The sequence below is a fragment of the Flintibacter faecis genome (assembly GCF_014287875.1).
In the GTDB taxonomy this organism is placed as follows: domain Bacteria; phylum Bacillota; class Clostridia; order Oscillospirales; family Oscillospiraceae; genus Lawsonibacter; species Lawsonibacter faecis_A.
The window spans coordinates 1-115343 of the sequence record NZ_JACOPN010000002.1; the positions used below are offsets into that span (position 1 = coordinate 1).

The 115343-nt window shown below is 60.9% G+C and carries 105 protein-coding genes, 1 pseudogene and 2 riboswitches (1 of these 108 running past the window's edge); of the genes and pseudogenes, 55 read left to right on the plus strand and 51 right to left on the minus strand.

The window, feature by feature from the left end; translation table 11 throughout:
• The 3 genes from H8S55_RS14615 to H8S55_RS02725 all read left to right on the plus strand — a co-directional run.
• Positions 1-175: hypothetical protein (locus H8S55_RS14615; RefSeq protein ID WP_494545934.1), on the plus strand; the 175-nt coding region annotated here is incomplete at its 5' end.
• Positions 176-622: 447 nt separating this feature from the next.
• The gene (locus H8S55_RS02720) at positions 623-2083 is read left to right on the plus strand and encodes an alanine/glycine:cation symporter family protein (RefSeq protein WP_186877737.1); all 1461 of its coding nucleotides are present in this window, start codon (positions 623-625) and stop codon (positions 2081-2083) included.
• Between the two features lie 240 nt (positions 2084-2323).
• Positions 2324-2412, plus strand: a riboswitch (cyclic di-GMP riboswitch).
• A gap of 40 nt (positions 2413-2452) precedes the next feature.
• On the plus strand, positions 2453-5296 hold the full coding sequence (locus H8S55_RS02725) for an LPXTG cell wall anchor domain-containing protein (RefSeq protein ID WP_186877738.1): 2844 nt from the start codon (positions 2453-2455) through the stop codon (positions 5294-5296).
• A 716-nt stretch (positions 5297-6012) separates the two neighbouring features.
• On the opposite strand, the gene H8S55_RS13930 is transcribed toward H8S55_RS02725, so the two are convergent.
• The 9 genes from H8S55_RS13930 to H8S55_RS02770 all read right to left on the minus strand — a co-directional run bounded on the left by H8S55_RS13930 (position 6013) and on the right by H8S55_RS02770 (position 17180).
• Positions 6013-6168: a hypothetical protein gene (locus H8S55_RS13930; protein ID WP_207721713.1), complete on the minus strand. Its 156-nt coding sequence runs from the start codon at positions 6166-6168 to the stop codon at positions 6013-6015.
• Positions 6169-6277: 109 nt separating this feature from the next.
• Positions 6278-8389, minus strand: a complete 2112-nt coding sequence (locus H8S55_RS02735) for a TRAP transporter permease (protein ID WP_366467224.1) — start codon at positions 8387-8389, stop codon at positions 6278-6280.
• A 37-nt stretch (positions 8390-8426) separates the two neighbouring features.
• The gene (locus tag H8S55_RS02740; protein ID WP_186877739.1) at positions 8427-9479 is read right to left on the minus strand and encodes a TAXI family TRAP transporter solute-binding subunit; all 1053 of its coding nucleotides are present in this window, start codon (positions 9477-9479) and stop codon (positions 8427-8429) included.
• A gap of 314 nt (positions 9480-9793) precedes the next feature.
• Positions 9794-10039 carry a TIGR03905 family TSCPD domain-containing protein gene (locus H8S55_RS02745; RefSeq protein WP_147563578.1) on the minus strand — a complete coding sequence of 82 codons (246 nt, stop codon included), beginning with the start codon at positions 10037-10039 and terminating at the stop codon, positions 9794-9796.
• A gap of 68 nt (positions 10040-10107) precedes the next feature.
• Entirely contained in the window at positions 10108-10875 is a 768-nt protein-coding gene (gene spo0A / locus H8S55_RS02750) for a sporulation transcription factor Spo0A (protein ID WP_147563577.1), read from the minus strand.
• Positions 10876-11188: 313 nt separating this feature from the next.
• Positions 11189-12247, minus strand: a complete 1059-nt coding sequence (spoIVB, locus tag H8S55_RS02755; RefSeq protein WP_243200445.1) for a SpoIVB peptidase — start codon at positions 12245-12247, stop codon at positions 11189-11191.
• A gap of 250 nt (positions 12248-12497) precedes the next feature.
• Complete coding sequence (locus tag H8S55_RS02760; RefSeq protein ID WP_186877740.1) at positions 12498-12938, minus strand: serine proteinase; 441 nt, start codon at positions 12936-12938, stop codon at positions 12498-12500.
• A gap of 89 nt (positions 12939-13027) precedes the next feature.
• A complete protein-coding gene (locus H8S55_RS02765; protein ID WP_186877741.1) occupies positions 13028-15709 on the minus strand; it encodes a calcium-translocating P-type ATPase, PMCA-type in 2682 nt (893 codons plus the stop codon).
• A 106-nt stretch (positions 15710-15815) separates the two neighbouring features.
• Positions 15816-17180 (minus strand): uracil-xanthine permease family protein, encoded by a 1365-nt coding sequence (locus H8S55_RS02770; protein WP_186877742.1) that lies wholly within the window; start codon positions 17178-17180, stop codon positions 15816-15818.
• 638 nt (positions 17181-17818) lie between these two features.
• Between H8S55_RS02770 and H8S55_RS02775 the strand changes: the two genes are divergently transcribed.
• From H8S55_RS02775 to H8S55_RS02785, 3 genes are all read left to right on the plus strand, one after another.
• Positions 17819-19078, plus strand: coding sequence for a diaminopimelate decarboxylase (locus tag H8S55_RS02775; protein ID WP_186877743.1), 1260 nt, complete (start codon positions 17819-17821; stop codon positions 19076-19078).
• Between the two features lie 115 nt (positions 19079-19193).
• Complete coding sequence (locus H8S55_RS02780; protein WP_147563572.1) at positions 19194-19562, plus strand: CidA/LrgA family protein; 369 nt, start codon at positions 19194-19196, stop codon at positions 19560-19562.
• Entirely contained in the window at positions 19555-20235 is a 681-nt protein-coding gene (locus H8S55_RS02785) for an LrgB family protein (protein WP_147563571.1), read from the plus strand. Before H8S55_RS02780 ends, H8S55_RS02785 begins: the two co-directional genes overlap by 8 nt.
• A 69-nt stretch (positions 20236-20304) precedes the next feature.
• On the opposite strand, the gene H8S55_RS02790 is transcribed toward H8S55_RS02785, so the two are convergent.
• The 16 genes from H8S55_RS02790 to aspS form a co-directional block, all read right to left on the minus strand.
• Positions 20305-20790, minus strand: a complete 486-nt coding sequence (locus H8S55_RS02790) for a GNAT family N-acetyltransferase (protein WP_186877744.1) — start codon at positions 20788-20790, stop codon at positions 20305-20307.
• Between the two features lie 95 nt (positions 20791-20885).
• The gene (gene ftsZ, locus H8S55_RS02795) at positions 20886-22079 is read right to left on the minus strand and encodes a cell division protein FtsZ (protein WP_186877745.1); all 1194 of its coding nucleotides are present in this window, start codon (positions 22077-22079) and stop codon (positions 20886-20888) included.
• A gap of 154 nt (positions 22080-22233) precedes the next feature.
• Complete coding sequence (locus H8S55_RS02800) at positions 22234-23178, minus strand: cell division protein FtsQ/DivIB (protein WP_186877746.1); 945 nt, start codon at positions 23176-23178, stop codon at positions 22234-22236.
• Between the two features lie 33 nt (positions 23179-23211).
• Entirely contained in the window at positions 23212-24465 is a 1254-nt protein-coding gene (gene murA / locus H8S55_RS02805; RefSeq protein ID WP_186877747.1) for a UDP-N-acetylglucosamine 1-carboxyvinyltransferase, read from the minus strand.
• Positions 24466-24545: 80 nt separating this feature from the next.
• Positions 24546-25664, minus strand: a complete 1119-nt coding sequence (murG, locus tag H8S55_RS02810; protein WP_186877748.1) for an undecaprenyldiphospho-muramoylpentapeptide beta-N-acetylglucosaminyltransferase — start codon at positions 25662-25664, stop codon at positions 24546-24548.
• A gap of 41 nt (positions 25665-25705) precedes the next feature.
• A complete protein-coding gene (gene ftsW, locus H8S55_RS02815; protein ID WP_186877749.1) occupies positions 25706-26929 on the minus strand; it encodes a putative lipid II flippase FtsW in 1224 nt (407 codons plus the stop codon).
• A gap of 100 nt (positions 26930-27029) precedes the next feature.
• The gene (mraY, locus tag H8S55_RS02820; RefSeq protein ID WP_186877750.1) at positions 27030-28016 is read right to left on the minus strand and encodes a phospho-N-acetylmuramoyl-pentapeptide-transferase; all 987 of its coding nucleotides are present in this window, start codon (positions 28014-28016) and stop codon (positions 27030-27032) included.
• Positions 28017-28080: 64 nt separating this feature from the next.
• Positions 28081-29574, minus strand: a complete 1494-nt coding sequence (locus tag H8S55_RS02825; RefSeq protein WP_186877751.1) for a UDP-N-acetylmuramoyl-L-alanyl-D-glutamate--2,6-diaminopimelate ligase — start codon at positions 29572-29574, stop codon at positions 28081-28083.
• A 142-nt stretch (positions 29575-29716) separates the two neighbouring features.
• Positions 29717-32152 carry a penicillin-binding transpeptidase domain-containing protein gene (locus tag H8S55_RS02830; RefSeq protein WP_186877752.1) on the minus strand — a complete coding sequence of 812 codons (2436 nt, stop codon included), beginning with the start codon at positions 32150-32152 and terminating at the stop codon, positions 29717-29719.
• Between the two features lie 113 nt (positions 32153-32265).
• Positions 32266-32850 (minus strand): hypothetical protein, encoded by a 585-nt coding sequence (locus H8S55_RS02835; RefSeq protein ID WP_186877753.1) that lies wholly within the window; start codon positions 32848-32850, stop codon positions 32266-32268.
• 65 nt (positions 32851-32915) lie between these two features.
• Entirely contained in the window at positions 32916-33857 is a 942-nt protein-coding gene (rsmH, locus tag H8S55_RS02840) for a 16S rRNA (cytosine(1402)-N(4))-methyltransferase RsmH (RefSeq protein ID WP_186877754.1), read from the minus strand.
• 1 nt (position 33858) lies between these two features.
• A complete protein-coding gene (gene mraZ, locus H8S55_RS02845; protein WP_147562628.1) occupies positions 33859-34275 on the minus strand; it encodes a division/cell wall cluster transcriptional repressor MraZ in 417 nt (138 codons plus the stop codon).
• 250 nt (positions 34276-34525) lie between these two features.
• Positions 34526-35974 (minus strand): Asp-tRNA(Asn)/Glu-tRNA(Gln) amidotransferase subunit GatB, encoded by a 1449-nt coding sequence (gene gatB, locus H8S55_RS02850; RefSeq protein WP_186877755.1) that lies wholly within the window; start codon positions 35972-35974, stop codon positions 34526-34528.
• Position 35975: 1 nt separating this feature from the next.
• Entirely contained in the window at positions 35976-37472 is a 1497-nt protein-coding gene (gatA, locus tag H8S55_RS02855; RefSeq protein ID WP_186877756.1) for an Asp-tRNA(Asn)/Glu-tRNA(Gln) amidotransferase subunit GatA, read from the minus strand.
• Between the two features lie 13 nt (positions 37473-37485).
• Complete coding sequence (gatC, locus tag H8S55_RS02860) at positions 37486-37773, minus strand: Asp-tRNA(Asn)/Glu-tRNA(Gln) amidotransferase subunit GatC (RefSeq protein WP_186877757.1); 288 nt, start codon at positions 37771-37773, stop codon at positions 37486-37488.
• Between the two features lie 18 nt (positions 37774-37791).
• Positions 37792-39105, minus strand: a complete 1314-nt coding sequence (aspS, locus tag H8S55_RS02865) for an aspartate--tRNA(Asn) ligase (RefSeq protein ID WP_186877758.1) — start codon at positions 39103-39105, stop codon at positions 37792-37794.
• 517 nt (positions 39106-39622) lie between these two features.
• On the opposite strand from aspS, the gene H8S55_RS02870 reads away from it, so the two are divergent.
• Entirely contained in the window at positions 39623-40198 is a 576-nt protein-coding gene (locus tag H8S55_RS02870; protein ID WP_186877984.1) for a uracil-DNA glycosylase, read from the plus strand.
• A 351-nt stretch (positions 40199-40549) separates the two neighbouring features.
• On the opposite strand, the gene H8S55_RS02875 is transcribed toward H8S55_RS02870, so the two are convergent.
• Complete coding sequence (locus H8S55_RS02875) at positions 40550-41284, minus strand: hypothetical protein (protein WP_186877759.1); 735 nt, start codon at positions 41282-41284, stop codon at positions 40550-40552.
• Between the two features lie 181 nt (positions 41285-41465).
• Between H8S55_RS02875 and H8S55_RS02880 the strand changes: the two genes are divergently transcribed.
• Positions 41466-42866, plus strand: coding sequence for a sodium-dependent transporter (locus H8S55_RS02880; RefSeq protein ID WP_186877760.1), 1401 nt, complete (start codon positions 41466-41468; stop codon positions 42864-42866).
• A 71-nt stretch (positions 42867-42937) separates the two neighbouring features.
• On the opposite strand, the gene H8S55_RS02885 is transcribed toward H8S55_RS02880, so the two are convergent.
• Both H8S55_RS02885 and H8S55_RS02890 read right to left on the minus strand, forming a co-directional pair.
• Positions 42938-43789: an aminotransferase class IV gene (locus tag H8S55_RS02885; protein ID WP_186877761.1), complete on the minus strand. Its 852-nt coding sequence runs from the start codon at positions 43787-43789 to the stop codon at positions 42938-42940.
• 212 nt (positions 43790-44001) lie between these two features.
• On the minus strand, positions 44002-44553 hold the full coding sequence (locus H8S55_RS02890; protein ID WP_147562636.1) for a phosphatase PAP2 family protein: 552 nt from the start codon (positions 44551-44553) through the stop codon (positions 44002-44004).
• 228 nt (positions 44554-44781) lie between these two features.
• Between H8S55_RS02890 and H8S55_RS02895 the strand changes: the two genes are divergently transcribed.
• The 13 genes from H8S55_RS02895 to H8S55_RS02955 all read left to right on the plus strand — a co-directional run bounded on the left by H8S55_RS02895 (position 44782) and on the right by H8S55_RS02955 (position 58611).
• Positions 44782-45873, plus strand: coding sequence for a glycosyltransferase family protein (locus H8S55_RS02895; protein ID WP_243200446.1), 1092 nt, complete (start codon positions 44782-44784; stop codon positions 45871-45873).
• A 366-nt stretch (positions 45874-46239) separates the two neighbouring features.
• Complete coding sequence (gene purE, locus H8S55_RS02900; protein WP_186877762.1) at positions 46240-46737, plus strand: 5-(carboxyamino)imidazole ribonucleotide mutase; 498 nt, start codon at positions 46240-46242, stop codon at positions 46735-46737.
• A gap of 84 nt (positions 46738-46821) precedes the next feature.
• Complete coding sequence (purC, locus tag H8S55_RS02905; RefSeq protein ID WP_147562638.1) at positions 46822-47532, plus strand: phosphoribosylaminoimidazolesuccinocarboxamide synthase; 711 nt, start codon at positions 46822-46824, stop codon at positions 47530-47532.
• A 21-nt stretch (positions 47533-47553) separates the two neighbouring features.
• Positions 47554-48978, plus strand: a complete 1425-nt coding sequence (locus H8S55_RS02910) for an amidophosphoribosyltransferase (RefSeq protein WP_186877763.1) — start codon at positions 47554-47556, stop codon at positions 48976-48978.
• A 102-nt stretch (positions 48979-49080) separates the two neighbouring features.
• Positions 49081-50124: a phosphoribosylformylglycinamidine cyclo-ligase gene (gene purM, locus H8S55_RS02915; protein ID WP_186877764.1), complete on the plus strand. Its 1044-nt coding sequence runs from the start codon at positions 49081-49083 to the stop codon at positions 50122-50124.
• Positions 50124-50753, plus strand: coding sequence for a phosphoribosylglycinamide formyltransferase (purN, locus tag H8S55_RS02920; RefSeq protein ID WP_186877765.1), 630 nt, complete (start codon positions 50124-50126; stop codon positions 50751-50753). The genes purM and purN overlap by 1 nt, the downstream gene beginning before the upstream one ends.
• Before the next feature lie 182 nt (positions 50754-50935).
• Positions 50936-51018: riboswitch (ZMP/ZTP riboswitch) on the plus strand.
• A 57-nt stretch (positions 51019-51075) separates the two neighbouring features.
• Positions 51076-51786 carry an IMP cyclohydrolase gene (locus H8S55_RS02925; RefSeq protein ID WP_186877766.1) on the plus strand — a complete coding sequence of 237 codons (711 nt, stop codon included), beginning with the start codon at positions 51076-51078 and terminating at the stop codon, positions 51784-51786.
• Between the two features lie 15 nt (positions 51787-51801).
• Positions 51802-52974 carry a phosphoribosylaminoimidazolecarboxamide formyltransferase gene (locus H8S55_RS02930; protein WP_186877767.1) on the plus strand — a complete coding sequence of 391 codons (1173 nt, stop codon included), beginning with the start codon at positions 51802-51804 and terminating at the stop codon, positions 52972-52974.
• A 37-nt stretch (positions 52975-53011) separates the two neighbouring features.
• Positions 53012-53368, plus strand: coding sequence for a four helix bundle protein (locus H8S55_RS02935; RefSeq protein WP_186877768.1), 357 nt, complete (start codon positions 53012-53014; stop codon positions 53366-53368).
• Between the two features lie 52 nt (positions 53369-53420).
• Positions 53421-54677 carry a phosphoribosylamine--glycine ligase gene (purD, locus tag H8S55_RS02940; RefSeq protein ID WP_186877769.1) on the plus strand — a complete coding sequence of 419 codons (1257 nt, stop codon included), beginning with the start codon at positions 53421-53423 and terminating at the stop codon, positions 54675-54677.
• 102 nt (positions 54678-54779) lie between these two features.
• Positions 54780-55439: a coiled-coil domain-containing protein gene (locus H8S55_RS02945; protein WP_207721715.1), complete on the plus strand. Its 660-nt coding sequence runs from the start codon at positions 54780-54782 to the stop codon at positions 55437-55439.
• Between the two features lie 464 nt (positions 55440-55903).
• Entirely contained in the window at positions 55904-57277 is a 1374-nt protein-coding gene (gene murC, locus H8S55_RS02950) for a UDP-N-acetylmuramate--L-alanine ligase (RefSeq protein WP_186877771.1), read from the plus strand.
• Positions 57274-58611 (plus strand): MATE family efflux transporter, encoded by a 1338-nt coding sequence (locus tag H8S55_RS02955; RefSeq protein WP_186877772.1) that lies wholly within the window; start codon positions 57274-57276, stop codon positions 58609-58611. Before murC ends, H8S55_RS02955 begins: the two co-directional genes overlap by 4 nt.
• A gap of 252 nt (positions 58612-58863) precedes the next feature.
• On the opposite strand, the gene H8S55_RS02960 is transcribed toward H8S55_RS02955, so the two are convergent.
• The 4 genes from H8S55_RS02960 to H8S55_RS02975 all read right to left on the minus strand — a co-directional run bounded on the left by H8S55_RS02960 (position 58864) and on the right by H8S55_RS02975 (position 61666).
• Complete coding sequence (locus H8S55_RS02960; RefSeq protein WP_186877773.1) at positions 58864-59115, minus strand: helix-turn-helix domain-containing protein; 252 nt, start codon at positions 59113-59115, stop codon at positions 58864-58866.
• Between the two features lie 12 nt (positions 59116-59127).
• A complete protein-coding gene (locus H8S55_RS02965) occupies positions 59128-60981 on the minus strand; it encodes a heavy metal translocating P-type ATPase (RefSeq protein ID WP_186877774.1) in 1854 nt (617 codons plus the stop codon).
• 33 nt (positions 60982-61014) lie between these two features.
• Positions 61015-61236, minus strand: a complete 222-nt coding sequence (locus H8S55_RS02970) for a cation transporter (RefSeq protein ID WP_186877775.1) — start codon at positions 61234-61236, stop codon at positions 61015-61017.
• 70 nt (positions 61237-61306) lie between these two features.
• A complete protein-coding gene (locus H8S55_RS02975; RefSeq protein ID WP_147562651.1) occupies positions 61307-61666 on the minus strand; it encodes an ArsR/SmtB family transcription factor in 360 nt (119 codons plus the stop codon).
• 185 nt (positions 61667-61851) lie between these two features.
• Between H8S55_RS02975 and H8S55_RS02980 the strand changes: the two genes are divergently transcribed.
• From H8S55_RS02980 to H8S55_RS02995, 4 genes are all read left to right on the plus strand, one after another.
• Positions 61852-62397, plus strand: coding sequence for a nitroreductase family protein (locus tag H8S55_RS02980; protein WP_186877776.1), 546 nt, complete (start codon positions 61852-61854; stop codon positions 62395-62397).
• Between the two features lie 104 nt (positions 62398-62501).
• Positions 62502-63479, plus strand: a complete 978-nt coding sequence (locus tag H8S55_RS02985; protein WP_186877777.1) for an Ig-like domain-containing protein — start codon at positions 62502-62504, stop codon at positions 63477-63479.
• A 76-nt stretch (positions 63480-63555) separates the two neighbouring features.
• Positions 63556-64959: an MBOAT family O-acyltransferase gene (locus H8S55_RS02990; RefSeq protein ID WP_186877778.1), complete on the plus strand. Its 1404-nt coding sequence runs from the start codon at positions 63556-63558 to the stop codon at positions 64957-64959.
• A gap of 11 nt (positions 64960-64970) precedes the next feature.
• Positions 64971-66089 carry a DHHW family protein gene (locus tag H8S55_RS02995; RefSeq protein ID WP_186877779.1) on the plus strand — a complete coding sequence of 373 codons (1119 nt, stop codon included), beginning with the start codon at positions 64971-64973 and terminating at the stop codon, positions 66087-66089.
• 97 nt (positions 66090-66186) lie between these two features.
• Here H8S55_RS02995 and H8S55_RS14025 read toward each other — a convergent pair whose 3' ends face one another.
• The 8 genes and pseudogenes from H8S55_RS14025 to H8S55_RS03035 form a co-directional block, all read right to left on the minus strand.
• Entirely contained in the window at positions 66187-66420 is a 234-nt protein-coding gene (locus H8S55_RS14025; RefSeq protein WP_186877780.1) for a DUF4368 domain-containing protein, read from the minus strand.
• Between the two features lie 192 nt (positions 66421-66612).
• The gene (locus tag H8S55_RS03005) at positions 66613-67371 is read right to left on the minus strand and encodes a helix-turn-helix domain-containing protein (RefSeq protein WP_186877781.1); all 759 of its coding nucleotides are present in this window, start codon (positions 67369-67371) and stop codon (positions 66613-66615) included.
• 282 nt (positions 67372-67653) lie between these two features.
• Positions 67654-67875 (minus strand): annotated as a pseudogene (locus H8S55_RS14445) (helix-turn-helix domain-containing protein); the annotation flags it as partial.
• 20 nt (positions 67876-67895) lie between these two features.
• Positions 67896-68111, minus strand: coding sequence for a hypothetical protein (locus tag H8S55_RS14450; protein ID WP_186877782.1), 216 nt, complete (start codon positions 68109-68111; stop codon positions 67896-67898).
• Positions 68112-68353: 242 nt separating this feature from the next.
• A complete protein-coding gene (locus H8S55_RS03020) occupies positions 68354-68896 on the minus strand; it encodes an HdeD family acid-resistance protein (protein WP_186877783.1) in 543 nt (180 codons plus the stop codon).
• A gap of 31 nt (positions 68897-68927) precedes the next feature.
• Positions 68928-69659 carry an NAD-dependent protein deacylase gene (locus H8S55_RS03025; protein ID WP_186877784.1) on the minus strand — a complete coding sequence of 244 codons (732 nt, stop codon included), beginning with the start codon at positions 69657-69659 and terminating at the stop codon, positions 68928-68930.
• A gap of 66 nt (positions 69660-69725) precedes the next feature.
• Positions 69726-69983 (minus strand): AEC family transporter, encoded by a 258-nt coding sequence (locus H8S55_RS03030; RefSeq protein WP_186877785.1) that lies wholly within the window; start codon positions 69981-69983, stop codon positions 69726-69728.
• Positions 69984-70066: 83 nt separating this feature from the next.
• Positions 70067-71431: an aldehyde dehydrogenase family protein gene (locus H8S55_RS03035; protein ID WP_186877786.1), complete on the minus strand. Its 1365-nt coding sequence runs from the start codon at positions 71429-71431 to the stop codon at positions 70067-70069.
• Positions 71432-71577: 146 nt separating this feature from the next.
• On the opposite strand from H8S55_RS03035, the gene feoB (H8S55_RS03040) reads away from it, so the two are divergent.
• The 4 genes from feoB (H8S55_RS03040) (at position 71578) to H8S55_RS03055 (ending at position 76662) form a co-directional block, all read left to right on the plus strand.
• The gene (gene feoB, locus H8S55_RS03040) at positions 71578-73926 is read left to right on the plus strand and encodes a ferrous iron transport protein B (RefSeq protein ID WP_186877787.1); all 2349 of its coding nucleotides are present in this window, start codon (positions 71578-71580) and stop codon (positions 73924-73926) included.
• Positions 73923-74069: a hypothetical protein gene (locus tag H8S55_RS03045; RefSeq protein WP_186877788.1), complete on the plus strand. Its 147-nt coding sequence runs from the start codon at positions 73923-73925 to the stop codon at positions 74067-74069. The genes feoB (H8S55_RS03040) and H8S55_RS03045 overlap by 4 nt, the downstream gene beginning before the upstream one ends.
• A 113-nt stretch (positions 74070-74182) precedes the next feature.
• Positions 74183-75337 carry a glycosyltransferase gene (locus H8S55_RS03050; RefSeq protein ID WP_186877789.1) on the plus strand — a complete coding sequence of 385 codons (1155 nt, stop codon included), beginning with the start codon at positions 74183-74185 and terminating at the stop codon, positions 75335-75337.
• An 86-nt stretch (positions 75338-75423) separates the two neighbouring features.
• Entirely contained in the window at positions 75424-76662 is a 1239-nt protein-coding gene (locus H8S55_RS03055; RefSeq protein ID WP_186877790.1) for a glycerate kinase type-2 family protein, read from the plus strand.
• Between the two features lie 122 nt (positions 76663-76784).
• Here the strand turns inward: H8S55_RS03055 and H8S55_RS03060 are convergent, their stop codons facing one another.
• Both H8S55_RS03060 and H8S55_RS03065 read right to left on the minus strand, forming a co-directional pair.
• Positions 76785-77513, minus strand: coding sequence for a hypothetical protein (locus H8S55_RS03060; RefSeq protein WP_186877791.1), 729 nt, complete (start codon positions 77511-77513; stop codon positions 76785-76787).
• Entirely contained in the window at positions 77500-78057 is a 558-nt protein-coding gene (locus tag H8S55_RS03065) for an RNA polymerase sigma factor (protein WP_186877792.1), read from the minus strand. The genes H8S55_RS03060 and H8S55_RS03065 overlap by 14 nt, the downstream gene beginning before the upstream one ends.
• A gap of 473 nt (positions 78058-78530) precedes the next feature.
• Here H8S55_RS03065 and H8S55_RS03070 point away from each other — a divergent pair, with 473 nt between their 5' ends.
• The 6 genes from H8S55_RS03070 to H8S55_RS03095 all read left to right on the plus strand — a co-directional run bounded on the left by H8S55_RS03070 (position 78531) and on the right by H8S55_RS03095 (position 86207).
• The gene (locus tag H8S55_RS03070) at positions 78531-79913 is read left to right on the plus strand and encodes an undecaprenyl-phosphate glucose phosphotransferase (RefSeq protein ID WP_186877793.1); all 1383 of its coding nucleotides are present in this window, start codon (positions 78531-78533) and stop codon (positions 79911-79913) included.
• A gap of 17 nt (positions 79914-79930) precedes the next feature.
• A complete protein-coding gene (locus tag H8S55_RS03075; RefSeq protein WP_186877794.1) occupies positions 79931-82273 on the plus strand; it encodes an O-antigen ligase family protein in 2343 nt (780 codons plus the stop codon).
• 164 nt (positions 82274-82437) lie between these two features.
• Positions 82438-83025 carry an anthranilate synthase component II gene (locus H8S55_RS03080; RefSeq protein WP_186877795.1) on the plus strand — a complete coding sequence of 196 codons (588 nt, stop codon included), beginning with the start codon at positions 82438-82440 and terminating at the stop codon, positions 83023-83025.
• Positions 83022-84389, plus strand: coding sequence for an aminodeoxychorismate synthase component I (gene pabB, locus H8S55_RS03085; RefSeq protein ID WP_186877796.1), 1368 nt, complete (start codon positions 83022-83024; stop codon positions 84387-84389). The genes H8S55_RS03080 and pabB overlap by 4 nt, the downstream gene beginning before the upstream one ends.
• Positions 84386-85129 (plus strand): aminotransferase class IV, encoded by a 744-nt coding sequence (locus H8S55_RS03090; protein ID WP_186877797.1) that lies wholly within the window; start codon positions 84386-84388, stop codon positions 85127-85129. Before pabB ends, H8S55_RS03090 begins: the two co-directional genes overlap by 4 nt.
• Before the next feature lie 172 nt (positions 85130-85301).
• Positions 85302-86207, plus strand: coding sequence for a helix-turn-helix domain-containing protein (locus H8S55_RS03095; protein WP_186877798.1), 906 nt, complete (start codon positions 85302-85304; stop codon positions 86205-86207).
• Positions 86208-86513: 306 nt separating this feature from the next.
• Here H8S55_RS03095 and H8S55_RS03100 read toward each other — a convergent pair whose 3' ends face one another.
• Complete coding sequence (locus H8S55_RS03100; protein ID WP_186877799.1) at positions 86514-87089, minus strand: entericidin like toxin protein; 576 nt, start codon at positions 87087-87089, stop codon at positions 86514-86516.
• Positions 87086-87646, minus strand: a complete 561-nt coding sequence (locus tag H8S55_RS03105) for an RNA polymerase sigma factor (RefSeq protein ID WP_186877800.1) — start codon at positions 87644-87646, stop codon at positions 87086-87088. The genes H8S55_RS03100 and H8S55_RS03105 overlap by 4 nt, the downstream gene beginning before the upstream one ends.
• Before the next feature lie 316 nt (positions 87647-87962).
• Between H8S55_RS03105 and H8S55_RS03110 the strand changes: the two genes are divergently transcribed.
• Positions 87963-89315, plus strand: coding sequence for an MATE family efflux transporter (locus tag H8S55_RS03110; RefSeq protein WP_186877801.1), 1353 nt, complete (start codon positions 87963-87965; stop codon positions 89313-89315).
• A gap of 79 nt (positions 89316-89394) precedes the next feature.
• On the opposite strand, the gene H8S55_RS03115 is transcribed toward H8S55_RS03110, so the two are convergent.
• Positions 89395-89844: a NanQ anomerase/TabA/YiaL family protein gene (locus H8S55_RS03115; protein WP_147562672.1), complete on the minus strand. Its 450-nt coding sequence runs from the start codon at positions 89842-89844 to the stop codon at positions 89395-89397.
• Between the two features lie 97 nt (positions 89845-89941).
• Here H8S55_RS03115 and H8S55_RS03120 point away from each other — a divergent pair, with 97 nt between their 5' ends.
• From H8S55_RS03120 to H8S55_RS03175, 12 genes are all read left to right on the plus strand, one after another.
• Positions 89942-90154, plus strand: coding sequence for a hypothetical protein (locus H8S55_RS03120; protein ID WP_186877802.1), 213 nt, complete (start codon positions 89942-89944; stop codon positions 90152-90154).
• Positions 90138-90908, plus strand: coding sequence for an IclR family transcriptional regulator (locus tag H8S55_RS03125; RefSeq protein ID WP_147562674.1), 771 nt, complete (start codon positions 90138-90140; stop codon positions 90906-90908). Before H8S55_RS03120 ends, H8S55_RS03125 begins: the two co-directional genes overlap by 17 nt.
• A 77-nt stretch (positions 90909-90985) precedes the next feature.
• Positions 90986-92056, plus strand: a complete 1071-nt coding sequence (locus H8S55_RS03130) for a sialic acid TRAP transporter substrate-binding protein SiaP (RefSeq protein WP_207721717.1) — start codon at positions 90986-90988, stop codon at positions 92054-92056.
• Positions 92057-92208: 152 nt separating this feature from the next.
• Positions 92209-92808, plus strand: a complete 600-nt coding sequence (locus tag H8S55_RS03135) for a TRAP transporter small permease (RefSeq protein WP_186877803.1) — start codon at positions 92209-92211, stop codon at positions 92806-92808.
• Entirely contained in the window at positions 92808-94148 is a 1341-nt protein-coding gene (locus H8S55_RS03140) for a TRAP transporter large permease (RefSeq protein WP_186877804.1), read from the plus strand. The genes H8S55_RS03135 and H8S55_RS03140 overlap by 1 nt, the downstream gene beginning before the upstream one ends.
• Before the next feature lie 59 nt (positions 94149-94207).
• Entirely contained in the window at positions 94208-95134 is a 927-nt protein-coding gene (locus tag H8S55_RS03145; protein WP_186877805.1) for a dihydrodipicolinate synthase family protein, read from the plus strand.
• 74 nt (positions 95135-95208) lie between these two features.
• Positions 95209-96207 (plus strand): ribokinase, encoded by a 999-nt coding sequence (locus H8S55_RS03150; protein ID WP_186877806.1) that lies wholly within the window; start codon positions 95209-95211, stop codon positions 96205-96207.
• Positions 96208-96259: 52 nt separating this feature from the next.
• Positions 96260-96877, plus strand: coding sequence for an SIS domain-containing protein (locus H8S55_RS03155; RefSeq protein ID WP_147562679.1), 618 nt, complete (start codon positions 96260-96262; stop codon positions 96875-96877).
• 19 nt (positions 96878-96896) lie between these two features.
• On the plus strand, positions 96897-97304 hold the full coding sequence (locus H8S55_RS03160; RefSeq protein ID WP_186877807.1) for an RbsD/FucU domain-containing protein: 408 nt from the start codon (positions 96897-96899) through the stop codon (positions 97302-97304).
• A gap of 123 nt (positions 97305-97427) precedes the next feature.
• The gene (locus H8S55_RS03165; RefSeq protein ID WP_186877808.1) at positions 97428-98246 is read left to right on the plus strand and encodes a polysaccharide deacetylase family protein; all 819 of its coding nucleotides are present in this window, start codon (positions 97428-97430) and stop codon (positions 98244-98246) included.
• A gap of 122 nt (positions 98247-98368) precedes the next feature.
• Complete coding sequence (gene rpmB / locus H8S55_RS03170; protein ID WP_087288054.1) at positions 98369-98557, plus strand: 50S ribosomal protein L28; 189 nt, start codon at positions 98369-98371, stop codon at positions 98555-98557.
• Between the two features lie 129 nt (positions 98558-98686).
• Positions 98687-99313, plus strand: a complete 627-nt coding sequence (locus tag H8S55_RS03175) for a hypothetical protein (protein WP_186877809.1) — start codon at positions 98687-98689, stop codon at positions 99311-99313.
• A 224-nt stretch (positions 99314-99537) separates the two neighbouring features.
• Here H8S55_RS03175 and H8S55_RS03180 read toward each other — a convergent pair whose 3' ends face one another.
• From H8S55_RS03180 to rpmE, 4 genes are all read right to left on the minus strand, one after another.
• Complete coding sequence (locus H8S55_RS03180; protein WP_186877810.1) at positions 99538-100179, minus strand: YigZ family protein; 642 nt, start codon at positions 100177-100179, stop codon at positions 99538-99540.
• Positions 100180-100222: 43 nt separating this feature from the next.
• Positions 100223-101512: a GTPase HflX gene (hflX, locus tag H8S55_RS03185; RefSeq protein ID WP_186877811.1), complete on the minus strand. Its 1290-nt coding sequence runs from the start codon at positions 101510-101512 to the stop codon at positions 100223-100225.
• A 37-nt stretch (positions 101513-101549) separates the two neighbouring features.
• Positions 101550-102050 carry a flavin reductase family protein gene (locus tag H8S55_RS03190; protein WP_186877812.1) on the minus strand — a complete coding sequence of 167 codons (501 nt, stop codon included), beginning with the start codon at positions 102048-102050 and terminating at the stop codon, positions 101550-101552.
• A gap of 72 nt (positions 102051-102122) precedes the next feature.
• Positions 102123-102326 carry a 50S ribosomal protein L31 gene (gene rpmE, locus H8S55_RS03195; RefSeq protein ID WP_118644792.1) on the minus strand — a complete coding sequence of 68 codons (204 nt, stop codon included), beginning with the start codon at positions 102324-102326 and terminating at the stop codon, positions 102123-102125.
• 357 nt (positions 102327-102683) lie between these two features.
• Between rpmE and H8S55_RS03200 the strand changes: the two genes are divergently transcribed.
• From H8S55_RS03200 to H8S55_RS03230, 7 genes are all read left to right on the plus strand, one after another.
• The gene (locus H8S55_RS03200; protein WP_186877813.1) at positions 102684-102893 is read left to right on the plus strand and encodes a FeoA family protein; all 210 of its coding nucleotides are present in this window, start codon (positions 102684-102686) and stop codon (positions 102891-102893) included.
• A gap of 65 nt (positions 102894-102958) precedes the next feature.
• Complete coding sequence (locus H8S55_RS03205) at positions 102959-103183, plus strand: FeoA family protein (RefSeq protein WP_147562686.1); 225 nt, start codon at positions 102959-102961, stop codon at positions 103181-103183.
• Positions 103184-103291: 108 nt separating this feature from the next.
• Positions 103292-105436, plus strand: a complete 2145-nt coding sequence (feoB, locus tag H8S55_RS03210; protein WP_186877814.1) for a ferrous iron transport protein B — start codon at positions 103292-103294, stop codon at positions 105434-105436.
• Between the two features lie 136 nt (positions 105437-105572).
• Complete coding sequence (locus tag H8S55_RS03215; RefSeq protein ID WP_147562688.1) at positions 105573-105743, plus strand: FeoB-associated Cys-rich membrane protein; 171 nt, start codon at positions 105573-105575, stop codon at positions 105741-105743.
• Between the two features lie 260 nt (positions 105744-106003).
• On the plus strand, positions 106004-107185 hold the full coding sequence (locus H8S55_RS03220; protein WP_186877815.1) for an FprA family A-type flavoprotein: 1182 nt from the start codon (positions 106004-106006) through the stop codon (positions 107183-107185).
• 236 nt (positions 107186-107421) lie between these two features.
• Complete coding sequence (locus H8S55_RS03225; RefSeq protein WP_186877816.1) at positions 107422-113376, plus strand: S-layer homology domain-containing protein; 5955 nt, start codon at positions 107422-107424, stop codon at positions 113374-113376.
• A 185-nt stretch (positions 113377-113561) separates the two neighbouring features.
• On the plus strand, positions 113562-114104 hold the full coding sequence (locus H8S55_RS03230; protein ID WP_207721718.1) for a stage V sporulation T C-terminal domain-containing protein: 543 nt from the start codon (positions 113562-113564) through the stop codon (positions 114102-114104).
• A gap of 38 nt (positions 114105-114142) precedes the next feature.
• Here the strand turns inward: H8S55_RS03230 and H8S55_RS03235 are convergent, their stop codons facing one another.
• Together H8S55_RS03235 and H8S55_RS03240 are read right to left on the minus strand one after the other, a co-directional pair.
• Positions 114143-115081 carry a dipeptidase gene (locus H8S55_RS03235; protein ID WP_186877817.1) on the minus strand — a complete coding sequence of 313 codons (939 nt, stop codon included), beginning with the start codon at positions 115079-115081 and terminating at the stop codon, positions 114143-114145.
• 63 nt (positions 115082-115144) lie between these two features.
• Positions 115145-115343: the 3' portion of a Tex family protein gene (locus H8S55_RS03240; RefSeq protein WP_147563645.1), read on the minus strand. It continues 1943 nt past the right edge of the window; 199 of the gene's 2142 nt are visible here — the last part of the coding sequence; the start codon falls outside the window, past its right edge; it ends in the stop codon at positions 115145-115147.

Consider the following 115343-nt stretch of genomic DNA (forward strand, 5'->3'; position numbering starts at 1 on the left):
TTTCCTCAGCGAAGCCTTTCGCGGCAAGTATATAGCGGTCCGTGAATCCCATCTTCCGGGCCAGATCACCCTGCTTTTCCGGCAATTCCGAATCGGGCGTATTGACCTGGAAAAGCGGGCCTATACCATGAAGCGTATCTATCGTTTGGTAGATGACCCAAGAGAAAATGTGTAAACCATGTGCTTGCACAATCTGTAAACCATGTTGCTCTTGACATGATAGCCGCCCCTACAAGAGACCAGGGGAGCCGGTGTAGGGGCGGATATTATCCGCCCGGAAAACTGTCCTAAAAACGGAATCCCTCAGTCAGCTTCGCTGACAGCTAGCCCTATCCTTTTTGTCCCTTCGGGACATTTCCCCTTGACAAGGGGAATCGGCCCCAAGGGGAAGGCATACTTGGCCGCCCGTTTGGGCGGCCTTTTCTTTTAGGACTTTTCACAAAAATACAGAGTTTCTTTCAAATTTTCCAGAAACGCTGTTCAAATGACAGAAGTTATGCTATACTATGTCTGTCACATGTCCGGGAGGACATTTTTTAAGAGGAAGGCCCCACGCCTGCCTCTTTTTTTCCGCCCGGACACACTTTAGGAGAGAAGAAGAGAGAAAGCGAGGAAAATTATCATGTTTGATGCGTTGTACGCAGGCTTTGCCGGGCTCATCGCCAACATCAGCAACTTTATGTACAGCTATCTGCTGATCATCCTGCTGCTGGCCGCCGGAATTTACTTCACCTGCCGCAGCAAGTTCGTCCAGCTGCGGCTGCTGGGGGAGTCGATCCGGGTGGTCAGCGAGAAGTCGGACGACGAGCACGCCGTCTCCGCCTTTGAGGCGCTGATGGTCTCCACCGCCAGCCGGGTGGGCACGGGCAACATCGTGGGCGTGGCCAACGCCATCGCCATCGGCGGCTATGGCTCCGTGTTCTGGATGTGGCTCATCGCCCTGGTGGGCGGGGCCACCGCCTTTGTGGAGAGCACCCTGGCCCAGATCTATAAAAAGCGGGACGAGCAGGGCGGCAGCTATGGCGGCCCCTCCTATTATATCCAAGCCGCTTTAAAAAGCCGTTTTCTGGGCGTGGTCTTTGCCGTGGCCCTGGTCGCCACCTATGCCGGCGGCTTTAACATGCTGGCCTCCTTCAACCTCATCGACAGCATGTCCAACTACAGCTTTTATGCCCACACCGTCACCCTGATGGGCCGCCAGTTCGCTCTGGTCCCCGTCCTCGGCGGGGCTCTGCTGGCCATTCTGGTGGGTATCTGCATCATGGGCAGCGGCAAGCGCATCGTCAAGGTCACCGGCGTGCTGGTGCCCGTGATGGGCGTGCTGTACATCATCATGGCCGTGATCGTCATGGTGCTGAACATCGGTATGCTGCCCCAGGTGCTCCAGCGCATCTTCTCCGCCGCCTTCGACGTGAAGGCCATCTTCGGCGGTGCTGCGGGCTTTGGCTCCTCCGCCGTGATGCAGGGCATCAAGCGGGGCCTCTACTCCAACGAGGCCGGCGTGGGCTCCGCCCCCAACGCCGCCGCCGCCGCCAACGTGTCCCACCCCGTCAAGCAGGGCCTGGTGCAGATGCTGTCCGTGTTCATCGACACCATTCTGGTCTGCACCGCCACTGCGATGATGTGCCTGTGCACCGGTATCATCCCCTCTGAGGAGCTGAAGGGCGCGCCCTTTGTCCAGTCCAGCCTGTCCACCACCTTCGGCCCCGTGGGCCCCTATTTCATCACCTTCGCCCTGCTGCTGTTCGCCTTTACCACCCTGCTGGGCAACCTGTTCTACTGCGAGGGCTGCCTGAACTACATCGCCGGGCACACCCTGGAGAAGGGTCCCATGAACCTGTTCCGGGTGATCGCCTGCCTGGTGGTCTTTCTGGGCGCTCAGATGAAGTTCGGCCTGGTGTGGGACCTGGCCGACGTGCTCATGGGCGTAATGGCTCTCATCAACCTGCCCGTCATCCTGATCCTGGGCGGCACCGCCATGCGTGCCCTGAACGACTATCTGGCCCAGAAGAAGGCCGGCAAGGACCCGGCCTTCAAAGCCGCCTCCATCGGCCTGAAAGAAAAAACCGACTTTTGGAACTAACTGCTCCCCCTATTTTTGCGCATTTTCTGCCCGCAGACCGGTGTTTTCCGGCCTGCGGGCGTTTTTTTGCCACTTTGCACAAAAACCCGATTCTTTTTAGGGCGTATCTACAAAATTCTGGGTTTTTATCGATTTCTGGGAATTTTATGGGTAAAACAACAAGATGCAACCAGTTTTGCAACCCCCACGCGCTATACTTTTCTCAGAAAGCGGGGGACAATATTTCCCGGTCCCCGGAAATAACTGAAACGGCAAACCGGAGGAAACGCCGGGGCGCAAAGCCATGGGGGCTAAAGCGGCACCGCCGCCATGCCAGCCCGGCCACCACATATTTCGATTTTCCTGAAAATAAGAAAGGAGAAACGAAAGATGGAACGTAAACTGAGAAAGCTATTAGCCCTGGTCACAGCCTTCAGCCTGTCTATGAGCCTGCTGGGCGTGACCGCATTCGCTGACGAGGACAATAGTCCCCCTTCTGCGGACACTGACACCTCTGCGGCGGAGCATTCGCATAACCCCGTCGCCTGCTCCACTTGCAATGGAACTCACAAGATCACCGAGACCCAGGACTGCCCCGACTGTGAAGGCCCGGCGGAGGTGGATATGGTCGAATGCCCCAAGTGTGAAGGCGAGGGGCAGGTCCTTAACATGGACTGGAATCGTCCTTGCCCTCACTGTAATGGCAAGGGCTGTGACGACCCCTTCTGCTATTTTGGGTATGAACTTTTTCCTATAGACTGTCCTAATTGCTCCGGCTCCGGTCAGATTCCCGACCCTGATGCCGTGGTCTGTTCTACTTGTAAGGGCTCCGGCGAAATTGAGGTCCCCGTGGACTGCCCCGACTGCGACGAAAACGGCAAGGTGGACTGCACCGGCAGCTTTGACTCCGGCGTGCTCACTGCCGTGAACAGCGACAGCGGCGAGGGCACCATGACCTACACCTGCGCCGCCTGCGGGGCCAGCTATACCGAGTCCCTGTCCGCCGAGGAGACCCTCCAGCTGGTGTGCTCCAACATAAAGGTGACCTTCACCGCCCCCGCTTTTGTTCAGGCCGGCAAATCGCTGACCTACACTGTTAAGGTCACCAACAACAACAATGTCGCTGCAAAGGGCCTGGCTATCTTCCTGAAATTCAGCAAAAACGTGACTGATGTTTCTGTTAAAAACGTGGTGTCGCCTGATTTTGACGCGGATACCCACACCCTAAAGATGAACCTGGACCTATTTGGTCCTGCCCAGACCAGTAAGGGCCCCAACAGCAAAACCATCACCGTCACTGCCAAAACTGTCTCTGGCGAGGGCGAGGATCAGACCGTCACCGTTGAACCCGGCGACGAGGTGACCGTCGACTGGACCGTCGACTATCAGACCCAGACCGTGGACAGCGGCTCCGCCGTCACCACCATCTCCAAGTACCCTGTCGTTAAAAAAGTGACTTTGGCCGGTCTGAACCTGGGCTACCGCTACTATGCCAACGCCAAGGGACCTGATGCAACGAACATGGAGACGCCCCTCAACAGCTTCGTCTGTACCTTCGATTCTCTGGAAACTCAGGCGCTCTCTTTCGACGATGCGCTGGGCGCTGACAATGGATTTCCCATCGACTTCCCCTTCTCCAAGAGCGGCTCTGTGCAGAACTGCAAGACCGACCGCACCTGGGTCTGCGTGGGCTTTGTGCCCTACTCCAGCTATGGCTACACCGACATGGGCATTTTGAAGAACTATATGTTCAGCAAGACCGGCGAGGACGGCTTTAAAACCGGCTCTCTGGACGATGCCAAAAACTTTGTGACGCAAAACGGCGGTGTGTGCTATGGTGAGGTCGCTTCCGACGAACAGATCGAAGGATTTGTGAAAGCCACCGGCAAGTCCGACTCCTTTGTTCTGATGACCGTGTGGTACCTGCCCGGAACCGCCGGTTTCGAGCTGCGGGACGGCTATGACCTCACCATTCCCGCCGTTCCCTCCGCCGCCTATCAGCCCACCAGCCAAGGCGTGGAGATCAAGCCCGACCTAGACAGCGTCCACGCGGTGGACGGCAAGCCCCACACCTTTGAGGGCGAGCTGACCGTCACCATCGGCAGCAGTGCCCCCAACACCATCCACATCAACCTGAGCGATGCCCTGACCGCGCTGATGGGACGGGCCTCCCACCTGGACAACAACGCCATCCAGCCCGGCGACGTGATGAACTATCACGTGAAGCTGGTGAACAACAGCGGCAAGGATTTTCAGTATGTGGCCGACTCCGCTTTTGCTGCCACGATAGACCGCTATGTGGACGGCCAGCAGTCCCTGGGCACCGGCTTTGACGGCTATCAGATTGCCGCCTCCCTCCCCGACGGCAGCACCGAGTTCTGCGCCATCCCCCGCCGTGTTGCGAATGATGCGCTGAAGTTCCTGGGCGTTGACAAGGACCTCAGCGACGAGGCCATCGGTGCTCTGCTCCTTGCCAAGGGCTACGGCGAGGGCGAAGAGCTGACCCCCGCCCAGATCACCCAGAAGTACCTGGCCCCCTTCTATCTGGACTTTTTGAACAGCCAGCGGGCCGAGGATGCCCAGTTGGCCCACAGCTTCCTGGACCTGACCGGCGCCGAGTTTGCCCGCCTGACCAACTATGACAATCAGAACGGCTATCAGCCCGGCGTGCCGGAGACCTGCGAGACCGTGGCCCAGGCCTTCTACTACTTCTACTATGGCGTGAACTTCACCGTCAACGGCACCAGCATCTATGACCAGATGAAGGACCACGCCGCTATGAACAAGCTGGTCTCCGATGCCCTGTCCGGTGACGGGACCTATACCCTCACCAGCCAGATCGCCGGTGCGACCACCAACAACGCCTTCCAGGACACCGCTTTCCGCTTTGGCATGCAGTTCAGCATGGCGTACACCCCCACCTCCGCCCCCGACGGGCCTGGGGGCGGCGGCGGTGGTGGCCGGGATGACGATCCCACGCCCCCCGCTCCCCCCGTGGATATCCCCGAGGAGCCCACTCCTCTGGCCCCCCTCCCCGGCAAGGATGTGACCCCTGAGCAGCCCGCCCCCGATGCGGACGCTCCCCTCACCGACCTGTCCGATGAGGAGGTCCCCAAGGCCGACGTGCCCAAGACGGGAGATGCCTCCCTGCTGTGGCTGGCTCTGTCCGGTCTGTCCGGCTCCGGCCTGGCCGCCCTGGCTCTGCAGGACCGCAGAAAGAAACACGACAACTGATCCCCGCACCCAAGCCGCTCCCCCACCGGGGAGCGGCTTTCATCGTGTCAATCAACCCGTTTCTGTCATTCCGAGGAGCGCAGCACCCGCAAGGGGTACGCCGCATCCGTGACTGATAGGGCGGGCGGATGGGGACATCCGCCCCTACGGAATGTGACGAACCTTGTCCGTAGGGGCCGCTGTCCTCAGCGGCCCGCCGGGGCGTATGCGCCCTTGGCTCCCCCTGTGGGGGAGCTGGCACGGCAAAGCCGTGACTGAGAGGGCGGGCGGATGGAGACATCCGCCCCTACGGAATGTGACGAATCTCGTCCGTAGGGGCCGCTGTCCTCAGCGGCCCGCCGTCGGCGCAGCACCCGCAAGGGGCACGCCGCATCCCCCGTCCCTTGGCCCCCTTGTCAAAGGGGGCTGGCATCGCAAAGCGATGACTGAGGGATTCCGTTTTTAGGACAGCTTTCTGGTGGTCGGAATCCTTCCGTCACGGCTTCGCCGTGCCACCTCCCTTTGACAAGGGAGGCTGTTGGACGGGGTTACGGATTGCCACGTCGGGCTTTGCCCTCCTCGCAATGACAGGCTTTTTTGACAGTCTCCAAGCCGCTCCCCCGCCGGGGAGCGGCTTTTTCATGCCGATGCAGCATAAGAAATTCCCACCCCGCTGCACAGCAGGGTGGGAACACACAGCAGAATATTCTGTTTTTGTCTGTCTGCTTAAAACTCACTCAGCGCTGAGAAAACTTGTCCCAAAAGGTCAGCAGCCCCGCCTTGAAGCACAGCAGCATGGACACCGCCGCACCAAAGGAGGCCCCCAGGGGGTCCAGCAGAATGGCGGCGGTACAGATCACGGCATCGTTCAGATACAGGTGCCCGCCGGGCACGGGGACACCTGTTACCCGCCATCGGCCGCAGACAAAAGCAGTGCGCAGCTCCCGTGGGAGCCGCGCACTGTCTGGCGATATGCGGAATGTTTTTCCTGCCGGTTCAGATTCAGGCCATGGCCTTTTCCTTCTTGGCGGCGAAGAACTGATAGGCATAGATGCCGCCCACCACTACCAGGCCGATCACGTCGGACACGGCGCCGGGGATCATCATGCCCAGGCCGCCCAGGGCCATAAGCACACGGAAGATGGGGTTCATCTGGCGGAACAGGAAGCCGTTCAGGGCCGCCGCCACGCCGAAGATACCCAGCAGGGAGGTGATGCAGATCTGGATGACCTGGAGGACGATCATAGCGGTGGAGGTCCCGGCCTCAAACTCGAAAAGCATCACGGGGCTGAAGGCGAAGATATAGGGCACGATGAAGGCTGCGATGGCCAGACGGGTGGCGTTGAAGGCGGTCTTCATGGGCGGAGCCTTGGCAATGGCGGAGCCGGCGTAGGCGGCCAGGGCCACGGGCGGGGTGATGTCGGCCACGATGCCGAAGTAGAACACGAAGAAGTGGGCGCACACCCGGGGGATGCCGATCTGGGGGCTCATCAGGATGGGGGCGCAGGTGGCGGCCATGATGCAGTAGTTGGCGGTGGTGGGCACGCCCATGCCCAGCACGATGCAGCACAGCATGGTTAGCGCCAGGGCAATGATGGCGTGGCCGCCGGACACGTTGACGATGATGGTGATGAGCTTAGAGGCCAGGCCGGTGGAGGTGATGCATCCGGCCACCAGGCCGGCCATGGCGCAGGCCACAGCCACGGTAATGGTGCCCTTGCCGCCCGCTTCCAGAGCGTCCAGACACTTGGTCAGGGTGATGCGGTCGTCCTTGTTCACCAGACCCACCAGAATGGTGATGCCGATGGCCACGGAGGCGGAGAACTGCATGGTGTACATGTTGGTGGACACCATGACCACCAGGATGATCAGAGGCAGCAGCAGATACAGCTTGGGCAGCAGATTCTTGATCTTGGGCAGCTCCTCCTTGGACAGGCCCCGCAGCCCCAGGCGCTTGGCCTCCAGGTGGACGGCGATGTAAATGCCGGTGAAGTACAGCACGGCGGGCAGGATGGCCTTCAGGGCCACCTGGGCATAGGGGATGCCCATATACTCGGCCATCAGGAAGGCGGCAGCACCCATGATGGGGGGCATGATCTGGCCGCCGGTGGAGGAGGCCGCCTCAACGGCTCCGGCAAACTGGGGCTGATAGCCCGTCTTTTTCATCATGGGGATGGTGACGGAACCGGTGGTCACGGTGTTGCCCACGGAGGATCCGGACACCATGCCGCACAGGGCGGAGGAGATGACGGCCACCTTGGCCGGGCCGCCGGCGCTGGAACCGGCCACGCAGTTGGCCAGGTTGATGAAGAAGGCGGAGATGCCCGTCCGCTCCAAAAACGCGCCGAAGATGATGAAGACCACGATGTACTTGGCGCACACGTTGATGGGGGTGTTCATCAAGCCGGTGGTGGTGTAAAACAGGTCATAGACCACCTTGCCGAATCGGACGTTCATAAAGGTGTAGATCAGCAGGCAGCCCACCACACACAAAATGGGGATGCCCACGCTGCGGCGGCAAAGCTCCATCAGCGCCAGCACGCCGATGATGGCGATGGCCACCATGAAGGGGTCCTTGGTCACTCGGGTAGCCAGCTTGATGATATCCTTGGCGTGATAGGCGAAATAGAAGAAGGGGAATGCCCCCGCCACCATGATGAGGATGTCGTACCAGGGCATGTGGTTGACCTTTGTGATCCCTTTGCGGATGGGGAAGTTCAGATAACCCAGGATCAGGATAGAGCCCAGGAACACGTTCAGCTTGACCTCTGGAATGGCCACGCTGAACAGGGTCACCCAGATGCAGTAGACCGAGAAAATGATGCTCAGCAGGCGTACAATGGTCTTGGGCATTCCCTCCCAAACACGCACATTGGATTCCCGGTCATACTTTTTCATGACCTCTTCCACGTCGGCGGCGGTGCCGACATCCACTTCCGGTTCTAAGGTTTTGTTGTCCTTTACGTCCATAGCGTCTCCTTTCTCCAAAAACAGCTCCCTCGTCTCCTTCAACTGCGGAACACGGGCCGCCCCGCCGGATGCCGTCCGGCGGAGCCGCCGCTGTCCCGCAGTCGGGTTCTGGCGGCGGGTGCGGCGGGTTTTGCCCCGCCGCACCCATGCGTTTCTGTCTTAAAGTTGTGCTTGCAGGCGCTTACTTGCCGTTGACAGTGATGCCCTTGTCGGCAAAGTAGGCCACAGCGCCGGGGTGATACGGCACGGCCTCGTAGGAGGCGGCGAAGTCCAGATTCAGCTCAGCGCCCTTGGCGTGGGCGGCGGTGATGTCGTCCACATTCTCGAAGATGCCATACAGGAAGTTGTACACATCGGCATCGGACACGTCGTCACGGGCGATGACCACGGCACCCACGGCCACGGTGGTCACGTCCTCGGGCATGTTATAGGCATCCTTGGAGATGGTGACCTTGCTGTAGTAGGGGGAGTCGGCCAGCAGCTTGTCGATGTGCTCGTCGTCCAGGCTCACCAGATAGACGGGCTTGCTGGCTGCCAGAGAGGTGATGGCGGTGGTGGGGGCGCCGGCAACCACGAAGGCGGCGTCGATCTTGCCGTCCTGCAGGGACTCAGCGCTGTCGCCGAAGGACTGATAGGTGGGGTTGATGTCCTTCTCCACGTCCAGGCCATAGGCGCTCAGCACATCCACGGCGTTGTAGTACACGCCGGAACCGGCAGCGCCCACGGAGACGTTCTTGCCCTTCAGGTCGGCCACGGACTTGATGCTCTCGTCCAGGGTGACGATCTGGACCTGCTCCACATACAGGTTGGCCACGGTGGAGAAGTTATCCACCTTGCCGGTCTCCTCGAACAGGCGGGTGCCGTTGTAGGCATAAGCGCCCACGTCGGTCTGGACAAAGCCCAGCTGGGCATCGCCCATATCCAGGGCCTCTACGTTGGCCTGGGAGCCGCCGGAGGTGATGGCGGTAACGGTGGTGCTGGTGGTCTCGCTGACCTTGCCGGCCAGAACGCCGCCAAAGCCATAATAAGTACCCTGGTCGCCGCCGGTGGAGAAGGTCAGGCTGGTGCCGCCGTCCTTGGGGGCCAGACCGTCGGAAGCCATGCTGGAAGAAGCGCCGCCGGAAGAGGCAGCACCGCCGGAGCTGGCGGCAGGCTTGTCATTGGAACCGCAGGAGGCCAGGGACATGGTCAGCATCATAGAGGCCGCCAGGGCAAGAGCAAGTTTCTTTTTCATATTGATTTCCTCCAATTCGTCTTGTTTTGAAGCAGGATTTCTTGCACCATGATTGTACTACATTTTCGCCAAAAATGCAATGACTTTTTTCGGGGTTTATTGTTTCTTTACACACGGTACGATTTTTCAACTTTTGTTTGTTAATTTTTCGTGATAAGAAACTAAATTTTTCGTCCATCCATCTTGTTTCCTCATCTTTCTCCACCTGATTTGTCCTGGTCATTGTGCCCAAGCTGTATGCAGCTGTTGGTGCAAAAAGTCGAATGGGGGCTAAAAAAACCTCCGGCCGTCTGCCGGAGGTTTTCATTGACCGTTTACGTGATAACACCCTTCAGGGCCTGGGCGATCTGGTCGGGACAGGAGGTCTTCTTCATGCCGCAGCGGATGCCCTCCATGCGCCGCACCGCCTCCTCCGGGGTCATGCCCTGCAGCAGGGCGGCCACGCCCTGGAGATTTCCATTGCAGCCCCCCTCGGCCTTTACCGACCGGATCACGCCGTCCTCCACCTGGATGGTGAATTTACGGGCGCACACGCCCTTGGGAATATAATCAAACGTCATTTGCTTTCTCCTCACGATCTTGCGGCCCAGTGCCGTTTTCGACATTGTACCACAGGGGGAGAAAAATCTCAAGCCAGCGCCCCCCGCTTCTTCTGCAGCTGCAGGCGGTCAGCGATCATGGCGATAAACTCACTGTTAGTGGGCTTTCCCTTCGCGTTGGAAACCGTATATCCGAAGTATTTCTGCAGGGTCTCCAGGTCGCCCCGGTCCCAGGCCACCTCGATGGCGTGGCGGATGGCCCGTTCCACCCGGCTGGCGGTGGTGCCAAAGCGCTTGGCCACTTCGGGATAGAGCACCTTGGTCACGGCATTGATCACGTCGATGTCCTCTACCGCCAGAAGGATGGCCTCCCTCAGATACTGATATCCCTTAATGTGGGCGGGCACACCCACATCATGGATGATGGCGGTGATCTGCGTCTCCAGCTCTGTGCTCCGGTCCTCCAGCTCTGGGTCCAATCCGGCGGCGGAGGTCACCTGCCTGATGCGCTCGCACACGGTGCTGGCCCGGCAGGGCTTGGTGAGATAGTAGTCCGCTCCTTTTGCCCCGGCGATCTCCGCCACATTGCCCCGAATGTAGCTGGACAAGATCACCACCCTGGGCCGATGCTCCAGTTTAGCAAGTCCATCCAGGACTTCCAATCCGTCCAGGCTCGTCAGCACCATCTCCATCACGATCACGTCCGGCTGCAGGCTCTGCGTCAGCCGCAGCAGCTCCGCGCCGTCTCCTGTCTGACCTACGATTTGGATATCCGGCTCATTTTCCACAGCTGCGGCAAAGCCATCCCGAAACTCTTCCCCCGTATCTGCAAGCAAGACCCGTCTGATCCCCTCCATAGGACATTTCCTCCTTTACCAAACAAAATTTTTCCTCCAATTCGCTCCGCCCCTGGTCATTTCGACTGACCAACTATAATTTACCATATTCAGACAGTCTGCGCAAGAGCTTTGTTCCATTTTCTGTCATATATTTTTCAGGAGTTTCGACATCCTTTTGGGGATATTACTTGGATTTTACAACATTCTTCTCTTTGTCCTTGATCTTGATATTTTATATCGCCGCAGGGAATGCTATTTTACCGTGTAGAAGCTAAAAAAAGCGGGACAGAAAAGGGGAGGTTTTCTCCCCTTTCCCGCCCGCTCTTCCCGGTCAGCCCGCCGCCCGGCACATGTTTTCGGCAAAAATACCATATCCCCGGGTGGGGTCGTCAATGAGGACGTGGGTCACGGCCCCGGCCAACCGTCCATCCTGGAGAATGGGCGAGCCGGACATGCCCTGGACGATGCCCCCGGTGGCGGACAGCAGCTTTGGGTCCGTCACCTCCAGCATCAGATTCCGGGTGCCGTCCCCGGACCGGGAGACATGGGTGATCTCCACCTGAAACTCCTCCACCTGCTCCCCCCGGATATTGGACAGGATGGTAGCCGGGCCGGTGTGGACCTGGTCACACCGGGCCACCTCCACCGCCCCTGTCCCACCGGAAAGCCGCTGCGCCGTCCGTCCGAACACCCCCTGGCTGGTGTTGGCATACAGGCTGCCCAGGTCGGCCGTCAGGTCAAAATCCCCGTGGAGCTCCCCTGGCGCGCCCGCCCGGCCCCGCTCCACCCCGGACACGGTGGCCGCCATGATGCCCCCGGACTCCAGCGGCATCAGCGACGCAGTGTCCACATCGTTGATGCCGTGGCCCAGGGCGGCGAACACGCCGGTATCCGGGTCCCAAAAGGTCATAGTGCCGATGCCCGCCATAGAGTCCCGCAGCCACACCCCCAGCTGATAGGTCCCCTGGCGGTTAGCCACCGGCGCTGCGGTGAGCTGCACCTGCTTCTCCCCCCGCATGGCCTGGATGGTCAGCGGCTGCCCCTTGTGCCGCTCCACCTGGTCCTGCATCTGCTGGATGGTGTCCACCTGGTCCCCGTCCACGTGGGTGATCACGTCCCCCAGCTTCAGGCCGCAGTCCTTGCCCGGGCTTTTGCTGCCCTGGTCGGTCTCGATGGCAGACAGGCCCACCACCAGCACTCCGTCGGAAAACAGCTTGATGCCCACCGCACGGCCCAGGGGCACCACCCTTCGGCTCACTGCGCCGCCCTGCTGTCCCGGAGACCAGGCCGCCCCGGCCCGAAACTGCTCCCCGGTCAGCCCCAACAGCACGGCCATACAGGCCATCCCCGCCAGGGCCGTCCGCCAGCCCCTCTTTCGCTTTTTCTTCAAACACCCTCCCCCCTTCTTGCGGGCGGCTGCCAGCCGGTCTTCTTTTTTCGCCATAAAATCAAAAAGAGAGCCGCCCGGCACTGCCTGCCGTCCGCCCTCTCATTATGGCCCGCCGGATCACGACGCTATCCCTGGTCCGGCCTTCCTCTTCTTCCAATCCAATCGGCAAAAAACCGCCCAGCCGGGACTTATGGCAGTCTCTGGCTGGGCGGCACAAGCCAATTTTCCGTTTTTTGATCGAAATGACCGCTTATTCCTCGGTCTTGGCGGCCTCCTCCGGCTGCTCCGGGGCGGCGGGCTCCTCCTCGGCAAAGTCGGCCTGGGTGGCCTCCTCGGCAGGCTGGGCCGCAGGGCCGTCCACAATGGGGCCGTCGTCCACGATGACGGTATCATCGCCGGTCTTCCCCTCACCGATCACCGCCTTCAGCTCGGCAATGCGGTCGTTGTTGGTCTCGATGGCGGCCCGGGCGGCATCAATGCGCTCGCAGGCAGCCACATAGGCCCCGTCGGGTGCCGCACCCTTCTCAGCATAATAGAGCTTGCCCAGCTCAATGTAAGCCTTCTTAATGGTGTCCTCCTCGCCCAGGTTGGCGGTTTTCAGCTTGGCGATCTCGGCCAGACGCTTGGACTGGGCCACACCAGCCTGAGCCAGGTCCATGGCGCGGTCCTTCATGTTATCAAAGAAACCCATAGGGAAGCCTCCTTCATCTTTAAACATATTTTTATTCTATCTCATTTTTGCCCCCGGCGCAAGGACCCCCGGCAGATTTTATGAAATCTTCATAGTTTCTCCTCCGGCTCCTGTGCTCTGGGGTGCAGCAGGGCCAGAATCCCCTTACGGATCAGGTCCAGCGGGATGACGGAGCCGGCCAGAACGATCACCACGGCCCAGCCGGCCGGGGAGAAGGGCACGCAGTGGAACATCCGGCTCAGCCAGCCCAGCCCGGGGAGCAGCGCCGCGTTGACGACGACCGCCTGGACGGCTACGACGATGGCAAACACCTGCAAAAAACCCCGGTTCTCGTCCAGGCCCCGGAAGATGTGTCCCCCCTCGTCCCGCACGTTAAAGCCGTTAAAGAGGGCGCTCCAGATGAACAGGACGAAATAGGCGCTCAAACGCTGCTCCGTGGTCTGGAACAGGTCATTGAAACAGGGAGCTTTCAGGAAGAAGAAGCTCAGTGCCGTCAGCCACAGGCCCGCCGCCCCGATCTGCGCGGCCATGGGACAGCTGACGATACTCTCGTCCCGGCGGCGTGGCTTCTCCCGCATATAGGCCTTCTGGGCGGGCTCGCTGCCCAGCATCATGGCTCCCAGACCGTCCATCACCAGGTTGACAAACAGCAGATGGGTCACCTGCAGGGGCTCGTCCACCCCAAAGAAGGGGGCGATGGCGCTGACCACCACGGCAGTGAAGTTGATGGTCAGCTGGAACTTGCAGAATTTCAGGATGTTGTGATAGATGGTGCGGCCATACCAGATAGCGTCCCGAATGGACTTGAAGTTGTCGTCCAGGATGACGATCTTGCCCGCCTCTTTGGCGGCCTGGGTCCCGCTGCCCATGGCAAAACCCACATCGGCCCGCTTTAGTGCGGGGGAATCGTTCACCCCGTCCCCCGTCATGCCCACCACCAGGCCCATCTCCTGGCACAGGCGGACCATACGGGACTTATCTGTGGGCAGGGCCCGGGCGATGACCCGGATGCGGGGGACGATCCGCTTCACCTCGTCATCGCTGAGGCGGTTCAGCTGGGCAGAGGTGATGGCCAGGTCGTCATTTTTCTGCAGCAGACCGGCATCCCGGGCGATGGAGGCCGCCGTCTCCAGCCGGTCCCCGGTGATCATCACCACCTGAATGCCCGCCCGCTGGACAGAGGCGATGGCCTGCCGGGCCTCGGGCCGCACGTCGTCCCGGATGGCCACAAAGCCGATGATCACCGTGTCCGGGTTGATCTGGTCGTGGACCATCTCCTGCTGGGAATAGCCCAGGGCCAGCACCCGCATGGACCGGGCGGCCAGCTCGTCGATCTTCCGGTTCACCACCTCCGAGTCGATGTCCCGGACCTCGCCCCCCAGGCTCACATAGCGTTTCGCCCTGGCCAACAGCCGCTCCGGTGCCCCCTTGTAAAAGGTCTTGCCCAGATCGGCCAGATAGGCCTGGCTGAACTTGTTGGAGGAGTTGAAGCTCTGGCTCTGCGTAATGGCGCAGCCGCTCTCCAGCTGGGCGTATACCTCCGCCCCGATGAGCTTCATCAGGGCCTGGTCTGTGGCGTTTCCGCCGACGACATTGCCCTGGCCGTCGAACATGGACTGGCTGTTTTTGCCGATAGCCAGGTCCAGCAGGCTTTTGGTGACGGTGTGCTGGTCCAGCTCCTCCAGGGGGATGGTGATGCCCCCGGCAGTGAAGAACTCCACCACCTCCAGCCGGCCCTTGGTAATGGTGCCCGTCTTGTCGCTGAACAGGATGTTCAGGGAACCCGCCGTCTCGATGCCCTCGGCCTTGCGCACCAGCACGTTGTGGTCCAGCATTTTACTGGTATTCTGCATCAGCACCAGCGAGATCATCAGGGGCAGCCCCTCGGGCACGGCGCACACCACAATGACCACCGCCAGGGACAGGGCATCCACCGCGTTTTTCAGCACAGGGACAAACCCCTGGGACAGATAGTTCCCAAAGCCCCCCGCCACCAGCACCGAGTGGCCCAGGTACATGGCGGCGATGACCACCGCGCCGATATAGCCGAATTTAGAGATCAGCCCTGCCAGCCGGGCCAGCTTTACCTTTAGGGGGGAGTCGGGCTCGTCGGCCTGCATCTCCTGGGCCATGCGGCCCATCATGGTGGACACGCCCACCTGCTGCACGTCCAGCACGCCCTCGCCGTCGAAAAGGACCGCCCCACGGAACAGAGAGCTGCCGTCCACAAACACGTCTCCGGTGATGTCCTGGGGCAGCCGCGTCCCCTCTGGGGCGGCGGTCTTGGGGCACTCCTCCGCCTCGCCGTTCAGGGCGGAGTTGTCCACCCGCACCCCGCCGGAGATCAGCACGCCGTCGGCGGGAATTTTATCCCCAGCCTGGAGCAGAACCTTATCCCCCACCACCACCTGGTCCACGTCCAGAATGGTGATGATGCCGTCCCGATACACCTTGCACCGGTCCTTTTTGGCGCTGCCCTTCAGCTGGCGGTATTTCGTGTCGCTGGCTACCCCCGTCTTGGCAGAGACGATGGCCACCAGGATCACCGCCAGGATGGTCCCGGCGGGTTCATATACGTCGGCATAGCCGAACAGACACATGACCACCATCAGCAGGGCCACCGCCAGCAGGATGCGGATCATGGGGTCCTGGAACGTGGCCTTGAACTCCGCCCAGAAGGTGGTCGGCTCCGACTCTGGAATGGCATTGCTGCCGTACTTCTCCCGGGAGAGGGCCGCCTCCCGCTCTGACAGGCCTGTGAACTGTGTCATGGTGTCCTCCTTGTCTTGCAAACTGCGGATCTGTGAAAAATTCAGAAAGGGCTGCCGCAAAATTCACGGCAGCCGCAGTCTGTAACGTTGCTTACAGGTTCATATATCAGGCGTGGATGCCCCGGTTCTGATCGCCCTCGGAGTTGACACCGAACTCATAGTCATTGCCGGGCAGGATGGCGTTGAGGAGGATGCCAGCCAGGGCGGCAATGGCCAGACCGGTGAGGGTGATGGAGGTACCGGCCACATGGAAGGTCAGGCCGCTGGAGAAGCCCAGGCCGCACACCAGGATGACGGCGGCGATAATCAGGTTGCGGGACTTGGTAAAGTCCACCTCGTTCTCCACGATGTTGCGCACACCGATGGCGGAGATCATGCCGTACAGGATGAAGGACACGCCGCCCACGATGGCGGAGGGCATAGAGCCGATGACCTCGGCCATCTTGGGGATGAAGCCCAGGATGACGGCAAAGCAGGCGGCGATGCGGATGACCCGGGGGTCATGGACGTTGGACAGCACCAGCACGCCGGTGTTCTCGCCATAGGTGGTGTTGGCGGGGCCGCCGAACATGGCGGACAGAGAGGTGGCCAGGCCGTCGCCCACCAGGGTGCGGTGCAGGCCGGGGTCCTGGAGGAAGTTGCGCTCGGTGGTGGCAGAGATGGCGGACATATCGCCGATGTGCTCCATCATGGTGGCCAGGGCGATGGGGGCCATGACCAGAATGGCGGTCACATCGAACTTGGCCAGCTGGAAGGGGGGCAGACCCACGATACCGGCCTGGGCCACGGCGGTGAAATCCATCAGGGGCTGGGCGGTGCCGTCAGCGCCCATAACAGTCACGCCGCAGGCATTCATAATCAGGGCGGCAATATAGGAGACCACCACGCCCATGAGGATGGGGATGATCTTGAACATCCCCTTGCCCCAGATGTTGAACACGATGATGGTGGCCAGAGCGATGAGGGCCAGGGGCCAGCAGCTGGAGGCGTTGTTCACAGCGGAGGGGGCCAGGGTCAGGCCGATGCACACAATGATGGGACCGGTGACCACGGGGGGCAAAAAGCGCATGACCTTCTTCACGCCCGCCAGCTTGATGACCAGGGCCAGGATCAGATACAGCAGGCCGGCCACCACAATGCCGCCGCAGGCGTAGCTCAACTTATCCTGGGGGTCCATGGCGGCGTACATGCCGCTGTCCAGATTGGCCATGGTGGCAAAGCCGCCCAGAAAGGCGAAGGAGGAGCCCAGGAAGGCGGGCACCTGGAACTTAGAGCACACATGGAAGAACAATGTGCCGATGCCGGCAAAGAACAGGGTGGTCTGGATGCTCAGAGGCAGGCCGTACTGCCGCACCAGAATGGGCACCAGAATGGTGGCGCCAAACATAGCGAACATGTGCTGCAGACCCAGGATGAGCATCTTGGGCAGCCCGAGCGTCCGGGCGTCGCGGATAGGTTGATTCGGATTCATATCTTTTCTCCCTTCTGATTCAAACACGCGCAAAAAAAGAGACAACCACCTTGTGATTGTCACCGCAAAAAGAAAAGACGAATCCGCTTGAAGTGTTCCGGCGCTCTCTCCAGCTTGGCCACAGCGGACTCCCCCTTCCTGATTTCTGTGATATCATAGCAGAATCTGCCGGAATGCGCAAGAGAAAATATGGCCTTTTGTCGTTTTTTCTTGAATGTACAAGAACTTTGCCCCCTGGGGCCCATCGTTGTGCCATCCGCCATTGACTTTTTCCCTTGCAGCCGATAAACTATATCTGATTTTTAGTTCAGCCACTGGAAGATTTACACTCTGCTATTGCCGAGGAAGCCAACGCAGCGATCTTCATTTTTTCGTCTATTGGCCTCCCTTGTCAAAGGGAGGTGGCACGGCGAAGCCGTGACGGAAGGATTCCGATCACAGGAAAGCCGTCTTAGAAACGGAATCCCTCAGTCATCGCCTGCGGCGATGCCAGCCCCCTTTGACAAGGGGGCCTGACCTCTCAGTTGCCTTCGGTGACAGCTCCCCTTTCAGGGGAGCCAGGGGACGTGAAAAACAAATCGTCGCTTTGCTCCTGGCAATGACAGAACGCGGATACTATAGAAAAAGGAGCGAATGCATTGAAAAAGCCCTTCGTTACCCTGGAGCAGCTCCAGACCATCACCCAGCAGTACCCCACTCCCTTCCACCTGTATGACGAGAAGGGCATCCGGGACACCGCCCGGGCGCTGTATAAGGCCTTCTCCTGGAACCCCGGCTATCGGGAGTTCTTCGCCGTGAAGGCCACCCCCAACCCCCAGATTTTGAAAATTCTAAAAGAGGAAGGCTGCGGCACCGACTGCTCCTCCCTCACCGAGCTGATGATGTCTGACCGCTGCGGCTTTGCCGGGGACGAGATCATGTTCTCCTCCAACGACACCCCCGCCGAGGAGTTCGCCCTGGCCGCCAAGCTGGGGGCCACCATCAACCTGGATGACATCAGCCACATCGACTTTTTAAAGGACACCATCGGTTATATCCCCAAAAAGATCTCCTGCCGCTATAACCCCGGCGGCACCTTCACCCTGGGGGAGTCTGAAGAGGGCTTTCAGGTGATGGACAACCCCGGCCAGGCCAAATACGGCATGACCCGGCCCCAGATGACCCAGGCCTTCCGCCGCCTGAAGGAGCTGGGGGCAGAGGAGTTTGGCATCCACGCCTTTTTGGCCTCCAACACCCTGTCCAACGAGTATTACCCCGCCCTGGCCGCCATCCTGTTCCAGATGGCCGTGGAGCTGAAAAACGAGACCGGCTGCCATATCACCTTCATCAACCTGTCCGGCGGCGTTGGCGTGCCCTATCTCCCCGACCAGCCCGCCAACGACATCGCTGTCATCGGCGAGGGGGTCCGCCGGGCCTATGAGGACATCTTAGTCCCCGCCGGCATGGGTGACGTGTCCCTGTGCACCGAGCTGGGCCGCTTTATGCTGGCCCCCAACGGCCACCTGATCACCCGGGTCCTCCACGAGAAGCAGACCTATAAGGACTACATCGGCGTGGATGCCTGTGCGGCCAATCTGATGCGCCCGGCCATGTACGGGGCCTATCACCACATCACCGTCATGGGCAAGGAGGACCAGCCCTGCGACCACCAGTACGACGTCACCGGCGCCCTGTGCGAGAACAACGACAAGTTCGCCGTGGACCGGATGCTGCCCAAGATCCACATCGGCGATCTGTTGGTCATCCACGACACCGGGGCCCACGGCCACGCCATGGGCTATCAGTACAATGGCCGTCTGCGCTCTGCCGAGGTGCTGCTCCAGACCGACGGCTCCACCCGCCTGATCCGCCGGGCGGAGACCCCCGAGGACTATTTTGCCACCGCCATCTGGGACTGACCGCGTCCCTTCCCTCAAAATAACGGCCGCCGCAGGAATAAGAGAAGCGCCTGCGGCGGTCTTATTTCCGCCTGGCTCACCAGGCGAGATCTGATTGCATTGCGAGTTGATCCATATGAACATCATGGCCGAACTGGCCATCATCTTTGGCATCTGTCTGGTGTCAGAGGGCATCTCCGCCCTGCTGCCCATCGCCCTCCCCGCCAGCGTCATCAGTATGCTGGTGCTGCTGGCCCTGCTGCTGGCCGGCATCGTCAAGCCCCGGCACATTGACCGGGTGTGCCGCTTTTTGGTGGCCAACATGGCCTTTTTCTTCGTGGCCCCCTGCGCGGGCATCATCGAGCATGTGGAGTCCCTGCTGGCCTGCCTGCTGCCCTTCCTGTGTGCGGCCATTCTCACCACCCCTCTGGTCTATGCCGCCACCGCCTGGTCCATCCAGCTGATGCTCCGGGCACGGCGGAGAAAGGAGTCTCACCATGCTTGAAGCCATGCTCTCCTCCCCCTTCTTCGGCCTGGGGCTCACCTGCGCGGCCTGGTGTGTGGGCGTATTCCTGCAGAAAAAGACAGGCTTTCTCCTCTGTAACCCCATGCTCATCGCCACTATCGTGGTCGTTGCAGTGCTGGCGGTATTCCAAATTCCCTACGCCGACTATCTCCAGGGCAGCAGCATGCTCACCCTGATGCTCAGTCCGGTGACGGCGGTGCTGGCCCTGAACGTGTATAACCAGCGCAGGCTGCTGGGGGAATACTTCCTGCCCGTTATCGTGGGCTGTCTGGTGGGCACCCTGACCAGCGTGGGCTCTGTGCTGCTGCTGTGCAAGGTCATGTCGGTGGACTCGGCCATGACCTCCGCCCTGCTGCCCAAAAGCGTGACCACCGCCATTGCCATCGCCATCTCTGAGAACCTGGGCGGCATCCCCGGGGTCACCGCCGCCGCCGTGGTCATCGCCGGCGTGGTGGGTGCCATCTTCGCCCCCGCCTTTGCCAAGCTGTTCCACGTCACCGACCCGGTGGCCGAGGGCGTGGCCATCGGTGCGTGCAGCCACGCCCTGGGCACCGCCAAGGCCCTGGAGATCGGCACCTTGCAGGGGGCCATGAGTTCCGTCTCCCTGTGTATCTGCGGCATTCTGACCTCGATCCTGGTGGTGTTTTTCTAAGCCGGATAAGCAGATCCCCCGGCCCGTTTCGTTTGAATCGGGCCAGGGGATTTTTTCAGTTGATCTTCATTATGAAAGCTGCTTCAAATAAAAGTGGTCCATAGTCCCGTGCTGGACGGCCTCCGGTCGTTCGATCCGGCGAAAGCCCAGCTTCTCGTACAGCCCCAGAGCGATTTTCAAGTTGCTGTGGGTCTCCAGATAGAGCTGCTGATAGCCCGCCTCTCTGGCCCAGTCCTCCGCCAGCTTCATCAGTTCCCTGCTGTAGCCCTTCCCCTTCGCATCGTCATCCAGATAGAGCTTTTGCAGCTCCGCACAGCGGGAAAGGCCCGGAAACTCCGCCGCGCCAACGCCGCCGACCACCTTGCCCCGCTCATCCAGGGCAATAAAATAGACCCGCTTCTCCGGTTGGGCATGATAATAGGCGCTGAGTTGGTCCAGCTCCGGGTCGAAATACACCGTTCCGGGGATGTTCAGATGGAATCGCTCCAGATTGGCACGGATGATCTTGGCAATGGCTCCGTCGTCTGCCGGGGTGATCTCTCTATAGCTCAGCATGTTCAAAACTCCATTTCAGCTTAAAAAACCAGCTGTCAAGAAACGAAGTCTGGCTTCGCGCTTCACAGCTGGTTTTGATTTTCAAGGATTTTAGTTTACTTCTTCCGGCTGAAGATGCGCTCCAGCAGCTCCCAGTCGCCGTTGCTCACGGCAGCCTTGTCGTCCATCTCGGCGATCACAGGGTCGGCGGGAGGGGCGGGGGGCACGGGGGCGGCGGGCTGCTGAACGGGAGCGGCGGCCGCAGCGGAGAAGAAGTGATCGGCAGCGGCAGGCGCAGGGGAGGGGGCCGCCTGAGGGGCAGCAGCCGCAGGGGCCGCAGCGGGGGCGGCGGGCTTCTCGTCAAACCCGGTGGCAATGACAGTGACCCGGATCTCGTCCTCCAGCGTCTCGTCGAAGGCGGCGCCGAAGATGATGTTGCAGTCGGGGTGGGCGGCCTCCTGGACCAGATTGGCGGCGGTCTCCACCTCTTCCAGGCCGATATCCATGGAGCCGGTGACGTTGATCAGCACGCCCCGGGCGCCGTTGATAGAGGTCTCCAGCAGGGGGCTGGAGATGGCCATGCGGGCGGCCTCCTCGGCCTTGTTCTTTCCGGCGGCGCGGCCCACGCCCATGTGGGCCCGGCCCGCGTCCTTCATGACGGCGGACACGTCGGCAAAGTCCAAGTTGATGAAGCCGGTGTTCTTAATGAGGTCAGAGATGGACTGCACGGCCTGCTGCAGCACGTCGTCGGCGATCTCAAAGGCGTTGACCATGGTGATCTTCTGGTCGGTAGCCAGCTTCAGCCGCTCGTTGGGGATGATGACCAGGGAGTCTACCTTGTTGCGCAGCTCGGCAATGCCGCCCTCGGCCTGCTTCATGCGGCGCATTCCCTCGAACCGGAAGGGCTTGGTGACCACGCCCACGGTGAGGATGCCCAGTTCTTTGGCGATGTCGGCCACGATGGGGGCTGCGCCGGTGCCGGTGCCGCCGCCCATACCGGCGGTGATGAACACCATGTCCGCGTCCTCCAGGGCCTTGGAGATCTGGGTGCGGTTCTCCTCGGCGGACTTGCGGCCCACCTCGGGGTCAGACCCCGCGCCCTTTCCGTTGGTCAGCTTTTCGCCGATCTGAATTTTAAAGGTGGCGCTGGATGCGCCAAGGGCCTGCTTATCCGTGTTCACGGCAATAAAATCCACGCCCTTGGTGCCGGTTTTCACCATGCGGTTGACCACGTTGTTGCCGCCGCCGCCTACACCGATCACCTTGATGTTTACTACATTGTCAGGACCCATATCCAATCCGAAGGCCATTGTCGTTCCTCCTATGTAAAAGTCGAAGCGGCTGAAAACGCCGAAAATATGCCCCGCTCCGCCATTTAGTCGTTATTATTTTTATTGTATCGCGCTTTCCCTGTCAGGTCAAGAGAAAAAGCGCGACCTGTCTCGATTTCCCAAATTTTCCGCTTCAGTCCGGGGTATATACCGCGGTGATGCTCTCCTGGGTCAGGTCAAAGGTGCCGGTGGTCTGCTCCCCCAGCTTCTTCTCCGCCTCGGGCACCGCCGCCTTCAGGGCCTGGAGCTTATAGTCCATGTCCCCCACCAGGGACAGCTTCACGGTGAAGCGATCCAGATAGCGCAGCTCCACGTGGGTGTCTCCCAGGGCGATGGATGCGGTGTCAGCCAGCATGTCATAGTCCTCCAGCCCCTGGAGCAGGGCCAGCAGCGCCGTCAGCTTGGGCTGTTCCTCCTGGGACAGGACCAGCATCTCCCCCGCCCTTGGGGACAGGGGGGTGATCCCGGTGACGGAGATGGCTGTACTGTCGGCGGGGGCGGGCTCCAGCAGCTTCCCCCCCACGCTGATGAGCCACGCCTGGGTGGCGGGCTTGGCATCCTCCTGGGTGTCCTCAGAGGAGCTGTCCCCGCCGATGTCTCCGGCGGCACTTTGCTTTCCGGCGGCCTGGCTCTGGTCTGCACTGTCACCCGCCTGACTGCTGTCCGGCTGGACAGGCTCCGCCGGGGCCTGGGGTACCGTCTGAACGACGGCAGAAGTCCCCGGGGCCTCGACGCGGGCCACCGCGTCCCACTCCTTCACCGTAAGAACGATGGTGCTTGGCAGTGCGCGGCGTATCGTAAGCTCCTCCACATAGGGCAGACCCTGGAGCACCTGGTGGGCGATCTGATACTTGTTCATGCGGAACAGGTTATCCCCCGTCTGGATGCCGGTTGCCTTTATGATCTCCTCCTGAGAGTAGCGGCTGTTGCCCGTCACCGCCACCGTCTCCACCTGGAAGAACACGGTGGCCCCCATGGTAAGCGCCACCGCCACCGCTCCGGCGCACAGCAGCTTGAACAGCGGGCCCAGCCGCCCCTTGCCCCGTTTCCGTTTGCGTTTGTTTCTTGGTGATGCCATTGGCCCTCTCCTAAAAAAACTGTCTTTCGTCCGTCAGTCTGTCTCTGTGATGTCCGCTCCCAGGGCACGCAGCCCGATGTCCAGGCCGTCGTAGCCCCGGCGGATGTGGGCAAGGCCGGTCACCCGGGTCTCGCCCCGGGCGGCCACCCCAGCCACCACTAAGGCTGCGGCCCCTCTCAGGTCTCCGCCCTGTACAGCGGCCCCATGCAGGCCGCCCACCCCGGTGACGGCGGCCGTGCGGCCCTGCACCCGGATGTCCGCCCCCATGGCCCGCAGCTGGGACACATGGCCGTAGCGGCTTTGGAATATGTTCTCCCGGAACAGAGTCTCTCCCCTGCCCCCGGCCAGGGCGGCCATAAAAATGGCCTGGACATCGGTGGGAAAGCCTGGATATGGCTCCGTGACCACAGGCGGAACGGCATGTAGGCCGCCGCCGCTGGTCAGTACGATCTCCTCTGGCCCTGTCTGGATGGAACAGCCCGCCCGCTCCAGCGCTGCAAGCACCGCCCGGAGGTGCTCCGGGTCTGCCCCCGTCAGTTCCACCCGCCCCCCTGCCGCCCCGGCGGCACAGAGATAGGTGGCGGCGGCGATGCGGTCCCCCATCACCCGGTATCTGGCCGGACGGAGGGTCGCGCCGCCCCGAATGACAACGGTGGCCGTCCCCGCTCCCCGGACGTCGGCCCCCATGGCTCTGAGAAAGCCCTGCAGGTCTTCTATTTCCGGCTCCTGGGCCGCTCCCGCGATGGCGGTCACGCCGGGACAGCCGCAGGCGGCCAGCATGGCGTTCTCCGTGGCCCCCACGCTGGGGATGGGCAGAAAGATCTCTCCCCCGGTCATACGACAGCCCGTACAGCACAGCACGCCGTCCGTCTCCCGGATGTCCGCTCCCAGTGTCCTCAGGGCCGCCAAATGCAGGTCGATGGGCCGGGGCCCCAGCTCACACCCCCCGGGATAGGTCAGGGCGGCCCGGCCCATGCGGGCCAGCATGGCCCCCAGAAAGACCACCGAGGAGCGCATCTCCTCCATCAGTTCCCGTGATATCTCCGCCCCGGCGAGGACGGAGGCATCCACCCCCACGGTGTCCCCCCGCCGCCAGACCCGGCAGCCCAGCCCCTTTAAAATGGCCAGGGCCGCGTCCACGTCGGAAAGACAGGGGCAGTTCTCGATGACGCTCTCCCCCGGGGCCAGCAGGGTTGCGGCCAGAATGGGCAGGGCGCTGTTTTTGGCCCCCTGTACCGTCAGACGGCCCTCCAGCGGGCGGCCCCCCCGGATGTGATAACAGCTCATGGATCGCCCTCCACTTCTTCAGATTCAGGCCATCCTATGCGCAGTTGGTTTCTTTGGTTTGTTTCCGTGCCGAAAGGCGCTTACTTCATGATCTCCCGCAGGGTCTCATAGATCTTCTCCCCCGCATCGGGCACGGCCATAGCGCGCAGGGCCTTCTCCATGTTCTCCCGGCGGCCCTTCTCCCGCAGCAGCAGGCTGGCCGTCTCATACAGGGTGTCCTGGGCGCAGTCCTGTTCCCGCAGGAGTACGGCAGCCCCCTGGTCGGCCAGCACCCGGGCGTTTTTCTCCTGGTGGTTGGCCGTCACGTTGGGGGAGGGCACCAGAACGGCGGGCTTGGCGATGGCGGTGAGCTCTGAGATGGTGGAGGCGCCCGCCCGGCACAGGACCAGGTCGCTGGCCGCCATGACCAGGGGCATGTCATAGATATACTCCCGGACCTCAATGCCGTTATCCCCCAGCTGCAGGCCCCGGCGCAGCAACTCCTCCTTCATCCAGGCGAAGTCCCGCCCGGCGGCGTGGATATGGCGATAGGGCGCGCCCTCATAGCACTCCTTGGCGATGAAGTCCACCATCTTCCGGTTCATCACCTCCGCCCCCAGGGACCCCCAATAGGACAGCAGCAGGGGCCGCTGGTCGGTAAAGCCCAGCTGCTCCCGGGCCTGCTCCCGGGTAAACCGGAAGAAGTCCCCCCGGACGGGGGTGCCGGTGACCACCACCTTGGTGGGGTCGTCATAGTGGCTGCGGCTCTCTTCAAAGCCCACCATCACCCGGTCCACCACTTTAGACAGGGCCTTGGTGGTCAGGCCGGGCACGGCGTTGGACTCGTGCACGGCGGTGGGGATGCCCCGGTGGGCCGCCTCGTTCACCACGGGGAAGGAGGCATAGCCGCCGGTGCCCACCACCAGGTCGGGCTTGAACTCGTCCAGAATGGCCCGGGCCTGCTTTTTGGAGCGCTGCATGTTCACCAGCGTGCCCAGATTGTGGACGATGTCCGCCGGTGCCAGAGAGCGATGAAAATTCGTGATGGTCACGGTGCGGATGGGATAGCCCTCCTTGGGCACCAGCCGGGTCTCCATGCCCCCGTCGGCCCCCACGAACAGCACCCGGCAGCCGGGATGCTTGTCCTGAAAGATGCGGGCCAGGGCCACCGCCGGATTCACGTGTCCGGCGGTGCCGCCGCAGGTAAAGAGGATGTTCATGTTATCACCTCAGAAATATCTTTGTTTGTCCGCCGCCGGATTCAGTCGTTTTTCGGGGCGGGTATCTGTCTGGATATCCCCAGTACAATGCCCATCTCCGCCATGTTCATCACCAATGCCGTTCCGCCGAAGCTAAAAAAGGGCAGGGAGATGCCCGTGTTGGGGATGAGGTTGGTCACCACGCCGATATTCAAAAAGACCTGGGTGGCCATCAACGTAATGATGCCCACAATGGTCAGCGAACCGAACTTATCCCGGGCGTGCAGGGCCAGCCAGTAGCCCCGCAGGACCAGCAGGGCAAACAGGATGAGCACGATGGCTGCCCCCACAAAGCCCAGCTCCTCCACCACCACGGAAAAGACGAAGTCGTTTTCCGGCTCGGGAATATACAGCAGCTTCTGGCGGCTGTTGCCCAGCCCCAGGCCCAGCAGACCGCCGGAGCCGATGGCCAGCAGGGATTGAATGGTCTGAAAGCCCTTGCCCCGGGGGTCGCTCCACGGGTCCAGCCACAGCTGCACCCGGGCGGTCATATAGGTGGTGTTCAGAATGATAAAGGTCATCAGCGCACCCACCGAGCCGATGCCGGCGATGAACCAGACAATATTGATGCCCGCAGCAAACAGCACCGCCGCCGCTCCCACCATGATCAGGATGGTACCCGACATGTGGGGCTCCTTCACCACCAGCAGCACAACAACGCCCAGCACTGCGCCATAGGGCACCAGCTCCATAAAGCCCAGCCGGGTTCCCAGATTGCCCAAGCGGCCCCAGAAGGTCCGGTTGGAGAACTTCTTTTTCTTCTCGGTGGTCCGTTTGGACAGTCGGGCCGAGAAGAAGATGATCACGGCCACCTTGGCGATCTCCGAGGGCTGAAAGGTGGGGCCAAACAGCAAAAAGATGTGCAGCCACCGCTGGGCGCCGTTGCTCCGCACACCGAGCGGGGTGAGCACCAGCACCAGCAGAAAGATGGACACCGCCAGCATAGGGATGGTGAGCAGCCGCCAGTGCTGATAGTTCATTTTGGACATCCAGTACATGGCGACAAGTCCAATGACTGCATAGACGCTCTGGCGCTTGATGTAGTACAGGGGGTTGTTCTGTACGATGGCGCTGGAGTCGTAATAGGCGGTGGCATAGGAGGCGGAGAACACCATAATAAGCCCGATGCCCACCAGCATCAGCGTCAGCATCAGAAAGGGCAGGTCCACCGGCCCGGCGGCCAGCTGCTGCTCCATGGTCATATCACGTTTCGGCTTTCGGGCCATTTCCTGCACCTCCCTAATTCTAGTAATCAAATTTAAGTGATGAGTTAGGAGTGATGAGATAGGAGTTAACTCATCACTCATCCTTCCTAACTCCTAACTATCAAACGGGAAAACGATTCATTACGCCTAAAAACGCCAGGACGCACAAAATCAAAGTGATGCCGGAGAACACGCAGAACAGCTTGGTCTCGCTCCAGCCGCCCAGCTCCAGGTGGTGATGCAGGGGGGCCATGCGGAAAAAGCGCTTGCCGTGGGTCTTTTTGAAATAGACCACCTGAATGATGTCAGACAGCACCTCTGCCACATAGATAAGGCCGATGACAGGGATGATGAGGGGGATGTTCAGGGCAAAGGCCAGGCCGCACACCATGCCCCCCAGGAAGAGAGAGCCGGTGTCCCCCATAAAGACCTTGGCGGGGTGGAAGTTATAGATGAGGAAGGCGCACAGGCCGCCGGCCAGGGCGGCGGAGAGCACCGTCAGGTCGTTTCGACCATACCAGGCGGACACAGCTACATAAAACAGGGCCACGGGGATGGTCACGCCGGTGGCCAGGCCGTCGATGCCGTCGGTAAGGTTCACAGCGTTCACCGTGCCCACCATGACAAAGGCGGAAAAGACCATATACAGCCACCAGGGCATGGGGAACTCCACATTGAAAAAGGGGATATACAGGGTGTGGGTCAGATAGCCGCTGTTGCGCAGCAGCACCGTGAAGGCGATGGCCGCCGCCAGCTGCAGCAGAAACTTCTGGGGGGCGGTGAGGCCCTCGTTGGCGTGGTGGCGCAGCTTCTGAAAGTCGTCGATAAAGCCGATGATACCGAACACCAGGGCGAACAGAAATACATACAGGTGGTTCCGGTTGCCCGCCATCAGATCGTGCCAGCCCGCCGTGAGCACCGCCACGGCAATGGCCAGAATGAACATCAGCCCGCCCATGGTCGGGGTGCCCTGCTTGGACATGTGCCAGGTGGGGCCGTCCTCCCGGATGGCCTGCCCCGCCTTCAGGCGGCGGAGCAGGGGGATCAATATCTGCCCCGCAATGGCCCCCACGCCGAAGGCCACAATAAAGCTGAGAATATACATCATGTTGGAAAACCTCCCGGTCTCTTTCTCTTTTGTCCATCCCGCACACACACAGCGGGACAGGTTATTATACTACGGCGGCAGGAAGATTTCCAGCCCTATCTTTTCGCCCGTCCTGCTCCCGGAACCAGTCCGCCACGATCTCCCGTTCGTCCATGGGGAGCTGCACGCCGTTTACTTCCTGATAGGTCTCGTGACCCTTGCCCGCCAGCACGATCACGTCCCCCGGCCGGCCCTGGTCCAGGGCCCAGGCGATGGCCCGGCGGCGGTCCGGCTCCACATGAACCGGGGCCCCACCCTCTTCTGTCATGCCCGCCTGAATGTCCCGGATGATGGCCTCCGGCTCCTCCGTCCGGGGGTTATCCGAGGTGAGCACCACCAGATCGGCCAAATCCCGGGCGATGGCTCCCATGATGGGACGTTTCGTCTTATCCCGGTCTCCCCCGCAGCCGAACAGACAGATCAGCCGTCCGGCGGTAAAGTCCCGGGCGGTGAGCAGGATGTTCTCCAGGGCGTTGGGGCTGTGGGCATAGTCGATGAGAACGGTATAGGCCCGGGGCACGGGGACCACCTCCACCCGGCCCTTCACCCCGTGGACGCTGCGCAGGGCGGGGGCCAGCTGTTCCAGGGACAGCTCCAGGCACAGTCCGGCGGACAGGGCCGCCAGGGCGTTGTAAATGGAGAAGCCCCCGGGGATGGGCAGATGGACCCGGGCGATATGGCCCAGGGTCACCGCCTCGAACTCCACGTGGCCGGGGAACAGGCGGATGTTCCGGGCGGTCAGGTCGGCCTGGGCCCGGTTTTCGGAATAGGTGAACACCGGACCGGGGATGTGTCCGGCGTACCACCGCCCCGCCTCGTCGTCCAGATTGACCACGCTGCGGCGGCACTGGGCAAACAGCAGGCCCTTGGCCCGGCGGTACTCCTCCATGGTCTTGTGATAGTCCAGATGGTCCTGGGTCAGGTTGGTGAACACCCCCACGTCAAAGGTCAGCCCCGCCGTGCGGTGCTGGATCAGGGCATGGGAGGAGACCTCCATCACCGCACAGGCGCACCCGGCATCGGCCATGATCCGCAGCAGACGCTGCAGTTCATAGCTCTCCGGGGTGGTGCGGTGGGCGGGCAGCTCCCGCTGACCCACCAGGTTCCGGTTGGTCCCCACCAGCCCCACCGGGACGGAGAGGGTCTGCTCCAGCATCTCCTTGATGAGACAGGTGGTGGTGGTCTTGCCGTTGGTCCCGGTGACGGCGATGAGGGTCATCTCCTCCCCGGGATGGCCAAACCAGTTGGCCGAGGTCAGGGCCAGGGCCAGCCGGGCATCCGGGGTGGTCAGCCACGGGCCGGGTCGCTCTGGCGGATGCTCACACAGCACCGCCGCCGCCCCCCGCTCCATGGCCTGGTCAATGAACCGGCTGCCGTCCATTTTGGCTCCCGGCAGGGCGACAAACAGCGCCCCCGGTTCCAACGTCCGGCTGTCATAGGACAGGGAGGATATCTCCAGCCCTCCGTCAAATTCTTCTTCCGTCAGCGGAACCCCCGCCAACAGCTTGCGCAGCTTCATAGCGTTTAGCCCCTTTGCGGGGAGTTTCATTCTCTCTAAGAAGCGCCGAGTTCCCCTCCGGGGAACAGTTAGGAGTTAGGAGTGATGAGAGATGAGTTTTAACTCCTAACTCATCCCTCCTAACTCATCACTCATCCCTCACTCAAAGTCCGTCCTCTACTACGTTGGAGAACTGGACCTCGATGACGGTGCCGATGGGGGCCGTTTCGCCGCTGGCCACGCTCTGGCCGCTGGCGGTGGTGGAATTTCCGTAATAGGTGGACACACCGGAGGCCCGCATGAAGAAGCCGCTGTCCTCCAGCCGCTTTTTGGCCGACTCATAACTCAGACCCACCACATTGGGTACGGTGCCCGTCTCCTCCGGCGCGGCGCTGCCCAGGTACAAAATGACCTTGGACCCGCCGGGGACCGCGGCCCCCGAGGCCGGGATCTGTGCGGTGACGGTGTCCCCCTCGCCCACGGTGCGGCTGCTCAGTCCCTTCTTCCGCAGGGTGCTCTCCGCCGCATCCACCGTCATGCCGGACACCCGGGGCGTGACCACGTCCACCGCTGCGGACTCCTCCGCCGTGTACTTCTTCTCCACGCCCATATAGTCCAGAATGTCCGCGATCAGGGGACCGACTTTCGGGGCGGCCATGTTGCCGCCGCTGATATATACGCCTGTGGTGGAATAGTGGCTGCCGGGGGAGGCCTCCTGGGGCTTGTCATAGGCCAGCAGTACAATGACCTCCGGGTCGTCCGCCGGGGCAAAACCCATGAAGGAGACGATGGTGCGCCCCTCCTCCTGGGTCTCGGAGGAGCCCGTCTTGCCGCCGATGCGGTAACCGGCCACATAGGCGTTTTTGCCCGTGCCCTCAGACACCACGCTCTCCAGGATCTTGCTCACCCGCTGGCTGGTCTCCTGGCTGACCACCTGGCGGACCACAGTGGGCTGAGTGTTCTCCGCCACCGTCTTGTCCCGGGTACTCACCGACTGGACCACATAGGGCTTTACCAGGTCGCCGCCGTTGATGGTGGCGGCAAAGGCGGTGATCATCTGCAGGGGGGTGACCTCAAAGCGCTGGCCGAAAGAGGCCACCGCCAGGTCCACGTTGGTCATCTTCTCCCGCCTCCAATAGGCGTCCTTCAAGCTGGCCTCGCCGGGCAGGTCGATGCCCGTCTGCTCGGTCATGCCAAAGGCCTCGAAATAGTCATAGAATTTGCTCAGCCCCAGCCGCTGGCCGATCTGCATAAAGGCGGGGTTACAGGAGTTCTGCACCGCCTGAGCCAGAGTCTGCGCGCCGTGTCCCGTGCGCTTGGAGCAGCTAATGGGCTTGTCGTATCCGGCCACTTTATAAGAGCCGCTGCAATAGAAGGTGTCGTTTTCCGACACCACCCCCTCCTCCAGGGCGGAGGCCAGCACCACCGCCTTGAAGGTGGAGCCCGGCTCATACCGGGAGTCCAGAGCCTTGCTGCGCCACTGGGTGTTCACCGCATTGGAATAGGCCTGGGCCTGGGCCTGCTCCAAAAGCTCGGCATCCGTCAGCTTTTCCGGATTGTTTTGTTTCAGGTTGGCATAGATGTCGTTGGCATCCTGCTCCATCTCCTGGTTGAGGAGCTGGTCGGTGATGGTGGAGTAGTTGTTGGGATCGAAGCCGGGGGAGCTGGCCATGGCCAGAATCGCCCCCGTCTTGGGGTTCATCACGATGCAGAAGGCCCCGTTGCGCACGTCATAGGCCTTGATCCCCTCGGCCAGGGTTTTCTCCGCATAGGACTGGATGGTGGCATCGATGGTCAGGGTCAGGTCATAGCCGTCGATGGCATCGATAAATTCGGAATAGTTGTTATACATCTGGGTGCCCGCACCGGTGCGGGTGGTGATGACCCGGCCTGCCGTGCCCTTGAGCACGTCGTCATAGGCCGCCTCGATGCCCACCGCGCCCCCCTCGGCATTGACAAATCCCAGGGTCTGGGCCGCCAGACTGGCATAGGGGTAATACCGCTGGGTCCCCGCCACCAGATAGAGATAGTGGGAGGTCTTGTTCTGGACGATATAGTCCCGGATGGCCTTGGCATCCTCCTCCTCGATCTTGGTCTTGATCTCCCGGTAGGAGTACTCCGTGGCCCGGACCTGTTTTTCCAGCTTCTCCTGGTCCAGATTGGGGATCAGGCCCATCAGGTCCTTCACCAGCTGGTCCTGGGCCGCCTTCACCGCGGCGTTCCAGGCCCCCTCGTTCAGGCTGCCGTCGTCGTCTGTATAGTCCTTCTTGTCCACGCAGTCCTGCATCAGGTCCTTGGGGGATAGGATCAGATTATACACCGTGGCCGACATGGCCAGCACGTTGCCGTTGCAGTCATAGATGTTGCCCCGGGCGGCGGAGACAGACAGGTCCAGGGTCTGCTGCTTGGTGGCGCGGCTCTGATAGTCCTCATGGCGGACGATAGCCACATCCCACAGTCTCCAAAACAGCGGGACAAACAGCATCACGCCGCACAGCACCATCAAAATGACGGTCCGCTTGAAAATGGTCCGTTTGGAGCGCCGCTCCCGGGCGGCGGCCACTTCGCTGCTGTGTCGTTTTTCCTGTCTGCCCTCCATAGGCGGATCCCTCCCCTTTGCGGTATAAGGGCGCAAGAAAATTTCTTTCTTGCGCCCTTGTCTGTTCTCTCTGGTTTGTGTTCGGCTGACCCTGGGTCCACTCTATGCGCGCTTCAGCGGAAGTATTCGATCATGTCGCCCACAATGGTCTTCACGCTTTGGATGGCCCCGGACAGACCGCCCTGGCCCTCCTCCTGGCCGTACAGCACCACGCTGTCCGGCTCGGACAGATCGATATATACCACCTGGTCTCCGGTGGGGCGGACCATGGTGTCGCCCACGGTGTTCTGGATGGTATCCAGGTCAAACACCTTCTCATACTGGGCCGACAGGGTGGCGTTTTCGGTCTGCAGCTTGGTCATCTGGCTGCGGAGGGAGGCGACCTCCCCGTTGAGCACGGTGTACTGCACATGGCTCAACAGCAGCAGCACCGCAAAGGCGGCCACGGCCAAAAAGCCGATGACGGCAAAGGGGGCCACATGTCCGGCCTGGCGCACCTGTACCTGGGCGCGCTTCAGTTCCTGGCGGCGGACGTGTTCCCGCTGTTTGGGCTGGGGGCGGCGATGCTGTTCCTCCTCCCGGCGGGGCAGCCGGATGGCTCCCCCCTCATAGGCCGGGGCATAGGCCACGCTTCTATAAGTATTATACTGTGTTGCTTCGCGTCGGCGGGAGGCCATACCGCTCACTCCGTTTCTCATTTGCTCCCCGGTCGTCTAAGGGCATCGGGGGCCGATGGAAAGAAAACGCTCTCTCCTTTGTGCGATCACTTGATCTTTTCCGCCACGCGCAGCTTGGCGCTGCGTGCGCGGGGGTTTTCGTCGATCTCCTGCTGGGTGGGCAGGATGGGCTTTTTGTTCACCAGCTTGATGTCCGGCGTTTTCCCGCACACACAAACGGGGAAATCCGGCGGGCAGGTGCAGCCCTTGGCAAACTGGGCAAACCCGTTTTTTACGATGCGGTCCTCCAGCGAGTGGAAGGTGATCACCGCCAGACGGCCGCCCCGGTTCAGCTTGGGCACCGCTCCCCGGATCATCCGGTCCACCGAGGCCAGCTCATCGTTCACCGCGATGCGGATGGCCTGAAAGCTCCGCTTGGCCGGGTGCTGCTTCTCCCGCAGGGCCCGGGCGGGCATGGCGCTTTTGATCACGTCCACCAGCTCCAAGGTGGTCTCAATGGGCTTCTCTTCCCTCCGGCGGACGATGGCCGCCGCGATCTGGGGGGCACAGCGCTCCTCGCCGTATTGGTGCAGAATACGGCGCAGTTCCTCCTGGCTCCACCCGTTCACGATATCTGCCGCCGTCAGCCCCTCGCTGCGGTCCATGCGCATATCCAGGGGGGCATCGGCCATGTAGGAAAAGCCCCGGGACCCGTCGTCCAGCTGGGGGGAGGACACCCCCAGGTCGAACAGCATCCCGTCCGCCCCGGCGATCCCTAGGTCGTCCAGGATATCGGCCACCTGGTCAAAGTTGCTGTGGACCAGGGTGACACGGTCCATCCAGTCCGCCAGCCGCTCTTGGGCGGCATCTAAGGCAGCCTGGTCCCGGTCCACGCAGATGAGCCGCCCCGTGGTCAGCCTCCGGGCGATCTCCCGGCTGTGTCCGGCCCGGCCCAGGGTCCCGTCCAGATAGATCCCGTCCGGGCGGATATTCAGTCCTTGGATACACTCGTCCAGCAGCACCGGGCGGTGGGTAAATACCTCACTCATATCAGAACCCCAACTCCGCCATGCAGGCGGCCATTTTTTCCGGCGTCATGTCCTCTTCCTCCTGGGCGTGCCAGGCATCGGCCGACCAGATCTCCGCCCGGTCGTTCACACCGATGATGACGGTATCCTTCTCCAGCCCCGCGTATTTGCGCAGCTTGGCGGGAACCACGATGCGGCCCTGGCTGTCCGGCTCGCACTTGGCGGCATTGGCAAATAGCAGGCGCATGGTCTTGGACTGACTCATGGGCAGGGCGGCGATCTTTTCGGTGATCTTGTCCCAAGTGGATTGGGGATAGATGGCCAGGCAGGCATCCACGCCCACGGCCAGATAAAAGGTCTCCCCCAACTCGCCCCGGAGCTTAGCGGGAATGAACAGACGGCCCTTGGCATCGATGCTGTGCTCGTATGTGCCGGTCACGTCCTTCACTCCTCCCCACTTACGCTCCACTTTGCGGGCATTTACTCCACCTTGCCCCACTCTTGTTTTTTAGTATAAAAGCTGTTGACATAAAAATCAAGAGTTTTTTCCAATTCCGCACAGAAAAAAACCGCCGATTTTCCGCAAAATCGGCGGTTTTCCCATTGGAACATGCGTTTTATTTCACTTTATATCGTGACATTTTTCCTGTAATTGCACAGTTTTCCACTGATCTTTCCACATTTTTGGGTCAAATATTCCCTTCGTGGACCTGACACAGGGCCTTCTCCACCGCCTGTTTTACTCCGGCGGGGTCGGCCTTGCCCTTCAACTGCCGCATGGCCTGGCCCACCAGGAACCCGGCAACCTTTTGGTTGCCCCCCTGATAGTCGGCCACCGCCGCGGGGTTGTCCTTCAGCACCCGGGCCACCGTCTGTTCCACCAGGGCGGTATCGTTCACCTGCTCCAGGCCGTGGTCCTGCACATAGCGCTCCACATCCCCGTTGTCGGGGAACACCGCCCGGAACACTTTGGCCGCCGTGTTCCGGTTCAGGCGGCCTGCATCTACCAGGGCAATGAGCCGGGCCAGGTTGTCCGGGGTCAGCTTCATCTGCTTCGGCTCAATGGCCTCCTCCTTCAGGCGGCGCATCATCTCCCCCAGCATCCAGTGGCAAACCTCTTTCGCCTGGGCGCCGCAGGCCACCGCCGCCTCGAAAAAGTCCACCAGGGCCTTCTGAGCGGTGATGAGCTTGGCGTCCTGCTCCGACAGGCCATAGTCCCGCTGATACCGGGTCTGGCGCTCCGGGGCCATCTCGGGCTGCTGCGCCCGCAGGCCCTGCAGGAATTCCTCCGTCAGCTCCAGGGGCGGGATGTCCGGCTCAGGGAAATAGCGATAGTCCTGGGCGCTCTCTTTGCTGCGCATGGAGAAGGTGGCGTCCTTGTTGTCGTCCCAGCGCCGGGTCTCCTGGATGACCCGCTTGCCCTCCTCGATGCACTCGATCTGCCGCCGGGTCTCATAGGCGATGGCCCGGGTGATGGCCTTGAAGGAGTTTAAGTTCTTCATCTCCGTGCGGGTGCCCAGTTCCTCTGACCCGGCGGGGCGGACGGACAGGTTTACGTCGCACCGGAGGGAGCCCTCCTGCATCTTGCAGTCGGACACACCCATATACTCCAGGGTGGAGCGCAGCTTCTCCAGATAGGCCACCACCTCCTCCGCCGTGCGGAAGTCCGGCTCGGTGACGATCTCCACCAGGGGCACACCGCAGCGGTTATAGTCGCACCGGGTCTGGTCGATCCAGGGGTCGTGGACCAGCTTGCCCGCATCCTCCTCCATATGCAGCTCGTGGATGCGGATGTCCTTCTCCCCCGCCGCCGTGGTAATGGACACACGGCCGTTCACCCCGATGGGCACATACAGCTGGGACACCTGATAGGCCTTGGGCAGGTCGGGATAGAAATAGTTCTTCCGGTCAAACCGATGGCGGCGGTTCACCGTGCAGTTCAGGGCCAGGGCGGTCTTGGCGGCAAACTCCACCACCTTTTTGTTCACCACCGGCAGAGTGCCCGGCATGCCGGTACACACGGGGCAGCAGTGGGTGTTGGGCGCGCCGCCGAACTGGGTGGTGCAGGAGCAGAATATCTTGGTCCTGGTGGCCAGCTCCACGTGGGTCTCCAGACCGATTACCGTCTCCCATGTCATGTCAGACCGCCTCCTTCTTTTCCGCTTGTTCCGCCTGTCCCTGACCGGGGCGGCGCTTGTGATAGTCCGTGTCCAGCTGGAAGGCGTGGGCCGCGTTCAGCACCTTGTCCTCCCCCAGGGGCGGGCCGATGAGCTGGCAGCCGATGGGCAGGCCCTTCTCGTCAAAGCCGCAGGGCATGGACAGCCCGGGCAGCCCCGCCAGGTTCACCGACACGGTGTAAATGTCGCTGAGATACATCTGCAGGGGGTCCGACAGGCTCTCCCCCAGCTTGGGGGCCGTGGTGGGGGCCACGGGGGTGAGCATCACGTCGCAGCGGGTGAACGCGTCGTCAAAGGCCTTTTTGATCAGTCCCTTCACCTGGAGGGCCTTTTTATAATAGGCATCGTAATAGCCCGCCGACAGCACAAAGGAGCCCAGCAGGATGCGCCGCTTCACCTCCGCCCCAAAGCCCTGGGTGCGGGTGCGGCAGTATAGGTCGGTCAAATCCTCATAGTCCTGGGCCCGCCAGCCGTATTTCACCCCGTCGAACCGGGACAGGTTGGAGCTGGCCTCGGCGGCGGCGATGATATAATAGGTGGGGATGACATATTGCATCACCGGGAAGTCGAACTCCACCAGCTCCGCTCCCCGGGCCTTCAGCGTCTGGGCCGCCCGGAGGACTCCCTGGCGCACCGCCGGGTCCAGGCCGTCGCCGAAGCAGTCGGCGGGGAGGCCGATCTTCATGCCCCGCACGTCCCCGGTGAGCCCGGCCAACAGGCCGCCGGCGGGCACGTCCAGGCTGGTGCCGTCCCTGGGGTCCTTGCCCATCACGGCATCCAGCACGGCGGCGCAGTCGGCGGCATCCCGGGCCAGGGGACCCATCTGATCCAGAGAGGAGGCGTAGGCGATGAGCCCATACCGGGACACCGCCCCATAGGTGGGCTTCATCCCCGTCACGCCGCAGTAGGCGGCGGGCTGGCGGATGGACCCGCCGGTGTCAGAACCGACGGCGTACCAGCAATCTCCCTCCGCCACGGCGGCGGCGGCCCCGCCGGAGGAGCCCCCTGGCACCCGTTCCCGGTCCCAGGGGTTGCGAGTGGGCCCGTAATAGGAGGTCTCGGTGGTGGAGCCCATGGCGAACTCGTCCATGTTCACCTTGCCCAGGCACACCGCCCCCTGCTCCCCCAGCCGCTCCACCAGCGTGGCGTCATAGGGGGGCACAAAGCCGGTCAAAATTTTGCTGGCACAGGTGGTGGACACGCCCTTGGTGCAGATGTTGTCCTTCAGCGCCATGGGCACCCCGGCCAGGGGGCCGGCGCACTTTCCCGCCGCCAGCTGCTGCTCGATCTCCCGGGCCCGGTCCAGCGCCCGGTCCGCAGTGACGGCCACAAAGGCCCCGTTCTCCTTGGTCTCCTCCATCCGGTCCAGGGCCGCCCGGGCGGCCTGGGTGGGGGATACCTCCCCCTGTCTGATCGCCGCACCCAGCTCCAGGGCGGTCAAGTCAAAGATATCGCTCATACTTCTCCCTCCCTTATTCCACCGTCTTGGGCACCAGAAATGCCTCGTCGTCCGCCGCCGGGGCGTTTTTCAGCAGCGCCCCCCGGTCCATGGAGGGCTGCACCTCGTCCTCCCGCAGCACGTTCTTCACAGGGAACACGTGGCTCAGGGGTTCCACATCCGAAGTGTCCAGGGTGTTCAGGGTGTCCATATAGGCCAGAATGCCCTCCAGGTCCCCAGCCATTTTGGCCTTCTCCTCCTCCGGCAGACGCAGCCGGGACAGCTGGGAGATGTGGTCGATCAGCTCTGTGGTGATTTTCATATGGCTTCTCCTCTCTCGTCAGGGCTCCAGGCGGCTCAGGTCCCGGGGGAACAGGCTGGCCCGGCGCACATTGTCCAGTCCGCACAGCTGGGCGGTGAGCCGCTCCAGACCGATGCCCAGCCCGCCGTGGGGGGGCATCCCGTGCTTGTGGATCATCAGATAGCTGTCAAACTCCGCCGGGTCCATGCCCTTGGCCTCCATCTTGGCCACCTGCTGGGCATAGTCGTGGATGCGCTGGCCGCCGGTGGTCACCTCCATGCCCCGGAACAGCAGATCGAAGGACAGGGTATACTTGGGGTCGGCCGGGTCGTCCATGGCGTAGAAGGGACGCTTTTTGGCGGGATAGTGGGTGACGAACACAAAGTCCGCCCCATATTCCTCTTTGAAATAGCGGCCGATGTTGTGCTCCTCCTCCGGCTCCAGGTCATAGGGGTCCCGGATGGGCCGGCCATATTTCTCCGCCGCCAGCCGTTTGGCCTCGTCAAAGCGCACGGCAGGAATTTTATCCGCCTGGGGCAGCGTCACCCCCAGCAGCGCCAGGTCATCTGCGTAGTCCCGCGCCAGCAGGGCCATGGCATATTGCAGAAAGCCCGCTTCCATGTCCATCACGTCCTGGAAGGAGCGGATAAAGCCCATTTCAAAGTCCAGGGAGGTATACTCGTTCAGGTGCCGGGGGGTGGAGTGCTTCTCCGCCCGGAACACGGGGGCCACCTCGAACACCCGCTGGAACACCCCCACCATGGTCTGCTTATAGAACTGAGGGGACTGGGCCAAAAACGCCTTGCGGCCGAAATAGTCCAGGCGGAAGATGTTGCTGCCCCCCTCCGCCCCGGCGTGGACGATCTTGGGGGTGTGGACCTCGGTAAAGCCCTGGCCGGTGAGATACTCCCGGAAGGCCCGGGACAGACCCTCCTGGATTTTGAACACCGCCCGCTCTTTCAGGGCCCGCAGGACCACCGGGCGCAGGCCCAGCTCGGTGTCCAGGTTCAGCTTCAGCCGCCCCTTGGACACGGGCACAGGCATGGGCTGGGCGGGGCGGGACAGCACCTCCAGCCCGGTCAGCCGCACCTCCATGCCCCCGGGGGCCCGGCGCTCGGCAGCCGCCTGTCCAGTGAGGGTGACGGCGCACTCCTCACACAGGTCCCCGGGCAGCAGCTCCGGGGCGGCCACACACTGCACCGCCCCGTCAGGCAGGCGCAGGGTGAGGAAGGTCACGCCTCCCAGGGGGCGCAGGGCGTGGACCATGCCGTCCAGGGTGACGGTCTGCCCCACCAAAGCGGCCAGGTCCTGCTTGCTCATGCTCTTCTTCGGCGTTCCCGTGACAAATTCCATAACACTCGTCCTTTCTCAAAGTCCAGTGATACGCCCGGGAACGAAAAAATCCCGGGGCGTATCTCACTACGATACACCCCGGGACGAAATCATCCATCATAATGATTCCGCGGTACCACCCGCGTTGTCTCTCCAACAAGAGACCTCTTTCGAGCCCCGATAACGTGGGGAATCCGTACAGCCCTCAACGGCGCTCGCCCTTTGAACTGTAAGCTCAGGAGTGTTGCACCACCTTGTCTTTCCCGACCGGGCTTTCAGCACAGTGGCCCGGTCTCTCTGTTGGATGCCGTCAGGTGTGGTCTCCGTCCGCGCTTTTTTCTTATGGCCGCATTATACGCCTGTACCTCCCTACTTGTCAACTATGTTTTTCACAACATCATTTTAGTTGGATAAAGAAGTTTCGTCATTCGCACTCAAATTGCTTCCCCTCCCGCCCACGCCGGGGCTTTTCTCCCCTCCCCCGATGTGGTATACTGGAACAAAAGCAAGACAGAAAGGGGCCTGGAAAATGGCTTGGATGGACTGGAACGCCCTGGAGCAGACCTGCATGGGCTGTCAGCGGTGCGCCCTGGCGGATGGACGGCATAACGTGGTGTTCGGCGTGGGCAGCCGGGACGCGGAGGTCCTGTTTGTGGGCGAGGGCCCCGGGGAGAACGAGGACCTGCAGGGCGAACCCTTTGTGGGCCGGGCGGGCAAGCTGCTGGACGACATGCTGGAGCTCATCGACCTGGACCGGAAGAAAAACGTGTACATCGCCAACATCGTCAAATGCCGTCCGCCCCACAACCGGGACCCCCTGAACACCGAGCAGGATGCCTGCATCGGCTATCTCCGCAACCAGGTGGCCCTGCTCAAACCCAAGATCATCGTCTGCCTGGGCCGCATCGCCGCCATGCGCCTCATCCGGGAGGACTATCGCATCACCCGGGAGCACGGCCAGTGGGTGGAAAAGGCCGGCGTAGCCATGACCGCCCTCTATCACCCCGCCGCCATCCTCCGGGACCCCGGCAAGCGGCCAGAGACCTTTGACGACCTGAAAAGCCTACAGGCCAAGATCCGCCAGGTGTGCAGCCGGACCTATGAATCGACTTAAATGTCATTGCGAGGAGGGCGCAGCACCCGCAAGGGGTACGCCGCATCCGTAAGGCAGCAAAGCTGCCAACGGCTGCGCAGCGACGCGGGAATCCGAATCCCCGTCCAGCAGCCTCCCTTGTCAAAGGGAGGTGGCACGGCGAAGCCGTGACGGAAGGATTCCGACCCCCGGAAAGCTATCCTAAAAACGGAATCCCTCAGTCAGCTTCGCTGACAGCCCCCTTTAACAAGGGGGCCAAGGGACGGGGGTTACGGATTGCCACGTCGGGCTTTGCCCTCCTCGCAATGACAATGACAAAGAACGCCCTCGCTCCATTCTAAACCCACGGAGCGGGGGCGTTCTTTTCCCTTGCTACTTCGTATGCTCTTTTACATACTCCTCCAAAAACTGATACACCTCTTCAATCGTATCTCCATTGTATATCCGTGGGGAATCTTCCTGATCTATCTCATATACCATCTCTGCATAATGGCTCTCTTCCACAGCCCGCTCAACAACAGTCCCGTCTACCTTGCCGTCGATGATAGGGATCAAGCTCCACATGTATATGTCGTTGATATAAAGGCTGGGCGGGAAAACCATTTGGTCCTCCACAACGCGGCAGTTGAACCCGTCCTGCTCTAATGTCCGGGCCATCTCTTCATCCAAGCCGTAGCGTCCGAACCACGATGGTTCGTCCTCCGCATACACGATAAAAGAATCCGCCCGCTGCAAGAGTTCCTGTAATTCCGGGTAATATTCCTCTTGAAGTCCATTTACCTTGAGCCATAACAGAAAACTGTTCCCTGCCGTGGACAAAATCGCCCGGTTTGGGCATTGCGTGGAAACAAAGAACGCTTTTTGAATGCTGCACTTCGCGATCAGATATGCTTCGTCACCGTATTCATCCGCAAAAACCTGCGGATAAACCTTTTGGACCGCAACATCAGCCAATACAACGGGGCGGTCCTCAGACAGCGTAAATATTTCATCAAAATACGGTATCCTGGACGAATCCGGGGCATCCGAGTTTTTTCCCTGACAGCCGCAGCACAGGGACAGGAGCATGAGCAGGCTCAGTACCGATGCCATTACGTTTCGTTTCATCGTTGCCACTCCCTTCTTGTTCGATCTTTGTTGCTTTTTCGCCGCTCTTCTACTCTCAGTATAACTGATTTTCGCGGAAAAGCAAGTTTTTCTACAGAAATGCTCCCCCCAAGGGCTTTACTTTTTTCGTTTTTTCAGGCATACTTTTGAATTGACTGAAAAAAGGAGAGGTTTTACCGACATGAAAAAGAAGTCATCTGGTTTCAGCGGCTCGCTGGGCTTTGTGCTGGCCGCCGCTGGCAGCGCTGTTGGCGTGGGCAACATCTGGCGCTTTCCATATCTGTGCGCCAAGGACGGGGGCGGCCTGTTCCTGGTGGTCTATCTGGTGCTGGTGCTCACCTTCGGCTTTGTCCTGCTGACCACCGACGTGGCCATTGGCCGCCGCACCAAGCTCAACGCCCTGAACGCCTATGCCGCTCTGGGGAAGAAGTGGCGCTTTCTGGGCTTTCTCACCTTCCTGGTGCCCGCCCTCATCATGACCTATTACTCCGTCATCGGCGGCTGGATCTTAAAGTATCTCACCGCCTATCTCACCACCGACGGCTCCGCACCCGCCCAGGACGGCTATTTCACCGGCTTCATCACCGCCCCGGTGGCCCCCATCGTGTTCACCCTGATCTTTTTGGCCTTCACCGCCTTTGTGGTCTACTGCGGCGTGGAGAAGGGCATCGAGCGCTATTCCCGCATCCTCATGCCCGGTCTGCTGCTGCTCATCGTGGGCATCGCCATTTTCTCCCTCACCCTGTCCTATCAGGGGGAGGACGGCATCACCCGCACCGGCCTGCAGGGTCTGGGGGTCTATCTTCTGCCCAATCTGGAGGGGCTGACGGTACAGCGCTTTCTCCAGGTTCTGCTGGACGCTATGAGCCAGCTGTTCTTCTCTCTCAGTGTGTCCATGGGCATTATGATCACCTATGGCTCCTATGTGAAAGACGATGTGGACCTGGGCAAGGCCACAAACCAGATCGAGATCTTCGACACCGCCGCCGCCTTTCTCTCCGGCATGATGATCATCCCCGCCGTCTATGTCTTTTTGGGCACCGAAGGCATGACCTTTGGCCCCAGCCTGACCTTTGTCTCCCTGCCCAAGGTGTTCCAGTCCATGGGCCTGGTGGGCCGCCTGGTGGGTGCCGCCTTCTTCCTGATGCTGGGCTTTGCCGCCCTCACCTCCTGTGTGTCCGTGATGGAGACCCTGGTAGCCAACTGCATGGAGCTGTTCCACAAGAGCCGGAAGCAGATGTGCGCCGTCATCGGCCTGTACTCCCTGGTCACCGCCGTGCTCATCTGCCTGGGCTATAACGCCCTGTACTTCGAGCTGCCCCTGCCCAACGGCTCGGTGGGCCAGCTGCTGGACGTGATGGACTACATCAGCAACAGCTTCCTGATGCCCTTCATCTCCCTGCTCACCAGCATCCTCATCGGCTGGATCGTGGGCCCCAAGTGGATCTGCGACGAGGTGCAGAAAAATGGCGAGGCCTTCCCCCGGGCCGGTCTTTACAGCGTCCTCGTCCGCTATGTGGTCCCCGTGGTCATGCTGGTCCTGTTTTTGGTGTCCACCGGCCTGTGGAAGCTGAACTTCTGAGTGCATCCATAAGAATCAGCGCATGAAAATCGCCCCGCCGTTTGGCGGGGCGATTTGCGTCTCTATGGGGATTATCGGGCGGTCTCCCGCTGGAATTTCTCCAGATAGGCGTTTTGCAGCAGCTTCAGACGCTGGGGGTCCTTGCCGCCCACGGGGATGCCGTCGATGGACTCGGCCTTCATGCACAGGGCGCTGGAGCTGGTGACGATGACCTCGTCGGCGTTCATCAGCTCCACCATGGAGAAGGGCTTCTCCACCACGGGGATGTCGTGCTCCCGGGCCAGCTGCAGCAGGTGCTTGCGGGTGATGCCGGGCAGGATCAGCTCGTCGGTGGGGGCGGTGTGCAGTACGCCGTCCTTCAGCATGGAGATATTGCTGTGGGCGCACTCGGTCACCCGGCTGCCCCGGTGGAGCACCGCCTCGTCGCAGCCCCGCTCCACGGCCCGCTGGTTGGCCAGCACGCTGGGGATCAGGTTCAGCGTTTTGATGTTGCACATCTTAAAGCGGATGTCCTCCATGGAGATGAGCTTATAGGGCTTGTCCATGGACTTCATGGTGTGGGGCTTCACATAGATCATCAGGCTGGGCTTCACCTTCTCCGGGTCAGGGAAGGGGTGGTTGCGCATACAGACACCCCGGGAGATCTGCCAGTACAAAAACTGCACCGGGCTCTCCTCCGCCGCGTCGATGACCCTTTGCAGCTCGGCCTTCACCTGGTCCCGCTCCATGTGGAAGGGGATCTCCAGCAGCCGCAGGCTGTTGTACATCCGATCCAGGTGGTCGTCCAGGGCGAAGGGCACCCGGTTGGCCACGCAGGTGGCCTCGTAAATGCCGTCGCCGAAGTACAGCGCCCGGTCCTGCATGGGCACGGTCATCTCTTCCAGCGGCCCGATCTTTCCGTTGTAATATCCAACTTCTTTCATTTCTATCTCCCCTAAAAATATATATTTTGCGAATGCTCGTTATCTAATGCCCGCTCAGTCACGGCTGCGCCGTGCCAGCTCTCCCAGAGGGAGAGCCAAGTGTTGCTCTGTCATTGCGAGGAGCGAAGCGACGCGGCAATCCGTCTCTCCCGTCCCCCTTGCCTCTCCCCTTGGGGGAGGTGCCCGGTGCGCACACCGGGCGGAGAGGGCCATCACAGCGAATGCCGCAGCTGATACATCTGCCAGAAATACCACACCGTCCAGGCGCACAGGGAACCTACCAGCGCCCCGGCCAGCACGTCGCTGGGATAGTGGACCCCCACATACAGCCGGGACAGGCCCATGCAAACGGCCATGACCACCAGCAGACACCGCACCCCCAGCCACTGTCCGGGCAGGGCCCGCCAGAAGATCATGGCGGCGGCAAAGGCGGCACAGGTGTGGCCGGAGGGGAAGGAGTTGGGGTCGTCCTCGTTGATGAGGGGGATCAGCCCCGCCACGTCCAGCCAAGGCCGGGGCCGCATGACCAGCGGCTTTAAAATCAGGTTGGTGCACACCAGGCCCAGCAGCATGGCGCACAGGGCCAGCATCCCCGCCGGACGGGTGCTCCGGTGACAGAGCATGGCCAGAGAGATGGCGATCCAGATCACCCCCGCATTGCCCAGGGAGGTATAGCCCGCCGCCAGCGGGTCCAGCCAATCCGTCCGGGCGTTCTGGAGCATCAGGAGAAATCCGGCATCCATCCCTTGCAGCGCACTTAACATTCTTTTCCGCCTTTCTGTCCTTGACGGGGGTCCGCCCCCCCGTCTATAATGGAATCAAAGTGAAATTGCTTGGTTTCGCCCTGTTTTTTTACAGGTCCACTGTCATTATAGCGGTTATCTGTTCCGGGCGCAAGGCATTTTCTTGTTAAGCTATCTTGAATCTTTTGTGAACAGAATGTTTCTTTCCCACACAGACTCAAAAACCGCACGGAAAAGGAGGTCCCGGGTATGAAGCAGATCATCTGTCTGGCCGGTCAGCCCTGGTCCTCCTCCCCCGGACGGACCCAGCAGCTGCTCTCCCGCCTGCGGGACACGCAGGTGCTGTATTTCTCCCCTGCCGCCGGGCAGTTGGACCGCTCTTATTTAAAAAAGGGCAAAAAGGTCCGACCCAACATCACCGCCTATACCCTGCCCCCCACCTGGGTCCCGGTGGAGGAGACCTATGGCCGTCTGTTTCGTCCCGGGCAGCGGAAAATAGGCCGGTTCATCCGGTCTGTGGCCGCCCGCCACCGCTTCCGGGAGCCCCTGCTGTGGGCCACCGACCCCCGGCAGGTCCATCTGCTGGATCTGCTGGACTATGGCGGCTTAGTCTACGACTGTGACCGGGAGTGGGAGGACCTGCCGCTCGATTGGGAGGGCTGCCTGGCCGGGGCCGCCGACGTGGTCTTTGCCGCCTCCCCCCTGCTGGCTGACCGGCTGGCCCCCTGCAGTTCCAACGTGGCCCTGCTGCCAAACGGGGTAAATTTCCCCCTGTTCTCCCGCCCCTCCGACCTCTCCTATGATCCCCTGCCCCAAACGACGGGGCCGGTGCTGGGCTGGGCCGGGACCATCCGGCCCGAGCTGGATCTAGAACCCCTGCTCTACGCCGCCCGGACCATGCCCCGGTGGACCTTTGTCCTGTTGGGACCCCAGGGGGAGGGCAACTCCCTTCTGCCCCGGCTGCGGCGGCTGCCCAATGTCGTCCTGCCCGGGGGCTGCCCCATGGCCCAGGTGCCCGACTGGCTCTATCGCTGCGATGTGCTGCTGGACTTTCTCCGGGACGACCGCACCTGTGACGACCTGGTCTCCTGCCGGATGCTGGAGTATCTGGCCACCGGGCGGCCCGTGGTGTCCATGCTGTGGCCCGACCAGATCGAGCCCCTGCCCGACGTGGTATACGGGGCACACTCCGATCAGGAGTTCCTCACCCTCTGCCGCCACGCCCTGGACGAGCCGCCCAACTTCGCCGCCCAGCGCCGCCGCAGTCACGCCGCTGCGGCCTCCTGGCCCCTGCGCTGTACGCAGGTGGTGAACATCCTCACCACGGCGGGACTACTATAGCCTGGACAAAGCCGCTCCTATCACCCTTTTGGTATAGCCGCGGACCACTTTCCATGTTGAACTACAACAATCTCCCATCATGGCTCTTTCTTCTTGTGCAAGGCGACAAAATCGCCGATATCCCTTGCAAAGTTCGTCAATTTTCGTTAAAATAAGAAACTAAGTTGTCGTTTCTGTGATGGAGGTATGCACAATGGCTCACTGTTTCCGCTCTTTCGTGTTTCTGTGTCACCACCGTGCCTGTCATCAGGGACGCAACATGCCCAAAAATCACTGAATATGTTCCGTCAGGCTGTCTGTGCCCAGGCAGCCTGACGCTTTTTCTCCCGTTTCAAACCGGGGGAGCCAGCTGAAAGGAGAGATCACATGAAAAAAGTCGCCGTCATTATGGGCTCTGACTCCGATTGGCCCGTGGTCAAGGGGGCCTGCGCCCAGTTAAAGGAGTTCGGCATCCCCTATGAGGCCCACATTCTCAGCGCCCACCGCACTCCCGCCCAGGCGGCGGAGTTTGCCCGCTCCGCCCGCGCCAATGGCTTTGGTGTCATGATCTGTGCGGCGGGTATGGCCGCCCACCTGGCCGGGGCCTTTGCCGGCAATTCCACCCTGCCCGTCATCGGCATTCCCATGAAGGGGGGCGCTATGGACGGACTGGATGCCCTGCTGGCCACCGTGCAGATGCCCAGCGGCATTCCCGTTGCCACTGTGGCCCTGAACGGAGCCAAGAATGCCGCCGTGCTGGCCGCCCAGATCCTGGCCGTGGCCGATGATGACCTGGCCGCCAAGCTGGATGCTGCCCGGGAAAAGATGGCCCGGCAGATCGCCGAGAAAGAGGCCAAGCTCCAGGCGGAGCTGGACGAAAGATGATCCCAGCGGGCGGATGATATCCGCCCCTACCGAATAGACATCAATGCGATATCAAGAGATATAAATAGGGAAAGGATGTTTCACATGAAGAAAGTCGAGCAGCTGTACGAGGGCAAGGCCAAGAAGGTCTATTCCACCGAGGACCCCAACGTGGTCATCGTCTCCTATAAGGACGATGCCACCGCCTTTGACGGCCTGAAGAAGGGCACCATCACCGGCAAGGGTGCCATCAACAACCAGATGACCAACTTCCTGATGCAGCAGCTGGAGAAGGCCGGCGTACCCACCCACTTTGTCCAGGAGCTCAGCGAGCGGGAGACCGCTGTGAAGAAGGTCTCCATCGTCCCCCTGGAGGTCATCGTGCGCAACATCTCCGCCGGTCACTTCGCCAGCAACTATGGCGTGAAGGAGGGCATCGTGTTCGACGAGCCCACCATCGAATTCTCCTATAAGAACGACGACCTGCACGACCCCCTGATCAACAGCTATCACGCCGTGGCCCTGAAGCTGGCCACCTGGGATGAGATCGCCCTGATCAAGAAGTACGCCTTCCAGGTCAACGACTTCCTGAAAAAGACCCTGCTGGAGTGCGGTGTCACCCTGGTGGACTTTAAGCTGGAGTTCGGCAAGACCGCCGACGGCACCATTGTCCTGGCCGATGAGATCAGCCCCGACACCTGCCGCTTCTGGGATGCCAAGACCGGCGAGAAGCTGGACAAGGACCGCTTCCGTCGGGACCTGGGCAACGTGGAGGGTGCCTATCAGGAGATGGCCCGCCGTCTGATGGGCAAGTAAGCCACAGCAGGGAGGTAACACATGGGAGGTTTTTTTGGGGCCGTCTCTCAGCGGGATGTCACCCTTGATATTTTCTTCGGAGTGGACTACCACTCCCACCTGGGCACCCGCCGGGGCGGCATGATCATGTTCGATGAGAAGGACGGCTTTCAGCGCCAGATCCACAACATCGAAAACACCCCCTTCCGCACCAAGTTCGAGCGGGACCTGGCCGACTTTCACGGCTGCAGCGGCATCGGCTGCATCAGCGATACCGATCCCCAGCCCCTGCTGGTGCGGTCCCACCTTGGCCTGTATGCCATCTCCACGGTGGGCATCATCAACAACGCCGATGCGCTGATCCAGACCTATTTCTCCGACCACGGTCACCAGTTCATGGCCATGAGCTCCGGCCGGGTGAACGCCACCGAGCTGGCCGCCGCCCTCATCAACCAGAAGGATGACCTGGTCTCCGGCATTCTCCACGCCCAGGAGATGATCCAGGGCTCCCTCACCCTGCTCATCCTCACCGAGCGGGGCGAGATCATCGCCGCCCGCGACCGGCTGGGCCGTCTGCCCGTACTCATCGGCAAAAACGACGAGGGCTGCTGTGTCTCCTTCGAGTCCTTTGCCTATCACAAGCTGGGCTATCAGGATTCCCACGAGCTGGGCCCCCGTGAGATCGTAAAGGTCACTGCCGACGGCTGGCAGACCCTGTCCCAGCCGGGGAAGGACATGAAGATCTGTGCCTTCCTCTGGTCCTACTACGGCTACCCCAACTCCAACTACGAGGGCGTGAACGTAGAGGTCATGCGCTATCGCAACGGCGAGCGCATGGCTCAGGACGACAAGGAGCGGGGCGTGGCCCAGGACCTGGACTATGTGGCCGGTGTGCCCGACTCCGGCCTGCCCCACGCCATCGGCTATGCCAACGCCAGCCATGTGCCCTTTGCCCGCCCCTTCGTGAAATACACCCCCACCTGGCCCCGGTCCTTTATGCCCACCAATCAGAATGTGCGCAACCAGGTGGCCAAGATGAAGCAGATCCCCGTGCCCGAGCTCATCCAGGGCAAAAAGCTGCTGTTCGTGGACGACTCCATCGTCCGTGGCACCCAGCTGCGGGAGACGGTGGAATTTCTGTATGAGAGCGGCGCAAAAGAGGTCCACATGCGCTCGGCCTGCCCGCCCATCATGTATGGCTGCAAGTACCTCAACTTCTCCAGCAGCAACTCTGAAATGGAGCTGCTGGCCCGCCGCACCGTGCAGGAGCTGGAGGGGGACGAGGGCCAGAAGCACCTGGACGAGTATGCCGATGCCAGCACCCAGCGGGGCCAGTGCATGCTCAAGACCATCTGCGAGAAGTTCGGCTTCGACTCTCTGGGCTTCCAGTCCCTGGACGGCCTGCTGGATGCCATCGGCATTGACCGGGACAAGGTCTGTACCTACTGCTGGAGCGGCAAAGAGTGATTCACGGTCCGCGTCGTGGCTCCTCCCTGTCATTGCGAGGAGGGCAGCACCCGACGCGGCAATCCGTCTTAGATCCAAACTATAAATTTTGGAGGTTTCCACATGAAGAACTCCCATTCCGAGTCCTACGCCGCCGCCGGCGTGGACGTCACCGCCGGCTACGAGTCGGTGGAGCGCATCAAGCCCATGGTAGAGTCCACCTATATCCCCGGTGTCATGGGCACCCTGGGCGGCTTCGGCGGCATGTTCGCCCCCGACGTGGCCGGGATGAAAAAGCCCGTGCTGGTCTCCGGCACCGACGGTGTGGGCACCAAGCTCCGCCTGGCCCAGCTGATGGACAAGCACGACACCATCGGCATCGACTGCGTGGCCATGTGCGTCAACGACATCATCTGCGGCGGTGCGGCCCCCCTGTTCTTCCTGGACTACATCGCCTGCGGCAAGAATGACCCCGCCCGCATCGCCGAGATCGTCACCGGCATCACCGAGGGCTGCCGCCAGTCCGAGTGCGCCCTGGTGGGCGGCGAGACCGCCGAGCACCCCGGCCTGATGCCCGACGACGACTATGACGTGGCCGGCTTCTCCGTGGGCATCGTGGACGAGGAGAAGATCATCGACGGCAAGCGCCTGGCCCAGGGGGACGTCCTCATCGGCCTGGCCTCCACCGGCGTCCACTCCAACGGCTTCTCCCTGGTGCGCAAGGTGCTGGACGTGGAGCACGCCGACCTCACCTCCCCCGTGGAGCAGCTGGGAGGCAAGAGCCTGGGCGAGGCCCTGCTCACCCCCACCCGCATCTATGTCAAGGCCATCAAGGCCCTGCTGAAGGCCGGCATTGACATCCACGCCGTCAGCCACATCACCGGCGGCGGTTTCTACGAGAACGTCCCCCGCATGATGACCGACGGCCTCACCGCCCGCATCCGTCTGGATTCCTTCCCCAAGCTGCCCATCTTCCAGCTGATCCAGGACAAGGGGAACATCCCCCAGCGGGACATGTACAACACCTTTAACATGGGCATCGGCATGATCCTGGCCCTGCCCGCCGGACAGGCCCAGCAGGCCCTGTCCGTCCTGGCCGATGCCGGTGAGAGCGCCTATGCCATCGGCGAGGTGGTCTCCGGGGCCAACGGCGTGGAGCTGGTGTGATGAAGCGCATCGCCGTGCTGGTCTCTGGCGGCGGGACCAATCTTCAGGCCCTCATCGATGCCCAGGGCCGGGGCGAGATCATAAACGGCTCCATCGCCGCCGTGATCTCCTCCTCCCCCGACGCCTACGCCCTGGAGCGGGCCGAAAAGGCGGGCATCCCCGGCTATGTGATAGACTGGCGAGACTACCCCTCCAACCGGGCCATGACTGCGGCCCTGGTGGACAAGCTGCGTCAGCTGGACATCCAGCTGGTGGTGCTGGCCGGATTTATGACCATCCTCACCGAGGAGATGGTCCGGGCCTTCCCCAACGCCATTTTGAACATCCACCCCGCCCTGATCCCCTCCTTCGCCGGACCGGGGTGCTATGGACTCCATGTCCACGAGAAGGCCCTGGCCTACGGGGTCAAGCTGTCCGGGGCCACCGTCCATTTTGTCAGCCCGGAGTGCGACGGGGGGCCCATCGTGCTGCAAAAGGCGGTGGAGGTCCTGCCCGACGATACGCCGGAGGTGCTGCAGCGGCGGATCATGGAGCAGTGCGAGTGGAAGCTGCTGCCCCAGGCTGTGTCCCTGTTCTGCCAGGACCGCCTGTCGGTGGAGGGCCGCACTGTCCGCATCCTGGACAAGTAACAAGCGATGTTGCCCTCTCCTCCCAGTGTGCGCACTGGGCACCTCCCCCACAGGGGGAGGCAAGGGGGACGGATTGCCACGTCGCTTCGCTCCTCGCAATGACAGGGCAAAACTTGGCTCCCCCTGCGGGGGAGCTGGCACGGGCGCAGCCCGTGACTGAGAGGGCATCCTATCAAAACCCAAACACGCGGTGTAACTGACGGAAGTGGAACAGACCACGGGGAGCATCGCCTGTGCTTTTCTGCCGACCGTCTGGGCGCACCGGATCTCGCTTTGCGGGGTTGGTGCGCCCTGTTTTCACATCAAACAGGAGGAATGAAACATGAAGCTGCTGGATCTGGAGCAGTATCTCGCCCAGCATACCTACCCCGGCCGGGGCATCGCCCTGGGCCGTACCCCCGACAGCAACAAGGTCGCCGTGGCCTATTTCATCATGGGCCGCAGCGAGAACAGCCGCAACCGTATTTTCGAGGAGACGGAGGACGGCATCCGCACCCGGGCCTTTGACGAGAGCAAGATGACCGACCCCTCCCTCATCATCTATCACCCCGTCCGCATCCTGGAAAACGGCATGACCGTCGTCACCAACGGCGACCAGACAGACACCATCCGGGACCACATTCTGGACGGCCACTGCTATCGCCACGCCCTGAACACCCGGGCCTTCGAGCCCGACGGCCCCAACTTCACCCCCCGCATCTCCGGCGTGGTGAAGCCCGACGGCAACTATAACCTGTCCATTCTGAAAAGTCTGGACGGCGACCCGGACTGCTGCTGCCGCTACTTCTTCGAGTATGACCACGCCGCCCCCGGGGTGGGCCACTTCATCCACACCTATCAGGAGGATGTAAACCCCCTGCCCTCCTTTGAGGGGGAGCCCCGCCGGGTAGCCATTCCCCAGGCCTCCGCCCATGAGTGGGCCCAGCAGCTGTGGGCCAGCCTGAACGCGGACAACAAAGTCTCTCTCTATGTGAGCATGATCGACGTTCACACCGGCAGCCGGGACAGCGTCATCATCAACAAGCACGGCTGATCGGAGGGACAGATCATGAAGGAACTGGAACTGAAATATGGCTGCAACCCCAACCAAAAGCCCGCCCGCCTGTCCATGGACCAGGGGGAGCTGCCCCTGCAGGTGCTCAATGGCCGCCCGGGGTACATCAACTTTATGGATGCCCTGAACTCCTGGCAGCTGGTGCGGGCTTTGAAGAAGGCCACCGGCCTGCCCGCCGCCGCCTCCTTCAAGCATGTCTCCCCCGCCGGGGCCGCTCTGGGCCAGCCCCTATCCGACGTGGAGCGGCAGATCTACTTCGCCCCTGAAGGGGACCTGTCCCCCATCGCCTGTGCCTATGTCCGGGCCCGGGGGGCCGACCGGCTGTGCTCCTTCGGCGACTGGGCCGCCCTGTCCGACGTGTGCGACGAGGACACCGCCCGGGTGCTGGCCGAGGAGGTGTCTGACGGCGTGATCGCCCCCGGCTACACCGACCAGGCCCTGGCCATCCTCCGCACCAAGAAGAAGGGGAACTATAACGTGGTCCAGATCGACCCGGACTACACCCCCGCCCCGGTGGAGCGCCGGACCATCTTCGGCGTGACCTTCGAGCAGCGGTATAACGACCTGGCCATCACCGAGGAGCTGCTGCAGAACATCGTCACAGAGCACAAGGAGCTGTCCCAGCAGGCCAAAAACGACATGCTGCTGGCCCAGATCGTGCTGAAATACACCCAGTCCAACTCGGTGTGCTATGTGAAAAACGGCCAGACCCTGGGCGTGGGAGCCGGCCAGCAGAGCCGCATCCACTGCACCCGTCTGGCCGGGGACAAGGCGGATATCTGGTGGCTGCGCCAGCATCCCAAGGTCCTCGCCCTGCCCTTCCTGCCTGACATCCGCCGCCCCGCCCGGGACAACGCCATCGACCTGTATATCTCCCAGGAGCACGACGACGTGCTTGCCGACGGGGTGTGGCAGACCATCTTCACGGAAAAGCCCCCCGTCCTCACCCAGGAGGAGAAGACCGCCTGGATCGCACAGCAGTCCGGCGTCACCGTGGGCTCCGATGCCTTCTTCCCCTTCGGCGACAATGTGGAGCGGGCCCACAAGTCGGGCGTGAAGTACATCGTCCAGCCCGGCGGCTCCATCCGGGACGACCAGGTCATCGCCACCGCCGACAAATACGGCATGGTCATGGCGTTTACAGGCGTAAGACTGTTCCACCACTGAAAAGAGTGATGAGATAGGAGTTAGGAGGTAGGAGTCTATGAACGACAACAGCCCCAGCAGGACAAAAAGTCTGTTGTTTGCCAAGCGGATCGTTCATCTATCCCAATACCTCTGCGACGAAAAGAAGGAATATGTCCTGTCAAAACAGCTGCTCCGCAGTGGGACCAGCATCGGAGCTAATCTGGCAGAAGCCCAGTATGGAAGCAGCCGAAAGGACTTTCTGAATAAAACCTACATTGCCTTAAAAGAATGTGCTGAAACACTATATTGGTTGGAACTGTTGTATTCCTGTGATTACTTGACACAGGCAGAATACGCCTCTATGTTCCACGACTGTGAAGAATTGCGGAAAATTCTCGCATCAATCACACGCACCATGCGAAATTCTGATTAACTCATCTCTCATCACTCATCACTCCTAACTAAAAAGAAAGGTGAATGAAACCATGAAAGTATTAGTAGTCGGCGGCGGCGGCCGCGAGCACGCCATCTGCTGGAAGCTGGCCCAGTCCCCCAAGGTGACCGAGCTCTACTGCGCCCCGGGCAACGCGGGCATCGCCCAGGTGGCCACCTGTGTGCCCGTCAGCGCCACGGATGTGGAGGGCATGGTGAAGTGGGCCAAGGACAACGCCATGGACTTTGTCATGGTGGCCCCGGACGACCCCCTGGCCTTAGGGATGGTGGACGCCATGGAGGCCGCCGGCATCCCCGCCTTCGGCCCTCACGCCAACGCCGCCGTCATCGAGGCCAGCAAGGCCTTCTCCAAGTCCCTGATGAAGAAGTATCACATCCCCACCGCCAAGTACGAGACCTTCACCGATCTGGATGCCGCCCTGGCCTATATCCGCCGGGAGGGTGCCCCCATCGTGGTCAAGGCCGACGGCCTGGCCCTGGGCAAGGGCGTGGTGGTGGCCGCCACCGTGGAGGAGGCGGAAAAGGCCGTGCGGGAGATGATGGAGGACCACAAGTTCGGCGCCTCCGGCTCCACCGTGGTCATTGAGGATTGCATGGTGGGCCCCGAGGTCACCGTGCTGGCCTTCTGTGACGGGGAGCACCTGGTCCCCATGCTGTCCAGCCAGGACCACAAGCGGGCCTACGACGGCAACCAGGGCCCCAACACCGGCGGCATGGGCGCGTTCTGCCCCTCTCCCAACTATACCCCGGACATCGCCGCCCGGTGTGAGAAAGAGATCTTCCAGCCCTCCGTGGCCGCCCTCCGGGCGGAGGGCCGCCCCTTCAAGGGCGTCATCTATTTCGGCCTGATGCTCACCGCCGACGGCCCCAAGGTGGTGGAGTACAACGCCCGCTTTGGCGACCCGGAGACCCAGCCCATCCTGTCCATGCTGGACACCGACCTGATGGACATCTTCCAGGCCTGTGTGGACGGCACCCTGGACCAGGTGGATGTGAAGTGGAAGTCCGGCGCAGCCTGCTGCATCGTGCTGGCCTCCGGCGGCTACCCCGTGGAGTACCAGAAGGGCTATCCCATCTCCGGTCTGGAGGAGGCGGGCAAGTCCGCCGTGGTCTTCCACGCCGGCACCAAAAAGGCGGACAACGGCGATGTCGTCACCAACGGGGGCCGTGTCCTGGGCGTCACCGCCACCGGCGACACCCTCCCCCAGGCCATCGCCAACGCCTACGCCGCCGCCAAGCCCATCTCCTTCCGGGACATGCACTTCCGCACCGACATCGGCAAGGTGTGACAGGGCGCAAGTTTTCCTTGTACAAACGCAGTCTGCTGTGTTAAAATACCAGAGAATATGACAAGAATGCCTGTACAGGCAGTGTTTGAACGAGGTGTCACCATGGATCATCCCTTCCGCAGCGCCATGTTCGGCGGCTTTAACCGCCAGGACGTATTAGAATATCTGGAAAACTCCGCCCAGCAGGCGGCCCGGCAGCAGCAGGAGCTGCAGGCCCAGCTGGACCAGGCCCGGCAGGAGCTGACCGACCGCCAGAATCAGGAGAGCGACGGCCAGGAGCAGTTGGAGAAAGCCCGGCAGGAGGCCGAAGGTCTCCAGAGCCGGCTGGATCAGGCCAACGCCGACCTCACCGTCAGCCGGGAGACCGTCTCCCGCCTGTCCGGGGAGCTGGAGCAGACCCGTCAGGAGCTCCAGTCCTGGAAAGACAGGGCCGCCGCTTTAGAGCCCGATGCCCAGGCCTATGCCGCCCTGAAAGAGCGGGCCGCCGGGCTGGAGCTGGATGCCCACCGCCGGGCCCAGCTGGTCCAGGACCAGGCCCAGGACCAGGTGCGTCAGCTCCATGAGCAGATGGCCCAGTGGTCCAATCAGGTCCGTCTGGAATACGAGGCCCTGCGGGCCGAGGTGGCATCCACCGTGACCCACGCCGCCCGCCAGCTGGAGCAGGCGGGCAAGGCCCTGGACCAGGTGAACGCCCTGATGGAGCGGCAAGAGGCCGTGATGACCACCATCGCCGCCGACAGCCAGAAACAGCCGGAGGAGTAAACCCGCCAGGCGGCGGACAGAGCAATTTCTGTCCGCCGCCTGTTTTTTTGCATATCCCCCCGGTTTTTCGGGTATATTTCCCGGGATGTCTTGCGCTTTTCTTTTCGTGCGCTTATAATAAGACCACAAATGGAACTGAAACTGTCAAAAAAGCCTGTCATTGCGAGAAGGCCCAACGGGCCGACGTGGCAATCCGTAACCCCGTCCAACAGCCTCCCTTGTCAAAGGGAGGTGGCACGGCGAAGCCGTGACGGAAGGATTCCGACCCCCGGAAAGCTATCCTAAAAACGGAATCCCTCAGTCAGCTTCGCTGACAGCCCCCTTTCACAAGGGGGCCAAAGGACGGGGGTTACGGATTCCCACGTCGCTGCGCTCCTCGGATGACAGAAGAGGTTTTATCGACACGCTGAAATGGAACCATATGTCTTTTTATTTTTGCTAAATCTTAATCGAGGTGCCTTGTTATGGATTTGAAGATACAGGACTATATCTGTCCCGGAAAGCGGGCCCATCTGGTGGGCGTGGGCGGGGTGTCCATGTCCCCTCTGGCCCAGGTGCTCCACGGTGCCGGGGTGATCGTCACCGGCTCTGACATGCACGAGAGCGCAGAGGTGGCCCACCTGCGCACCCTGGGCATCCCTGTGACCATCGGCCACCTGCCCCAGAGCGTGGCCGGGGCCGACTGTGTCATCCGCACCGCCGCTGTCCACGATGACAACCCGGAGATTGCCGCCGCCCGGGCCGCCGGTATCCCCGTGTTCGAGCGGGCCCAGGCCTGGGGTGCCCTCATGCGCCACTATGAGAATGCCCTGTGCGTGGCCGGGACCCACGGCAAGACCACCACCACCTCTATGTGCGCCCACATCTTCCTGGCCGCCCAGCGGGACCCCTCCATTATGATCGGCGGGGTGCTGCCCGCCCTGGGGGCCGGCCACCGGGTGGGCCACGGGGACACCATTATTCTGGAGTCCTGTGAATACTGCAACTCCTTCCTGTCCTTCTTCCCCACCGTGGCCGTCATCCTCAACGTGGATGCCGACCACCTGGACTTCTTTAAGGACCTGGACGACGTGAAGCGGTCCTTCCGCCGCTTTGCCGAGCTGGTGCCCGAAACTGGCTTTGTGGTGGCGGATCGGGACGACACCAACACCATGGACGCCCTGGCGGGCCTTGACCGGCCCACTGTCACCTTCGGTCTGGAGGAGGGGGACGTCCACGCCGCCAACCTCACCTGGCACGGGGGTTTTGCCGACTTTGATGCCATCGTCAACGGCCAGCCCTACGCCCATATCAGCCTGTCTGTCCCCGGCGTCCACAACGTGCGCAACGCCCTGGCCGCCTGCGCCGCCGCCCACTGTCTGAACATCCCCGCCGCCGCCGTGGAGGAGGGCCTGCGGGCCTTCCACGGGGCGGGCCGCAGGTTCGAGAAGAAGGGGGAGTTCCACGGGGCCATGGTCTATGACGACTACGCCCACCACCCCCACGAGCTGCAGGCCCTGCTGACCACGGCCAAGGGCCTGGGCTACCGGCGGGTCATCTGCGCCTTCCAGCCCCACACCTACTCCCGCACCCACGAGCTGTTCCACGACTTTGTGGAGGTGCTCAAGGTGCCCGATATCACCCTGCTGGCAGAGATCTACGCCGCCCGGGAGACCAACACCCTGGGCATCTCCTCCAATGACCTGGCCCTGGAGATCCCCGGCTCCATCTACTGCCCCACCCTGGCCGATGTCACCCGGCAGCTCCGCCGCCTGGCCCAGCCCGGCGACCTGATCCTCACCGTAGGAGCCGGAGACATCTACCTGGCCGGGGAGGCGCTGCTGCGGGGTGAGGGATGACACGCTCTGAAAATATTCTGGGCACCATGCCCATGGGACGGCTGATCTTCACCATGTCGGGGCCCATCATGCTCTCCATGCTCATGCAGGCGGTGTATAACCTGGTGGACAGCATCTATGTGGCCCGGCTGGGGGACGATGCCTTTCTGGCCCTGTCCTACGCCTACCCCATCCAGACCCTGCTCATCGCCTTCTGCGTGGGCACGGGGGTGGCCTTCAGCGCTGTCTTGTCCCAGCGGCTGGGGGCCAAACAGATGGACCAGGCCAGCTCCGTCGTCCTCCACGGGGGGGTGCTCTATTTTCTCTGCTGGCTCATCTTCTTTCTGTTCGGTCTGCTGGGGGCGGATGCCTATCTCCGCACCTGCACCGACACTCCCTCCGTCATCGCCCAGGGTACGGCCTATCTGCAGGTGTGCTGCTGCCTGTCCTTCGGCGTATGCACCCAATTTCCCTGTGAACGCATCCTTCAATCCATGGGCCGCCCTGCCGGGTTCATGATCATTCAGGGCTCCGGGGCTCTTCTCAACATCATTCTGGACCCCATCCTCATCTTTGTCTTTGACATGGGCGTGGCAGGGGCCGCCGTGGCCACCGTCATCGGCCAGATCACCGGGGCGGTCATCGGTCTGTTCCTGGTCCACGGACTGCGGGAGCAGTTTCCCATCTCTCTTCGGGGCCAGCATCTCCAGCCCGCCCTGCTGGAGGAGCTGGGCCGCATCGCCGGGCCGGCCATCCTGATGCAGTCGCTGAGCAGCGTGATGTCTTTCGGCCTGAACACCATCCTCCGCCGGGTCTCCGAGACCGCCGTTTGGGTGCTGGGCGTGTATTTCAAGCTGCAATCCTTTGTGTTTATGCCCATCTTCAGTGTAAACAACGGCCTGATCTCCATCATCAGCTTCAACTACGGGGCCCGTGACCGCCGCCGGGTGTCCGGGGCCATCCGCTTCGGTATGCTCCTGGCAGTGGGTACCGGGATCATTGGCTGCGGGCTGCTCATCCTGTGCGCCTCCCCCCTGCTGCGGGTTTGCTTTAACGCCGGGACACAGGCTCTGGCCCTGGGCATCCCCGCCCTGGGGCTGACCGCCCTGTCTTTCCCCGTGGCCGCTGTGAATATCATCCTGTCCTCCGCCTTCCAGTCGCTGGGCCACAGCCGCTACTCCCTGGCCATCTCCCTGCTGCGGTATATCGTGCTGCTGCTGCCCGTGGCCCTTCTGCTGATCTATTTGCGGCCGGCATCCGCCTTTTTGTGTTTCCTGATCACCGAGGTCGGAGCCTGTCTGGCAGCCCTGCCCATGTACCGCCATGTGTATCGAAGCAAGATCGCGGTCCTGTAACGTGAACGGGCCGACACAGAGGTCGGCCCCTACGGCGTGTCATGTGGGCCGTCTGTAGGGGCCGCTGTCCCCAGCGGCCCGCCGTTACCCGGGCAACTGTCGTTTGGGCGGATGAGGACATCCGCCCCTACATCGAAATGCCCAAATACGGGCAGGGACGGACCTCTGTGTCCGTCCGCCGTTGACAGCAAAACCCCCGGATACCTTGGGAACGTACCGTTCCGTGGTATCCGGGGGTTTTATATAAACCTTTCAGTCCTCTGACTCCTCGTCAAAGACGTAATCATTCAGTTCGGGAAAGTCTAAAAATTCTGAGAGGGTCATGTTGAACGCCAGGGCCAGCCGGTGCATGGTCTTTACCCCGGGATTCTTGGTCAGCCCCCGGACGATGTTGTCCAGGGTGGACTGCTTCACCCCGCTCATGGTCGCCAGACCATTGATGGAGAGCCCCCGCTCCCTGCACAGCTGCCGGATGCGCCGAACATAGATGGCGGAATACTCCATCCTATCGCCTCCTTATTTCGCCTTCAGCATCCGTCCTGCATTCAAAATGGCGATGACGGACACGCCTACGTCGGCGAAGACGGCCATCCACATGTTGGCCCGTCCGATGGCGGACAGGAACAGCACCAGGAACTTCACCCCCAGGGCGAACCAGATGTTCTGGTGGACGATGGCCAGGGTCTTTCGGGCGATGCGCACCGCCACGGGCAGCTTGGACAGGTCGTCGTCCATCAGGACCACGTCCGCCGCCTCGATGGCTGCGTCAGAGCCCATGGCCCCCATGGCCACACCGATGTCCGCCCGGGACAGCACAGGGGCGTCGTTGATGCCGTCGCCCACAAAGACCAGCTGCTCGCCGGGGCGCTTCTCCTGCAGCAGGCGCTCCACCCAGTCCACCTTGTCCCCGGGCAGCAGCCCGGCGTGGACCTGGTCCAGCCCCAGCTGCTGACCCACGGCCTGAGCCACGGCGGGGTCATCTCCGGTGAGCATCACCGTCCGGCGCACCCCGGCCTCCTTCAGGGCTTTCAGGGCGGGGGCGGCGCTTTCCTTGATCTGGTCGGCCACCACCAGATAGCCGGCATAGGCCCCGTCCACCGCCACATGGACCACGGTGCCCGCGGGCTTCTCCCCCTGGGCAGCCCGGATGTGGTTGACCTCCATCCACTTCTCGTTGCCCGCCAGCACGGTGCGGCCATCCACCACGGCCTTCACCCCGTGGCCGGCGATCTCAGCGCCATCCGTCACCCGGCTTTGATCGGGGGCGGGCCGGCAGGCGGCCCGGATGGACAGGGAGATGGGGTGGCTGCTGAACTGCTCGGCCAGCGCAGCCCACTCCAGCAGCTCCTGCTCTGAACAGTTCACGGGCCTGATCCGGGTGACGGCGAAGGAGCCCTTTGTCAGGGTGCCCGTCTTGTCCATCACCACCACGCCCGTCTTAGCCAGGGCCTCCAGATAGTTGCCCCCTTTCACCAGCACACCCACCCGGGATGCGCCGCCGATGCCGCCGAAGAAGCTGAGGGGCACGGAGATGACCAGAGCGCAGGGGCAGGACACCACCAGGAAGATCAGCGCCCGCTGCACCCACATGGAGAAGGGGCCAAAGCCCAGCACCGGGGGCAGGATGGCCAGAGCCAGGGCGGCAAAGACCACCGCCGGGGTGTAGTACCGGGCGAAGCGGGTGATAAAGTTCTCCGCCTTGGCCTTTTTGGCGGCGGAGTTCTCCACCAGGTCCAGAATTTTCGCCACAGTGGACTCCCCATAGGGCTTGCTGACCTTCACCCGCAGCACGCCGGTCTGGTTGATGCAGCCGCTGATGACCTCCTGCCCGGGGGAGACCCGGCGGGGCAGGGACTCGCCGGTGAGGGCCGCTGTGTCCAGGGCGGAGGTACCCTCCGCCACAACGCCGTCCAGAGGCACCCGCTCGCCGGGCTTGATGACGATGGTGTCGCCCACGGCCACCTCCTCCGGGTCCACCTGGACCAGCGCCCCCTCCCGCTCCACGTTGGCATAGTCGGGACGGATGTCCATCAGGTCGGAAATGGATTTTCGGCTGCGGGAGACGGCCACGCTCTGGAACAGCTCCCCCACCTGGTAAAACAGCATGACGGCCACGGCCTCGGAATACTCCCCGCAGCCGAAGGCCCCCACCGTGGCCACCGCCATAAGAAAGTTCTCGTCAAACACCTGTCCGTTGCGGATGTTTCGCACGGCCCGCCACAGCACATCCCAGCCGATGACGGCATAGGGGATGAGAAACAGCGCCAGACCCAGCCACCCCCGGTCCTTCGCCCCGATGATGAGCAGCAGCACATAGAGCGCTGCACTGAGGATGATACGGCGCAGGCTTTTTTTCTGTTTTCTTGTCATTGCTCTTTGCCCCCTCCTCCGCCGGTTCGGAGGTCACTTTACCACGACCTCGCAGTCGGGTTCCACCTTTTTGCACGCCTTCACGGCCTGCTTGACCACGTCGTCAAACTTGTCGTCCTCGGCTTCGATGGTCAGCTTCTGGGTCATAAAGCTGACGGCGGCGTTTTTTACGCCGGGCAGCTTTTTGATGGCATCCTCCATCTTGGCGGCGCAGTTGGCACAGTCCAGGTCGATCATCTGAAACGTCTTCTTCATGGAAAAGCACTCCTTTTTGTCATCTCGTTTATTTGTTTTGATTGATTCGATTCTGCCATCCGGCAGGGACTCACTCCATAATGTGCTCCATGCCCTGAGACAGGATGCGGATCACATGCTCGTCCGCCAGGGAATAGAACACGGCCTTGCCCTCCTTGCGGAACTTCACCAGCTTGCTGGTCTTCAGCACCCGCAGCTGATGGGACACGGCGCTCTGGCTCACCTCCAGCAGCTTGGCGATGTCGCACACGCACAGCTCCGCCTCCAGCAGGGCGTATAGAATTTTCACTCGGGTGCTGTCCCCGAATATCTTGAATAGCTCCGCCAGGTCATACAGCACCTCGTCCTCCGGCAGCAGGCGCTTCACCTGCGTCAGCGTGTCGGCGTGGATGATGTTCTCCTCGCAGCATGGGGTATCCCGCTTCTCCATCGTCTCACCTCGCTTTTTATATGTGAACATGTATTCATATGTTGTCTGTAATATACTCCTTAACAGAATCTTTGTCAAGAGGGTCTTCACAAACTATAGCTTTTTTCTCCGACCCCTGCTATAATAGGGCGCGAACGTTGACACAATACCCCAAAATAGATCCATCTGAACGGGAGATGACTGTGATGGAACACAACAAGGAATTTTTAAATCTGCTGCTGGACCGGCGCAGCTGCCGGGCTTTTCAGCCTGACCCGGTGGACCGCCCCACGCTGGCCGCCATTGTGGAGGCGGGCCGCTATGCCCCCAGCGCCATGAACATCCAAAAGAATCACTTCTACATCATCACCGACCCGGCGCTGCTGACCCAGCTCACCGAGACGGTGAGCCGCAAGCTGGAGAACTTTGCCGGGCGGGACTTCCGCTATGGCGCTCCCGCCCTGGTGCTGGTGACCAACCGAAAGCGAAATACCATGGCCCTGCAGGATGCCTCCTGCGCTATGGAAAACATGATGCTGGCCGCCTATTCCATGGGCGTGGGCTCCTGTTGGATCAATCAGCCCTTCCACCTGCAGGACGACCCCGATCTGCGCGCCCTCCTGGCCCCCCTGGGCGTAACGGAGAAGGACCTGCTGTGCTGCGCCCTGGCCCTGGGACTGCCCCAGGGGGAGCTGCCCCGCTCCCGCCCGGAGCGCACAGGCAACCTGGTCACCTGGGTGGACGGCGTGTAAAAAGTTTTTTCTGATTTTGGGAACCTTTTTCTCCGGGTTTCGTCCAACCATAGCGTAACACCAAAACGCTGAATTTCAGCCCGAACAAAAGGAGAACCTAAGTTATGAAACGACGCACCCTCTCTCTGGTCCTGGCCTGCGCCCTGTCTGTGGCTCTGCTGTCCGCCTGCGGCGGCAAGGGGTCTGACGGCTCCGTCTCCGGCTCTTCCAGCGGAAGTCTGCTGCCCGACGGCTCCGTCTCCTCCTCTGCGTCAGAGGGACCCGCTCAGCCCGACACCTCCGCCCCCGACCAGTCCCAGCCTGACACCTCCTCTCCCGACGGCTCCCAGTCCGATGCCGTTCAGGAGCCCAGCGCCGTCGCCTCCCTGTCTCTGAACAAGAACAGCTTCACCCTGTCCAAGGCGGGGGCGACCTATCGCCTGAAATATACCCTCTCCCCCGAGGGCGGCAAGGTGACCTTCTCCTCCAGCGACGAGAAGGTGGCCACGGTCAACGACAAGGGCACTGTCACCGCCGTGGCCCCCGGCTCCGCCGTGATCACCGTGACCAGCGGCAAGCTGACCGCCCAGTGCACCGTCAAGTGCAGCTGGAAGGCGGCCGAAAAGCCCGCCGAGAGCGCCAAGCCCTCCGCCCCCAGCCAGAGCGCCCAGGACAAGCTGCCCTCCCAGGAGGAGAAGGCGGTGGATCTGGCCGCCTTCTTCACCAAGATCGAAAAGGACTATGACATGTCCTCCATGGAGGCCGCCGACAGCGAGCTCATCGAAAACTGCTACCCCGGCCTGTCCGCCATCCAGACCCAGCAGCTGGCCGTTTATATGTGCATGATGAACCCCTCTCCCAACGGAGACGTGGTGCTGGTCCAGGTGAAGGACAGCAAGGACGTGGACGCAGTGAAGGCCATTCTTCAGGCCCGCATCCAGTACATGGTGGGCGACGGCAACGGCCCCGGCGGCGCCTGGTATCCCGAGCCCACCGAGATGTGGGAGAACAACTCCCGCATCGTCACCCACGGCAACTATGTCATGATGGTGGCCGACTTCGAGTGCGAGAACATCGTGAACGCATTCAACGCCCTGTTTTGAGCCGGACCCAAATTTAACAAATAGACAGAACGGCGGACGAAGAGACCCTCGTCCGCCGTTCTCGTGAGGAGCGCTTATGGTTTTTTCAACGCCCATCTTCCTGTTTTATTTTCTCACCCTGACCCTGCTGGTCTACTATCTGGTGCCCCGGCGGCTGCGCAATCCGGTGCTGCTGTGCGCCTCCCTGCTGTTCTATTTCTGGGGGGAGCGGGTCTACACCGTCATTATGCTGCTGTCCACCGCCATCGACTATACCCACGGGATGCTGGTGGAGCGGTGCAAGGCCCGGGGGAATGACCGGGGGGCCCGGATGGCGGTGGCCTCGTCCATGGTGTTCAATCTGGGGCTGCTGTTCTTCTTCAAGTACTGGGACTTTCTGGCCGGGTCTCTCCAGGCCGTGGGTCTGGGCTTTATGCCCGTGCTGAACATCCACCTGCCCATCGGCATCTCCTTCTATACCTTCCAGACCATGAGCTATACCATCGACGTATACCGTGGGGATGCCCGGGCCCAGCGCTCCATCGTCAACTTCGGCACCTTCGTCACCCTGTTCCCCCAGCTTATCGCCGGTCCCATTCTGAAGTACAAGGACCTGGGCGACCAGATCGACCAACGGGACTGCACGGCGGAGAAGTTCGCCTCCGGTGTGCAGATCTTCATGGTGGGCATGGGCAAAAAAGTCCTGCTGGCCAACAACGTGGGCCTGCTGTGGGAGCGGTATAAGGCCCTCCCCCCGGACCAGCTGACCGTGGCCGGGGCCTGGCTGGGCGTCATCGCCTTCACGTTCCAGATCTACTTCGACTTCTCCGGCTATTCCGACATGGCCACCGGCCTGGGCCGGATGCTGGGCTTTGAGTTTGCCCCCAACTTCCGCTATCCCTATATCTCCCGCAGCATCACCGAGTTCTGGCGGCGGTGGCACATCTCCCTGTCCTCCTGGTTCCGGGAGTATCTCTATATCCCCCTGGGGGGCAACCGGTGCAGCAAGCCCCGGTGGATGCTGAACCTGTTCCTGGTCTGGGCGGCCACCGGCATCTGGCACGGGGCCAGCTGGAACTATCTGCTGTGGGGCCTCTATTTCTTCGCCCTGCTCATGCTGGAAAAGCTGTTCCTGCTGTCCCGGCTTGAAAAGGCCCCCCGTGTTCTTCAGCATCTCTACACCATGTTTCTGGTGGTGGTCAGCTGGGCCATCTTCGCCATTGAGGACTTTTCCCAGCTGCGGGCCTATCTGGCGGTGATGTTCGGCCTTGGGGGCGCGCCCCTGGCCGACGGGGCCTTTGGCTATTACCTGCGCAGCTATCTCCCCGTGCTGTGCGCCGCCGCTCTGGCCTCCACCCCCCTGGGCGTGTCCCTGTTTCAAAAGCTGGGGAGCCGGACCCGTCAAATCCTGTGTACCCTGCTGGTGCTGGCCGGTCTGATCCTATGCACCGCCTATCTGGTGGACGGGACCTATAACCCCTTCCTCTACTTCCGCTTTTAAAGGAGGCCGCCATGAACAAAAAATTTGCTGTCTTTCTCTCCGCCCTGTTTTGCTGCTTCATCGGCGGAATGGCTCTGGTCAGCCTGCTCCTGCCGAAAAAGACCTTCTCCCCCATGGAGAACCGCTATCTGCAAAAAACACCCCAGTTCTCTCTGGAGCGGGTGACCAGCGGCGCATTTATGTCCGATGCAGAGAGCTATGTCTCCGATCACATCGCCGCCCGTGACCTGTGGGTGGCCATGAAGGCCTGGAGCGAGCGTCTGTCCGGCAAGCAGGAGAACAACGGGGTCTATTTCGGCAAGAACGACACCCTCATCAATCGGGTGGATCAGCCGGACATGGACCAGCTGGAGCAGAATCTGTCCTATGTGGATGCGCTCACCGCCGATCTGTCCGTCCCGGTGTACTTCGGCCTGATCCCCTCCTCCGCCGCCATCTGGGCCGACCGCCTGCCCCACGGGGCCCCCACCGCCGACGAGAAGGGCATCATCCACCAGCTGTCCTATGAGACGGGGGCCCAGTCCATCGACCTGTACGCCGCCCTGGACGCCCACAAGAGCGAGGACATCTACTACCGCACCGACCACCACTGGACCAGCCTGGGGGCCTATTACGGGGCCAACGCCCTGCTGGAGGAGATGGGTCTGCCCGCATTGAAGCTGGAGGACTACGCCAGGACCACGGTGAGCGACAGCTTCTACGGCACCACCTTCTCCACCTCCGGCGTGCGGTGGGTGCGCCCGGACCGGATCGACACCTATGTGCCGGAAGACGGCCTCACCGTCACCGGCTACCCCAACGGCACCGCCCAGCCCGGCTCCCTGTATGTGCCGGAGAAGCTGGACGAAAAGGACAAATACTCCTTCTTCCTGGGGGGCAACCAGCCCCTGTGCGTCATCCAGACCCAGCAGAAGGACGCCCCCAAGGTGCTCATCGTCCGGGACTCCTATTCCGACAGTCTGGCCCCCTTCCTCACGCAGCGCTTTTCTGAACTCCACCTGTTCGATCTGCGCTATAACCTGACCAGCGTCAAATCCTATGTGGCAGAGCACGACATCGATGCGGTGGTGGTGCTCTACTCCTTCTCCAACTTCGTCACGGGAACGAACCTGTTCGTGCTGGGACGATAAGCAAGAAAACGGCAGCTTTGCAGACCGAAAGAAAAAGGTCGCAAATGCGGCGGTGACTTAGGAAAACATTGAAGCAAGGAACGGTATAGCTTAACGGCTATGCCGCTCTTTGCTCTTTTTTCCTTGTGTTGCGGGCATTTTCGATTGCCCGTGTGAAGTCAAATGCACCGATGAAGTTATAAACGATTGCAATCTCCCGCGTTCTGGATTTCTTATCAACATGGGAAATTTCGATCCTGTCAATGAAAGCACGGAGAACAGCCGCGACGGAGGGTATGCGCTTTTTTGACCGTAAAGTATTAGGCGGATTGTTGAGAGCAAAAATAGACACGGCAAATTAGCCTCCCATCGGCCACCGTGTCCCCCCAAGTCGTCATTGGTTTGTGTAAACGCAAAGAAGCGGCGGCTCTGAAAATCAAAGCCGCCGCTTCATAGGCGCGTGGAAATGTGTCTGCTGTACGACGGCTTTTTTCTTTTGCCGTCGTCCGGCAGTTACCTTTTCATATCTCAATTTAAATCAAGTCTATTCATACTTTTTTCCAACAACATATATTGGAAGAAATACGCTGCATAACATGATTGCCAAGAAAACATACTTCCCGATATTTTCCCATACGGCTACCGCCATACTGCTTATCAGAAGATTGAGAATTGGAAGCAGGATCATATTCAGGCACAAGGACAACCGAAGCGCCTGCACAATATGCGGCCAGTTGCGGTTATTGAAGTTTACCCCCGGAACATTCATACGAAATGGGCCATCATAGAAAATATTCACATTATTTTCGTCATAAAGCCTTGAAAGTTTTGTCCGCACAAAGCAGCAAAAATACGCACCGAATACTGCACACATGAGTACAAATGTTACCAAGGCGTCCATACAGGGTTTTGCCGTTGTATAGTTCAGAAATGTGCTGATGCCGCATATCAGAAGTGAGATTCCATAAATGACGATCCACTTACTTTTAACATGATATGCTCTTTCAGGCGCTTCGTCCGCATAAGTGATTGCCGTCTTAACAATATCCTCAACTTTATCAGGTTTTAGTGCATCATTGCTCGGCAATCTCTCACACACTAAAAGTTCCGTAACGGAAACATCCAACAGATTTGCCAGCGGGATCAATAGAACGGTATCAGGCAAGCTAACTCCCGTTTCCCATTTGCTTACAGCCTTATCAGATATACAGAGTTGTTCTGACAACTCTTTTTGAGTGATCCCTTTTTCTTTGCGAAGTGCGGCGACAAATGCGCCAAATTTCTTCTTATCAATATTGAACATTGATTTTGACCTCCTGTGATTGCTAAGATCATTATCGCTCTAACGCTGCCATTTCGCAACCGAACGGCAAGCGAGTTTCTATTTTGAGGTCGAATGTAGATAGAGTTCCCGCAATTACGCCAATTCTGTTTGAAAAACACTTTATTAAACCATCCAGAATGTGTTGTTAAAAACATCTGGGTACTTCTGTGGTTCAATCAGCATTGAGGTTATTATCGTAGTTCCTCTCCATAACCACAATAAATATCTCTGTCGATCAAATCCTTTACGGCAACGAAGCAGCAGATATCCGGCTTTTTCAAGCTCCCATACGGCGGTGCGGATTGCGTCAATACTCTCACGGTTGATATAAGACAGCCCTGCAAAAGTATAGTCCCAATCCTCCGGCAGGGACAGCATTTGCGACAACAGCCCCTTGGCTTTCAAAGTTAGCTCTTTGTTTCGCAGATGATGGTTTGACATGACGGTGTACCCGCTGTTGCGCTCCACCCGAAATACTGCCATAGGTTATCAGCTCCTTTCGCTCACTTCACCGTGCCGCGCCGGAGGGCGGTCAGCTTTCCCGGCTCATACGGACACTCCGCATACACGCAGAATTGATACTTCCAGTGCGGGCGGTAAAAGTGACAGGTATTGCAATCCTCACAGTCGGCACAGCCGCCGTTTTCGTATCGGTCAAAGCTGGGCTTCCCCCGCATGAGCATTTCAAACGCACGGCTGCTGCCGTCCATAAAGTACATTGTGGCTGCGCCTCCTTTCAGATTTGGGCAGAAAAAACGCCGTAGACTTTTCTCAAAATCTACGGCGTGGGCGTATGCGAAAAGGGATGCTGCCTTGCGGTAACATCCCTTTTGTCGCTTGGTTATTCAATTTTTGAGCTAACCTGTTTGCCCTCTGTCCTTAAAAGCGTTGATTTTACTGGGTTTCTGCTTATTTTCCTATGTCAACGCTCTTAAGCTGCCGCTTTTTGTTTCTGGGGCGGTTAGACATCTTTAAATGCCCGGCTCAGTCTCCAGATGATGACCAGATCGGTGACGCCGTCAAAGACAAGGGACAGGCCCACCAGGGTCATCAGGGCGGCGAAGGTGCCGAAGGGGTTTACCACCACCAGCACGCCCAGGGCCAGGGTGAGGACGGCCAGGAGCAGGTCCACCCACCAGCGGCTGTAGCCCTGTCCCATCAGGGCCAGCGCCCCCTGCAGGTCCACGATGCCGTGGAAAATGAGCACCGCACCGAAGATATACTGCACCAGCTGCACCACCGAGGCGGGGCTGGTCATCAGCCAGGCCCCCAGGGCGAACAGGACCACCCCGGGCAGCACGAACAGGGCGGGCACCCCCGCTTTTCTCCGGGCCAGCCAGCCCACAAAATAGATGACCCCGGTAAGTGCGATGGCCGCCCCCAGCAGCATACACAAAAAGGACACCGACTGCCCCGGCCAAAAGGCCAGAAACAGCCCCAGGAGGATGGTCACCACGGCGGCGGCGATGCTGCTGCGCCGCTGCTGACGAAGGATGGAATTCATATTTGCCACCTGCTTTCTTGTTGTGTGCCCCTCACAGGGGCTTGACTTCGATCTGGTCCAGGATCTGCCCAATGGGCCCGTGGAGCACCAGGTCGGCCTGACCGTCCCGGGGCGTTTCGCTCTTGTTGATGAGCACCAGGCGGCTGCCCCGGTAGTAGTTGATGAGTCCCGCCGCCGGATACACCGCCAGGGAGGTCCCGCCCACGATAAGCAGGTCCGCCTTTTGGATGTCGTTCACCGCCCCCTGGATCACGTCGCTGTCCAGCTGCTCCTCATACAGCACCACGTCCGGCTTGACGATGCCGCCGCAATCGCACTTTGGAACCCCGGTGCTGTCCAGCACCCACTGGGCAGAGTAGCTCTTGCCGCAGCGCATACAGTGGTTCCGATGGACGCTGCCGTGGAGCTCCCACACCCGCTTGGACCCGGCCAGCTGGTGCAGCCCGTCGATATTCTGGGTCACGATGCTGCGCAGCCGCCCCGCCGCCTCCAGCTGGGCCAGCTTCCGGTGGGCCGGGTTGGGCCGGGCGGTGAGGCAGAGCATCTTGTCCCGGTAAAAGCGGTAAAACTCCTCCGGCCTCCGGTCAAAAAAGGTCCGGCTCAGAATTTCCTCCGGCGGATAGGCATACTTCTGGTTGTAAAGCCCGTCCACGCTGCGGAAATCCGGGATACCGGACTCCGTACTCACGCCTGCGCCGCCGAAAAACACGATGGAGCGGCTCTCGTCGATCCATCGCTGCAAGGTCTGTACATCTGTTTCCATAAAACGCCCTCCCTTTCGCTTCTTTGCCCGTATTATATCACGATATCTGGCTGGAATCCAGCCGCATTACTGCAGCAGCCATGTGGCCGGGATGGACAGCAGGGGGATGGTCACGGCGGACAGGGCGGTGGTCACCACGAACAGCTCGGTGGCGTAGCGGGCATCCCCGTCATACCGCTGGGCAAACAGAATGGTGGCCGCAGCCATGGGGCAGGCGGTGCCCACAAAGACGGTAAAGGCCATGGTGAATTCCAGGTGCATGGGCCACAGGATCAGCAGGATCACCATCATCTCGCAGATGCGCTCGGCCACAATTTCAAACATTCGCTCCGTCCCTTTCTATGCTCTGAAATCCGTTTCAGTATAACCCCAAGCACCCCCGGTCCGTCAAGGGGGAGGATCCTCTTTCAGCGCAGCATCCACCGGGCCAGGCGTTCTTTTCCCCCGGTGTACGGCAGATCCCGCACGGGGATATGGGGCCGGCTGCCCCGGCGGACAATGGCCTGGGGGTGGCTGAAGGCATCAAAGCTGTATTTCCCGTGATACTGCCCCATGCCGGAGGGGCCCACGCCGCCGAAGGGCAGCCCGGGGGAGGCCAGGTGGATGACGGTGTCGTTGACGCAGCCGCCGCCAAAGTCGCACTCCCCCAGCACACGGCGCTCCACCCCTTTGTCCCGGGTGAACAGATACAGGGCCAGGGGCCGGGGGCGGTCCCGCACAAAGGCGATGGCCTCGTCCAGGGTCCGCCAGGGGATCACCGGCAGGATGGGGGCGAAGATCTCCTCCTGCATCACCGGAGAACTGGGGTCCACATCCACCAGCACCGCGGGGGATATCTTCCCCGCCCCGTCGTCCCATCCCCCGCCGATGGCCGCATTTTGTCCGGCCAGCAGCTTCTTTTTCTCCTCAAAGTGCCGCCGGGAGACCATGCGGGCCATCTGATCCAGATTTCCGCCGGGGAAGAAGTCGTCCAGGGCCGCCCGATAGTGGATCAGGAATTGTTCCTGCAGCCCCTGCTCCAGCAGCAGATAGTCCGGGGCCACGCAGGTCTGCCCGGCATTCAAGACCTTGCCGAAGGCGATGCGCCGGGCCGCCGTTTTCAGGTCGGCGGTGCGGTCCAGGATCACCGGGCTCTTGCCCCCCAGTTCCAAGGTGACGGGGGTCAGATTTTTTGCCGCCGCCCCCATCACCACCCGGCCCACCGCCTGAGAGCCGGTGAAGAAGATGTGGTCAAAGGGCTGCTCCAGCAGCTTCTCTGTCTCCTCCCGGCCCCCCTGGACCACCGCCGCCTGTTCCCGGGGCAGGGCCCGCTTCAGCACCCGCTCCACCACCTGCGCCGTGGCCGGGGCGTATTCCGACGGCTTGACCACGGCGCAGCACCCCGCCGACAGGGCCCCGATGAGAGGCATAAGGCACAGGTGGAAGGGATAGTTCCACGGACTGATAATGAGGGTCACTCCAAGGGGCCGGGGCCGGATCTCGCTGCGGGCGGGAAAGTGGAGCCAGGGCACCGGGCCGGGACCGGCGCTCATCCATCGCTTCACATGGGCCAGGTGATATCGGATCTCATGGAGGACCAGCCCCGTCTCGCACAGATAGCTCTCGCAGGGGGCCTTGCCCAGGTCCCGCTCCAGGGCCAGGGCGATATCCCCCTCCATATTCTTTACTGCCTGATACAGGGCCTCCAGCGCTTTTTTCCGGGCCGTTGATCCCAGGGTGGCCCCCGTTCGGAACCAGGCCCGCTGCTGCGTCAGCAGTTTTTCCATTTCCATCGTCCCCTCTCCTCTCTTACGGCTATTTTATCCTCTTTCGCCGGGGAGTACAATGAGAAATCCCCCGGATTGACTTTTTCCCGCTGCGCTACTATACTGAGTTCGACCCAAAAAAGACCGCATCCAAAAGCAAGGGAGCAGATGCCATGACATTACGAGAATTGGGCGTTGGAAAAAGCGCCGTGATCCGGCAGGTGGGGGGCGACGGTGCCCTGCGCCAGCATTTTTTGGATATGGGAATGGTGCCCGGGGCGGAGGTGACGGTGGTCAAGCTGGCCCCCATGGGCGACCCCATGGAGCTGCAGATCCACGGCTATGAGCTGACTCTTCGCCTGTCCGAGGCGGAGCAGATCGCCGTGGAGCCCATCCAGCACCGCACCCGCAGCCACCAGGGGACGGACCGGGCTTCGGACCGGACCCACCCCGGTCTGGGCGAGAACGGCTGGTCCCATGACAAGGCGGAGGAGCACCCCCTGCCCGACGACGTGCCCCTCACCTATGCCCTGGTGGGCAACCAGAACTGCGGCAAGACCACCCTATTTAACCAGCTCACCGGCTCCCGCCAGCACGTGGGCAACTTTCCCGGCGTAACGGTGGACCGAAAGGACGGGGCCATTCTTGGCTATCCCAACACCCTGGTCACCGACCTGCCGGGTATCTACTCCATGTCCCCCTACAGCAGCGAGGAGATCGTCTCCCGGAACTTTGTGCTGGAGGAGAAGCCCCGGGCCATCATCAACATTGTGGATGCCACCAACATCCAGCGCAACCTGTATCTCACCATGCAGCTGCTGGAGATGGACGTGCCCATGGTGCTGGCCCTGAACATGATGGACGAGGTGATCGGGAACCAGGGCTTTATCGACGTAAACGCCATGGAGGAGATGCTGGGCATCCCCGTCATCCCCATCTCGGCGGCCAAGAACCAGGGCGTGGACGAGCTGGTGCAGCACGCCATCCATGTGGCCAAATATCAGGAACAGCCCTTACAGCAGGACTTCTGCGGCAAGGAGGACCACGGAGGAGCCGTCCACCGGTGCATCCACGCCGTTATCCATCTCATCGAGGACCACGCCCAGGCGGCGGGGCTGCCCGGGCGCTTTGCCGCCACCAAGGCCATCGAGGGTGACCCGCTGATTTTAGAGCAGCTGCATCTGGATCAAAATGAGCTGGATCTGCTGGAGCACATCGTCCAGCAGATGGAGACCGAGCGGGGTCTGGACCGCAGCGCCGCCATCGCCGACATGCGCTTTGCGTTCATCGAGCGCCTGTGCGAGCAGACGGTGGTCAAGCCCAAGGAGAGCCGGGAGCGGCTGCGCAGCGAGCGCATCGACCGGGTGCTCACCGGAAAATACACCGCCATCCCCTGCTTTCTGGGGATCATGGTTTTGGTATTCTATCTCACCTTCAATGTGGTGGGGGCCTGGCTTCAGGATCTGCTGGCAGCGGGCATCGACTATCTGTCCGCAGCGGCGGACAGCTGGCTGACCGCCGTGCATGTAAACCCCGCCATCCACAGTCTGGTCATCGACGGCATCTTCACCGGCGTGGGCAGCGTGCTCAGCTTTCTGCCCATCATCGTCACCCTGTTCTTCTTCCTGTCCATGATGGAGGACAGCGGCTATATCGCCCGGGTGGCCTTTGTCATGGACAAGCTGCTGCGGAAGATCGGCCTGTCCGGCAAGAGCATCGTGCCCATGCTCATCGGCTTTGGCTGCACCGTTCCGGCGGTGATGTCCACCCGCACCCTCACCAGCGAGCGGGACCGGAAGATGACCATCCTCCTCACCCCCTTTATGAGCTGCACCGCCAAGCTGCCCATCTATGCCTTCTTCGTCAGCGCCTTCTTCCCCGGCCGGGGCTGGCTCATCATGGCGGGGCTGTACATTCTGGGCATTCTCATGGGCATTCTGGCCGCCCTGCTCTACAAAGAGACCCTGTTCCGGGGCGAGCCCATCCCCTTTGTCATGGAGCTGCCCAACTATCGCCTGCCCGGGCTGAAAAATGTGACCCAGCTGCTGTGGGAAAAGGCCAAGGACTTTTTGCAGCGGGCCTTCTCCATCATCCTCATCGCCACGGTGGCAGTGTGGTTCCTGCAGAGCTTTGACCTGCACCTGAACATGGTCTCCGACTCCGCCCATAGCATCCTGGCCGTGGTCTCCGGGGCCATCGCCCCCCTGTTCGCCCCCCTGGGGCTGGGGGACTGGCGCATCTGCACCGCCCTCATCTGCGGCGTGATGGCCAAGGAGAGCGTGGTCTCCACCCTGGAGGTGCTCTTCGGCGGCAGCATCACCGCCGCCCTCAGTCCCCTGGCCGCCGCCTGCCTGCTGGTGTTCAGTCTGCTGTACACCCCCTGCGTGGCCGCCATCGCCTCCATCAAGCGGGAATTGGGGACCCGTTGGGCCGTGGCCGTGGTGGTGTGGCAGTGCGCCCTGGCCTGGGCCGCCGCCTCCATCGTCCACCTGATCGGCCTGCTGCTGGGGGTGGGGCTATGAACGGCTGGGACATTTTGATCGGCGGAGCGATTGCCCTGCTGCTGGTCCTCGCCTTCCGCACGGCCACCTCCAAAAAGGGCCGCTGCTGCGGCGACTGCTGCCATTGCGGCGGCAAAAAGAAAAAAGACGGCTCCTGCCGCTGAACATAACGAACGGTGCGGCCCCACTCCCGTTGGGGCCGCACCGCTTGTAATTCCCGTCCCTTTTTGATAGAATACAGTTGATTTTGCAGTGACTTTGAACAGGAGGTGGCCCTATGGCCGTTGATATGACTGCTCCGGCGGGGCGGAGGATCTTATTCACCGCCTCCACCTGGTCCCATCTGGCCAACTTTCACCGGCCCTATCTCCGGGCCCTGGCAGACCGGGGTTATCTGGTGGACGGGGCCTGCGGCGGGGCCCCGGCAGAGCTTTCGGAGCTTGCCCGGGCCATCCCGCTCCCCCTGGAAAAAAAGATGACCTCCCCAAAAAATCTGGCGGCGGCAGCCCAGCTGCGGCGGCTGCTGGCCTCCGGGGAGTACGACCTGGTCAGCTGCCACACCGCTCTGGCCGCCTTCTTCACCCGCCTGGCGGTGGAGGGCCTGCCCAAGTCCAGGCGGCCCCGGGTGGTCTGCATCGCCCACGGGTACTTATTTGACCGGAACACCTCCGCCGCCAAAACCGCCCTTCTGGCCGGGGCGGAGAAGTTCACTGCCCCCGTCACCGATTTAGTTCTCACCATGAACCGGTGGGACTTTGCCTACGCCAGCACCCACCGCCTGGGCCGCCGGGTGGCCAACATTCCGGGGATGGGGGTGGACTTCTCCTCCCTGGACCGGGCCGACCCCAGAGCGGGACTGGCCCTGCGGGAGGAGCTGGGCTTTGGCCCGGAGCGCTTTCTGCTGGTCTATGGGGCGGAGTTCTCCCGGCGAAAGAGCCAGGAGGTGCTGCTGCGTGCCCTGGCCCTGCTGCCGCAGCGGGCGGTCCTGCTGCTCCCCGGTCAAGGGGAGCTGCTGCCCCGCTGTCAGGCCCTGGCCCGTGAACTGGGGGTGGCGGACCGGGTGGTCTTCCCCGGCCATGTGAATATGGCCCCCTGGTACGCCGCAGCCAACGCCGTGGTCCCCTCCAGCCGCAGCGAGGGGCTGCCCTTCAATTTGATGGAGGCCATGCACTGCGGCCTGCCCGCCGTGGCCTCCGACGTGAAGGGGCATCAAGACCTGATCTGCCACGGGAAGAGCGGCCTGCTCTATCCCTATGGAGATGCCGCCGCCTGCGCCCGGCAGATTCAAACCCTGATGGACGACCCCCGGCTGGCCCAGGACTTAGGCCGGGCCGGGCGGCAGGCCATAGAGCCCTTCCGCCTGGACACCGTTCTCCCCCAGGTCATGGAGGAATATGACCGGCTTTTGGCTGCTGCGGCGGTTGCTGTGTAACTCCATACATGTCAATTTGAGCCAACAAAAAGGGTTTTCCGTCTGCACATCCGGGATGTCTGGTTTATCGTTAAGGAGGCAGCATCATGTCCATCCATCAAGACGCACAGACCATCATCCGGCAGGCGCTGAAGGCCTGCCTGCCCGACCAGGCCGTCCGCCGGGCCCTGGAGGAGAAGGACTTTGGCCCCGGAAAGCTCTATCTGGTGGCGGCAGGCAAGGCGGCCTGGCAGATGGCTCGCTGCGCCGCCGATCTGCTGGGAGAGCGGCTCCAGGCCGGGGTGGTGGTGACCAAGCACGGCCACAGCATGGGGGATATCCCCCGCTGCGCCATCTGGGAGGGTGGCCACCCCGTCCCGGACGAGGGGTCCTTCCGGGGGACCCAGGCGGCCATCGACCTGGTGTCCGGCCTGAGCGCAGAGGATACGGTGATCTTTCTGGTGTCCGGCGGCGGCTCGGCTCTGTTCGAGCGGCCCCTGGTCCCGGCGGAGGACCTGGCCCGGCTGACCCAGGAGCTGCTGTCCTGCGGGGCGGATATCGTGGAGATGAACACCATCCGCAAGCGGCTGTCCGCCGTGAAGGGCGGGCGCTTTGCCCAGCTGTGCGCCCCAGCCCGGGTGTATTCCATCGTCCTGTCTGACATCCTGGGGGACCCACTGGACATGATCGCCTCCGGCCCCGCCTACCCGGACAGCTCCACCTGCGGCCAGGCCCTGGCCGTGGCGGAGAAATATGGCCTGCACCTGACGGACCGGATGCGCCGGCTGCTGCACGAGGAAACTCCCAAGACGCTGGACAACGTGGAGACCGTGATCACCGGCAGCGTGCGCATCCTGTGCGCCGCCGCCGCCGAGGGCTGCGAAACGCTGGGCTATCAGGCCACAGTGCTCACCGACCGGCTGTGCTGCCAGGCCCGGGAGGCGGGGTCCTTCCTGGCCTCCATCGCCCTGACCCACAAAGACACGGACAGGCCCCTGGCCTTCATCGCCGGGGGAGAGACGGTGGTCCGTCTCACCGGAAAGGGCAAGGGCGGGCGGAATCAGGAGCTGGCCCTGGCCGCCGCCCCGGGCATTGCGGGGCTTGACAACGCCCTCATCTTCTCCCTGGGCTCCGACGGAACCGACGGCCCCACTGATGCCGCCGGCGGGCTGGTGGACGGCTCCACCCAGGCCAGGCTGGCCCGGCAGGGGGTGGACATCCACGCCATACTCCAGAATAACGATGCCTACCACGCCCTGGAGCGGGTGGGCAGCCTCATCCACACCGGCCCCACCGGCACCAACGTCAACGACGTGGCCGTGGTTCTGCTGGGGGTTAAAAAATAACTCCCAATTCCCCTTTGTGTTCCTAAAGTATAGGTTAAGATTGGCTGATGTAGATTTATTCATTAGTAGACATAAAAAGAGGCTCCCACCGGGATGGATGGGAGCCTCTAATTTAGGCTGCGTTATTCTGCAATTGCTAAATCTTTCGTGATTGCACCCGTCGAGCGTTCAATCACAATAGCACCGCCGATGGTGTCAAGAGCGAGTACCTTTGCCAAGTCAGCTTCATTGTCAGTTGTTACTCTGACCTTAATTCTGTTAATAGTTTCATATACACCAGAAGAGGTTACAAAAGGAAGTTCCTTGTTTGTCATTGCAGAACTAATTTTACTTTGCAATTCAGTAAGGTATTCAAGAGTATATGTGCCAACTTCAAAAACCGTAGTGCTTTCACTTACACCAAGTTCTTTGCAGATAGCTGTGCGGTTTTCTGCCGTATCAACAGTCAGCACCACAACAAATTTTCCGATGGTGTCTGTATAAGAGCCACCGAAGAATGCTTTGGTTCCTTCTGCCAAATCGTTGCTATTAACGCTCTCGCTATAACTTCCGCTTTCATCGGCAGGAATATCCTCAACAGTCTGAGTATTGTTGTTAACCTGCTCGTTACCCACTTTTTCCTTGCCTGCTTCCAATTTGTTTTCATTGTAATCTTCAATTCCGATATTAGGAGTGTCATTGGTAATAATCTGATTACCGCTAAATACTCCCGCTACCAACAATGCTACCAGACAGCAGCATACTGCACCAGTCATGCCCTTCTTGAACTTATTCATTGCCATTCTCCTTTCGGCGTTGTACTTATCTCTGCGCTCAAATACGCTTTCAGCCATTTCGTTATAGTCCTTCATATTGAAAGCCCTCCTTGTCAAGTTCTGATTTCAACGATTGCTTTGCTTGATATATGAGATTTTCAATTTGGCGCTTGGTCTTTTTCATTACCACTGCAATTTGTTCATTGGTCAAATCCTCAAAGAATTTCAGATATAGGACTTGGCTGTAATCATACTTGATTTTTGAAAGCACCTTATGCAGCATAATTTTCTGCTCTTCCCTAATGTAGGACTGCTCCAAAGCATCTTCATCACTTCGTATGCTTTCCAGATCCTCAAAGGGAATACTTGCAACTTTTCCAAAATGCTTTACATGATTGATGGCGATATTTCTTCCAATGGTATATAGCCATGTTTTGAAAGAGTACTTTTCTATAAACCGAGGCTTTCTGGTAACAATTCTAAAAAATGTATCCTCTGCTAATTCTTCAGCCGTGTGTATGTTGTTCACATATCGGTTCAGAAAAAGGATGAGTCCATCCTTATAATCTCTGATTATCTCAACAATTCCGCTGTCATCACCTTCAAGGAAACGGCGGTAGCTACTTACACCGTTATCCATTGTGTTACTCCTTTCCGAAGTTGTTTCCGGTTTCATCCTTTTCACCTATTAAACAACCAAACAACATATTTCTCTTAACTCTTTTCAGAAAAATTTTCTACTCTATTTCTACTCTATAATACCACCTTGACACTACCTCTGCATACAAGGACAGTACTACCATCCATCTCTGAACGATAGCCCTGCTTCCTGTCGGTGTTAATTTTTATTCGTTGTATTCGTAGAATTATAAAGCGTTTTCAGTCGAGAACACAAAGTCGAATTGGGACAAAAATAAAAACACACCGCTGAAACCAGGCGGCTCCTTGGCAATTTGACACGCCGGGAGCCGCCTGATTTTTGTCCACCCATCAGTTTACAGAAATATCCCGTTTTTCATAGCTTTTTTCTTCCTTCTGTGCTATACTACAAAATTAGCACTGCGTCGCCCTTTTTCGGATAGAAGAAAGAGGGCCTTGAAGGGGGGGCTGTCTATGATCCAGGAAAACCAGCGGCTGCTGAACCAGCTGAACGTCATCAGCGACGGGGCGCTGGTGTTGCTGTCCTTTTTGTTCGGCTATTGGGTGCGCTTTTATGTGCTGTCCGGGGGGACGCAGTCTGTGCCCTTCCGTTTTTATCTGGCGGCGGCCTGCGCCTTGATCCCCCTGCACCTGCTGACCTATAGCTTTGCCAATCTGTACACCCCCCACCGGAAAGTACGGCTGTGGACCGAGCTGCGCCGGCTGTTTTTCTGCAACTGCCTGGACTTTATTATTCTGCAGATGTTCCTCTATCTGCTGCGGGGCACCGATTTTTCCCGTATGGCCATGGCCCTGTTTTTCCTTACGGTAAATGTCAGCATAGGCGGAAAGCGGATGGTCCTGCGGACGGTACTGCACCGCTTCCGGGCCAGCGGCTACAACCAGAAGCACATCGTCATCGTGGGCAGCGGCGACATTGCCCGGGACTGCGTGCGCCGCATCCGCCAGAGCCCGGAATATGGCTATACCCTGCTGGGCTATGTGTCCGACCGGAAAAACTGGTCCGCCCTGCCCTATCTGGGTACCTTTGACCAGCTGGACGGCTATCTGTCCCGGACAAAGCCCGACGAGGTCATCGCCGGACTGGGGGCGGAGGACTATGAGCGGATGCCCCTGATCATCCGGGCCTGCGAGCACACGGGGACCAAGCTGTCCCTCATTCCCTTCTACGCCAAGTACATGCCGCCCCACCCCCAGTTCGACAGTCTGAACGGCCTGCCCCTGATCAACCTGCGGCGCATCCCCCTGGACAATCTGGGCAACGCCTTTGCAAAGCGGGCCATGGATATTGCGGGCTCGCTGGTGCTCATCGTCCTGTCCTCCCCGGTGATGCTGCTTGCCGCCGTGGGGGTGAAGCTCAGCTCCCCCGGCCCCATCATCTTCCGGCAGAAGCGGGTGGGTCTGAACAAGAAGCCCTTTTATATGTACAAGTTCCGGTCCATGCGGGTGAACGCCGCCTCGGACACCGGATGGAGCACCAACTCCGACCCCCGGAAGACCCGGTTCGGCTCCTTCATCCGCAAATTCTCCATCGACGAGCTGCCCCAGTTTTTCAACGTGCTCAAGGGGGACATGAGCCTGGTGGGCCCCCGGCCGGAGCTGCCCCACTTTGTGGACCAGTTCAAGGAGGAGATACCCCTGTATATGGTCAAGCACCAGGTCCGCCCGGGCATCACCGGCTGGGCCCAGGTGAACGGCCTGCGGGGGGACACCTCCATCAAGGAGCGCATTGAGCACGATGTGTATTACATCGAAAACTGGTCCATCCTGCTGGATATCAAAATTTTGTTTCTCACCCTGTTCAAGGGGTTTGTCAACCAAGAAAAATTAAACTGAAAACCGGAGGCAACGCCATGTCCAAGAAGAGACCCAATTCCGCCGCTGCGGCGGATCGGTTCCAGCCCGCAGCCTTTTTCCTGCCCGGGCTGGTCCTGTTCCTGTTCACCGCCCTGACTACCATCAACGCCATTAAGATCCCCGCCCTGCTGGCCCTGGTCGTAACGGCCCTGGCCCTGCTGGGCTGCATGCAGCAGCTGCGCCAGCGGCTGACCTGGATCGTGGCCGCCGTGGCCCTGTTCGTGGCCATCAACGGCATCTCCACCCTGTATTCCGTATCCGGGCAGTTCGCTCTGCAGGACTTTCTGCCCATCGTCTGCGCCTTCTGCGTGTTCGTGCTCATCCTGGCCTTTGAGCCGGGGCAGAAGGGCCTGATCGGCCGCCGGGCCGGGGGCATGTTCGCCGTGAGCACCGCCCTGGCCTCCCTGCTGAGTATCGACCAGCTGTCCACCCGGTTTCTCAGTTCCCCCTTCCTGTGGCTGATGAACAAATTCAGCACCGACTATGTGGACGTGGGCGGCGTGGAGACCGGCGTGCGTATGGTGTCCATCTACCGCAACCCCAACATCTTCGCCGGGTGCATCGGCCTGGGCGTGCTGCTGTCCCTGGGGCTGGCGGTGACGGAGGAGCGGAAGGGGGCCCGCCGGGGCTATCTGGCCTGCCTGGCCCTGAACGCCCTGGCCTTTGTGCTGTCCTTCAGCATGGGCGCCAGCGGCGCCATTGTGGCCGCCTTTGTCCTCTATCTGGTTCTGGAGCTGCCCCAGCGCCGGGCCCGGCTGCTGCTGACCATGCTGGAGACCCTGATCCTCACTGTGATCGCGGCCTTCCCCATCTACCTCACCGCCTTTGACGGCTGGAACGGCCTGAACCCCGTCCCCCTGGTCTGCGCCGTCCTGGCCGCTGCGCTGCTGGTGGTCCTGGACGAGCGCCTGGGCCGAAAGCTGGCCGACGTTCTGTCTTGCCACGGCAAGCTCTTTGCCATCGTGGTGGCGGCTCTGGCCGCCCTGCTGGCCATTTACGCCTTCCTGTCCATGACGGTCACCGGCAGCACCACCCTGAACGCCGGGGAGCGGCTGCGCCGGTCCGCCTATCCCGCCGCCGGGACCTATTCTCTGGACGTGCAGGCCGTGGGGGATGTGTCCGTGACCATCGAGAGCCAGAACATGCAGGACACCATGATGCACACCAGCTCTGTGCTGTACGAGGGCAGCGCCGACGGTGCCTCCTTCACCGTGCCCGAGGACAGCATGGTGGTCTATTTCAACTTCTCCGCCGACCAGACCACGGCGCTGGAGTCCGCCGCATATCAGGGCGAGGCCGGTTCCGGCTCCGTGCCCCTGGGCTATAAGCTGCTGCCCGGCTTCATCGCCAACCGTATGCAGGGCCTGCGGGCCAACCAGAACGCCATCCAGCGTCTGGTCTTTTTCCAGGACGGCATGAAGCTCTTCCGCCAGAGCCCCATCCTGGGCCTGGGTCTGGGCGGCTTCCAGAACAACGTGTACAGCGTTCAGGACTTCTATTACACCACCAAGTATATCCACAACCACTATATCCAGGCCCTGGTGGACACGGGCATCATCGGCTTTGCGGCCTTTGCGGTCATGCTGCTGCTGCCCGCCGCCGTCGTGGTCCGGGCCCGGCTGCGCCGGGAGGAGGAGCCCCTCATCGCTTCTCTGGGGGCGGCCATGGTGTTCATGGCCATCCACGGCGGCGTGGAGGTGGTGTTCTCCAGCAGCTATTTCCTGCCCATCGCCCTGGGGGTCATCGCCATGATCAGCCTGTGCTGCGGCCAGCCCATGGCCCTGCCCTGCTCCCCCAAGGGGGCCAAGTGGGCGGTGCGCATTGCGGCCCTGCCGGTGCTGGTCTACGCCCTGCTGCTGGGGGGCAACCTGTTTGCCGCCCGGCTCATTGCCCAGCCCACCTATGCCAACCTGTCCATGGCCATCGCCATAGACCCCTTCCGCCGGGACGACTATATGACCAGCTATGTGGTCAACGCCCTCACCCAGGAGGACGTGCCCGATGCCGTTATGGCCCAGGCGGAGAAGTGGTCCGCCAAGCTGGAAAAAGTGGACTCCAACAGCACCCCCCTCTATCTGGCCCAGGCCTATTTCCAGCGTGGGGAGACTGACAAGGCCTATGCCATGCTGGAGAAGTACGTGGACTTTGTCCCCACCCAGGAGACCACCTGGGACGATGCCTTCCTGCTGTTATTCCAGTATTCCGACGACAGCCAGGAGTCCATGGACCACATTCTGGCCTTCCAGCAGCGGATGAACCACTGGAACGACACCCACATGGGCACCATCACCCTCAGTCCCCAGGTCCAGGCGGCCCTCACCGTCTTTACCATGGACTGAATATTCTTTCCACCGAAGCCGCTTCTTTTTCTTGACTCCACCCCCGTTTCATGATATTCTGTCACAGAAACAGGTTACGGACCGAAAGGGATAACGACTGTGCGAAAAAACCGCACGGTCGTTATCTCTTTTTTTGCGCCCGAATCCACAGGAGGACAAGCCGCATGTATCTGATGATCGACAACTATGACTCTTTTGTGTACAATCTGAAAGCCTATCTTCAAGAACTGGGCCGGGATATTTTAGTCCGGCGCTCTGACGAGCTTACCCTGGACGACATCCAGGCCATGCAGCCCCAGGGCATCATCCTCTCCCCCGGCCCCAAGCGCCCCTGGGATGCCCAGCTGTGCGTGGACACGGTCCGCCGCTTCGGCGGCAAGGTCCCCCTGCTGGGGGTGTGCCTGGGCCACCAGGTGCTGGGCCACTGCGCCGGCGCCGTGGTGGAAAAAGGCGTTCGCCCCATGCACGGCAAGGTCACCCGGGTCCGCCACAACGGCACCGGTCTGTTCGCCGGTCTGCCCCGGGAGTTCAATGTGACCCGCTACCACTCCCTGGTGGTGCGGCAGGACACCCTGCCGGAGGACTATCAGGTGGACTGCGTGGCCGAGGACGGGGCCGTGATGGGCCTGTCCCACCGCACCCTCCCCCTGTTCGGGGTGCAGTTCCACCCGGAGGCCGTTTTGACCGAATACGGCCACGAGCTGCTGGAAAACTTCTGCCGTATGGCAGAGATGGGAGGTGTTCGGGCATGAATCGCATCACTTTGGAATTGACCCCCTACGTCCCCGCAGCGGACCTGTTCCGTCTGGTCTGCCATGAGCCGGACTGCGCCTTTTTGGACTCCTCCCTGGTGGGCGAACTGGGCCGGTGGTCCATCATCGGCCTGAAGCCCTATGAGACCTTTATCAAGGAGAATGACGGTTCCTTCACCCGGAACGGTCAGCCCCAGCCCGGGCGCTCCTTCGAGGACAGTCTCCAGGACTATCTCCGCACCCACCGGGACGAAAATCAGACCGGCCTGCCCATGGTCTCCGGGGCCATCGGCTACCTCTCCTATGACTACGGACGGGAGAACATGGGGGTGCCCTCCCAGGAGGCCGACCCGGAGCCCATCCCCCAGGCCCGGGTGGTCTTTTACGATCTGCTGGTCATTGAGGACTGCCGGGAAAAGCGGGTGTGGCTGTCCGCCTGCGGGATGACCCAGCCCGCCCAGGCGCTTTTGGACCGCTTCCGGGAGCAGATCGCCCAGGCCGTCCGCCAGGGTTTCCCCCCGGTCCCCGCCGGCCACGCCTCCCGGCCCATCGAAGTGCGGCCCAACTTTGAAAAAGAGGAATACAAGGCGGCGGTGGATCAGGTGATCCAGTATATCATCGAGGGGGATATCTACATCGCCAACATGACCCAGCGGCTGGACGTGATCAGTGACAAGGACCCCCTGTCCGCATTCTACTATCTGCGGGAGCACAACCCCTCCCCCTTCGGCGGCTATCTGGACTGCGGCGACCATCAGATCGTCTGCGCCTCTCCGGAGCGTTTTCTGCAGGTGAAGGACGGCCTGGTGCAGACCCGTCCCATCAAGGGCACCCGCAAGCGGGGGGACACCCCCCAGGAGGACGCCGCCCTGCGGCAAGAGCTGGAGCAGTCGGGGAAGGACCAGAGCGAGCTTTTGATGATCGTGGACTTAGAGCGCAACGACCTGAACCGGGTGTGCCGCCCGGGCAGCGTGAAGGTGACAGAGCTGTTCACCGTGGAGACCTATGCCACCGTGTTCCACCTGGTGTCCAACATCCAGGGCCGGCTGGCCCGGGACAAGGACATTATGGACCTGTTGGCCTCCGCCTTCCCCGGGGGCTCCATCACCGGCGCACCCAAATACCGGGCCATGGAGATCATCGACGAGCTGGAGCACGGCCAGCGGGGGCTGTACACCGGCTCCATCGGCTACCTCACCCTGGACGGGGCCTGCGACTGGAACATCGTCATCCGCACCGCCCTCCACCGGGACGGGCGCTACCACCTGGGCGTGGGCGGCGGCATCACGGCGGAATCCGATCTGGAGTTTGAATATGAGGAGACCCTGCAAAAGGCCAAGGCCGTGCTGGAGGCGCTGCAATGAGCGCCCCGCTGGTCTTAGACGACGGCCTGCAATTCGGTCTGGGGGTGTTCGAGACCATCGCCGTGGAGGGCGGGCACGGGGTGCTGCTGCAGGCCCACCTGGCCCGGCTGGCCCGCTCCGCCGCCGCCCTGGGTCTGGGGGAGCTGCCCGCCCGGGGCGTCACCCGGGAGGCGGTCTCCGGCTACATCCGGGCGCACTGCCCGCCCCACAGCGCCTGTAAGCTGATCCTGACCCAGGAGAATCTGATCCTGCAAAACCGCCCCAACCCCTATGGGCCGGAGCGGTATGACCGGGGGTTCGTCATGGACTTCAGCGCCGTGGTCCGCAACGACACCTCCCCCCTGGTGGGCCACAAGACCATGAACTACGGCGACTGCATCTTAGAGCACCGGGCCGCCGCCGCCGCCGGGATGGACGAGCGGATCTTTCTCAATACCCGGGGCCAGCTGGCCGAGGGTACGGTGAGCAATCTGTTCCTGGTCTCCGGCGGCAGGCTCTATACCCCTGCTCTGAGCTGCGGACTGCTGCCCGGGGTGCTGCGGGACTACCTCTGCCGCAGTCAGACCGTGGAGGAGACGGAGCTCTATCCCCGGCAGCTGGGGGAGTTTCAGGAGTGCTTCGTCACCAACTCCCTCATGGGCATCATGCCCGTGCGCCGACTGGGGGAGCATGTATTCCCCAGCCGGGAGACGGCGGACCGCCTGCGGGCAGAATATGAGCGGGATATGTACCTTCTATAAATCAAACAGAGAGACCTGCCGAAGCGGGTCTCTCTGTTTGATTTGCGGGTGCCGCCGCCCTTTTTATGAGGTGCAACTGCTGGTTGCTAACCTTTCAACCCCGCTTGGTGGACTTTTTGCACCCCTTTTGGTAAACTGAATGCAGAAAAACTGCAAAGGAGGACCTCCATCTATGACACTTGGAGCGAACATCGCGCGCCTGCGCACACAGAAAAACTGGTCACAGGGCGACCTTGCCGACGCACTGGACATCTCACGCCAGAGCGTATCCAAATGGGAGACCGACACCTCTATTCCCGAGCTCGACAAGCTTTTAAAGCTGGCTGAGCTGTTTGGCGTGACCCTTGACGAGCTTGTGTGCGGCGAGAACGCTGCAAAGGCAAGCTCCGCACCTGCGGCACAGGCTGCGTCCGCCTCCTTTCCCCCGCAGCAGGCGGCACCCCAGCGGAAAGAGCGCTGCACCGTCGCAGGAACCGTTTTACTGTGTACCGGCGCAGTCATTTCGATCCTCTGCCTGCTGCTCGTCGGCGATCTGCTGGCGGGGCTGCTACTTGCGTCACCGTTTTTCATCTGCGGCATCATCTGCTTTGCGGTGAAGCGGCGTGCCGGCCTCTTCTGCGGCTGGGCGGTCTATCTCTGCCTCGATCTCTACCTCCGCTTTGCGACCGGCCTTTCGTGGACGACCATCTTTATGACCCCCATCTGGACAGCGCAGATGAACTATATGCGCCTTTTCATTGCGTGGGTGCAGTTCCTCGTCATGCTTGTGATGATCATCTGCACGGTGTGCTCCTACCGAACGCTCAAGCTGCCCGCAGCGAAAAAAGAGGTCTCATGGCTTGTGGCCGGCTGGCTTGCTGCGTTTGTCCTGCTGCCCCTTTTGATGCGCTACGGCATCATGCCGCTGTGGACAAAGGATCTGCACAACTACAGCCAGTTCTCCCCCTACTACTTCATCGGTATTCTGTACGACTATGTGCGTCTGGCACTCGTCACCGTCCTGCTCGTGCGCACGCTCGCCGTCTGGCGCAGGAAGCGGGAAGAGAAGAAGGCGGACCGCAATGCGGCGGTGAAGTAGGAGACCGTTACATCTGCTTCGGCATCGCCCTGTCCAACCGGTGCAAAATGCCCATCATCCCCACCGACCTGTTCCCCCGGCAGCCGGATGGACCGCTATGTCACCTTCACTTCGATCCTGGACACCGCCACGTGAGCTGTCTTTCCCCTGTCCGCTGTCAGGCGGACAGGGCATTTTTTATCTCCCTTTTACCTTTTGTGTTGATATAAGCCTATCCGCCAAGCCTCAAGTCGTTTTGACGGAAAATGGGCATAGAAAAAGGACAGTCGACTTCTCGGCTGTCCTTTCGATATGAAGATAGCTCATTCAGTTTGCGGCAGGGTCTTGTTCTGATACTTCTTCAGCGGAAGTTTGGTTATTGGGGAGCGGGCCATACCCGTCTGGGTTTCCGTCGAGGTCTGTGCTATGATAGTTTTCATACAACCAGTATTTCCCGCCAATCCCAACGACGATGTTTTCGCCATATTGATAAACTTCTGCGCCAACAATAGGGTGATTTGCCTGAAAGTTTTCTTTGGGTATGCCGTCCAAATAATTACCTGCGTCATTTGTGCCTTGGAAGTTGGTAACATCACTTTCAATGACACCTAAATAAACAAAATCGCCTTTCAATTCGTTGAACGATGTTTGCGAAGTGGACTGCTTATACAAGGTGTCATTAACATAAATCATCGGTGCCGCGTCTGCTATACCCGGAGTAGTAACACTATCGTTGTTGTGGAGAAAAAGGGGAGTTGCCACAACGCATACTAAAACCAAACAAGCTGCAATAGCTCCCCATTTAGCCCAGATGGGCTTTTTTGCTTTTTGGTATACCCTTGCCTCGCTGACATATTTCTCATTGATGTCGCCGAGGACCTCATACAGTTTTTCGTTAGTCATAGTGCAAAGCCCCTTTCTAAAAGGTAGTTGTGCAGTTTAAGGCGGAGGCGGTTAAGGGTCATTGATACTGCCCCATCATTCATGCCGTGCCGGACAGCAATTTCTGAAATGCTATCGGTGTACCAGTATCGGCTGATAAAAATACTTCTTTTCTCTGGAGAAAGACTATCCAGAAATGTATCAATGGCTTTCGTGAGTTCCTTTTGGTCAAATGCCTGTTCAACATCATCCTTGCCAGATACCAGGTCTGAAAGTTCCTCCAAAACCACAGGCAACTCTCCGCCGCCTCGTTTGTCGGCATTGTTATGCTTGTATCGGTTAAACGATAAGTTTCGGACTATTTTCCCAAGGAATGTAGATAGAATGCTCGGTCTATGCGGTGGCATGGAGTTCCACGCGTTCAAGTATGTGTCGTTCACACATTCCTCGGCATCTTCATTATTACCCAATATGTTTTTGGCAATCGAGGTGCAGTAGCTTCCATACTTGTCTGCTGTTGCGGGGATTGCCTGCTCATTCCTATCCCAGTATAACTGGACTATATTTGCGTCATCCATCAGCTTTCACCTCAAATTTACCCTTTCACCTATATACACAACTTTTGAATTCAAATCTCACACATTTTTTCAAATATTTTTCTATCCCATAATACCACAATATTCTACAATTTGGGCATGAAAAGAGGCCGAGGTTGCCTTCGGCTCTTTTCGGTATCCAGTACCGGTTAAGTGCGTGATTTAGTGAAATCACCGGTGTTCTACCCTATCCACACAAAGGGTAAGAGGGCATTTTTTATTTTCCCATTGACAACCTGGCCGCTTCTGTTATAATCCCGTCTACAGAGATTTTCAGAAAAGGCAGGGCCTGTTGTCTATGGAGCTTATGAAACTGTTCGGTACGGAGAAGATCGGCAAAATTTTGCTGCGGCTGGCCCCGCCGGTGATGCTGGCCCAGCTGATCCAGGCCCTCTATAATATTGTAGACAGCCTGTTCGTGGGCAAATATGCCGACTCGGGTCTGACCGCCCTGTCCATCGTCTATCCCCTCCAGCTGCTGATGATCGCCCTGGCGGTGGGCACCGGCGTGGGGGTGAACACGGTGATGGCCGCCCGGTTAGGCATCGGTCGGAAAAAGCAGGCCGAGGAATACGCCGGGGTGGCCACCCCCATGGCCCTTATCATGTGGCTGGTATTTGCCGGAGTGTGCTGGTGCATTATGCCCCTCTATGCCCGGGTGTCCTCCCAGTCGCCGGATGTCATCCGGGACGTGGTGACCTATGGCCGCATCGTGTGTCTCTTCAGCACGGGGCTGTTTTTGGAGAGCGTGTGGACCAAGGTCCACCAGGCCAACGGGGACATGAAAACCCCCATGGCCGCCCAGATCGCCGGGGCCGTGACCAACATCGTCCTGGACCCCCTGCTCATCTTCGGCCTGTTGGGTCTGCCCCGGCTTGGCATCGCCGGGGCGGCCATCGCCACGGTGGCCGGACAGTTTGTGGCCGCCGCCATCGTGTCCCGGGGCGGCTTCTACCCCGCCCCCGCCCGGCGGGTCTGCCTCCGTGCCGTCCCTATCGTCCTCCGCCTGGGCTTTCCTAATATGCTCATGCAATCGGCCTACACCTTCTACATTCTGGGGCTGAACCTGATCCTGGCGGGCTTCTCCGACCAGGCGGTCACCGCCCTGGGCCTCTATTACAAGTGGCAGACCTTCTTCTTTATCCCCCTGGGGGCCATGCAGACCTGCATCGTGCCCGTCATCAGCTTTAACTATGCCGCCCGCAAACCGGAGCGATGCAAAAGCACCATGAAGGTATCCGCCCTGTTCGGCATGGGGATGATGTTTCTGGGGGCATTGGTATTCGAGTTTTTCCCCGTGCAGATGGTCCGGGTGTTTACCCCCGACCCCCAGGTGGCGGAGATCGCCCGGGTGGGCTTTCGCTTTGTGGGGGTCAGCTTCCTGCCCCAGGTGCTGGCCCTGCTGTTCCCCGTGTTTTTCCAGGCCATCGGCTTCGGGCTGAAAAGCTCTCTGCTGACCATCATCCGCACGGTGGTGCTGTTTGTCCCCCTGGGCTTTCTGTTCTCCCGCTTCGGCCTGAACTGGTTCTGGCTCACCTTCCCCGTCACGGAATTGGTCACTGCCGGGGTGGGCGGGGTGTTCTACCGGCAGTTCCTGTCCATGACCTATGAGCAGTCCCTCCACCGGTCCGCCCCCACCGCCGTGAAATAAATCAAAAAAACAACAACTAACAATAATGCGCCCTGTTCCGCCGGTCTTATGGCAGAACAGGGCGCACTGTTTTATGCGCTTACAGCTTGACTTTCACCACCACTTTGTGGACCTGCTCCGGGGCATCCACGGCAATACAGGGGGCGTGGGCATCGCCGGGGAAGGCCACCATGAACTTGTCCCCCTCCAGCACGAAGCTGGCACTGGCCGGGCCGTGATAGAGCCACAAATCCCGGTCCGGGTGGGCCTCCACCTCTTCGGTCATGTCCTGGAGGGGGGCCACATCAAACTTCTCCCGGCCGGACAGGACGAACTGGATGTCGGCATACTTCCGGTGGGCCTCCGGGGTGTCGTTTACCGGGCGGGTCTCATAGTCCTGGAGAAAGAAGAACAGGTCCTCCCCCTCCACCTCATACCGGCTCTCGGTGAGGGCGGCAAAATCCGTGTCCCGCAGCAGCTGCAGGCCCCGATAGATGCGGGGATGGACGGTTTTATACTGCTCTAAATTTTTCAGACTGTCAAAGATCATGGCGGTGCGCTCCTTCCTGATTTCGGGCCCCTTGGGCCCGCTGCTGCCCCCATTATACGGACAGGCCCCGGCCTTGGCAAGGGCCGGAAAAGGACCGATGTCAAAAACCATGCAAACAGCGTTTTTTATTGCAGAACACTGGTCAGTTTTTAACGCCGTTTTAACCCAACTTGTGGGGATTCCGCCGAAAAAAATTTCATCTATTGCCTTTATTCGTCAAAACTTATATAATGAGTTCGCAAAAGAGAGGATGCTGTTCTCTGTTGCAGAACTTATAAAAGGAGGCGCTGCATATGGACGGACGGGCTGAACCCAAGGTCAAATCCCTGGCCAAGGCGTTGAACATTCTCTCCTGCTTCACCATTCAAGAGCCCGTTTTGGGCGTGACGGAGCTGGCCAACCGCATCGGCGTGACCAAATCCAACATCCACAACATCCTATCCACCTTCACTTCTATGGGTTATCTCCAGCGGCTGCCCGATGGGCGGTATACCCTGGGGCTGAAAATTCTGGAGTACGCCTTCATCATCAACCAGAACCTGGGTTATCCCAACGCCGTGTACGACATTCTCGTGGAGACGGCCAGCCGCACCGGCGAGATCGTCTATTTCGGTCTGCCCTATGGCACCAACGTTCTCTATCTCTATGTGGCCCACCCGGCTGACCGGCTGGGGGTGCTGCCCTATCGGGATATTCTGGGCGAAACCGCTCCCTTCTACTGCACGGGTATCGGCAAGGCTATCCTGGCCCATATGCCCGAGGAGGAGTGGCCCTCCCACATCCCCGAGGAGCGCACCAAGTATCAGCCCAACACCATCACCGATCTGGACGGCATTCTGGAGGAACTGCGCATCACCCGCCGCCGGGGCTATTCCATCGACAACGGCGAGCGGGACCCCAACATCCGCTGTGTGGGCGTACCCGTCTATAACGCTGCCGGACAGCTGGTGGCCGGGGTGAGCACCTCCGGCCCCTCCGTCTCCATGACGGACGAGAAGCTGCTGGAGTGCGCGGGCATTCTGCAAAACGCCGCCCTGAAAATGCGGGAGCGCATTTATCGGTAACTCTTTCTTCGTTTCTACTCCGGGTGGAGAGCCCGGTTTGGAAAAATAGGTACAATTTTGGATTTAGGAGGATCTACATGAAAAACTGGAAAAGAAGCATCGCCCTCTGCCTCAGCGCCGTCATGATGGTCGGCCTGCTGGCCTCCTGCGGCAGCAAGAACGCCCCCGCCGCCTCTAGCTCCGGCAGCACCGCTTCCGGCAGCACTTCCACCAACACCGAAGACGTTGGCGACCCCGTCAAGCTGGTCTTCTCCATCGCCGCTGTGCCCACCGATGCCCACGGTGCCGCCCAGAAGGTCTTTAAGGACACTCTGGAGGAGATCTCCGGCGGCAACATCACTGTGGAGTGCTATGACTCCGGCTCCCTGTATGGCCAGGACACCGAGCACGATGCCCTGAAGAACGGCGACGTGGACCTGATCTACTCCTCCGCCTCCTGGCTGACCGACGGCTCCCCCTGGGTGTCCATGTTCACCGCCGGCTATGTGTTCCAGAGCTATGACCACATGACCAAGGTGCTCAACGGCGACATCGGCAAGGAAGTCTTCCAGAAGATCGCCGACGAGCAGGGCATCCTGCCCCTGGGCGCTTACTACCTGGGCACCCGTCAGGTCTCCCTGTCTGAGGACAAGCAGATCAAGACCCCCGAGGACCTGAACGGCATCAACCTGCGTATGCCCAACTCCGACGCCTGGGTGTTCCTGGGCAAGGCCATGGGTGCCAACCCCACCGCCATCCCCTTCAACGACCTGTATCTGGCCCTGCAGACCGGCACCGTTGACGGCCAGGACAACCCCCTGCCCACCGTGCAGTCCGCCAAGTTCTATGAGGTCCAGAAGTCCATCTCCCTGACCAACCACCTGGTGGACTCCGTGTGGCCCACCATCAACCTGAACACCTGGAACAAGCTGACCGACACCCAGAAGGGCTGGGTCATGGAGGCCGTTGAGGCCGGCCGCAAGGCTTGCGACGAGCAGAACCTGAAGACCGAGAGCGAGGTTCAGGACTTCCTGAAGGAGCAGGGCCTGAGCATCTACGAGGCCGATGTTGCCGCCTTCGCCGACCACGTGCTGAACACCTATCTGAACGACCCCATCTCCGACAGCTGGGACAAGGACCTGCTGGCCGAGATCCAGGCCATGGCCTAAGTTCTCCCCGCACAGATATCCCCAACGGGGGCTGGGATAGTCCCGGCCCCCGTTTTTAAGTGTCAAAAACAACTTTTCCTCCCTGAAATCCGTTTGAAATTCCGGGCCGTTCTGCGGGCTGCCCGGAGAAAAATTTGAAAGGAGCGAACACGATGAAAAAAGTCGGCGGTTTTATCCGCGACTGCGTGGAAAAGTACATCCCGGCAGCGGCCTTTACGGTGCTGTTCCTGGTGTTCGTTTTCCAGGTATTCATGCGCTATGTTTTGAAGATGCCCCAGGCCTGGACCACCGAAGTGGAGCAGTCCTGCTTCCTGTGGCTGGTCATGCTGGGCGCGTGCTACTGCCAGCGGCTCAACGGCCACGTCACCTTCACTCTGGTCTATGACAAGATGAACGTGAAGGGCAAGGCCATCACCGCCATGCTGGGCAATCTGCTTATCACCTTCACCTGCCTGGTCACCTTCCTGCCCTCCCTGAACTATGTCTGGGGCCTGATGGAGCGCCAGCAGATGACCACCCTGCTGAAGTGGCCCAAGACCGTCGTCTTTATGCCCTATGTGATCTTCCTGGCCTTCATCGTGGCCTATGCCGTCATGGAGCTCTATGAGGAGATCATGGTTCTGGCCGGCAGCAAGAAGTATGCCGACATGATGCTGGAAGCCTCTAAATCCGAAGCCGAGCAGGCCATCGAGGCCTCTCTGGCCCAGGAGGACCTGGACCTGTCCCACATCGACTATGGAGGTGACAAGTAATGCTGGATAACCTTCCTCTGATCGTATTCCTCATCTGCTTCGTCCTGATGTTCGTGCTGCGGATGCCCATCCCCACGGGCATGATCGCCGCCTGTACCATGTACTTCCTCACCGACGGTCTGGTGGACGGCAACAGCTTTATCGGCATGATCACCGGCCAGGAGGGCCAGCTGCATCTGGTGGCCCAAAAGACCATTGAGGCCATCTTCACCAACACCACCATCATCGCCGTGCCCCTGTTCATCTTCGCCGCCAACGTGATGAACGCCGGCAAGATCACCGAGTATGTGTTCGGCGTGTGCAAGGGCCTGGTGGGCCGCTTCCCCGGCGGTCTGGCCCACGTGAACGTGCTGGCCTCGCTGGTGTTCTCCGGCATGACCGGCTCCGCCGTGGCCGACGCCTCCGGCCTGGGCAAGATGGAGATCGATGCCATGCGCGCCGAGGGCTATGACGACGGCTTCTCCTGCGCCATCACCGCCGCCTCCGCCACCATCGGCCCCATCTTCCCCCCCTCCATCCCCGCCGTGATCTATGCCATGCTCACCGGTGCCTCTGTGGGCGCGCTGTTCATGGCCGGCATGATGCCCGGCGTGATCTTGGCCGTCTGCCTGTGCGTCTATGTGGCCTTTATCTCCAAAAAGCGCAACTATCCCAAGTCCGCCCCTCCCCGCCTGGGCGCCTATCTGCGCTATTGCTTCAAGGCCATCTGGGCTCTGCTGACCCCCGTTATCCTGCTGGTGGGCATCTACACCGGCGTGATGACCCCCACCGAGGCGGGCGCCATCGCCGGTGCCTACGCCCTGCTGGTGGCCATTCTGGTCTATCACATTCTGAACTGGGAGGGCCTGAAGCAGGTCATTTTCGACACGGTGAAGGGCACCGGCTCCGTCTCCATCATGGTGGGCGCAGCCTCCGCCATCTCCTTCATCTTCGCCAAGGAGCAGATCGGTGTCCGTCTGGGCAACTGGATCACCTCCTTTACCGACAGCAAGTACGTCTTCCTCATCATGGTCAACATCATCATCCTGGTGCTGGGCATGTTCGTGGACACCTCCGTCATCCAGCTGGTCATGATCCCCATTCTGTGGCCCGTGGCCCAGCAGTTCGACGTGAACATCATCCACTTCGGCCTGATCATCATCTTCAACATGATGCTGGGCCTGTCTACCCCTCCCTTCGGTATGTGCCTGTTCATCACCTCCGGCATCTCCGGCACCCCCCTGAAGAACGTGATCAAAGAGATCTGGGGTCCCATCGTGGTCATGCTCATCGTGCTGCTGATCATCACCTTCGTTCCCAACTCCGTGCTGTTCCTGCCCAAGCTGTTTGGCCTGATGTAAGCCGATTTTCCCCGCTGTACGCATTTTAAAATCTATATCTATCGAAGGAGCGATTTTTCATGGCATTTTCCATCAATCCCGGCGTTTGGCCCGTTATGATCACCCCCTGGACCGAGGACAACAAGCCCGACTTCAAGGCCATCCAGCAGCTGTGCGACTGGTATGTGGAGAAGGGCTGCACCGGCATCTTCGCCGTGTGCCAGTCCAGCGAGATGGCCTACCTCACCGAGCAGGAGAAGCTGGACATCGCCCGTGCCACCGCCGAGGCGGTGGACGGCCGCATCCAGGTGGTGGCCTCCGGCCACACCGCCGATGACAAGGCCACCCAGTTCCGTGAGATCGAGAACATGATGAAGATCCCCGGCATCGGCGCCTATGTGCTGGTGTCCAACCGCCTGGACCAGAAGAACGAGGGCGAGGCCGTGTTCGAGGCCAACGCCCAGGAGATCTTCGACCGCTATCCCGAGATTGACTTCGGCATCTACGAGTGCCCCATGCCCTGGAAGCGCCTGGTCACCACCGAGTTCCTGCGCAAGGCCGGTCAGCAGGGCCGCATGGTCTTCCTGAAGGACACCTGCTGCGACTACGAGCTGGTGCGGGAGCGCCAGGCCGCCGTGGAGGGCACCCCCCTGAAGATCTTCAACGCCAACGCCCAGTCCTGGTTCGACAGCGTGTGCCACGGTGCCGCCGGCTACAGCGGCGTGATGGCCAACTTCCACCCCGACCTGTACAAGTGGTGCTTTGATCACAAGGACACCGACTATGACAAGGCCCGCCTGGTGGCCGACTTCCTGACCGCCGCCGCCATGATTGAGATGCGCATCTATCCCTGCAACGCCAAGTATCACCAGAACCTGGTGGACGTGCCCATGAGTGTCTTTGCCCGCAGCGCCGACTGCGCCAAGCTGGACAAGAACGCCAAGGGCGAGGTGGAGAGCCTGATCCATCTGGAGCAGTATGTCCGCAAGCAGCTGGGCCTGCTGTAATGCACAAACCACATGGGCGTCCTGAGCTTTTCAGGGCGCTCATGCAATATCCGTCATAATGGGAGGAATCTTCTATGTCTTTAAAAAAGCCTAATATTCTGGTGGTCGGCAGCTTTATGATGGACCTGATCGCCAGCACCCGCCGGGTGCCCAACTCCGGCGAGACCGTCATCGGCATGAAATTCCAGACCGCCCCCGGCGGCAAGGGAGCCAACCAGGCCGTGCAGTGTGCCCGGCTGGGGGCCCACGTCACCATGGTGGGCCAGGTGGGTGACGACGCCTTCGGCAAGATCATGACCGACACCGCCGCAGCCGCCGGCGTGGACGTGTCCCATGTGTCCGTGGACCCCAACGAGTCCTCCGGCGTGGGCCACATCACCCTGGAGGTCACCGACAACGGGGCCAAGAACCGCATCACCGTCTGCCCCGGGGCCAACTTCACCCTGACGGTGGACGACCTGGCCTGGCTGAAGGACCAGATCGGCCGGTATGACCTGGTGATGATGCAGTTCGAGCTGCCCATGCCCGTCATCGAGGCGGTGGCCCAGTGGGCCCACGACGCCGGGGTCATCGTCATGATCAACCCCGCTCCCGCCGCCCCCCTGTCCGACAAGCTGCTCGCCTGCACCACCTATATCTCCCCCAACGAGCACGAGGCCGCCATCCTGGCCGACCACTCCATCGATGTGTCCAACGGCATCAACATGGACGACGTGGCCATCGTGGCCCGCGCCTTCCATGACCGGGGCGTGGAGAACCTGATCATTACCATGGGGGAGAACGGCTCCATCGTGGCAGGCAAAGACGGCATCCACCACACCGACTGCGTCAAGGCCCCCCAGGTGGTGGACCCCACCGCCGCAGGCGATTCCTTTGTGGCCGCCTTCTGCACCGGCCTCACCGCCGGCCTGCCCCAGGGCCAGGCTCTGGCCTTCGCCAGCCACACCGCCTCCCTCACTGTGTCCAAGATGGGCGCTATGCCCAGCCTGCCCACGGTGGATCAGGTGCAGGCCTTTATGCTCCAGCGCGGCTACACCGGCTTTGACCCCGCCGTTCTGGACGGTTTGAAGTAATATCCTTATCTTTCCCCACGGGAATACCAGTATCGAAAAGGAGTGTATCATTATGCTGAAAGAGGAGAGCAAGCAGGCTGTTTCTCAGTTCTTCGCCGCTGTGGACCAGGAGTTCAACGCCTTTTTAAAGGCCCGCAGCCCCCAGGACTATGAGGCCGCCGCCCAGCTGATCCTGGAATCCCAGGCCCACGGCGGACGGCTCCACGTCACCGGCATCGGCAAGTGCAGCCATGTGTCCACCTATGCCGCCTCTCTGTTTTCTTCCACCGGAAACCCCGCCTATTACCTCCACGGCACCGAGGCCGTCCACGGCTCCTGCGGCCAGCTGGTGGCCGGGGATGTGGTCATCGCCATCTCCAACTCCGGCGAGACCGGCGAGCTGAAGGCCACCGTCCTGGCCGTGAAGAACAACGGCTGCAAGGTCATCGGCGTGTCCGGCAACCCGGACAGCTGGCTGGCCCACGAGAGCGACGCCTTCCTGGTGGCCGGCGTGAAGCAGGAGGGCGGCCCCCTGAACCGGGCCCCCCGGAACTCTGTCCTGGCCGAGCTGCTCACCCTGCAGGCCCTGTCCGTGGCCCTGCAGGTGGAGAAGGACTGGGACCCCGTGAAGTACGTCCGCTGCCACCCCGGCGGAAAGCTGGGCCAGCTGCGGGACAACGAGAAGAAGTAATGTAAGGGAGGTTTTTCACATGCTCACAGGTAAGCTGATCCACCCGGACATCATGGCCGCCCTGGCCCTGTGCGGCCACGGGGACAAGGTCCTCATCGCCGACGGCAACTATCCCCTGGACTCCAAGAGCGGCGAGGCTGAGACCGTCTATTTAGGGCTGACCCCCGGCCTGCCCACCGTCACCGACGTGCTGCAGGCCATCCAGAGCGCAGTGAACATCGAAAAGGCGGAGGTCATGGACCCCGCCGACGGCACCGCCCCCGAGATCTTCGTCCAGTTCCAGTCCATGCTGGGCGGTATGGAGCTGAGCAAGCTGGGCCGGTATGAGTTCTACGACGCCTGCTGCCAGCCCGGCGTGCGGCTGGCCATCTCCACCGGCGAAAAGCGCACCTTCGCCAACCTCCTCATCACCATCGGCGTGGCCTGAACCACCTGAATTTTCCTAACCTGACCGCCGCTGCAGGGGCGCTCCTGCGGCGGCGGTCTTTTGCATGTTTTCAGGATATCAGGGCAGACTAAGGGCATCTATCACACCCGGAGGTCGATGCCCATGTCCCGTTTCCGCCCTTCTAAGGGGCCTGTTCTGGCCGGACTGGCCCTATGCCTGATCCTCGCCGCAGTCTGTTATGGCGCACAGCAGCCCCTGGCCCCCGCCGCAGGTCCTGCGGCCATCCCCGCCTCCACAGACAACTGGGGTCTGTCCTTCCCGCAGGAGGGCCAGACCCCCGTGGGCAACGCCAGCCCGGAGGAGCTGGCCAAATACAACGCCCGCTTTCTGGGGGACACGTCCCAGAAAGTCATCTATCTCACCTTTGACTGCGGCTATGAGAATGGCTATACCGACGCCATTCTGGATGCATTGAAAAAGCACCGCGCCCCCGCCGCCTTTTTCGTGGTGGGCAATATGGTCGAGACTGCCCCCGACGTAGTCCGCCGCATGGCTCAGGAGGGGCACATCGTGGGCAACCACACCTTCCACCACCCGGACATGTCCGCCATCGCCGACCAGGCCGCCTTTCAGAAGGAGCTGGACAGCCTGGCGCAGCTCTATCAGCAGACCACGGGCCGGACCATGCCCCGGTATTACCGCCCGCCCCAGGGCAAATATAACCTGGAAAATCTGAAGCAGGCCCAGGCCCTGGGCTATCAGACCATCTTCTGGAGCCTGGCCTATGTGGACTGGTACGCAGACGACCAGCCCACGGCCGAGCAGGCATTTGGCAAGCTCCTCCCCCGCATCCACAGCGGGGCCATCGTTCTGCTCCACGCCACCTCCCGCACCAATGCGGAGATCCTGGATGAGCTGCTCACCCGGTGGGAAAACATGGGCTATACCTTCGCCTCCCTGGATCAGCTGCCCACCCTGTGAGCACCCCATTCAAAAACTTTTTTATTTATTTTTAAAAAAGACTTGCATTCTGCCGCAAAAGCTGGTATGATACCAGTCGAGGCTTTTTGATAAGCGATTCTCATAGCGAGGAGGTAAGCAACATGGCCAAATGCGAATTCTGCGACAAGGGCGTCACCTTCGGCATTCAGGTGTCCCACTCTCATCGCCGTTCCAACCGCACCTGGAAGCCCAACGTGAAGCGCGTGAAGGCGATCGTGAAGGGCACCCCCACTCACGTGTACGTCTGCACCAGATGCCTCCGTTCCGGTAAGGTCACCCGCGCTGTGTAATGGAATATGGCAACTAAAAACAGCCGCCTTTTTCGGGCGGCTGTTTTTCTTTTGTCCCGGCGCTTGCTTTTGGTCGGACGTTCTGATATATTAAAGTCAGACAAACAGAAAGGTGGGATACTCATGGGGATGATACATCCAGCGCCCCGGCGGTGTTTGGCGGCGGCCTGCGGCGGCGTATTTCTCGCGGCCATGCTCCTCCTGCCCTCCTGCGGGGTGCAGCATACAGCAGACCCCGTCCAGGACTTTCAGGCGCAGCTGACAGAGCGTGCCGTGCCCTTTGTGGGCTCTGACAAGCAAGAGCCCCGAGACTTTATGCCGGACTCCATTCAGTACGGCCACTTCTCCTCCCCGTCGTCTGACGAGCTGTGTGCCCTCTTCAAGTATACGTCCCTGATCCACCCGGAGGGGCTGGACCGGACCCTGGCCGTGGTCTATGATGCGGAGGACCTGTCTGTGGTGGCCAGCCACGAATTCGTCGCGGACCAGGTCCAGCTTCAATTTCTCCCCGCCAAAGACGGGCGGGACTATGTGCTCTATCTGGGCACCGTCACCTATCAGGGTATCTCCACCTATGACCTGCAGCTGTTCCAGATCGGCAATTCGGCCTGGAAGCCCGTCTCCGCAGACCTCCCCCAGTCTGAGGACGGCGCATACTCCCTCACCGACCGGGCCATCCTGCGCCTGAACGGGGACCACACCTACACGTCCTATGTGTGGGACCAGGAGGCAGAGTGCTTTATAAAAGACGGCTGATTTTTTCCCCCGATCAAAAACCGACAGAGCCTGCCCGTTTGCAAGCTCTGTCGGTCTTTTGTTTGGCACCCGGGGCTGTCATTCCGAGGAGCGAAGCGACGTGGGAATCCGTCCTCTCGTCCCCGCAGTCCTTTCTCGCAGGATAGACTTTCGGATCAGGAGCACGGATCGCTGCGTCGGGGCTTCGCCCCTCCTCGCAATGACAAGCTCCCGGTCCGAATCGCTTATCCCTCTTTCGCCGCTCTCCAGGGCACGTCCTGAAAGCGCTCTCCGGCCTCCAGGACCTCCACCCCTCCGGCGGTGACGTCCAGGACGTGGGCGGCAAACTCTGCGGAGCGCTCCTCGGGCAGCAGACAGGACAGCACCACGTCCGCCCCATAGTCCACCTGCTCCACCACGCCGGAGAAGGCGGCCACCTCCCGGCGCATCCCCTCGAACTGGGCGTAAGTGCAGGGCACCTCCATGGCCACCCAACGGCGGACCACAGAGACCCCGGCGGCATCCAGGGCGTCCTTGGCGCTTTGGGTATAGGCCCGCACCAGGCCCCCGGCCCCCAGCAGCACCCCGCCGAAATACCGGGTGACCACGCAGCACACGTTCTCCACGCCCTCCCGCTGGAACACGTTCAGCATGGGCTGGCCCGCCGTGCCCTGGGGCTCCCCGTCGTCGGAGTAGCGCACGGCCCCGTCCCGGATGAGATAGCACCAGCAGTTGTGCCGGGCGTCGTAGTGCTGTTTCTTCGTCTCCTCAATGCGCCGCCGGGCCTCCTCCTCCGAGGAGACCCGCCACACCTGGCCGATGAAGCGAGAGCGCTTTTCCACCAGCTCCGTCTGGCTGTGCCCGGTGGGGATATAGTACTCCGTCACTTAGGCTCCACCTTTCTGTCTCATTCCTGTCTCATTTGGCCTGTCAGTCCTCCCAGGGCTCTTTGTGGGGCTGCCAGCCCTCCACCAGGGGACCCAGCTGGCCGATGATCCTGGGGGTACACACGGCCTTTACGTCGATGGTCTGGCCATACTCCACCGACTCCACCTTGGCCTGCTGGTACAGGGTCTCTAAAATGCCGCCCTTGTCATAGGGCAGGTGGATGGTCACCCGGCGGGCCCCGTTGTCCAGCACGCCGCCGATGGCCTTGAGCAGGTCGTCCAGGCCCTCCCCCGTCTTGGCGGAGACGGACACCCGGCCCTTGCCGTGGGGGCGGATCTCCCCCTGCCACCGGTCGCACTTGTTGAACACCTCGATGCGGGGGGTGTGGTCAGCGCCCAGCTCGTGGATCAGCTTATCCACCACCTCCGCCTGCTCCATCCACTCCTCGTTGGAGGCATCGATGACGTGGAGCAACAGATTGGCAAAGGACAGCTCCTCCAGGGTGGCTTTAAAGGCCTCCACCAGGTGGTGAGGCAGCTTGCGGATAAATCCCACCGTGTCAGACAGCAGCACCGTGCAGGTGTCAGATATCTCCAGGGTGCGGGTGGTGGTGTCCAGGGTGTCGAACAGGCGGTTATTGGCGGGGATGTCCGCCCCGGTGAGGCGGTTGAGCAGGGTGGACTTGCCCGCATTGGTATAGCCCACGATGGCGACAACAGGCACCTCGTTTTTAATGCGGCGGTCCCGCTGGGTGGAGCGCACCCGGCGCACGTCCTTCAGCTCCCCCTCCAGCTTGGCGATCTTCCGGTGGATGTGCCGCCGGTCAGACTCCAGCTGGGTCTCGCCGGGGCCCCGGGTGCCGATGGCGCCCTCCTGGCGCTCCAGGTGCTTCCACATGCCCGTCAGCCGGGGCAGCAGATATTTATACTGGGCCAGCTCCACCTGCAGCCGCCCTTCTCTGGTCCGGGCCCGCTGGGCAAAGATGTCCAGGATCAGGGCGGAGCGGTCCAGCACCGAGACGTTCAGCTCCTCGCTGAGCACCCGCTGCTGGGAGGGGGACAGGCTGTTGTCAAAGATGACCATGTCCGCGTTCATGGCGTGGACCAGCTCTTTCACCTCGGCCACCTTGCCCTCGCCGATGAAGGTGCGGGGGTCGGGGCTGTCCTTGGACTGCATGACCACCGCCGCCGTCTGGCCCCCCGCCGTCTCCAGCAGGGCGGCCAGCTCGTCCATGGACTCCTGGGTGGCGTTTTCCTCCCGGGGCAGGCTGAAGGCATCCAGCCCCACCAGCACCGCCCGTTCCTTTTTTTCTTGGGTATTGATGTCGGTCATAGTTCCTCCCGTTTTCGGCCAGATACCAGGCGCGGTGTTACCGCACCAGGACCTCTACGATCTGGCCGATATACATGGTGTGATAGTCCTGCTGGGGATACCACTTTTCCTTCACGTCCTGGGGGATGTTGGCCGGGTCCATGGGCTGGACAAAGCGCTTGCGGCACACCAGCACCAGCTCCGCCTGGTCAAAATAGGGCGCGCCGCACTCCGCCGCCTGAACAGTGAAGCCGCACTCCTTCACCTTGTCCACCTCCCGGCCGCTCTTGCTGCCGCACAGGGACAGGGCCTTGCGATACTCCTCGCCGAAAAAGCACAGGGTGAAATACTCCTCCCGGTCCACGAACTCCTTGGTATAGCGCTGGGGACGGATGTAGCAGGTGGCCGCCGGGGCCCCCCAGATCACGCCCAGCCCGCCCCAGGAGGCCGTCATGGTGTTGCACCGCTCCCGGCTGCCGGCGGTAATGAGCATCCACTTGTCCCCGATGAGGGAAAACACATTCTCGTTCAGACTTTTCGGGTCTACCTTATGAAACATAACACATACCTCCTGGCTTAAATATACGGAAAAAGCCGCACCGAATACCCGGTGCGGCTTTTATGGACGATCTTACTTGTCCAGACCGAACTTCTTGTTGAAACGGCTGACGCGGCCGCCAGTGTCTACCATCTTCTGCTTACCAGTGTAGAAGGGATGACACTTGGAGCACACCTCGACGCGGATGTCCTTCTTGGTGGAACCGGTCTCGATCACATTGCCACAGGCGCACCGAATCGTGGTCTGCTCGTAGTTAGGATGGATGCCTTCCTTCATTTATATTCACCTCTTTCTCCCTGGAGGATTGTTTCGCACAATGCAACTGATATAATACCACAGGGCAAATGGAAATGCAACTGTTTTTTGAAAAAAATTATTTTTTCGGTTTTTACAAGTACAGGCGTGGATTTTTCGCCTGATCATGCACTAATACATGGTTTCGGCGTATCTGCCCGCCCAATTCTTTTTGTTCCATCCGCCAAAACGGCCAGAGGTTTGTTTTGCTGAAATATGCGCGTTAGCTATTGACAACTACAGTAAGCAATGGTAAACTTATTCCGCAAAAAAGGTTAGCCCCTGCAAACTTTTTTCATATATTTGCAGGGGGACATGCGAAAGGAGCGGTTTCCCATTATGCCATTAAGCTTTTCCACCACCGGCAGCGTGGTCACGATCAAAGATATCAAGGGAAAAGACGAGACCCGCCGTTTTCTGGAGAGTCTTGGCTTCGTCGTCGGCGGCAATGTGTCCGTGGTCTCTGAGATCGACGGCAATCTCATCGTCAACGTGAAGGAGAGCCGTGTGGCCATCAGCAAGAGCATGGCCAACCGGATCATGGTCTGATGGGGGACGCGGCGGTTCCATGCTGTGCCGCCGCGCTCTTTTAGGGAGAAAGGAGAATTTTTACGATGAGCAAAACACTCAAGCAGGCCAAGGTGGGCGAGACGGTCACCGTGCAGCGCCTTCAGGGCGAGGGCCCTGTGAAGCGCCGCATCATGGACATGGGCATCACCAAGGGCGCTTCGATCTTCGTGCGCAAGGTGGCCCCTCTGGGCGACCCCATCGAGGTCACCGTCCGGGGCTACGAGCTGTCCCTGCGTAAGGACGACGCCGGGCTCATCCTGGTGGACTAACACCTTATCCTGCCTTCGGGCGGGACAAATTTGGGGCCAGATCTGTCCCCGTTTTTTTCAGTGAAATGGTTAGCTTTCGCTAATTATTCTAAGAAGGAGAGTTGATTCATGTCCATTAAAATCGCCCTGGTGGGCAATCCCAACTGCGGAAAGACCACCATGTTCAACGCCATGACCGGTGCCAACCAGTATGTCGGCAACTGGCCCGGCGTTACCGTGGAGAAGAAAGAGGGCAAGCTGCGGGGCTATCCCGATGCCGTGGTCACCGACCTGCCCGGCATCTACTCCCTGTCCCCCTACACCCTGGAGGAGGTCGTCAGCCGGAACTACATCATTGACGAGCACCCCGACGTGGTCGTCAACCTGGTGGATGCCACCAACCTGGAGCGCAACCTGTATCTGACCACCCAGGTCATGGAGATGGGCATCCCCGTTGTCATCGCCCTGAACATGATGGACGTGGTGAAGAAGAACGGCGACAAGATCGACGCCGTGAAGATGTCCAATGAGCTGGGCTGCCCCGTCGTCGAGGTGTCCGCCCTGAAGGGCACCGGCCTGAAGGAGCTGTTCGACAAGGCCGTGGAGGTGGGCAACGCCAAGACCTACAGCGGCCACCAGCACAAGTTCGCCCCCGCCGTGGAGGAGGCCCTGGTCAAGATCGAGGGCCTGCTGGAGGGCAAGGTCCCCCAGGCTCAGCTGCGCTGGCACGCGGTGAAGCTGTTCGAGCGGGACGACAAGGTCCAGACCAAGTTCGATGCCGCCACCGTCAACAGCGTGGACGAGATCACCTCCGCCTGTGAGACCGCCCTGGATGACGACAGCGAGTCTATCATCACCAACGAGCGGTATGAGTACATCACCTCCATCATCGGCAAGATCTATAAGAAGGCCCGCCAGGGTATGAGCGTATCCGACAAGATCGACCGGATCGTCACCAACCGTATCCTGGCCCTGCCCATCTTCGTGGTCATGATGACCCTGGTGTATTACATCGCCGTGTCCAGCCTGGGCACCATCGTCACCGACTGGACCAACGACACCCTGTTCGGCGAGTGGATCCAGCCCGCCGTGGGCACCTTCCTGGAGAACGCCGGGGCTGCCGACTGGGTCGTCTCCCTGGTGGTGGACGGCATCATCGGCGGCATTGGCGCTCCTGTGGGCTTCGCTCCCCAGATGGCCATCGTGTTCTTCTTCCTGTCCATTCTGGAGGACTGCGGCTACATGGCCCGTGTGGCCTTCATCATGGACCGGATCTTCCGCCGCTTCGGCCTGTCCGGCAAGTCCTTCATCCCCTTCCTCATCTCCTCCGGCTGCGGCGTGCCCGGCATCATGGCCACCCGTACCATCGAGAACGAAAAGGACCGCCGCATGACCATGATGACCACCACCGCCATCCCCTGCGGCGCAAAGCTGCCCGTCATCGCCACCATCGCCGGCTTTTTGATGGGCGGTGCCTGGTGGGTCGCCCCCCTGATGTACTTCGCCGGCATCATTGTCGTGATCGTCTCCTGCATCATCCTGAAGAAGACCCAGATGTTCTCCGGTGACCCCGCCCCCTTCGTCATGGAGCTGCCCCAGTATCACGTGCCCTCTCTCAAGGGCGTGCTGCTCCACGTCTGGGAGCGCGTGTGGGCCTTCCTGAAAAAGGCCGGTACCATCCTGTTCGTCTGCTGCGCCGTCATGTGGTTCCTGGGCAGCTTCGGCATCCAGGACGGCGTGTTCGGCCTGGTGGACACCGACTACTGCTTCCTGGCCACCATTGGCGGTGCCATCGCCTGGATCTTCGCCCCTCTGGGCTTCGGCACCTGGCAGGCCGTGGCATCCTCCCTCAGCGGCTTTGTGGCCAAGGAGGGCATCGTCTCCACCATGGGCGTACTCAGCGGCCTGGGTGAGATCGAGGAGTATGCCCCCGACATGCACGCCCAGTTTGCGGCCTTCTTCCCCACCAGCCTGTCCGCCATCTCCTTCCTGCTGTTCAACCTGTTCGACTCCCCCTGTCTGGCCGCTATCTCCACCACCGCGAAGGAGATCGGCAGCCGCAAGTTCTTCTGGTTCGCCATTGTGTTCCAGAACGTCATGGCCTACGCCATCTCCCTGATGGTGTATCAGCTGGTGGGCCTGGCCCTGGGCGAGGTGCAGTTCGGTGCCGCCACCGTGGCCGCCGCCGTCGTGCTGGTGCTGATCCTGTACTTCCTGTTCCGGCCCGACCCCGCCAAGCAGCTGCAGCGCCGCGCCGCCGCTGCCAAAGCCTGATTTCCCGGATCTGACCGTTTATGACCACAAATCTCTCCTTAGGCACCGCCGATATCGTGGTCCTCTGTGTGCTGGCAGTTTTGATCCTGCTGGCTCTGAAGATCATCACTGGCTTTTTCAAAGGTGGTAAAAAGTAATGCTCACTTGGTTTTCCGCAAATCTGACTAACATCGCGGTGGTCGGCATCGTCCTGGTGCTGCTGGCCCTGGCGGTCCGTAAGATCGTCTCGGACCGGCTGCACCACAGGAGCGACTGCAGCACCGGGGTCTGCTCCGGCGACTGCGCCCACTGCCACATGGAGCACTGAAAAAACAAACGTGCAAAAGACATCCGGCTCTGAATCAGGGCCGGATGTCTTTTCTCAGTGCTTTCTCTTCACAGGGTGCCATCCGTGTTTTTTTATGTCTGCCCCTCTTTTTTTTACATTCTTTACGGACTTGCATCCAGCCCCTTGCGCTTCTTTCCCGCTGCTGATATACTAAGCACCAGCTGCTCTCCGTCCCCGGCTGAGCCGCACTGTTTTCTCTGAAATATCCTTTCCCACTCCAAACTTGAGGAGGACATTTTATGAACGCTTATCCTGTCACAGACGCAGTGACCTATGTGGGTGCGGACGACCCGGACCTGGCCCTGTTCGAGGGGCAGCACCCCGTCCGGCCCATCGGCGTGAGCTATAACTCCTATGTCATCACCGACCAGAAGATCGCCGTGATGGACACGGTGGATGCCCGTGTCACCGAGGCCTGGCTGGAAAACCTGGACTATGCCCTGGACGGCCGCGCCCCGGACTATCTCATCATCTCCCACATGGAGCCTGACCACGCCGCCAACGTCGCCCGCCTGGCCGCCCTCTACCCGGAGATGAAGCTGGTGGGCAACGCCAAGACCTTTGCCATGCTGCGCCAGTTCTTCGGCCCCGATGCCGCCCCGGCTGACCGGCTGGTCACCGTGGGCGAGGGGGATGTGCTGGAGCTGGGCAGCCACCGGCTGCGCTTTTTCCTGGCCCCCATGGTCCACTGGCCCGAGGTGATGGTGACCTATGAGGAGAGCGAAAAGCTGCTCTTCTCCGCCGATGCCTTTGGCCGCTTCGGTGCCCTGTCCCTGACGGAGAAGGCCCCCTGGGCCCCCCAGGCCCGGCGGTATTACCTGAACATCGTGGGCAAATACGGCGCTCAGGTCCAGGCCCTGCTGAAAAAGCTCGCCGCCCTGCCGGTGGAGGCCATCCTGCCCCTCCACGGCCCGGTGCTCACCCAGGAGATCGGCCGCTGTCTGGAGCTGTACGACCTGTGGTCCAGCTATCGCCCCGAGGAGCCCGACCGGGTTCTGGTGGCCTACGCTTCTATCTACGGCCACACGAAGCAGGCCGCCCTGGCCCTGGCAGACCTGCTGACAGAGCGGGGCGCGGACGTGACCACCTGCGACCTCACCACCACCCATGTGTCCGACGCACTGACACAGGCGTTCTGCTGCGGCAAGCTGGTGCTGGCCTCCGTCACCTATGACGGCGGGCTGTTCCCCCCCATGGAGGAGCTGCTGAACCACCTGAAAGCGAAGAACTTCCAAAGCCGGAAGATCGGCCTGATGGAAAACGGCTCCTGGGCGCCCCAGGCCGCCCGGCTCATGCGGGCCCGGCTGGAGGAGATGAAGAACCTCACCCTCTGCCCCACCGCCGTCTCCATCCGCAGCGCCCTGAACGAGGGCAGCCGCCAGCAGCTGGAGCAGCTGGCGGACGAGCTGCTGGCCCCCTGATGTTTGGCAGTCCCGTTCTGAATCGCAAGCCCGTTCTGCTCTATCCGGCAGAACGGGCTTTTCTTCTGTCCGCTCCTATGTAAAATCCAAGAAAAACCCGCGACATTTCATGTCACTAAAATGACGTTTCATGACACCCGCCCCCGCCCGGGGCCCCCTTGTGCTATCCTGAATATCGACATAGCATCCCGTGTGTGACCCGGAACGATCACAGGAGCAAAAAAGGAGGCACCCCCATGAAGAAGCGGATATTGAGCTGCGTTCTCAGCGCCGCCCTTCTGCTGGGACTGACACCCTGGTCAGCCCTGGCGACGGACGACCCGCCGAAGGACCAGACATCCCAGACAGAACTCCAGACCAATTTCCAATCACCCCCCCAGGACCCAGATATTTACTCTGACCCCCAGCCGAATATCACCATCGGCGAGGACGGCCTGAAAAGCGGCACGGACCTTGAGCTGGTCCACACCACTTCAACGCACACAGATCACGATGGCAAGACCTTTGCCCATAAGCTGACCAGCAAGGACGGTAAGCTGTATATTGACGACAAGCTACAGGAGAACTATGAAATCAAACCCGATACATACACCACTGAAACCTATTACCTGGCTGGCGATCTGACGCTGGACAATACGCTTTACATCCGTAATGGGGTCATAAGTATCTGTCTAAATGGCCATAGTATCACGCAGAACAAGGACAAGGACGTTATCAACGTCGCAAATGATGTTTATCTCAGTCTCTATGATTGCAGCGAGGGCAACGCCGGTCAGATCACGCACGCCAGCGGCGCGATTGGCCGTGGTATAAAGTTTTCTGCTGGAATTAGCAACACATTTGATATGTATGGCGGCACCATCACCGGCAACAACGCCACGGCCAAGAATGACAACATGGGCGGCGGCGTGCTGGTAACTGGTTCCGCTAAGGGCTCTTTCAATCTGCGCGGCGGCGTTATCACCGGCAACAGCGCCGCGAACGGCGGCGGCGTTGCGGTGTGCAGCACCCAATCTAATAATAAAGATACGTCACGCTACTTCAACATGTTCGGCGGCACCATCAGCAATAACCAGGCCAACGACAACGGCGGCGGCGTGTATGTGGAAAACAATGGCCGCGTCACTGTGTCCGGCGGCGAGATCAAAAACAACACCGCCACGAAGGGCGGCGGCATCGGCGGCGGTACCCATGGCACTAGCAGCGGCAGTATCGACGCCAGTACGTGCCCGCCCATCTATATTACCGTGAGCGATAGCGCGAAGATCACCGGGAACCGTGCCCCCGTGGGCGGCGGTATCTACGCAGGTGATGCAGCTTATGGCTATTGCCGCTTTACCATGACCGGCGGCGAGATCAGCGGCAACAATTCTGTGTACAACAAGAATTACACATACAATGGCGGCGGTGTCTATCTGGGCGGCACCATGACCGTCTCCGGCGACGCGAAGATCGTGAACAACACAAAGGACAGCGAGAGCAACAATGTCTTTTTGCCGCAGGACTATACAATGACCATTGGCGACGGCGGCCTTGGTTCTGACGCGTCCATCGGCGTGACCGCTTCCAAGGAGCTTGCTGACGGCGATGCCGTCACCATCGTCAGCTCCGGGGCCGCCAGCGGCAGTGAGGGGTATTTCAAGGACGACGCTGGTACATACAATATCCAGCGGGTGGGTGAGACACTGGTGCTGGTCAACGGCACCCTCACCCACAAGCACCCCATCTGCGGCAAGAAGTGTACGCACACCTCCAAGCATGAAGATGTGACCTGGACGGCCATCAACAGCGCGGAGGCACTGCAAAATGCCGCAGGCGGCAGCAGCAAAGGCGACACCAGATACTACTATCTGACCAATGATGTGACCCTGGATTCCACCTGGACCCCCAGCGGTTACCTGGCCCTGGACCTGAATGGCTACACCTTGGATACGAAGCAAAATATCAACATCATCCAGCTCGACAGTGATACAAACCTCACCCTGACCAGTTGTTTTGACGGCGGGACGGTGCAGCACGAGAGCAACGCCTATGGCCGCGGCGTGATCGTCGCGTCGGGAGCCACCTTTACGATGTACAACGTTAAGCTTACAAACCACGAAGCCGCTGATCTCAGGGTAAACGGCGCTGGCGTGTATGTAAATGGCGGCACCTTCAACATGCGCAGCGGCAGCCTCGTCGACAACACGAGCAAAAGCAGCTCCGGCGGCGGCGGTGTTCTTGTCGACAACGGCGGTACGTTCAACCTGTACAGCGGTACGATTTCCGATGGTAACGCATATCTCGGTGCCGGCGTGTCCGTTAAGGACAACTCCACCTTCAACATGTACGGCGGCACGATCTCCGGCAACAAGGCCAGCGATCCCAATACCATTTATGGCGAGGGCGGCGGCGTGTATGTGGACGGCAGCACGTTCCACATGACCGGCGGCGAGATCAAAGCCAACTCTGCTTCCGACGCGGGCGGCGGCGTGTATGTAAAGAACAGTACATTCACCATGACCGGCGGCGAGATCAATGGTAACACCGCTTATAAATGGGGCGGCGGCGGCGTGTATGTGGCAAGCACCAGCACCTTTATTGTAGACGGTAAAGTTACCATCACCGGCAACAAACTGGTCAAAAACATCAATAATGTGTATCTGTCTACCAACGATACTACCAGCAGTGTCATCACCCTCCGTTCGGGTCTGTCCAAAGATTCCCGTATCGGCGTAGACAAAGCGGGGGCTGACAAGGGTTCCGTCAAGTTCGCCACCGGCGCGCTTTCGGAAAAGACTTTGGCCTATTACAAGTCTATCTTCTCCAGCGATGTGGATACGCACACCTATAAAATCACCTATAAAATCACCAACGACGACAAGTGGGACCTCTATATCGGCGCGCACCAGCACACCTGGAACTATACCGCTAAGGGGAACAAGCTTACCGCGAAGTGTTCGGCATCGGCGGCTGACTGCACATTGTGGCAGAATAACGGCCCCTCCGTGACCATCGAAGCCTCCAAGCAGACTTATGACGGCAGCGAAAAGAAAGCGACCATTAAGGCCGAGAAAGGTTGGAAGGACCCGGCTGTAAATACCATCCCCATCACCTACCAAGTCCAGCAGGGCAACACGTTCGTTCCTATGGCCGAAGGTGAATACCCCACCGCCGTCGGCACCTACCATGCTTCCATCTCCCTCACCGGTGTGGATAAAAAGACTGCCACTGCCAGCGTGGAGTACACCATCAGCAAGGCCGAACTTACAGCCGACGACTTCACGTTCACCGCACCTACCGCGTCTTCTGGTCAGTTGGTCTATGACGGAAAACCCAAGGCCGCAACGGTCACGTCTGGCAAGGTCGCTGCTGACCAGATCACGGTGAAATACTACACGGAAACAGGCTCCGAGGTGGATGGGCTGCCCACGAATGCGGGCACCTATACCGTTAAAATCAACGTGAACGAGACCGAGAGCTATCAGGCCGCAACGGCCTTGACAACGGACACCTGGAAGTTCACCATCGCCAAGGCAAAGCAGACCATCTCCGTCCCCCAGGACAAGACCCTGGTAAAGAACGGCGCGGGTGTGGACATCTCTCAGTGGGTCAGCGTTTCTGGCGTGGAGGGCGGCAGCCCGGCGGACAAGCTGAGCTACGCGCTGAACGGCAATTACCACGGCGTGACCCTGACGGGCAGCATCCTCACCGCCGAGAAGAACGCCACGGCGAACACCGTCACCATCAAGGTGACTGCGGCGGAGACGCAGAACTATGAGCGGGCAGAAGCCACCTTCACCGTGACCGTCGCGGCAAAGAGTACGGAGACGTTGACACATGTCAATATGACCGGCTGGACCTATGGCGGTGAACCGAATCAGCCGAGTTATGATCCTGTCAGCGATGTGATCGAGAATACGCGCAAGACCACCTATGCCACGAAGAACTCGGACGGCACCAACAGCACCTTCACCGAAAAGGTCCCCACCGCTGTGGGCAATTACACCGTGAAGGTCACGTTTGAGACTGCCTCTTCCGTCTACACCGGCACGGCGGACTTCACCATCAGCCCCAAGTCCCTGACCCAGAAGATGGTCAGTTCCATCCAGGACCAGACCTATTGTGCAAATGCTTGGGAACCGGACGTTGTAGTGACTGACGGCAACAAGACATTAGTAAAGAACTCGGATTACACCGTTTCCTACACAGATAACATCAACGCAGGCACTGCAAAAGTCAAAGTCACCGGCCAGGGCAACTACAAGGGCACGGCGGAAGCCACCTTTGTCATCGACCCAGCCCCGCTGACCATCACCGGCGCTGAGGTGGCCGCCAAGACTTATGACGGCACAAAGACTGCCACTATCAACGGCGTGACCTTCGGCGGCCTGGTGCCCGGCGAGGTGCTGACCACAGACGACTATCAGATCACCGATGCCCAGTTCAACAGCGCCAACGTATCCGATGCCAAGAAAGTCACCGTCACCGTGGCGCTGAAGGTCACCGACAAGGCCAAGAACTACACGCTGACCTCCCCGACTTATGGCCAGGCGGCCACTATCAGCAAAGCCACCCAAAACATCTCCGTCCCCCAGGACAAGACCCTGGTGAAGAACGGCGCGGGTGTGGACATCTCTCAGTGGGTCAGCGTTTCTGGCGTGGAGGGCGGCAGCCCGGCGGGCAAGTTGAGCTACGCGCTGGACGGCAATTACCCCGGCGTGACCCTGACGGGCAGCACCCTCACCGCCGCGAAGAATGCCACGGCGGACACCGTCACCATCAAGGTGACTGCGGCGGCGACCCAGAACTACGAGGGGGCAGAAGCCACGTTCTCTGTCAAGCTCTCTGACAAGCTGCCCCAGTCCAACTTCCAGTTCGCCAGCGACCCGATCGACAAGACCTATGGCAACGACTCCTTCACCATGACCGCCACCGGCGCGGCGGAGGGGAGCACGGTCTCCTATAAGAGCAGCGACACCAACGTGGCTACGGTGGACAACACCGGCAAGGTGACCATCGTGGGCGCGGGCAAGGCCACCATCACGGCCACTGCCGCCGAAACCAAGGACTATGCCAGCGCCAGCGCGTCTTACACCCTGACGGTGGCCCAGGCCAAGCTGACCATCACGGCCAAGGACCAGAGCGCCTATATCGGCGACAAGGTCCCGGAGCTGGGGGCGGACAGCTATACCGTCACCGGCCTGGTGAAGGGCGAGAGCCTGACCACCGCCCTGACCATTCTCCCCACGGTCCGGTATGTGGACGAAAACGGCCAGAAGGTGGAGCCTGACATGAAAAAGGCGGGCGAGACCGTCATCCGCGCCAGCGGCGCAGCGGCCAGCGGCAACTATGTCATCGTCGCCTTTACCGACGGCAAGCTGACCGTCAGCGCCCGTCCCTCCTCCGGCGGCGGCGGTTCCAGCACCCCCAGCTATCCTGTCAGTACCCCCAGCAAGGGTGGCAACGGCAGCGTGTCCTCCAATGCGAAGAACGCCGCCAGCGGCAGCACCGTGACCATCACCGTCAAGCCCGACAGCGGCTATCAGCTGGAGACCCTCGCCGTCACCGACCATAGGGGCAACGCCCTCAAGCTCACCGATCAGGGCAACGGAACTTATACCTTCACCATGCCCTCCGGCCAGGTGGACGTGAAGGCGACCTTCACCCAGGCGGCGGACGAGACCAGCCCCTTCGACGATGTGTCCAAGGACGACTATTACTACGATGCCGTGAAGTGGGCCGCGGACAGCGGCATCACCGGCGGCGTGGGCGGCAGCCTGTTCGGCTCTGACCAGTCCTGCACCAGGGCCCAGATCGTCACCTTCCTGTGGCGTGCCGCCGGCTCCCCCGAGCCCAAGGGCGCGGCCGACATGACCGACGTGCCCCAGGATGCCTATTATGCCAAGGCTGTGGCCTGGGCCATGGAAAACGGCATCACCTCCGGCACCGGCGCAGACCGGTTCAATCCCCATGCCGCCTGCACACGGGCCCAGGGCATGACCTTCCTGTTCCGGTCCTCCAAGGCCTCCGCTTCCGGCACCCCCGCCTTCCAGGACGTGGCGGCGGATGCCTACTACGCCCAGGCCGTGAAGTGGGCCGCGGACAACGGCATCACCAGCGGCATCGGCGGCGGCCTGTTCGGCCCTGACAACGGCTGCACCCGGGCCCAGATCGTCACCTTCCTGTGGAAACTGTACGCGGGCAAGTAAATCAAAAGTTCCTCTGCAAACGCGCTCCCCCGACCACAAAAGCGGTCGGGGGAGCGTTTTATTCGGCTGCGTCACTGCATTGCCATACATATTCCGGCAATTCCTGCAAATACTGTTTTCAGAAACAAACGGGCGTTTTGCACGCCGCAAACACGCTGCAAACACGCTGCAAAGGAGAAATTGTTATGAAAGCAACCGGCATTGTCCGGCGCATCGACGACCTGGGCCGGGTGGTCATCCCCAAGGAGATCCGGCGGACCATGCGTATCCGAGAGGGCGACCCGCTGGAGATCTACACTGACAAGGACGGCGGGGTGATCTTTCGGAAATACTCCCTCATGGGGGCGCTGGCGGATTTTGCCGGACAGCTGTGCGAGACCCTCAACCGCACCTGCGGGCGGGTGACGGTCATCTGCGACCGGGACAGCTGCATCGCTGTGGCCGGGGTACCCCGGCGGGAACTGATGGACCGCCCGGTGTCTCAGGAACTGGAGCGGCTCATGTCCGGCCGGCAGGTCTATCAGCATAAGCCCGGGGAGCCCATCCTGCCCCTGTGCGCCGGGCAGGACCGCCCCGCCCTGTCCACCGCTGCCCCCATCCTCTCCGGCGGCGACGTGCTGGGCTGCGTCATCTTCGTGGGCCGGGAACAGGACCTGGACGGCACCGAGGTGGAATACAAGCTGGCCCAGTCCATCGCCGCCTTTTTGGGGCGGCACATGGAAAATTAAAACGGCGCTCCCGGCAGCAAAGCCGGGAGCGCCATCTTTTACGTCAAATTTTCCTCAAAAAAGCGCATCGCATTCTGGCAGAACAGCTTGTCGCACAGCTGGCGGGAATAGCCCCGTTCCAGCAGCCGGTCATACACGCTGACCACCCGCTCCGGCCCTCTTAAAAACTCGGGCAGGTCTGCCCCGTCAAAGTCAGAGCCAAAGGCCAGCCAGTCCTCGCCGCCCAGCTCCAAAAAGTGGTCGATATGCCGCAGCAGGTCCTCCAGCTCCGGCTTTCCATCCTCCTGCAGAAAGTCGATGCAATAGTTCAGCCCGATCAGGCACTGGCGGGAGATCATCTCCCGGATCTGCCAGTCGGCCAGGTTGCGGGGATGGCCGCACACGCTGCGGGCGTTGGAGTGGCTGGCCACGAAGGGACGGCTGGCCACGTCCAGCATCTGGGTAAAGCCGGGGTCGTTGAGATGGGACACGTCCAGCAGGATGCCGGCCTGCTCCAGCCTGGGGATGGCCGCACGGCCCAGATCGGACAGTCCATGCTGGGTGCTGTTGCCAGAGCCGAGCTGGTTCTCGCCGTTCCAGGTGATGGTCAGCATCCGCACCCCCTCCCGGGCCATCCGGTCAATATTGGAGAGATCCCCACCCAGGGCCACACCGTTCTCCACCGTGAGGATGGCCGCCGTTTTGCCCCGGGCCCAGCAGGCTTTTATGTCCGCCGCACTGCGGCACTGGGCCACATCGGACCGCTCCTCCACCTGCCGGGCAAACTCCCCCTGAAAGCGCCGATAATAGGCCTGGCTCTCCTCCGCCGTCATGCCGTCCGGCACGAAAATGGCAAAGCACTGACACCAGTGCACCCCCTTGGGCAGGCGGGACAGGACCATCACCGACCGGGGATCATCCATGGTGTGTACTGCGCCCCCGCCCCGATAGACGGTAAGGGTATCGCAGTGCAGATCGATCACAGAAGCACAATTCATCTTATAGTTCCTCCTTTCTCCGCTGAGCATCCGCCGCCCGGAGAGGCGGTTTTTTTCAACTGTTTACTGGGGGCGCTTCATCGTCAGGCTGATGCGCTTTTTTCCCTCGTCCACCGACAGCACCCACACGGTGACCACATCGCCCACGGCCAGCCGGTCAGAGGGGTGCTTCACCCGCCAGGGCAGCTGGGTCACATGCACCAGACCGTCCTGGTGGACGCCGATGTCCACAAACACGCCGAAGTCCACCACGTTGCGCACC

Excerpts from the sequence above, each read along its gene's own strand:
- rpmE (WP_118644792.1), bottom strand. The coding sequence starts at position 102,326 with ATGAAGGAAGGCATCCATCCTAACTACGAGCAGACCACGATTCGGTGC.
- H8S55_RS02830 (WP_186877752.1), bottom strand. The coding sequence starts at position 32,152 with ATGGAGGGCAGACAGGAAAAACGACACAGCAGCGAAGTGGCCGCCGCC.
- H8S55_RS03100 (WP_186877799.1), bottom strand. The coding sequence starts at position 87,089 with ATGACTAACGAAAAACTGTATGAGGTCCTCGGCGACATCAATGAGAAA.
- H8S55_RS03050 (WP_186877789.1), top strand. The coding sequence starts at position 74,183 with ATGGCCGTTGATATGACTGCTCCGGCGGGGCGGAGGATCTTATTCACC.
- purD (WP_186877769.1), top strand. The coding sequence starts at position 53,421 with ATGAAAGTATTAGTAGTCGGCGGCGGCGGCCGCGAGCACGCCATCTGC.
- H8S55_RS03175 (WP_186877809.1), top strand. The coding sequence starts at position 98,687 with ATGATACATCCAGCGCCCCGGCGGTGTTTGGCGGCGGCCTGCGGCGGC.
- H8S55_RS03090 (WP_186877797.1), top strand. The coding sequence starts at position 84,386 with ATGAGCGCCCCGCTGGTCTTAGACGACGGCCTGCAATTCGGTCTGGGG.
- H8S55_RS03145 (WP_186877805.1), top strand. The coding sequence starts at position 94,208 with ATGGCATTTTCCATCAATCCCGGCGTTTGGCCCGTTATGATCACCCCC.
- H8S55_RS03230 (WP_207721718.1), top strand. The coding sequence starts at position 113,562 with ATGAAAGCAACCGGCATTGTCCGGCGCATCGACGACCTGGGCCGGGTG.
- H8S55_RS03115 (WP_147562672.1), bottom strand. The coding sequence starts at position 89,844 with ATGATCTTTGACAGTCTGAAAAATTTAGAGCAGTATAAAACCGTCCAT.
- H8S55_RS03030 (WP_186877785.1), bottom strand. The coding sequence starts at position 69,983 with ATGTTTGAAATTGTGGCCGAGCGCATCTGCGAGATGATGGTGATCCTG.
- ftsW (WP_186877749.1), bottom strand. The coding sequence starts at position 26,929 with ATGGCCCGAAAGCCGAAACGTGATATGACCATGGAGCAGCAGCTGGCC.
- purM (WP_186877764.1), top strand. The coding sequence starts at position 49,081 with ATGAAGAACTCCCATTCCGAGTCCTACGCCGCCGCCGGCGTGGACGTC.
- H8S55_RS03150 (WP_186877806.1), top strand. The coding sequence starts at position 95,209 with ATGTCTTTAAAAAAGCCTAATATTCTGGTGGTCGGCAGCTTTATGATG.
- H8S55_RS03125 (WP_147562674.1), top strand. The coding sequence starts at position 90,138 with ATGGACGGACGGGCTGAACCCAAGGTCAAATCCCTGGCCAAGGCGTTG.
- H8S55_RS02965 (WP_186877774.1), bottom strand. The coding sequence starts at position 60,981 with ATGACAAGAAAACAGAAAAAAAGCCTGCGCCGTATCATCCTCAGTGCA.
- H8S55_RS02895 (WP_243200446.1), top strand. The coding sequence starts at position 44,782 with ATGAAGCAGATCATCTGTCTGGCCGGTCAGCCCTGGTCCTCCTCCCCC.
- H8S55_RS03200 (WP_186877813.1), top strand. The coding sequence starts at position 102,684 with ATGCCATTAAGCTTTTCCACCACCGGCAGCGTGGTCACGATCAAAGAT.
- H8S55_RS02995 (WP_186877779.1), top strand. The coding sequence starts at position 64,971 with ATGAACAAAAAATTTGCTGTCTTTCTCTCCGCCCTGTTTTGCTGCTTC.
- pabB (WP_186877796.1), top strand. The coding sequence starts at position 83,022 with ATGAATCGCATCACTTTGGAATTGACCCCCTACGTCCCCGCAGCGGAC.
- spo0A (WP_147563577.1), bottom strand. The coding sequence starts at position 10,875 with ATGGAGGGGATCAGACGGGTCTTGCTTGCAGATACGGGGGAAGAGTTT.
- H8S55_RS02825 (WP_186877751.1), bottom strand. The coding sequence starts at position 29,574 with ATGAAGCTGCGCAAGCTGTTGGCGGGGGTTCCGCTGACGGAAGAAGAA.
- H8S55_RS02955 (WP_186877772.1), top strand. The coding sequence starts at position 57,274 with ATGACACGCTCTGAAAATATTCTGGGCACCATGCCCATGGGACGGCTG.
- H8S55_RS02980 (WP_186877776.1), top strand. The coding sequence starts at position 61,852 with ATGGAACACAACAAGGAATTTTTAAATCTGCTGCTGGACCGGCGCAGC.
- H8S55_RS02975 (WP_147562651.1), bottom strand. The coding sequence starts at position 61,666 with ATGGAGAAGCGGGATACCCCATGCTGCGAGGAGAACATCATCCACGCC.
- H8S55_RS02875 (WP_186877759.1), bottom strand. The coding sequence starts at position 41,284 with ATGAAACGAAACGTAATGGCATCGGTACTGAGCCTGCTCATGCTCCTG.
- H8S55_RS02740 (WP_186877739.1), bottom strand. The coding sequence starts at position 9,479 with ATGAAAAAGAAACTTGCTCTTGCCCTGGCGGCCTCTATGATGCTGACC.
- H8S55_RS03160 (WP_186877807.1), top strand. The coding sequence starts at position 96,897 with ATGCTCACAGGTAAGCTGATCCACCCGGACATCATGGCCGCCCTGGCC.
- H8S55_RS02990 (WP_186877778.1), top strand. The coding sequence starts at position 63,556 with ATGGTTTTTTCAACGCCCATCTTCCTGTTTTATTTTCTCACCCTGACC.
- H8S55_RS03105 (WP_186877800.1), bottom strand. The coding sequence starts at position 87,646 with ATGGATGACGCAAATATAGTCCAGTTATACTGGGATAGGAATGAGCAG.
- H8S55_RS03215 (WP_147562688.1), top strand. The coding sequence starts at position 105,573 with ATGCTCACTTGGTTTTCCGCAAATCTGACTAACATCGCGGTGGTCGGC.
- H8S55_RS02765 (WP_186877741.1), bottom strand. The coding sequence starts at position 15,709 with ATGACACAGTTCACAGGCCTGTCAGAGCGGGAGGCGGCCCTCTCCCGG.
- hflX (WP_186877811.1), bottom strand. The coding sequence starts at position 101,512 with ATGACCGACATCAATACCCAAGAAAAAAAGGAACGGGCGGTGCTGGTG.
- gatC (WP_186877757.1), bottom strand. The coding sequence starts at position 37,773 with ATGAAAATCACCACAGAGCTGATCGACCACATCTCCCAGCTGTCCCGG.
- H8S55_RS03080 (WP_186877795.1), top strand. The coding sequence starts at position 82,438 with ATGTATCTGATGATCGACAACTATGACTCTTTTGTGTACAATCTGAAA.
- rsmH (WP_186877754.1), bottom strand. The coding sequence starts at position 33,857 with ATGAGTGAGGTATTTACCCACCGCCCGGTGCTGCTGGACGAGTGTATC.
- H8S55_RS02985 (WP_186877777.1), top strand. The coding sequence starts at position 62,502 with ATGAAACGACGCACCCTCTCTCTGGTCCTGGCCTGCGCCCTGTCTGTG.
- H8S55_RS03070 (WP_186877793.1), top strand. The coding sequence starts at position 78,531 with ATGATCCAGGAAAACCAGCGGCTGCTGAACCAGCTGAACGTCATCAGC.
- H8S55_RS03035 (WP_186877786.1), bottom strand. The coding sequence starts at position 71,431 with ATGGAAATGGAAAAACTGCTGACGCAGCAGCGGGCCTGGTTCCGAACG.
- H8S55_RS03155 (WP_147562679.1), top strand. The coding sequence starts at position 96,260 with ATGCTGAAAGAGGAGAGCAAGCAGGCTGTTTCTCAGTTCTTCGCCGCT.
- H8S55_RS03025 (WP_186877784.1), bottom strand. The coding sequence starts at position 69,659 with ATGGAAACAGATGTACAGACCTTGCAGCGATGGATCGACGAGAGCCGC.
- murG (WP_186877748.1), bottom strand. The coding sequence starts at position 25,664 with ATGAACATCCTCTTTACCTGCGGCGGCACCGCCGGACACGTGAATCCG.
- H8S55_RS02970 (WP_186877775.1), bottom strand. The coding sequence starts at position 61,236 with ATGAAGAAGACGTTTCAGATGATCGACCTGGACTGTGCCAACTGCGCC.
- H8S55_RS02745 (WP_147563578.1), bottom strand. The coding sequence starts at position 10,039 with ATGACGTTTGATTATATTCCCAAGGGCGTGTGCGCCCGTAAATTCACC.
- H8S55_RS03075 (WP_186877794.1), top strand. The coding sequence starts at position 79,931 with ATGTCCAAGAAGAGACCCAATTCCGCCGCTGCGGCGGATCGGTTCCAG.
- H8S55_RS03095 (WP_186877798.1), top strand. The coding sequence starts at position 85,302 with ATGACACTTGGAGCGAACATCGCGCGCCTGCGCACACAGAAAAACTGG.
- H8S55_RS02785 (WP_147563571.1), top strand. The coding sequence starts at position 19,555 with ATGCTTGAAGCCATGCTCTCCTCCCCCTTCTTCGGCCTGGGGCTCACC.
- H8S55_RS03165 (WP_186877808.1), top strand. The coding sequence starts at position 97,428 with ATGTCCCGTTTCCGCCCTTCTAAGGGGCCTGTTCTGGCCGGACTGGCC.
- H8S55_RS03235 (WP_186877817.1), bottom strand. The coding sequence starts at position 115,081 with ATGAATTGTGCTTCTGTGATCGATCTGCACTGCGATACCCTTACCGTC.
- H8S55_RS02925 (WP_186877766.1), top strand. The coding sequence starts at position 51,076 with ATGAAGCTGCTGGATCTGGAGCAGTATCTCGCCCAGCATACCTACCCC.
- H8S55_RS02800 (WP_186877746.1), bottom strand. The coding sequence starts at position 23,178 with ATGGCATCACCAAGAAACAAACGCAAACGGAAACGGGGCAAGGGGCGG.
- ftsZ (WP_186877745.1), bottom strand. The coding sequence starts at position 22,079 with ATGGCCTTCGGATTGGATATGGGTCCTGACAATGTAGTAAACATCAAG.
- gatA (WP_186877756.1), bottom strand. The coding sequence starts at position 37,472 with ATGAGCGATATCTTTGACTTGACCGCCCTGGAGCTGGGTGCGGCGATC.
- H8S55_RS03220 (WP_186877815.1), top strand. The coding sequence starts at position 106,004 with ATGAACGCTTATCCTGTCACAGACGCAGTGACCTATGTGGGTGCGGAC.
- purN (WP_186877765.1), top strand. The coding sequence starts at position 50,124 with ATGAAGCGCATCGCCGTGCTGGTCTCTGGCGGCGGGACCAATCTTCAG.
- H8S55_RS02885 (WP_186877761.1), bottom strand. The coding sequence starts at position 43,789 with ATGAAAGAAGTTGGATATTACAACGGAAAGATCGGGCCGCTGGAAGAG.
- aspS (WP_186877758.1), bottom strand. The coding sequence starts at position 39,105 with ATGGAATTTGTCACGGGAACGCCGAAGAAGAGCATGAGCAAGCAGGAC.
- feoB (WP_186877787.1), top strand. The coding sequence starts at position 71,578 with ATGACATTACGAGAATTGGGCGTTGGAAAAAGCGCCGTGATCCGGCAG.
- H8S55_RS02790 (WP_186877744.1), bottom strand. The coding sequence starts at position 20,790 with ATGCTGAGCTATAGAGAGATCACCCCGGCAGACGACGGAGCCATTGCC.
- H8S55_RS03205 (WP_147562686.1), top strand. The coding sequence starts at position 102,959 with ATGAGCAAAACACTCAAGCAGGCCAAGGTGGGCGAGACGGTCACCGTG.
- H8S55_RS03020 (WP_186877783.1), bottom strand. The coding sequence starts at position 68,896 with ATGAATTCCATCCTTCGTCAGCAGCGGCGCAGCAGCATCGCCGCCGCC.
- H8S55_RS02880 (WP_186877760.1), top strand. The coding sequence starts at position 41,466 with ATGAAAAAGAAGTCATCTGGTTTCAGCGGCTCGCTGGGCTTTGTGCTG.
- H8S55_RS03225 (WP_186877816.1), top strand. The coding sequence starts at position 107,422 with ATGAAGAAGCGGATATTGAGCTGCGTTCTCAGCGCCGCCCTTCTGCTG.
- murC (WP_186877771.1), top strand. The coding sequence starts at position 55,904 with ATGGATTTGAAGATACAGGACTATATCTGTCCCGGAAAGCGGGCCCAT.
- H8S55_RS02780 (WP_147563572.1), top strand. The coding sequence starts at position 19,194 with ATGAACATCATGGCCGAACTGGCCATCATCTTTGGCATCTGTCTGGTG.
- H8S55_RS02930 (WP_186877767.1), top strand. The coding sequence starts at position 51,802 with ATGAAGGAACTGGAACTGAAATATGGCTGCAACCCCAACCAAAAGCCC.
- H8S55_RS03060 (WP_186877791.1), bottom strand. The coding sequence starts at position 77,513 with ATGAAGGACTATAACGAAATGGCTGAAAGCGTATTTGAGCGCAGAGAT.
- H8S55_RS14450 (WP_186877782.1), bottom strand. The coding sequence starts at position 68,111 with ATGTACTTTATGGACGGCAGCAGCCGTGCGTTTGAAATGCTCATGCGG.
- purC (WP_147562638.1), top strand. The coding sequence starts at position 46,822 with ATGAAGAAAGTCGAGCAGCTGTACGAGGGCAAGGCCAAGAAGGTCTAT.
- H8S55_RS03065 (WP_186877792.1), bottom strand. The coding sequence starts at position 78,057 with ATGGATAACGGTGTAAGTAGCTACCGCCGTTTCCTTGAAGGTGATGAC.
- H8S55_RS02770 (WP_186877742.1), bottom strand. The coding sequence starts at position 17,180 with ATGAATCCGAATCAACCTATCCGCGACGCCCGGACGCTCGGGCTGCCC.
- murA (WP_186877747.1), bottom strand. The coding sequence starts at position 24,465 with ATGAGCTGTTATCACATCCGGGGGGGCCGCCCGCTGGAGGGCCGTCTG.
- H8S55_RS03130 (WP_207721717.1), top strand. The coding sequence starts at position 90,986 with ATGAAAAACTGGAAAAGAAGCATCGCCCTCTGCCTCAGCGCCGTCATG.
- H8S55_RS02960 (WP_186877773.1), bottom strand. The coding sequence starts at position 59,115 with ATGGAGTATTCCGCCATCTATGTTCGGCGCATCCGGCAGCTGTGCAGG.
- H8S55_RS02910 (WP_186877763.1), top strand. The coding sequence starts at position 47,554 with ATGGGAGGTTTTTTTGGGGCCGTCTCTCAGCGGGATGTCACCCTTGAT.
- H8S55_RS03135 (WP_186877803.1), top strand. The coding sequence starts at position 92,209 with ATGAAAAAAGTCGGCGGTTTTATCCGCGACTGCGTGGAAAAGTACATC.
- H8S55_RS03045 (WP_186877788.1), top strand. The coding sequence starts at position 73,923 with ATGAACGGCTGGGACATTTTGATCGGCGGAGCGATTGCCCTGCTGCTG.
- H8S55_RS02890 (WP_147562636.1), bottom strand. The coding sequence starts at position 44,553 with ATGTTAAGTGCGCTGCAAGGGATGGATGCCGGATTTCTCCTGATGCTC.
- H8S55_RS02725 (WP_186877738.1), top strand. The coding sequence starts at position 2,453 with ATGGAACGTAAACTGAGAAAGCTATTAGCCCTGGTCACAGCCTTCAGC.
- H8S55_RS02835 (WP_186877753.1), bottom strand. The coding sequence starts at position 32,850 with ATGAGAAACGGAGTGAGCGGTATGGCCTCCCGCCGACGCGAAGCAACA.
- H8S55_RS02945 (WP_207721715.1), top strand. The coding sequence starts at position 54,780 with ATGGATCATCCCTTCCGCAGCGCCATGTTCGGCGGCTTTAACCGCCAG.
- feoB (WP_186877814.1), top strand. The coding sequence starts at position 103,292 with ATGTCCATTAAAATCGCCCTGGTGGGCAATCCCAACTGCGGAAAGACC.
- purE (WP_186877762.1), top strand. The coding sequence starts at position 46,240 with ATGAAAAAAGTCGCCGTCATTATGGGCTCTGACTCCGATTGGCCCGTG.
- H8S55_RS03005 (WP_186877781.1), bottom strand. The coding sequence starts at position 67,371 with ATGTTCAATATTGATAAGAAGAAATTTGGCGCATTTGTCGCCGCACTT.
- H8S55_RS02870 (WP_186877984.1), top strand. The coding sequence starts at position 39,623 with ATGGACTGGAACGCCCTGGAGCAGACCTGCATGGGCTGTCAGCGGTGC.
- H8S55_RS02760 (WP_186877740.1), bottom strand. The coding sequence starts at position 12,938 with ATGGGTTTCTTTGATAACATGAAGGACCGCGCCATGGACCTGGCTCAG.
- H8S55_RS03055 (WP_186877790.1), top strand. The coding sequence starts at position 75,424 with ATGTCCATCCATCAAGACGCACAGACCATCATCCGGCAGGCGCTGAAG.
- H8S55_RS03120 (WP_186877802.1), top strand. The coding sequence starts at position 89,942 with ATGTCAAAAACCATGCAAACAGCGTTTTTTATTGCAGAACACTGGTCA.
- H8S55_RS02935 (WP_186877768.1), top strand. The coding sequence starts at position 53,012 with ATGAACGACAACAGCCCCAGCAGGACAAAAAGTCTGTTGTTTGCCAAG.
- H8S55_RS02720 (WP_186877737.1), top strand. The coding sequence starts at position 623 with ATGTTTGATGCGTTGTACGCAGGCTTTGCCGGGCTCATCGCCAACATC.
- mraY (WP_186877750.1), bottom strand. The coding sequence starts at position 28,016 with ATGATGTATATTCTCAGCTTTATTGTGGCCTTCGGCGTGGGGGCCATT.
- H8S55_RS03140 (WP_186877804.1), top strand. The coding sequence starts at position 92,808 with ATGCTGGATAACCTTCCTCTGATCGTATTCCTCATCTGCTTCGTCCTG.
- H8S55_RS03110 (WP_186877801.1), top strand. The coding sequence starts at position 87,963 with ATGGAGCTTATGAAACTGTTCGGTACGGAGAAGATCGGCAAAATTTTG.
- H8S55_RS03190 (WP_186877812.1), bottom strand. The coding sequence starts at position 102,050 with ATGTTTCATAAGGTAGACCCGAAAAGTCTGAACGAGAATGTGTTTTCC.
- rpmB (WP_087288054.1), top strand. The coding sequence starts at position 98,369 with ATGGCCAAATGCGAATTCTGCGACAAGGGCGTCACCTTCGGCATTCAG.
- gatB (WP_186877755.1), bottom strand. The coding sequence starts at position 35,974 with ATGACATGGGAGACGGTAATCGGTCTGGAGACCCACGTGGAGCTGGCC.